Below are 115,343 nucleotides of genomic sequence, written 5' to 3' on the forward strand. Positions count from 1 at the left end.
TCACGAAAAATCCTAACAACAATCTTTTCTTCATTACCTTTTTAAGCAGAAGGGCTTCTGGCAGCGACAATCCAATGGCTCCCATCATAAAAGCAATAGCTGTTCCCATGGGTACCCCCTTGCCAATTAAGGATTCTATTACGGGTAATACACTCACCGCATCCAAATAAAGCGGAATAGCCATAATAACCGAAAAAGGAACAGCTAATAGATTATTGTCAGCCATATATTGCTCAAAAAATGTCCGGGGTACATAACCATGGATAAACGACCCGACTACCATGCCTGCAAAGACGTAGGGTATTAATTTGCCAATGGTCGTATAGGCTTCCTGGTGAATACTTGGAAGGCGTTGCAGAAATGGTTTAGAGTCTTCCTCAACGGTCATCTCTTTATAGTCAAGTTCTTGAATCCAATCCGCCACATACTTGCCGAATCCCATCTTCTCTAACAAGATTCCTCCTACTACACCGAGGACAATACCCGACAATACATAGATCAGAGTAACCTTCCAGCCATAACTGACCCAAAATACGGCAATCGCTACCTCGTTTACCAGTGGAGATGTAATTAGAAAGGAAAGTGAAATTCCAAGGGGCACCCGACCCTGCATCATACCAACAAACAGTGGGACTGACGAGCACGAGCAGAACGGGGTTATGGCCCCAAGAGCCGAAGCAAGAATATTGCCGACTCCCACTGTTTTGTTTTTTTCCAGAAAAGCCCCAATCCTGTCATACGACAAATAATCCGTAATGATGCTCATGACATATATTGCTATAACGAGCAGAACCAATATCTTTGAAAAATTAGCCACAAAGAAATGAGCGGCTTCGGCGTACCACAGCTCTTTTGAAAGGGCTAACACATCAAATATCAGATAGTCCGCTAATGTCACAAATAAATCAAATAAAGCATCCATAATTTATTGGGTTCTGTTAAGTAATTGTTTCAATCCATCCAGTCCGCCAATGTTTTCGTAGCTGCGAACCTCCTCATCAATGACAAGAGCTGGGAAATTCGTGGTCCCATATTTCATCGTCTCTTGTAGATCAGACGTTTCTTCTATTTCGACCGACAACCCTTCTTCGTCGGCGGCCTGTTTAATCTCATCTTTGATTTCCTTCGAAGATGAACAGTTACATGCAGATTGTAGAATTTTGACTGTAATACGCATAGGTAGTAAAGATTTGTAATTAGAGTTAAGTACCGGTAAATCGACTACGATTGGTCAGTGTATATTCTTTCGTCCTGGCCTAAGTCTTTAGTCATGGCTACTGCACTTGATGGGCAAATCTGGGCAAACTCATCACTTTGCAATACCACCTCGGGAATCTCTTTTCTTGACAGTTCCTTGTACCCGATGTCCTGGAAAAACCTGTCGGCCGTAGTGGTCAGCAGATACATTGCATCGATGCCCAATTTCTTGGCATAGGATTCAATGTTCCGGACAAGTACTGTTCCCAGCCCCGATCCACGGTGGTCACTGCGGACAGCTAAGGACCGGAGAAGACCATGCCCATTATATATTTCCAGTCCAATGGTCCCTATGGGCTCGGTGTCTCCCTTTACGATAAAGAAATGCTGCATATGATCGTTGGTAAGATCCCGGCTGGGCAGCCCACATCCTTCAAGTATGTTCCGCACTGTTGATAACTCTTCTAGTTTTGCTTTTTCTATTTGATAATCCATTTGTGTATTCATAATAAGTCGTCGTTCGTATTTTAAAGTCTTGTTTTGTAATCAGGTAAATGTTTGATATCCGTTTTCGCATATTCGATAAAGGTCTCCCCGCCCCCACTTTGGATTAGCAACAACAACCCGCCAATAATGGCCAGGTCACTTGCGATCGGTAGTATTTGCCGTTGGAAGAATAGGGTGGTCAATAAGGTGCCAATTATGATACATTGCGAGACAACCGCTACCTTATATCCCAAAAACAGAAATAATCCCCCACTTAGCTCTATGCCAATTATGAGGGCCATAAACACCGATGGAAATGGAATTCCCACGGCTGTTAGCCCCTCAAGGAACTCTTCATAGGAGATCACACGCGTAATACCGCGCGTGATAAAAAATCCGGCTATGGCGAATCTGGATATCGTTGTAAGTTGTTTTCTCATCGTCTTTGGAGTTTTGTTCCTATTTCTACTATAAAGACGAATGAGATTTTCAAAAGACGAGATTTGCTATCTCTCTCTGAAACTTTTTTGTGAAGGGAGGATTATTTAGCAGTAACTACGTAAGGCAGGCCCGTAGGTCAGGTAAGAACGGACCTATTATCTTATTGACTCAATGGGTCACAACCGATAATCTGGTTGTTGCTATCATATTTTAGCTGACAACAACGCCGGTTAAACTGAATCACAATTTCCTTTCGGGCTTTTTGTACCCGTGATTTAAAGGTGCTGTAGGGAATGTTGAGATGCTTGGCGGCCTCTTTTTGGGAGAGGGATTTTTTAAAAACTTTCAACAACACATCCTGCTCTTCCCTGCTGTATTCTTCAATTAGTTCCATTAAACATTTGCTGATCTCTTCAATTTCAGACTTCTGAGCATCTTTAAAACGGGTGTCAGCAGAAATAGATAAATCGTCAAGCGAATCTTCTTTTTTCTTGCGCGTATAATCGATCAGCGTATTACGAGCGATGCGGAATATCCAAGACTCATAATTACCAATACCTTCCAGCTTCTCTTCGTTGGTAAATACCTTTTGAAACGTATCCTGCATGAGATCACATGCCATATACTTCTGGTCCAATCGTTTTTGGAAATAGCGGCAGACCCGATTGGAATATGTTTGCCAAAGATGTTCCGTCATTTTATTAATCGTAATTGGGCGATTAATTATTAGGTGTTAATTAATCGTATTATTGCGATAAAGTCAAATAACTATTTTGATTACGTATAAGTTTGGGAATCCCAATCTACCAGTTAATTAATTCCACTCATTTGAACAATTTAATGCATGTAACCGATACGCCTCAAAAAGGGCCGGAATTCCAAGCGGAAATGCCCAAATTGTGGGGAGGGATTAAAACCTAAACAGAATGATTGCTGCGTATTTTGCTCCTACGGTGATACTCCATGTCCACCTGTTCAAAAGGAGAAATCCTGCTGCTAATTATTGTACTGATCTGAAGCAATAACAGTTGGAGAAGAAGTTTACATATTTAGCCCCAATGGTAAGGAATTTCATGTCACCATTTGTTACCTACAAATAGCTTAATCCTTATGTTTGAAATCTATTAAATTTTACCGAACTTTTCCTGCGCTACTCTCAAGTAGCGTCTCTCTTGATGAATAGTCAGGGCCCCGGCTTTGAACGGCCGAGGCTTTCTTAATTTTGCCTTCCTCAGGATTCTCAATCCAATGACATTAAAATTATATCAATAGCTAGTAAAACATATATTCGACTATTACACATTATAGTGTAGATAGTGAAAACCCACGTTATTCAACGTGAATCAAAGTTGTTCAATTTTTAAGCCTCTATTGAGTCATTTCGCATTTCTTCCAGTGGAGGTTACATGTGATATCATAGGACAATTCATAGTCACAATGGGGAAATTATGTTAGCTATACTCACCACTTTTTTTCATCTTCCTATATTGATCCCTTTACTGCTCTGCCATTCTTTAGTACCCTGAATTGGGAATGCATAGTACATGGTTGATTGGAATTACTAGCGACTCGGGTAGATATATTCATTATGTCAACGATTTAACTTAAACAATTACATAGATGCGCAAGATAACCGTATTAGGGGGAGGCATGGTTGGCAGCGCTATAGCTGCAGACTTAACACCCGATTTTGATGTAACACTGTTTGATATTGACAAAACCAGGTTGAGTCACGTCCAACAAAAATATGATGTCCAAACTAAGCAGGCTGATCTTTCCCAATCGCACTTATTAAAGGAAGCTATCGGAAATGCGGACTTGGTGGTTTCGGCAGTACCCGGGTTTATGGGGTTTGATACATTGCGAGAGATTATAAAAGAGAAAAAAGATGTAGTTGATATCTCATTTTTTGATAAAGACCCTTTCGAGCTAGACGAATTAGCGCAAAAGCATGATGTGACTGCTATTGTTGACTGTGGAGTAGCTCCGGGTATGAGCAATATGATTCTGGGGTATTACGACCAGCAAATACATATTGAAGAGTTCGAATACATGGTCGGCGGCTTACCGGTGAAACGCAACTGGCCATATGAATATAAGGCCCCCTTTTCCCCAATTGATGTGATTGAGGAGTACCTTCGGCCCGCGCGAATGCGAATCAATGGGGAAATGGTGACAAAAGAGGCACTGTCCGAGCCAGAATATGTAGAATTTGACTCCATTGGTACGCTCGAGTCGTTTAACACGGATGGGCTTCGAACCCTGCTCCAGACGATGGATATCCCCAATATGAAAGAAAAGACGCTCCGCTATCCCGGCCATATTGAGTACATGCGGGTATTGCGCGAAACAGGTTTTCTCAGCAAAGAAAAGGTAGAAGTAGGTGGGTGTAACATTCGCCCCCTTGATCTTACGGCTAAAATGCTTTTTCCCAAATGGGAATTGGCGGAAGATGAAGAAGAGTTTACGGTAATGCGGGTTATTATGCGTGGCCTGGAGGATAGTGAACCCTTTGAAATACGCTATGATCTGTATGACAAGTTTAACAAAGATACCGGGATTTCGTCCATGGCCCGGACAACTGGTTATACAGCCACAGCTGTGGCGCGATTAGTTATATCGGGTAATTACGGTAGAACGGGGATCATAGCACCAGAATTTCTGGGGGCAGACGCCGAAAGTTTTACAAATATTCTCGATTATCTAGAAGCCCGCGATGTTAATTATAATGTTAGCCGCCAGTAAATCTGGATAGAATTAGATATAAATAATTATACGATAGGGCTTCTTTCACATACAATTTTCTTATTTCTTCTTAAATAAGAAAATTTAGGATTCATCCCCCCCTTCGTTTACAAGACTAGTGCCTACCAATCATGATATGTCTTAACATGGTCTTCAATATTTTAGTAAATCAAGATCAATTATTTATTTACAAATATTAATTTTCTATATAAAAAATAAAGGAGTATTATGTCTTCTGTAAGATTACCAGTGATATATTTATTATATCATCTAAGAAGGCATAATACTCATTTGTATTTTAGGAATTTCAGCAATTATAAATAAAATCAACAAATAATATAACTGAATCATATACTGAGGAGTATATTCGATGGACACGGATCAACGCTTCAGAAAATATTATCAAACAGATCGGTACAAAGGGTTTTATAAGGTGAAAGAACGCTTTAACCAGTTTTCGAGAACGACATTTCTCATTTTTTCAAATGGGGAGAAAAACATTTACACCAGCGGAATATTTTCCGAAGATGCTATGGTTAAAGCGTTTAAAACTATTGACCGATACCATGCGCAAAAGAGGCAAACGGAAAGCTTGTTTGTTGGCGTCTAACAGGAGCTTGTTACATGATTCACTATCTCAACGTTTAGGTCATAAGTAGCAACATTTTGGGCCCTGTATATTTCTTTAAACGTCATATATAAATATTAAAGCTGATTATATTTTTTATTGCCACAGTTCATCTTTTGAATTTGACAATAAAATTCTCAACTTTGAAGAAATTTTAGGTTCAGTATAACATCAACGAATATAGCATTGTTAGCCCATGATATTCCGTTGGCATCTAGGGTTATTTTAAACAGTATCTTTTTGGGAGTTACGGTACAATGGGAGATTACATGAAGAAGGTAGCATTACTGCTATCCAAACGATCCGTACTATTACTGCTGGTATATATCATTGTTGCCACATCCTGGATCTTTATCACCGATCAACTTGTCCAACCGGTGGCCGATAATTCGGACACTGCCTATCTGTTAATTTCTCTGAAAGATTGGATTTTTGTTGTCGTTAGTGGATTAGTGTTGGTCTACTTTGCTAGTCAAAAGCGAGAGGCGCAACAAGATTTGGCCAGCACCGAACGTAAATATCAGAAACTGTTTCAACACAGCTCGGATGGTATTATGCTTACCAATCCCAACGGAGCTATCTTGAAAGTAAACCCCGCCGGTTGTCGCATTTTAGGTCGTAAAGAAGAAGAGATTAATGAGTTAGGACGTGAAGGAATAACCAAGAATAATGAAAAAATGCAGGAAGCTCTTAGGAGACGAGAGGAAACCGGCCATTTCTCTGGTGAGCTGACATTCATTCACAAAACGGGGAAACCTATTCCTGTTGAACTGACTTCCTCCGTTTTCCATACGGAGGGTGAAGGGCTTCAAACGAGCGTTATTTTTCGCGATATTACTGACCGAAAGGAACATGAGCGGCTCCTCCAAGAGCAGATTCGGATGCGTGCCGCCATCATGGAGGTCGGGGCCAAAGCCCTCGAGGCAGGTAAGCTAACATCATTTTACGAGATGCTCACCCAAGAAATGACCACTCTACTCGATGCCCGGAGAACCCAACTGTTTCGCTTTACGGAAGACTCTGGAGTGCAGCTGCTGGCCAACAGTCCACCACTGGAGAAATCCCCAGCCTATGGCCATGAATTCGCGGACTTACAAACCATCAACACGCCACAAATTATACAACCCGACCAGCTCCAACCGTTAACCCAACGAACATCTGATTCCTCGGTTAGCTACGGCGTCATTATTCCTGGGGATTCCGGGCCGCTTGGATTTGCAGCCGCCCAGTATGCCGACAACTATGAGCTAAATACCAATGACGAGCTATTCCTTAAAGCCGTGGCTCATATTATTAGTATTACCACGGCTCGCAAGCAAGCCGAACAACAACTCCAGCAGTCCCTTGACGAAAAGAAAACACTGCTGTCTGAAATTCACCACCGCATTAAGAATAATTTGGCCGTGATATCGGGATTGCTAGAAGTGCAAGCCCTAGAAACAGAAGATGAACAGGTTCGATTCACGCTTCATGACAGCCAACAGCGAATTCAAACCATTGCTACCATCCATGAAAAACTCTATCAAAGCAGCACGCTTGCGGAGGTGGGCACGAAGCAGTTTATCGAAGATCTAATTAGTTCCATCCACGATACTCAAAATCCCGGCACCCAACAAGATATTTCCTACGAAATGGATATCGAAGATATTAGCTTGGATATGGACCAAGCCATTCCGCTCGGCCTTATTGTTAATGAGCTAGTAAGCAATACCTACAAACATGCCTTTGAAGAACAAAAGCAAGGTCATGTAACCATACGCTTGGAGACCAAAGATAATACGATACGCCTTCAGGTCACCGATAATGGGAAGGGACTGCCAGAAAATTTTACCTTGCAGCAAAGCAATTCATTAGGCATGAATCTTATTCAAACCCTGACTCATCAGTTAGAAGGAAAGCTCGAATATCAGAACACAGAAAATGGATGTGAATTTACCGTAACAGCGCCATTACCGCACTAAGTATTATTACTAATTTCTAATAGCATTTTTCTTTATTTATTCTAACTTTGCTAAGCTTTCAATAGGCTTAAAATATTAAACAAGAGAGACAAAACAACTAACTACTATATTCTTTTTACTCACTATTTATCTCTGATATTAATGGCTGAAATATCTCCTTTACATAGCACCATTTTCAATATATACTAAAAAAGTTAAGATATAAATGGTTAGTTGGATCCTTAATAATACACATCCAATACTGCTTTGCCTAAGAGAGCATTCCTAATGACCGCTTACTATGGACATCAAAAATATTGCTTTTTTATTTGCCGACAATCCCAATCCCATGTGGGTCTATGATCCCGAGGACCTTTCGATCAAACAAGCAAATGACGCGGCCTGTGCCCTCTATGGATATTCAAAAGATGAATTCAATTCTTTAACCATTGCTGATCTCCGTCCTGAAAGCGAGATCCCGAAACTAAAAGAGGAAGTCGCCAAGCAACTAGATAGCTTTAGCGAGGCCGGTATTTGGAAGCATCAAAAAAAGAATGGAGACATCCTTTATGTACGGGTTCTTTCTCATCCAATCTCGTATCAAAACAATAAATACAAGCTCGTTACTGTCCACGATGTCACCAACAAAATTCAATACAAGCACGAATTACAGCTGCTGCTTGAACATAGTCTGGATGGGATCATGCTTACTGGTCCCGACGGAGAAATATTCAAAGCCAACCAAGCGGCTTGTGACATCTTAGGGATGTCGGAACAGCAGATTATCGAATTAGGTAGGGAGGGCATTGTCCATAAGGATGACAAACTTCAGGAGGCTCTGGAAAAACGCAGTCGTACCGATGAATTTTCTGGGGAATTAACATTTATTCACCGTTCTGGTCGGAAGATTCCTGTGCAGTTAACTTCATCGGTTTATACGAATCCGCAGGGCGAACGGCGAACAAGCTTAATCTTTCGCGATATTACCGAGCGCAAAGATACCGAGCAAAAACTGCAGGATATTGTCGACCACAGTACCAATCTGTTTTACCGGCACAGTCCTGATCACAAGCTTACCTACGTAAGCCCACAATCCGAAGAATTTTTAGGCTGTTCCCCTGAAGAGGCAAAACAAAAATGGACCAAATTTTTAACCGATCATCCTATTAATAAAAAGGCAAAGAAATATGCCGATAAAGCTATTAAAACCGGCCAGCCACAACCCCCTTATGACTTACAGCTCAAAAAGAAAACGGGCGAAAAAATATGGGTGCGTGTCAATGAGGCTCCTGTAGTAGAAGATGGAAAAACGATAGCCATTGTCGGCTCTTTAACGGATATAACTGAGCAAAGACGATACGAAGAGCAACTGCAAGAAACCCTGGAGCGCTATAAATATGTCACGAAAGCCACGAATGATGCTATTTATGAGTGGGATATAGAAGATGATAGCCTTTTCTTGGGGGAAGCGTTCAGCGATTTATTCGGTCATGATCCAGGGTCAAATAACTATACATTGGACGAGTATACCCAGTTTGTGCATCCAGAGGATCATTCTGAAGCTCAGGAATCCCTTGATCGTACCTTGGAAGATCCCTCCAAGCATTATTGGAAACATGAATACCGGTTTAAGAAATCTGATGGCGAATATGCCCATGTCGTCGAAAATGGGTATATCATCCACAATGAAGACGGTGATGCTATTCGTATGATAGGCGCCTTGCGGGACGTGACGGAACAGCGGGATCTGGAACAACTCCTTGAGCAAGCATACCGTATAGGCCGCATCGGAGCATGGGAATTAGACCTGGAAACAGAGACCTTGTATTGGTCGCCCATTACCAAAGAACTTCACGAGGTTAATCCGGATTTTGAACCTGATATAGAAACAGCCATCAACTTTTACAAGGAAGGAGAGAATCGGACAACCATCAAAGAAGCGGTTGAACAAGCCACCGCAGACGGGACGCCTTGGGACGAAGAACTACAAATCGTTACCGCCAACGGAAACGAGCGATGGGTCCGTTCGAAAGGAGAGCCGGAAATAGTCGATGGGCAATGCCAACGAGTTTATGGGGTATTCCAAGACATAAATGATAGAAAAAAAAGAGAACAGGAATTAAAAAAAGCCCGAAAAAAAGCCGAGGAAAGCGAAGCTCGGTACCGTACGTTATTTGAAAACATGAATACCGGTTTCGTGCTTTTTGAAGTGGTTCTGAACAAACATGACGACCCGGCCGACCTTACTATACTTGCTGCCAATAAAGCTTTTGCCAAAACTACCGGGTTGAATTTAGAAGAGGCTATTGGCAAGCGCCTTACAAAGGTGTTACCGGGCATAGAAAAGGATGAAGCCGATTGGATTGGCACGTATTCAAATGTTGCACTCACAGGAAAAACGACTCAGTTCGAAGAAGGCTCGGAACTGTTAGGAAATTATTATAACATTTCTGCTTTTCCGGCTGGGCCCAAACAGTGCGCTGTCACTTTTTTGGACATTACCGATCGCAAGCGGTATGAAATGAAGTTAGCTGAAAGCGAGGAGCGGTTGCGCCTGGCCACCGAACAGGCAGATATTGCCGTTTGGGAATATGACTTCAACACCAATTCCATGTCTCGCTCTAGGAATCACGATCAGTTATATGGGCTTGAGTGGCAAGACAAATGGGATATCAATACATTCCTTAATGCCACCCACCCCGAAGACCGCGAGTATTCTCATTCCTATATTCAAAATGCTGTAGCCCCGGGCGGGCCCGATGATTATAGCTTTGACTTCCGTGTAGGTTACCCCGACGGTTCAATACATTGGCTATCTGTGACCGGTCGTGTCATTGAACGCGACGAAGGTGGGCAAGGAATGAAAGTGCGCGGCACATTGACTGATATTACAGAACAAAAAGAACGTGAGAAGCAGCTCAGAGAAATCAATCGAAAAGATCAATTGATTTTGGAATCTACTGCGGAGGGTATTTATGGTCTCGATACGGAGGGAAAATGTACGTTTATCAATAACGCTGCCTCCAATATGTTGGGCTACCGAGCGGAGGAGTGTATAGGCAAGAATATGCATGAGTTAATTCATTATAAATATGCGAATGGCGAGCACTATCCTGAATCGGAATGCCCTATTTTTATTTCAAAAAACAACCATGAAAGCTGTAGGGTCACCGATGACGTATTCTGGAGAGCCGACGGCTCTTGTTTTGACGTAGAGTACACTTCCAGTCCTATGGTTGAAGATGGAGAGATAATGGGAGCCGTGATCGCTTTTTCTGACATCACAGAACGAAAACAGCATGAGCGGGCTTTGCATGAATCCCTAAAAGAGAAAGACACTCTCCTGGCCGAAATCCATCACCGGGTGAAAAATAATTTAGCCGTGGTCTCAAGCATGATGCAGCTCCAGGCCTTCGATGAAGACGACCAAGTGCTTAGACAAAAGTTAACTGACAGCGTTAGCCGTATTCAAACTATGGGAACGATCCACGAGCTGCTCTATCAATCAAATAGCCTTTCAAGCGTAGAATTCGGCAAAAACATTAGAAAATTAGTAACAAATATTGCTGAAACGTTTCAACCCAAGATTGATTTGGATATTTCATATGACTTAGAGGAGACTAAACTAAATATCAATCAAGCCGTACCGGTTTCCCTTATTATTAATGAAGTCATTACGAACGTTTTTAAGCATGCATTTGACGAAAAGGACCAGGGAACACTTCGGCTAGAGATGAAAAAAGAAAGTGACACGGTAACCCTTCAAATATCAGATAATGGGAAAGGGCTGCCACCAGATTTTCAAATTTCAAAGAATGCCAGTTCACTGGGACTACAACTCATCGATACCCTATCGCAACAATTAGAGGGAGATTATAGGTATGAATCTGATAATGGCAAAACGCATTTTAAATTAACGTTTCAAAAAAGAGATACAAAAGGATCGGGAAGTTCTCTTCTAACTTAATTTCAAGGTACTATCAAATTTTCTTAATTCTCCTCTATTTATTACCTAGCATATATCAAGCGACTAAAAGAGGTGTTTTACAACACCTGATCTAATCCCTTAATAACCATCTCTGAAAGCATATTATAACCCCAACTACACAGGCCCCAAACAAAAAACCCTCAACACCAGCCAAAACGGTCTCGGTGATAAAACCGAAATTCGGTTCCCCAAAGAAGCGCCCAAAGGCATCGAATTGGAGTTGCGAGTCGGTAAAAGAACCCGTTAGAAGATCCAAGCTTCCACTCATAAGACGTCCACCAGCCATTGATATCAGCACCCCGGCTATTCCACTAGCACTGGCTGCAGCTACCACTGGTCGTATGGAACGGGGCGAATCAAAACCCCCACCGATTGTTACCCCTATTCCTACCGCAGCACCTAATGCCGCTCCTTCCAGGCCCCCGGTAATACCTTCCGGTGACATGCCAAAGAGGAGGGTAAAAGCATCGACGCCCAGAAGTTTTGCCAGCCCGCCTATCACTAATCCACCAACGGCAGCGCCAATAACTGTCCATATCTTTTCCCCGTTTGTCGAGACGATTGCTATGGCCATACCAGAACTCACTCCTAAACCCCCCATCCCTCCGATAATTATATTAAGAGCGATAAGGACCAACAGCATCGATATGACACCCATTCCAGTATCGCCAGGAGCATAAGCCAGCCCGAATCCATACACCAAACCTCCTAACAAGCCAGCTAGAACACCTCCGGTGGTACCAGCGCCGCCAATGAGCACACCCCGATTCAGCGGATATAACTTATTTGATTTAGATATAGGCGTTTCTGATGTGCTTGATGAAGCGGGCTCATCCTGTGCACCCTTGGAAGAAGCATTGGTCTTCACTAATCCGATAAATCGGTAGCCATAGCCGGGTACCGTCTGTATGTACTGGGGATTGGAAGCATTATCCCCCAACTGCTTGCGAATCTCCTTTATGCACTGCGTGAGTGCCGAATCACTTACTACAACATCGTCCCATACCTCTGAGAAAAATTGGTCTTTCTCCACAAGCTGCCCATGTTCTTGGACAAGAAGCACCAAGGCATCAAAGTAGCGACCATTCAGTTCAACCTGCCGGCCATCCTGCCAGAGCTGCCGGTTTTCCACATCGAGATCAAAATCATCAAATCGGTAATGAGAATAGGGTTCAGAAGACATAATTATAATTGCTCACAAAAATATTATACCGCGCTCACGTAGCTCAGCCGACGCATCTCTATATTAGCTAAAGATAATATACCATTGAAGGTATGTAATACAGACTTTCAATATAACAATCAAAATCTAACATCTACTTTTTCTAACAACCTAATATGGATACCAGTAACAGGGTTAAGCTTCACAAATTATTATCAGGATTGATTATTACGGTCGGTATTCTACTAGTAATCTATATGATTGCGGTAGAGGGAGAACTCGGTGCCCTACCCCTGTTGCTCATTACATTCGGTACGGGGTGGTTGCTTATTACGTATTTCAAATCTCAGCGGTAACAACACTAATTTTAAATAAAATGACAGAAATGGCTTTACTCGATACATTGACCAACCGGACAAATGCCCGCAATGAGGCAATTCTCGCCTTTACCCTAGCACTGGCAGCGGCCGTGCTCATAAAGATCCCTGCACTCTTTGGCATTCACCTCGATCAGCACGAAAGTTTTTACCTCCGGAATATGAGCCTGTTCGTGCTTCCAATGTTGACCGGCTATTTTATCTGGAAACGCCAACTGGGGGCTCAAACGCTCATTGGCCTGGCAATTGCCTTTATTGCAGCTGGGATCATTGCGAACAGTTATCCATTTGATAAGGGAAGTGATACCGAAGTCCTCTTGGCACTTCATCTGCCCATCGCACTTTGGCTGATTGTAGGCATCGCCTACGCAGGTGGGCGGTGGCATCAGCCCGGCAGGCGCATGGAGTTCGTTCGATTCTCCGGGGAACTGTTCATTTACTTTGTGCTACTCGCCCTCGGTGGAGGCGTCTTGTCGGGCTTCATGGCGTTGATCTTTGGGACCATTGGTATCGATATCGAACCAGTTTTTGAGTCTTGGCTATTGCCCTGCGGAGCCACCGGCGGGGTAATTGTTGCCTCGTGGCTTGTGGAAACTCGAAAAAGCATGACCGAAAATATCGCGCCCGTACTGGCACGTCTCTTCTCTCCCCTTTTCGCCATCATACTGATCACATTCTTGGGCACGATGCTATGGACCGGCGGTGGCATGGATATCGAGCGGGACATCCTCATTGCTTTTGATATGCTTCTGTTGATTATAATAGGACTTCTGCTGTATAGCATCTCTTCTCGTGATCCCAACTCTTCTCCTAGTGCATTCGATATGGTACAGGTTGTGCTGCTGGTGAGTGCATTGCTGGCTGACGTGGTAGCCCTATGGGCAATCACCGAGCGAATTACTGAATTGGGGTTTACGCCGAATCGCCTGGCGGCCCTGGGGATGAATATCATTCTTCTAGTGAACTTAGCCTGGTCTACGGTGCTTTACATACGCTTCCTCAGTGGGCGTGGATCATTTCAGTCGATCGAACAATGGCAGACGGACTACCTTCCGGTTTATGCGGGATGGGCAGCAATTGTTGCAATCGCTTTACCGCCCTTATTTGGATTTATTTAAACAATTGAATACAACTTTATAGGCACATTACAAATATTGAATCAAAAAGCGATAATACTTATAAACACAGATATTTCTGTGAATTGTATCATCATCAGTCCTGACCAGTAGTGACAAGTAAAACTTCGCTTTTTATGAGACAATAAAAAATAGTAAAAGTAAATCTGATCCTAGTACCCAGGGGTACTTTTATATAACAGGGTATGCTTTTTTGAGGGGCCAATTTTTTAAATCAACATCGCTTTCGGACCCTGGTTTTGGCCCATGGGGTGCCCAATGAGGCTCATTTTGGCAAGAACTGAGTTAACCTTGATCTACCCCCCGCCCTAGTAAAACATAAAAAAACCCTTTAATTTAATTCCTATCGATTAGTTATAAATTTAGGGAGTAATTTTTTTAAACCACGGCAGCCTTCCTATGGGTACATCAATATTTTCTGTAGTAGGCCCATCATAAATATTCCCATTTTCTGCTTTCCAAGTGCCTTCTGGAATCTTAACTGTTCTCTTTCGTTGACCTTTTTGTACTACAGGAGCAACCATTATCTCGGGACCTAACATAAATTGATCTTTTATTGTTGCGTAGCCACTATTGGGATATGTATAAGCCATGGGCCGAACGATAGGCTCACCAGTTTGTGCAGACTCTTTTGCTAATTCTAGAATAGTATCCCCCATTTTAGAATGAAGCTTTGCCATCTGCTTCACTCTCCGTTGATTTTTTTGGGATAAAATCCTCCAAGGAGCAACTGAAAATTGCATCATGGGCATTAACGCATGGACTTGGGCTGAACGAACAATCAATTCCTCATCCATCGTTGATTCATCTAAAAAGGCCGTAAACTGACCTCCTCCAATCATATCAGGACAGGTAAAAGCATATCCCATCAATCCTTGAGCAACAATACCAGGGATCAATTTTTGCAGATCCTCCCAACTATGATCTTTATCTCGTAATCTTTGGGCTAATGGGTATCCAGCCATTTTCCAAGAGGCGCGATATTCATTCAACGGATAGTCCAATCCAATCTCTGCAAAATAACGGGTATGGTCATTGGGTAGTGAAGGCTTATGAGATTTTAAATTTCCCTGATAATGATGGGTATCTCCACCGTCAAACTTAAAACCATCAACCCCATATTCTTTGACCAAGTAATCGAGCTGACCTTTGAACCACGACTGGGTATCAGGGTTGCTTAAATCTAAAGCAGCACTTACGCCATTCCACCAACGAATCATCGCAGGCTCTTCATGTGAATTATTCAGCAACATATCTTTTTCAGCCAGATCACGATATACGCGAGAATCTGGACTCACCAATGGGACTACCCATAGCATTACCTTAAAACCCATCTTGTGGAGTTCATCCATCATTTTTTTTGGATTCGAAAAGCGTTCTGAAGAAAACTTCCAAACCCCATAATCTTTCTGCCAATTGTCATCAATCATAATTACCCCGGGTGGATATCCCTGGTCAATAATATTACGAGCATATTCCAAGATATCTTCCTGGTTCTGATCATACATTAACTCAATCCACGTATTATATTGGGGAGCGGTGAACATAAGAGCGTTGGGATATTCACCTTGTGGAGGGAAGAACTGTTCTTTGCTAAACTGAAACGCCTCTCGCAGATTATTGTCCTGCTTGCCAGCTTTTATCTCGCCATACTCACTGGTGACCTTAATGGACCCTTTATCAAAATGATAGGCAATAGGTTTAGACGACCAAATATACCTTCCATGACTTGAAAGTAAGAGTGGTTGGGCCTGGTTCCCATAATTATTCCCTAATAAATCACGCTTTAGAGAAGTCGAAGAGGAGTAGGGCATTAAATGGCTATCCGAACTCACTCCACCCCACCAGTACTCGTTTTTTTCCATTTTTAGCGAAAGGGTATCTTGAGCTTGTACTTCAAAACAACCAAACCCCAGAAATAAGAAGATTAATAATACACCTATTTGCTTTCTAAGCATAGTAAAAAAGTTAAATTGATTAAAATTTAGCGTTGGGATCAAATATTTGTGTATTATCAACCCACTCTCCACTAGTAAAGTCTGGAAACTCAACCGGCTCACCACCTTGAGCTATTGAATTTTCTGAAAGTGGAAAAATAACGCTCCAAGTTGCTGCATCGTAAACATCTTGGGGGGTGTGCGCTTGATTCTTGATAGACTCTACAAAAGCATTCCTTACAAAATAATCCATCCCTCCATGTCCAGAACCTTCCGCTTCACGTTCATGACGTTTCCACAGATCTGCATCAAACTCATCCTGATATTTATTAAACTTTTCCCAGCTATGAGGCTCACTGCGTCCACGAATATGGATTGAGTCATTATCTTTCTGCCAGATTCCGTTGGTACCCTGCGCCCTAAATCCAAGTGAGTATGGTCTTGGTAGTGTAGTATCAAGGGTAACAAGTATAGTTTCACCATTTGAAGTCGTTAGCGTAGTTGTAATAATATCTCCATTCTTCCAATCTACTTCAGCATTTGGATGATCTTCGCCTCCATAATATTCAATATGGCTTTCTAAGCCTTTTGCTTTTGTGGCATTTGAGCTTAGTTTTACAAATCGATTACCACGATTAATATCCAACCAGTGAGCAACAGGACCTATCCCATGGGTTGGATAAAGATCCCCATTTCTTTTTGTGTAATGCTTGGTACGCCAGCTGGATACACTTCCTGTTCCGGGACCAAATTCTAAATCATCATTAAAAAGATAAGGAGTTAAATCATGCTGATATCCGCACCGCGCGTGTATCATTTCTCCAAACAGCCCCTCCCGGACCATATTTAAAACAGCCATGACATCTCTACGATAACATACATTTTCGAGCATCATGCACGGCATGCCGGTACGCTCTGAGGTTTCTACTAAATCCCAACAATCCTCTACCGTTAGCGCAGCCGGAACTTCAACCCCAACATATTTGCCATTTTCCATGGCAGCAATAGCTTGAGGAGTGTGGAATTTCCAGGGCGATGAAATAATTACACCATCAAGATCATCTCTTTCACAAAGCTTTCTGTAATCCTCTTCCTTAGAATATCCCTCTGGCCTATCCTGTCCCGCATCTTCTACAAGGTCTAACCCCCTTTTTAGGTTTTCCTTTTTAGGATCCAGAATTGCCTTAACCTCAACATCATCACGATTTAACATTCCGCGAAGATGTCCGGAGCCTCGAGCCCCTACCCCTAAAAAACCTAGAGAAATGGTTCGATCATCATTTCCTTTAAGAATAGAAAAAGGGGCTATTGAAAGTCCAAGACCAGTTAAAGCTGTCGTTTTTAGAAAATCTTTCCGATTTATATCGTTACTCATGGCAATACATATTTACTTGTTATCATTTTGCAATCAGTACTGATAAATAGTTTTTAGATTACATTTTTCATTATGCTTGATTTGTAGCATGGGCATATATACCTATAACTTTTTGGATCTTGTGAAGCACAATATCATTGGGATCATTGCTTAAATCACCCTTTTTAATGGCTTCATATTGACTTGGCAGATATTGACTTAAAAGTGGTAAGGGAATATTCTGGTCTTCTAAGTTTTTGAATAATTTTTCCAAAGCTTTTTTAACTGACGTATTTGGCCAGTAATACCTTGACCGGTCACTGTAACTGTATTTTCTAAGATATTTCAACTTATCGTTATCTCCTTCGTAATGATCTTCCCAAGATTCTGGATTTTCAACCATGACACGCTCCAACACACTTCTAATATTAGAAAGCTCTACCGATTCATTTTGTGATAATAATTCTCTTTCAATATGTGCTAAAGCAAATATTGCTTCTCGGAAAGAAAATGTGAGCCAAGGCCCTACCTTCAAAATTCTAAAACCATCCTGTACCAGTCCTTTCAGACTACTATAAGTTTGATAATCGGTAGAATGGGCTTCGAACATCATTCCATCATGACTTTTTATAAAACTTGAAAGATCGGAAGCCTCTTTTGGATCGTATGGTACAATATCATTATTCCCAAACTCAACACCGGGTTGTACGACCTGGGCAATAACCCGATTCCAAGCATCATCAAGCCCCTTATCCAAGAAAGCCTTTTTTGTTATATCAATAGTTTTTTTTGCAGATTCAACACTGGTAACCTCGATATCATGAATCGATCCTTCTGCCCCTCCCGGTATTGGGACTTCAGTACCTATTATATAAACAGGTTTAATGGAGTCTTGGTTGGTTTCTTGAAATGTCTCTTCAGCAACTTTGCACAATTCAGCAGACCTTTTTGCTACAATTTCATCATCCATGGGGACTCCTGGCTTCACATCATCATTGGCACAGGGAATACTTGTATCTAGATGAATTTTTGTAAAACCTGCCTTAACATAAGCCCTAACTAACTCTCGTGATTTCTCCATCGCTTCTTCCGCGGGATCTGATTTCCACGGGTTAGGCCCTAAATGATCTCCGCCCAAAATTAATTTATCTATTGGGAAGTTTACCTCCCTCACCAATTTAGTTATGTAATCGACAAACTCTTGTGGCGTGCGGCCTGTGTAACCACCATATTGATTTACCTGATTGGCAGTTGGTTCTACCAATAGAAAGCTACCATCTTTTTTAGCCTTTACTATCGATGCTTTAAGCACATATTCATTAGAAGAACAAACTGAGTAAATTCCATTCGCTTTAATTCCATCTCGTTTATTAGCTAGATTAAGTAAATAGTTATTCATTAATAATCGTATTTATACTTTAATTTTTATTCTAGCAATTTTTCCAAATTGCAGAAAAATACCTATTTCATCTTATTTTCAATGCTATTGAATCTTTACCTTGTTCTTCATTTGAAGAGGTATAACTAGCTGTTAATAAGAATAAGCCAGTATCAATGTTTTTCGGAGCTTCAATAATTTTTAAAACCCCTTCAAGACCTGTATACACCCAACAATACTCACATTTACCTTGTCTGATGATGTACTCAACCATCTTTATGGCTTCTCCTTCAGAAAACTCTGGATTGGCAGGCATCGCCATATTACCCCACTGCCCTTCAGAACCTTTAAGAATACTTTGCACTTGGTCCTGCTTACTCCTTTTTCCTTTGTTAAATGCAATAGCGATTTCTGAAAAAGAAGGGCCTGTAATACTATTTTTATCTGCATGGCAGTTAAAACAACCTCCTTTTCCCATTAAGGTTAAACCCGAGTGATCTGTCAACCTTTTCTGCTCTTCTGTGTGACCAAAAAATGCCGAGTCAACAGCATTGGGGAAAAATCTGATACTCAAAAATACCTGCTGGGAATTAATTTCACCATACTTTGAATTACCGTCGATAGGATCACGAACTTCTATTTCATAACGGATTTGAGAATTCCAGGACCCACGTTTATCATCATCTGCAAGCAATAACTTGACAGTGGGTTTTATTTGATAACCTAAACTTCTCCTTTTATCTGAAACCGATTCTGCTTGGGATAATATCATAAACCCTAAAGTTGAAGCAACCATTATGATTAAAGTTTTCATATAATCACTAGGCTTGATTAATTTCCTTTGCTACCCTGTTAGCCGAATTTGTTGCAGCTTCCATTCCCCAGCTTCTATTATCCGCATAGCCCCCTGCGAAATGAATTCTCCCATATGGTTCAATAAGGTGGGGCCAAAATTTCGATAAATCGCCTATAGAAAAACCGCCCCTTTCACATCCAGGAGTAAACTGATCTACTGACCAATCTTTCACCAATAATTGTTCTATGTTGATATTCGACTTATCGCCTGGATAATACTCTTTGAATACTTCAAGTGCGCGGAGAGGATTTGTACCAGCAGAAACTTTAGCCATCAATACAGCCCTAGGAGTATCTACTTCTTCGGCTACCTGCCAAATCGTACGTAAGTGAGGATGATTAAAAGTCAGATTAATACTAATATCATCTTTCTTCCAAAATTCAGTACGCGCTTGGAATACAATCCTTGATTTCTGTTCATATGAAATCTCGTTGATAATAAATTTCTTTTTAGAAGGAAGTTCCGGTTTTATAAGAATATTTCGTAAGGCAGATACAGGCAGACAGTTGGCCAAATAGTCGGCTGACATATTTTTCTCTTGTCCTAGTTCTCTATACAGAACTGTTACTCCTGTCTCCCCATGTTCTATTTCTAATATTTTACTACCAAGTTTTACCCGAGTATCTAACCGTTTTGCAAATTCTTCTGGTAAAACATCATTACCCCCTTTAATTCGATAAAGATCATATTCCCCCCAATACCCTCTCTTTTTTTTGATGTAGGATTGCCACAATTTATAGAGTGCCGAGGTATTGTTACCTCCCAATACCTGAAGAGCGGCCTTGGAAGCTCCTTCATTCTTATAAATTTTTGAAATTGGGACTTCATCCAGATGGTCATAGCCAATCCCAAATGGTTGATATTCATTGATAAAATTATCCAGATAGGGTTCCAAATAGAGTTTTTCTAAATTTGTTGACAGGTTTTCAAAAGAATAGGAGGATAGGAAACGGGATTCTTTTTCAGTGAATCCACCTAATTTATTCAGTTGCTTTTTGCGTTTCTTTTGGAGATCTGCCTGTGTTAACCACTCATCCCCCTCACGCGTCATCCTATTTTTGCGATGCAAATATGGAAGTACCGGTATATCAAACTCTTCAATATATTTCCAGTAATTCTCGTATCCGGGTTTTGTGAAGTTTTCAGCTCCATAATCAGCATATAACCCATTTGCCAACCCATCATGAACCGTTAGCACTGTCCCCCCATATCGACCAGCAGCTTCCAGCACAACGACTTCATGTCCCAATCTCATTAGCTCATAAGCACAACACAAACCAGCAATACCCGCACCAGCTACAATAACTTTCTTTCTTGCCCGAGGATTTGAAGAAGAATCATTTTTTCTTTTCATCAAACTAAAAGGCATTGTCGATAAACCAATACCAGCTAGCGAACTCTTTTTTATGAAACTTCTTCTATCCATAGCCACAAAATATCAGCTCCAATTTATTCCTGTGGCTTTGCGACAACCAGTAAGTGATCAGAAAAGCTCGTTTCTAGGTTTGCATCTGAACCTTTAATAACACCCAGCTGTTCACCTGTTTCGTAATTGACAAGCTCATACTCTTGATTAGCATTTAAACCCCGAAGTTCTACCTGGCCTTCAAAAGAATCTGCATAGAATGCATAGAAAAGATTTCCATTTTTCTCAATGGCATGGGTTTCTGGCCGATCAAAACCTATATCATATAGCTCGCCTCTATACTCACCTTTGGGGAGCATATATTCTTTGTAGATATCCATCCACTTGCTAACAAGGGCTTCTTTCTCGTTTGTTAACAGAAATTCATTACCAGGAGCTGACGACTCTGGCCACGTAAATTTAGACCCAATGACTCCTCCAATTCCCACAGTAGAAGCAAAATCATTCTGATTATCACTTAATTCAACATGATCGCCATAATATGCAGCATTTTCTCCCATTAGTGCCTTGTATGTCTTTCCTTTATGTCGAATCTGCCATGAATTAAGTGGATCGGAAGAAACAGGCTGATTCATATGAGGCATGATAAATGAAGATCCAGAGGCCCCACAGGGACAAATCTCTACTACAGCATCGGATTTTATAGTTATCGCTGTATTATAAATCTCATTATATAGGTCAGGTAACTCTTCAACGGATTTTTCGGGATATTCTTGGCTTTTATCATTTCCATAATCGGGAGGGACTTGGTTTAGATGCTGGCCATCGATTTTCAGCCCGTCATACCCCCAATCACCCATAAATTTTTTTACAAGTTGATTATGATATTCTTTTGTCGTTTTCAGAGCTGGATTCAAATAATGACTATCCCACCAAGTTATTTTTTGATATTCTCCTTGTTTATTGATCAAGAGCATTTCGCTTTCATTCTCATGAACTCTTGAGCCCGGATCCGCCGCTAAGGGTGCCCACCATAATTTTGCTTTCAAATCATGTTCATGTACTTGATCCACAAATTGCTTCATTGTGGTTTTACTAAATTTGGCATTTGTCTGCCAATCACCTTCTGCAATTTGCCAACCGTCATCTAACACCGCCCATTCAAAACCGAGCTCTTTCACCTTCGGAAGAGTATTTAATACCTTCTCAAGGGTAAAATCTCGACCATATCCCCAAGCACACCATATTGGTTCATAGGCGGTTTCGGGTGGATCAGTAAATTCGATCCCTTTAAGATCAAGGATTTTCCTGTATTTCCTCAGTGACGAATAATAATCGCCTGTATGAGTAGAAAGAAAAGTCTCAAAAGTAGATACGCTATCTCCAGGCTGAATAGAATGAGGATATTTTAACGTCGAAACACTATCAGTATCAAAGGTAACTGATAATTCCACACCATCATTTTCTGAAGTTGAGTTTACGGGTAAAGAAATAAGCTGAGGCTCAGTTTCTATATGCCCTACCGCCAACCCACCGTCGGGTCTCCACACATCTGCCACTGGAGTTCCTCCACCATAATCAGAGGCATTCATCCCCTGATAATTTTGTTGCTCAAAATCTTGTCCAATTGGTAATATCCAGTCTTGGCGAGAAGGATAAGAAGCACTCTGGAATGACCAAAAACTGTTCTCACCCAAAGAATCATCCAAAGCACTTAAGACATAATGATTATTTTTCCATCGATCTAAATCCAGAACCTGCTCCCCATTGTTTACATATTCAACACGGGTGGTTATCAAGTTTGGTATACTTTCGTATGCTGTTGCTATAACATTTTTCTGAATATTAAATTGGGGATTGGAAGCATTTCCTGTAATAGTGATTCGACGACCATTGCCCAACTCATTGTTAATAGATTCAAAATGAAAATTCTCAAGCTTAAAGTTACTCAAGACTTCCCCATTAATGGTTACTGATTCTGAAGGCTGGAATTCATTTAAAAGCAATTCCCTTTTAGAATCTGCAAACTCTACTTTTGTATGCAACAATTCATTAAAAGTTAGTGTAACACTACCACTTGTTATCTGCGGTTCTTGGTTATTTGTACAACCAAAAGCAAATAATACCAAGATGGTTGCACCTAAAAGACGGATATTTGTTCTGATTGTTGTCATCTTATTTATTTTACTTATTTAAAATTTTTCTTGCGTTACTCTGATAAACTTTCTTTAGCACTTCGTCACTTAGGTTAAATCCATTTAAACTCCAGTGATATCCAAACTGATCTTGCCGATAAAAATGCTCATCCATCGTTTGTAACACTCTAAATGTTACATTATACATGTCACTGTCAGTGCCCATATCCGTTCCATAGACGATCTTATTCTGGTATTTAGTGATAAACCTTTTTACATGTCGGGGAATTTGAGACAACTCAGCGTAGCGAGCTGATACATCAGCATATAAGTTGGGATACTTCTCAAGCATATTCCCAATGATACTCAAATCATATGAACTGTTTCCAAGATGTGCGGCAATAAAAGTAGTCTCGGGATGCTTTTTAACAGCATTCTCTAATGTGGTTAACATTTCTCCATGCCCAAGAATCCCTTCCTGATTATCGAGTCTCCAATTAACTGCATTCATTAGTCCATCATTGGTAGAATCCATATCCATATAAAACCAGTAGGGTTCAGCTACATGAATATTTACAGGCATATTCAGTTCTCCAGCTCTTTTAAGTACTGGATCTAATCTTTCATCATCAATATGTAAACCTATAGCTTCAACAGGATGAGAATATGATAATCCTTTACCTTTATCTCCTAACTCACCAATTCCAGTTGCTCCCATCTTGTGTAACCTCTCAAGCTCCTTGATAGCTTTTTTAGCAAAGCCCGGTTCTTCATATCCTGAATAATCAATCCCACACCATACCTCAAAATAATCGCTGTATTCAGAATAAACAGTATACAGAGAATCGTACTTTTCGCCCGTTGCTTTGGTAAGCAACACTGTTTTTTCTATACCATTCTTTTTCATTGTCTTAATCCACTCCTCAATATCCTCTTCTGATTGAGGATATGCATGAGAATGCATATCAACAGCCTTAAAACTCGCTTTATCAGCCTTATAATTATGTACCTTATAAAGTGATTCTGGTCGATAATTTTTCAGTAGTAAATCCTCGGCCGGTGCACTTGAAGAATTATCCTGAGCAAATAAAGGACTGGAGATCATTAAACCCAATAGAAACAATGTTATTAACCTAATCATAAAGCAATCTCATTTCTTTTTAGTCCAAAAACATCTTTGGCAATTTTAATTATATGTTCTTTATCTGAAAAAGCTTCAGTTCCACCTGAACTCGTTGTTGAAATAGCACCTGTTAGGTTGCCAAATCTTGCACATTCCTCAATAGAATCACCGACAATAAACCTACTTATAAAACCGGCATTAAAACTGTCTCCAGCTCCAATCGCGTCTGCAACATTATTATTGTGGAAGGCTTCTACTGTTTTTAATTTTTCATTTTTAGAAAAAGCAGATCCTTTTGAACCGAGCTTTGCAACAATGATATTACCAAGCTTACTCAATTCCTTTATGGCAACTTCCCAGTCATCTTTACCGGTTAAATACTTTAATTCAGATTCGTTGGGTAAAAATACATCCACGTAGGGTAAAATTTCCTTTAAATTCATTTCCCATTCCTCATTAGGATCCCATTGTGGGTCAAAAGAAGTTGTTAATCCAATATTTTTGGCTCTCTGCATTAAGACATGTAAATCTTTTGCGATACGTGGTTGTAAAAAGAATGATGAAAAGTGAAGATGATTAGCCTTTTCTAAATGCTCATCAGCAATATCCTCAATGCCCAGATTAGTCATAGCCCCTTGATGGGTAATCATAGCCCGCTCTTCACCATAGTTCAGGGCTACAGTAACACCTGTTGCTAAATTTGAATCTGTTATTATAAGACCTGTGTCAACACCATTTTCATTCAGAGAAGAAAGAACTTTCTTACCAAAACTATCTTTTCCAATTTTACCAATAAAACTAACTGAAGGTCCTAAGCTCGATAGGTTACTTGCAAATATCGCGGATGAGCTGCCTAGTGTATTCGTAAGACTACCGGCTAATTTCTCCTTTCCAATTTCAGGAAAACCTTCTATTTCGTTAAAAATTAAATCAACATTCAATTCGCCTACTGTAATAACATCAAACTTATTCATAAACCTCTTATGATTTAAATAAAAACCTGTCCGGATTTATTGAACAAACATACCGGACAGGTCCAACCTCACTTTTAGTATCCCGGATTTTGTTCTAAGTCGGGATTTACATCTATTTCTGATTGTGGAATTGGGAAAACGAGATGATGTTCTTGAATATCTCCTCGACCATGCTCTGTCATTACGTCTATAGCTCTATCGGTCCTAACAAGATCCCACCATCTATGTCCTTCGAGTGCAAGTTCCACACGTCGTTCTTGGTAAACAGCCTGCCGGAATTCTGACTGAGTCATACCTGTAGGTAATGGATCAAGCCCAACTCGTTCCCTAACTTGATCAACATATGGTTTTGCCTCTGAGGTTTGTCCCATCTCATTGAGAGCCTCAGCATAATTCAGCAATACTTCGGAATAACGCATGACACGATAGTTTACTGGTGAATCGGCACCAGACCCTATAAAACCATCCCGTTTAACAAGATATTTTCTGGCATTATAACCTGTAGAAGACCAATTGGGATCATATTGTTTACCACCTTGAATAGTCGATCCTTGCATTAACACCGTTGCTTCTAAACGCGGGTCATTAGATTCAAAAGCGTCAACTAAATCTTGGTTAGGCATATCAAATCCCCAACCTTCTAAACCAGCAACACCAGAGTTTCTGGGTGCAGTACTAATATGCTGTATAGAACCATCACTTCCATTACCCCAAGCTCCATTTGGACCGCCCTTGGTGAATTGTACCTCGAAAACAGATTCTTCACTGTTTTCATATTCTTCCTCAAAATTATCAGCATAGTTGGGGAGTAGGTCATATACACCGGAGTCAATCACTTTTTTGGAAAATTCAGCAGCTTTTTCCCAGTTTTTCTGCCACATATAAACTTTAGCTAACATACCATTAGCAGCTCCCTTTGTGATACGACCTTTATCAGAGCTGCCATAACTCTCTGGAAGAACGTCAGCCGCATCACTCATATCGCTAATAATCTGGTTATATACTTCGCTTTTATCTGTCCTGCTTACCCTCAATTCTCCAAGCTTTTGAGGCTCAGTAATCAATGGTACATCACCAAACAATCTTACCAACCAGAAGTAATAATAACCTCTCAAAAACTTTGCTTCTCCAAGCAATCGCTGTTTTAGATTATCATCCATTTCTATATCAGGCAACTCGCGCATAACAATATTAGTGCGATAGACTCCCGTATAACTATCAGCCCAACTATCCGCTAATAGCGAATTACTTGACTTGATTTCAAATAAATCAAACTCCCACCAAGCCGGTCCATCGGATCTACCTCCATCTCCCTTATGAGCATCATCAGAAGTTATATCACCAATTGACCAATAACTATTAGAGAATAGGCCACCGTATTGAAGAGGATCATACGCAGCATTTACAGCAGCAACGGCATCTTCCTCTGTTTGATAAAAGTTTGCCGAGGTAACTTGATTTGGATCATTTTTTGTCAAAATCTCATCACTACATCCTGTGAAAACCAGGAGAAAAATTATTAATAAACCTTTTAAAGATTTCATAACTATCAATTTTTTGTATTTGAAAAATTAGGAAGAAATTTAGAATCCAACACTTAAACCAAAGTTAATTGAACGTGGTACAGGATAACTTCCCATATCTATACCATAATTAAGGTTATTGTTATCTACCTTCCCTAATTCAGGATCAAAACCGCTGTAACTTGTAAAAGTCAATAAATTTCGAGCCCTTGCATATACTCTTACTTTGCGGGCTCCTAACTTATTTAATAGACTAGCGGGAAGGTTATATCCTATTTGAATATTTTTCAATCTCAAATATGACCCATCTTCAACATATCGATCTGAAATTCGAGCATTGTCGTTGGGGTCACTCCAGATTAGTCGTGGCATATCATTACTAGTTCCTGGCCCTGTCCACCGATCCAACACGGTTGCCATTTTGTTTCCGATATGAGAACCATTTTCTAAGCGATAACCCATCGTATTCATTAATTCATTCCCATAAACTCCACTAATCAATAGACTTAAATCGAAGTTTTTATAGGAGGCGCTTGCATTAAAAGCAACTTCGAAATCAGGTATTGGACTACCTAAATAAGTACGGTCATCGTCATTAATAACCCCATCCTCATTAACATCGACAAATCGAATATCACCAGGTGCAGCACCTGACTGAGTCGCATGATTATCAACATCATCCTGAGTTTGGAATAACCCATTCGTCTTATATCCATAAAACTCTCCGATGGATCTGCCTTCTTGAGTTCTGGTTAAACGCACAGATTCCCGATAAAGGATTGGAGATCCAATAGGTAACCCTCCTCCAAGGTCCAACACTGTATTTTTAACAGTAGAAAAATTACCGCCAAAGCTGTAGGAAAATTCACCCGCAGAGTTTTGATATTTCAGAGCGAGCTCAAGGCCTTTATTTTCAACTTCTCCCGCATTTTGGTATGGAGCTTCAGGTATACCAGCACTTGTTGGAATAGGTATTGGCACGAGCATATCTGATGTTGTCTTAACATAGTAATCTGCTGTAAAATTGACCTTGTCGTCAAAAACGGCCAAATCTACACCGATATTTGTCTGAGTCGTAGTTTCCCATTTCACATCCTCATTTGGAACTCCCACTGGTGCAACGCCAGGAACCACTTCCTGTGCATCACCCAAAACATAATATTGCGAGAGATTCAATCTCGTTGCATAATTATAATTACCTATTTGTGAGTTACCGGATTTCCCCCAACTAAAACGCAATTTTAAGTTAGACAGAAAATCAACATCAGATAAGAATTCTTCTTCAGTAAGTCTCCAACCCAATGAAAAAGAAGGGAAAGTACCGTACCGATTGCCCTCACCAAATTTTGAGGATCCATCAACTCTTAAATTACCAGTGAAAAGATATTTATTCTGATATGAATAGTTTACACGACCAAAATATCCTATTAATGCCTCCTCTTCAACGAATTCAGATAGAGTTGTAATATTATCTGCTGCACTTAAGACAGTTACATTCTCATTAATAAACCCTTGGGCTGAAGCATCTATCGATTCATACCGAGACTCACTAACCGAAAAACCACCAAGTAGCTCAACATCATGATCCTGCATGAATGTTTCTTCATAATTAACAGTGGTCTGGCTAGTCCAGCTGAAACTATTACTGTTACTTCTAATCAACTCCGCTATTGAGTTTGAAGTTATACCCCATCTGTATGTTGGGTCAAATTCAAAATAATTACCGTTTGAATAGTCTACCCCAAATTCAGATTTAATCCTAAGATTTGATGTAGGATTTATTTCAAGGTATGACCGATTTACAACATTAGAAATTTCATTATCTACCTCATTTATAGTTGCCAAACCTACTGGGTTAGGACCTTGACTACTACCCTCAAAATCTCCCTGAGGACCTGCAAATTCTCCATCGCGGCGAACTGGAACTGTTGGTGACATTTCTAAAGCTCCAACTATTCGATTATCAGTAGCAAATGGATAATCTTCAGGTATAGCCGCTTGGTTCGTACGGGAAAGTGATATTCTGTTACCTATCTTAAAAAAATCAGATATTTCATAATCAGCATTTGCTCTAACTGAGGACCTTTCAAATCCACTACCGATTAAAACCCCTTCTTCATTATAATGGCCACCTGATATAAAGTATTGCAACTTTTCATTACCTCCAGAAACAGACAGATTATATTTTTGAACTGCCGCATTTCTTGATAACTCATCTTGCCAATCAGTTCCTTGTCCTAAAGAGGAAGGATTATCCCAATAGGTCTGTAACCCTGATGCAGACCGTGCTTCATTTTGCATACGAGCATATTCTTCCGCATTTAGCATGTCGACCTTATTAGATAACTGCTGAACTCCATAAGTCATATCCAAATCAACTTGCGTCTGTCCACTTGCTCCACTTTTCGTAGATATCAATACCACTCCATTACCCCCATTTGCTCCATAAATTGCTGCTGCAGAGGCATCTTTTAAAACATCTATAGATTCAATATTGCTTGGGTTTATAGAATTTATATCCCCACCAGGAATTCCATCGATTACATATAACGGACTACTATTCCCAATTGTACCAATACCTCTAACATCTACTGATATGCCAGCACCAGGCGTACCACTGTTTTGTGTAACATTAACACCTGAAATTCGACCCTGAATTGCTTGATTAATATTAGTAGTAGTCTGCTGGGCAATTTCTTCCGAAGAAATTGAAGATATTGCAGAAGTGACTTCACCTCTTCGCTGGGTTCCATAACCAACAACTACAAGCTCATTGAGACTACCTACATCTTCCACAAGTTGTACTTCAAGATAGTCTTGGGAACCTACCCTAACCTCCTTTTCTCCGTAACCCACGTAAGAAAATACAAGAATTGACTCCTCACTTGGTACGTCCAATTCAAATTTACCATCGGTTCCAGTAGTAGTTCCTCGCTGTGTCCCTTTCAAAGTAATGTTAACTCCTATAAGGGTTTGGCCAGTTTGGCTATCAGTAACAATACCCTGGACACTTTTTTCATTATCCTGCCCCATTACTGAGTTTGCCAATCCATTAATTAAAAAAAGAAACAACAATGTGCTGACTACTAGCCGTATGCCTATCAAACTTTTACTTGTTTTTTTTATCCGTTTCATTGTATTAGAACTTTTGATAAAGTGATTAATAAATAACGATTTCATTCTAATTATCCCATACAGTTCTTTCGTTTTATTTCTTTTTCTAATTAAACCATTCAATTTTTAAAATCAAAATAAAATAACAAAAGTTTATAAATCCCGCCCAAAAGGATCTAATCCCGCTTTTTAGACATATTTAAATATTAAAAGGGCAATAAAGGTATTTTTTACTTTCTTATGTTTCATTTTTTTTCTTACTTAAAGCAAATAAAAGTACCATAACGAAAGATATTAAAAGAAATACATAGCCCTTTATGATTAAATCAAAAAATTGGTTGATTTATGCGATAATAACCACCCTCTTCTGGGGAGTATGGGGTGCCTTAATTGAAATAACAGAAAAAGCTGGTTTTCCCGCGACTTTAGGATATGTTGTTTGGGCGTTAACAATGATCCCTCCCGCAATAGTAGCATTATACAATATAAACTGGCAACTGAATTATGATAAAAAAGCTATTTTTTATGGAGCGTTGGCAGGATTCACTGGAGCAGGTGGACAGCTAATACTTTTTGAGACACTTAGGCTTGGGCCGGCATATCTGGTATTTCCCATAATATCATTGTCACCAGTAATTACCATTATTCTTTCTAAGATCTTTCTTAAAGAAAAAACTGGTAAACTTGGTTGGGCCGGTATTGTTCTTGCTTTAATTGCAATCCCTCTTCTCTCATACCAAGAACCCTCAGCAAACTCTAATGGCAACCTTCTTTGGCTTGCATTAGCCTTAATAGTTTTTGGTGCATGGGGTTTTCAAGCTTTCGTACTTCGGTTTGCTAATAACAGCATGAAGGCAGAGAGTATTTTCTTTTATATGATGGCAACAGCCATTATGCTCATCCCGGTTGCACTTTATATGACTGACTTTTCTCAACCAATAAATTGGGGATTTAAAGGCCCTTATTTAGCTGCTATAATACAAACACTTAATGCCGTTGGAGCCCTGATGCTTGTATTCGCTTTTAGATACGGAAAAGCAATAATCGTGTCTCCAATGACAAATGCTTTAGCACCTGTTATAACAATTATTTTATCACTGATTATTTATTCTGTTATACCCCACCCAATTATTATTACTGGGATGATATTGGCAATACTTGCTGCATTACTCATGGGATATGAGGAAGAAGTAGATGAAGATACAAAAGAAGAGCTAACAGCAAATGCAAGTTAGCTACTATTACTCTTTTAATAATTAGAACTATTAGTATAATTCGTTTTATCTATGAAAGAATCACAAGAAGTTTTAAAAGTTTTTGAAGATGCTGATATCCATACGGGTGGCGAAATCACGGGGCAACCAAAATTATGGATTGATATTTATAAAAAATTAAAATCTGAAAAAGAAGAGATTCTAAATTTTTTTAATAGCGAAAACATTAACTCCCCCGATGAGGTTAATGTCATTTTAACTGGAGCTGGCTCATCTGCGTTTATTGGAGAAATAACTCAATATGCTTTTAAAAAAGCAGGTTTTAAAAATGCCCAAGCTATCCCTACCACAGACCTAGTAACCCATTTTACCGACTTAGTTGATACATCACATCCTTTACTGCTTATTTCATTTGGGAGATCAGGAAACAGCCCGGAAAGTAAAGCAACTGTTGCATTAGCTAATAAATACTGTGATCAAGTTAGTCATTTAATTATTAGCTGCAATAAAAATGGGGAGCTTGCTAAACGTGCGGACAAATCAAATGCTTTCGCTTTTATCCTTCCGCCTTCCGCTGAAGATCAAGGACTTGCTATGACAGGCAGCTTTTCAGGAATGGTTTTAGCTGCTTCTTTAATAAGTAATATCAGCGAAATTGAAAAGTTAGAACCAATTGTATCAAAGATATCTAATATTGGCAATTATATACTTAAGCACCATTTAGATCTTTTAAGCAAAATATCGAACAAAGATTTTAATCGAATTATCTTTTTAGGAGATGGCCCTTTATTAGGATGTGCCCGTGAATCACATCTTAAGGTTCAAGAATTATCCGACGGAATTTGCTTGGGCAAATTTGATTCATTTTTAGGATTTCGACACGGACCCAAAGCAATTGTTAATGATAAATCTTTACTAATTTATTTATTAAGCAACGACCAAAGGGTAGCTAAGTATCAATTTGATTTAATTGAACAAATATCCCTTCAAAATCTAGGTCTGCATTCCTTAGCAATTGGCAATATCGATGATGTAGATAAGCATGTAGACTCATACATACAAATAAACCAACTGAATGAATTGCCTGAAATATATTTACCAATACCCTATATATTAATTGCTCAAATAATTGGTTTCCTTAAGGCAAAATATCTTGGGTTAAATCCCGACAATCCTTCCCAGAATGGAGCTATTTCAAGAGTTGTAGAAGGAGTAAAACTATATATATAATATTTTCTTGGCACAAGCTATCAGTAACCTTTTTATAATTATATGAGATCTTTACAAGAACAATTCACAAACCTAAGCAAAAATAACAAAGCACTATTAGCAGTAAATTTTTATAATTTCGAAACTCTTTCAGCGATACTTAAGGCAGCTGCTGCACAGAACACCGGTATTATTCTACAATCTACCAAAAGTACTATAGATTACCTTGGATTAGAGGTAACAGCCAAACTTGCCCGTGCTGCTATCAATCAATACAAAGTAGATGCATGGTTACACCTTGACCATGCCAAGGATACAGATCTTATAAAAAAAGCTCTTGACGCTGGCTATGATTCAGTGATGATTGATGCCAGCGAACAACCTATTGCGAATAACCGCAAGGTGACACGCCAAGTTGTTGAAATGGCTAAACCCTATGGAGCAAACGTAGAAGCAGAATTAGGATATATTGCAAAATTAGGCCAATCAAAAGAAAAGGCGGCCTTTACTCAACCTGATGAAGCACAACAATTCGTGGAATTTACTGGAGTTGATGCCTTGGCAGTGGCTATCGGTTCAGCTCATGGTTTTTATGACAAAGAACCTAATTTAGATATTGAACTATTAAGTCAAATACAAGAATGTACTCCTGCAGCCCTTGTCTTACACGGTGGATCTGGCATTCCTGATCATCAAATACAAGCGGCTATACAAAATGGAATTCGGAAAATTAATGTAGCTACTGAAGTCAAAAATGGCTTCATGAATACGCTTAGGGATCAACTGCCAAAATCAGATGAAATCGATCTTAGAAAAGTTTTTCCAACAGCCATTAATCATGTTCAAAACCTACTTGAAGAAAAAATTTCGATGGTTAATAAGGCATAATTTTTCATGACAGCAATTGATGGTTTTAAAAAAATTGACGCCCATATTCATTTTAATTCAGATCGAGACAACCTTTTAGAACTTGCAGACAAGTACAATTTCGATCTGTTAACAATAAATACAGAGGTTCCGGATTTCCCTTCTATTACCAAGCAAAAAAAGCTTGCCGAAACATATAAGAAAAAATCCACTGTCTTCTTATTTCATGCCACTACCATTGATTCCGAAAATATCTTTGAGGATGATTGGGCCGAAAGAACTATTGAAAAAATTATAAAGGATATAAAAAACGGTGCATCCGGTGTAAAATTCTGGAAAAATATTGGCATGTCTATTCAATGTGACGATGACTCCTTCCTCATGCTGGATAACAATAAATTTGATCCCGTATTTGACTTCCTTGAAAGAGAAAAAATTCCGGTCTTAGCTCACCAGGGCGAACCCAAAAACTGTTGGCTTCCCGTTAATGACATGACCGTACAAAGTGATCGTGACTACTTTTCTGACCATCCACAGTATCACATGTACAAACACCCCGAATATCCTGATTATTGGGATCACATTAATGCCAGAGATGCAAGGCTAGAAAAACATCCTGATCTACAGTTTGTAGGCTTACATTTAGCAAGCTTAGAGTGGAGTTTGGATGAACTTTCAAAACGATTGGACAAGTTCCCCAATATGGCTGTAGACTTGGCCGAAAGAATTTCCCACCTATATTATCACACAGCTAACAACCGGGAGTTCGTTATTGACTTCTTCAAAAAGTATCAGAACCGAATCATCTATGGGACTGATATTATTGATGATCCCAGTATGCAACCGGCCAAAGTACTTAACGACTTGCAAAAACGATGGAAAAGCCATTGGGAGTTTTTGTCCACCGGTCAAAAAATGCAATCTTCTCAGATTGATCAACCATTTTATGGATTAAATCTACCTGATCCTATTCTGGAAAAGATATACAGGTTTAATGCCATCAATTGGTACGACTTAAATACTCGATAACTTATATATCCCATCCTGCCAATGCTTCTATCCACTATAGATTGGTTTATTATTGCTGCATACTTAGTCTTTTCTCTGATTATTGGAATTTGGTTTGCCAAACAGGCGGGAAAGGACTCAACTGAATTTTTTGCTGCTGGTAAAAATATGCCTTGGTGGCTTTTAGGCATCTCGATGGTAGCAACAACTTTTTCAACTGATACTCCCAACCTTGTTGCAGACATTGTTCGTACGCAAGGTGTAGCCGGAAATTGGGGCTGGTGGGCTTTTCTACTAACAGGTATGCTAACTGTATTCGTCTATGCACAGTTATGGAAACGATCAGGTGTTCTTACTGATGTGGAATTTTATGAGTTAAGATACAGTGGAAAGTCAGCAGCTTTTCTAAGAGGATTCCGAGCTATATATCTTGGCTTTTTATTTAATGTAATTGTAATGGCTACAGTTTCATTAGCAGCTATCAAAATCGGTACTGTCTTAATGGGCTTAACCCCATTCCAAACAATCCTTATTGCTGGTACTGTAACTGTTATTTATAGTTCGCTTGGGGGACTAAAAAGTATTCTTATTACTGATTTTTTCCAGTTTTTTCTGTCACTTCTTGGAGGATTAGCAGCAGCTTACTATGCCCTCCAGCTACCAGAGGTAGGCGGGCTTGAGGGACTCCTAACAAGCAAAGAAGTGATCCCAAAACTAAATATTTTTCCGAATTTTAATAATCCATCTGAAATGTTAGGATTGTTAATCATTCCACTCGCTGTCCAGTGGTGGAGTGTTTATTATCCCGGCTCTGAACCGGGAGGAGGTGGGTATATAGCCCAAAGAATGTTTGCTGCAAAAAATGAAAATCATGCTGTTGGTGCTGTTTTCTTTTTTAATGCGGCTCATTTTGCGCTACGTCCATGGCCATGGATTATCGTTGGGTTAGCCTCACTAATTGTATTTCCTGATTTGGCTTCTATGAAAGAAGCCTTTCCGACAGCTTCTGGGGTAGCTGCAAACGATATGGCTTATCCTGCAATGTTGACATTCTTACCTACTGGACTTATTGGCTTAGTCCTTGCCTCCCTTATTGCAGCATATATGTCTACAATTTCCACTCACTTAAACTGGGGGTCTTCTTACTTAGTTAATGACTTCTATAAAAGATTTCTTCGACCCAAATCCTCCGAGAAAGAACTGGTATTAGTAGGACGTATTTCTACCGTTGTTTTAATGATTTTTGCAGGAGCTTTAGCATTGGTAATGAAATCTGCTTTAGACAACTTTCAAATTTTACTTCAAATTGGAGCAGGAACAGGACTAATATTCATACTCCGCTGGTTTTGGTGGCGAATTAATGCAGCAAGTGAGATAACAGCAATGATCGTTTCATTTTTAGTTGCCATGTATTTCCAATTCTTGCATGCATCTACAAACCTGCCAGAATTTACCAGTTGGCAAGAACTAATTACGGGCGTCATTGTTACTACGATAGCGTGGGTCATAACAATGTACTTAACACGGCCTACCGATTCTAAAACATTAGAAAAATTCATAAAACTAGTTCAACCCGGAGGACCAGGATGGAAAAAAGTTAGAATCCACTCATCTGAAGACTTAAAGAACTCTGGTAATGAAACCGATGGATGGGTTGTTCCTCAAGGAATCCTTTGTATGGTACTTGGTACAATTGCTATCTATGGGGCCCTACTTGCAACAGGATACTGGATTTATGGTAATATATTTCCTGCTATTAGCCTGACCATAATTACTATAATCGATAGTTACTTATTAATGATTTCATGGAAGAAATTACTGCAATTTCGCAGATAGATATTTGATAATTAAACTTTAACAACTTCAATCTCTCTCATCTTAAACTTTTGCTCAAACTCGGAAGCTATATTTTTATCAGTTATTATAGTATTAATAGGAGTAAGGTCACATATGTATGAGAAGCTATGTCGACCAAACTTAGTCGAGTCTGTAACTGCAATTACTCTATTTGCTCGCTCAACCATTATACGATTCAATTGTGCTTCTAACGGATTGGAAGTTGTAAGTCCATGCTCAAAATCCATCCCGTCCACTCCTAAAAAAAGAGTATCAAAATAGTAATTTTGCATGGTACGTTCTGCTTCAGGGCCCACTAAAGAATACGATTTATCACGCAAAACACCTCCTGTCAACATAATTTCAAGCCCTGTTGCACCAGCCAATTCTAAACCAATATTTATTGCATTGGTCATTATCGTTAAATTGGACTTCTCCTTAATTCTTAATGCAATTTCTCGTGTTGTTGATCCTGAATCTAATATAATTGAATCACCATCATTGACAAGTGATGCAGCATATTCCCCTATTCGCTTCTTTTCCTCTACATTTATTTTCTTCTTCTCTTCAATTGATGGATCGTTGTAAACATTATTTCGCAGCAGAGCACCACCATAAGTACGATCTATTAACCCCTTCTTCTCAAAGAAGTCCAAATCATTTCTAATAGTTACCGTAGAAACCTCAAACTCTTCACTAAGTTCATCAACTCGTACAGCTCCTTCATTCTGAATTTTTTGAATTATTTTATCTCTTCTATCTACAGTTGATTTCATAAAATGATTTTTGCAATTAAATATATTTAAAATGTCAGAAAAAAAGATAAAAAAAGAAAATCACCCTTCATAGTACTTTTAGTTTAAAGAAACACAAGCCCTAATACCTGTTTTAACCAAAATAATCTCTGTAAATAGAAATAATCTTGATCCAAAACACACACACAAAGATAAGTTGCATGCACCTATTCTTAGTCAAATATTCAAACGCAATGTTAATGTTATAGAATAGCAAGAATTGAGAGGAGATGATTCCAAGTTACAAAAAGGATAATTACTCTACAGAATTACACCCTAATATTTTTCGGGAAACAGTTTCCCCTTATTCCCCTTCGGTACTACAAATAGTACTACATGAAATCCCATAATCGCTGCCCATTTCACGCACAGGAATATATCGCATAGATTACGGATCAGGAGGTTAGGGGTTCGAATCCTCTCAGGCGTACTCTCTACTAAGCCTTTGAATAGCAATAAATTACAGCTATTTAAAGGCTTTATTTTCTTGCCCAAAAAACCCATTTCGAGACAAGGATATTAGTCACATCTTAGAGAAGAGTGGCGATATCAATGAGTTATGGCTTCTTTTTTTTAACACTTCCTTTAATTTAAGACTTGTACTGGTATTATTGCTAAGGCTGCACCTTGTCTATCAGCATTAAAGAAAGCCCCATCCACATATTGAATGAGGCTTTATAAAAATGGAAAGTTATCACTTAATTTTTATCAGACGTGTTTAAACCGATCATGTACTGCTTTTTGCAGCTCTTCACGATGATCGGGATGCGCTATCCCAATAAGGGCCTTGGCGCGATCACGCATATTTTTACCATAGAGATTAGCAACACCATATTCAGTAACCACATAATGCACGTGGGCACGTGTAGTTACAACACCGGCTCCCTGTTTTAGATGAGGAACAATCTTACTTTCTCCGCGGCTGGTTGTCGACGGCAGGGCAATAATTGGTTTTCCTCCTTCACTTAAAGAAGCACCACGGATAAAGTCCATCTGTCCGCCCACCCCCGAATAATGATAAGTCCCAATGGAATCGGCACAAACCTGCCCGGTAATATCAACTTCTACCGCACTGTTTATCGCCGTTACCTTGGGATTTCGACGAATCACCGCCGTATCATTTACATACTCCACATCGAGCATGGCAATCATGGGATTGTCATCCACAAAATCGTACAATTTTCGTCCTCCCATCACAAAACTGCCTACAATTTTTTCCGGATGAGTAGCCTTCTCCTTTCCGTTAATGACCCCCTTTTCCACCAAATCGATAACCCCATCAGAAAACATCTCGGTATGAATACCTAAATTCTTATGGTTGCCAAGAGCATCCAGCACTGCATTGGGAATGGCCCCAATCCCCATCTGCAACGTCGCTCCATTATCGACAAGATCAGCACAATTTTGACCAATTTTTCGCTCAACCTCATTTGGCTCTGGAATGGAAAGCTCATGCAGAGGCTCATCTGATCTTACCAGTGCATTAAAACGACTGGCATGGAAAATACCATCACCGTGCGTGCGCGGCATATTAGGATTTACCAGCGCGATAGCGCGTTTAGCTTCTTGCAGGGCAGCGCGAGAAGCATCCACAGAAACACCCAGCGAGCAGTAGCCGTGTTTGTCGGGCGGTGAAACCTGAACAAGAGCCATATCAATAGGCATAATATTTTGGCGAAACAGGCCCGGAACTTCACTTAGAAAAATGGGTAAATAATCTGCACTCCCTTCGTTTACGGCCTTGCGAACGTTAGCTCCTACAAAAAACGCATCGGTATGGAAGGTATCGCTGTATTCCGGTTTTACATAGGGCGCTTCGCCTTCAGTATGTAAGTGAACCACTTCAATATCCTCAAGTTCCGGAGCTCGTGCTGTCATCGCATTGATAAGTGGTTGTGGTGCAGCGGCAACACTGTGGATAAACACACGGTCTCCTGAGTTGATGAGCTTTACAGCTTCTTCTGCGGTGGTGTACTTGTCTTTATAAGACATAGAATTATGATTCTTAAACGGTTAAATGGTTGTCATTTGGGATTTTTTAATCAATAATAAATAAGAGCTTTAAAACGTTTTCACCCGCAATAAAACAATTTTCCTGGATGCTATCTAAATTCATAAGTATTCATTCATCGTGAAGCTTCTAAAGCCCCAAAAGTCACCCTGAAATAATCATTTTAATATGTAATCGGTATGAAGAAAATCCAATAAAAAGACAAAAAAGTATGAAATAAATTTATTCTATTTTATATGGGTTTGAGCTATTTTATTTTTTGCAGTTATACAAAATTATAAGCACCATGCTAACATCATATTGTTAATATATTTTCAACGCTTATTTTACTGATTGATATTCTTTTATGGCTTTTTCTTTTCGTACTGTAATAACCGGCACCGGCTCATATATACCCCCCAACAAAGTTTCCAACTCTCATTTTCTGGACCGTACCTTTTTAACTGCCAACGGTTCTTCATTTGATAAGACCAATGAGGAAATCATTCAGAAATTTGAGGAGATTACCGGGATTAAAGAGCGGCGTTACGCAGCCGATAATATTCTTGCTTCTGATATGGGAGCTGAGGCAGCTCAAAAAGCACTTAAAGACGCCGATCTTGATCCCGAAGAGCTGGACTATATTATTGTAGCCCATAACTTTGGAGATGTTCGCGCCGATAATCCCGTTACCGATATGGTACCCAGCCTGGCTTCGCGCGTGAAGCAAAAATTGGAAATTACTAATCCAGGATGCGTAGCTTATGATCTCCCATTCGGATGTCCCGGTTGGCTGCAGGGCATTATCCAGTCGAACTATTATCTAAAAAGTGGTGATACTTCCAGTTGCCTGATTATTGGCACTGAAACACTTTCGCGTATCTGCGATCCTAATGACCGAGACAGCATGATTTACGCTGACGGGGCTGGTGCTACGGTTTTAGAATCCCGGGAAACAGATGAAGACATCGGGATTTTGAGTCATGCCGCACGAACAGATGCCAAAGACCAAGCCTATTACTTGCGGATGGAACCTCCTTTCGACCCTGAAAAAGCAGACGCTCCCCTTTATATGCACATGGATGGTCGCAAGCTGTATCAGTATGCACTCACCAATGTGCCAAGTCTTGTAAAGTCAAGCCTGCAGAAAGCAGACCTCGATTTCGATGATGTTCACAAAGTGCTTATCCATCAGGCCAACGCCAAGATGGACGCTGCCATTTTAAAGCGATTGGGTAAATTATGCGGCAAGAAAAATATTTCTGATGATATTATGCCCATGACAATTTCATGGCTTGGCAACACCTCTGTTGCTACCGTACCTACCATGCTCGACCTTATTCAACACAATAAAATGGATGGCCATCACATAAATTCCGGTGATAACCTCGTTTTTGCATCCGTAGGCGCAGGCATGAATATCAACTCAATGGTTTATAAGATGCCTTAAGCTGAAAACTTCAACTTATAAGTTGTTAATCACTTTTTTCAGCAAGTCACGAACCTGTTGGGCTACTTCTCCAAGCTCCTCATTGTCGACGGCCTGCATCGAAGCAACGGGGTCCACTGCAGCAACTTCAACCTTCCCGTTTTTGTGCTCCTGCACAATCACATTGCAGGGCAGCATCAATCCAATATGGTCTTCTGAATTCAGGGCTTTATGGGCCAGTGGCGGATTACATGCCCCCAAAATCTGATACTTCTTAAAATCTACATCGAGCTTCTTTTTGAGTGTTGCTTTGATATCAATTTCTGTAAGCACACCAAAGCCTTCTTCTTTAAGCGCTTCAGTGGTTTTTTCTATGGCATCCTCAAAAGTAGTATCCAGTGTTTTGCTAAAATAATACGACATAATTATGAGTGATTTAATATTGTGTAAATTGCTTTTAGAATCCCAATGATAATGGCCCCTGAGTAATCTTAAAGGCCTTTATTTGTATCTACGTTCCATCAATTAATTGTTATCAACGTATGAAGAATACATCCAAACCTCTTTTTCCTGCTCGCGGATGTAGTCGCTCATCAAAGCGTTGGTTCCTTCGTCCCCGGCTTCATCAGAAAGCTCCAGAATTTCTCGCTGCAAAGTGATAATGGTTGTAAACGCATCCAAAATTTCATGCACGGCTGTTTTACCATCCGACACCTGTTTGCTTTCCGTAATATCAGACTCCTCGATATATCCGGAATAACGATGATTTGGGGAATAGCCCAGCGTTAAAATACGTTCGGCCACCTCGTCAATTTTCACCAGCAGATCGTTATACAACTCTTCAAACTTTAGGTGAAGTTCAAAAAAGTCATCTCCCTTAATATTCCAATGGTATCCACGTGTATTTTGGTAAAACACCGAGTAATTCGCCAGAAGCTCATTCAGCTTTGTTTCCAACTCTTTTGACTTGGTTTTATCAAGACCGATCTTGTTTAAATTGCTCATAATATATTCTCTTTCGTTTTATTGAATGAATGTCTGTTCTATACTTTTAGGTAATTCTCTATATTTCCAGCTTTAATCAAGCAACCCGACCGTTACTTTAGGCTCAAAATTAATTTTTGTTTTGATCGACCGGGTAATCAGACAAGCCTCTTCAGCCTTTTCCATGATCCGCTTGGCCTTTTCAGCAAATTTCTCATCAGTAATTGTAAGTTCAGGTTTCAGGGTAATCTCTGAAACCACAAACTTTCCCTCTTGTTTAGAGAGCTTACCAGTTGCTTGCACTTCAAGATTTTCAAAATTCAACTTTGAATACTCGGCAATAGCTACAAAGGTAGTCATAAAACAACTGCTCACCGACGAAACAAAAAGATGTTCGGGTGACCATATACCCTCTACGCCACCATCGAACTGAGGAGGTGTGGCCACTTCTATAGTCGCATCTAATTCAGGAGAACTCAGCGTGCCAATACGTCCCTTTTTCCAATCTAAATCTACTTGGTACTCGTGCTTTTGGTCGCTCATTATTACCCTATTTTTTGATTAATAATCTGTTCCAACTGCTTGGCCTGTACCACATCAGACTGCTGCCAGAGAATCTGACCATCCTTAAAGAGGATAAGCGTTGGCACACCACGGACATTATACTTGATGGCAGCGTCGGCATTCTTTTCTGCATCAACTTTTATAATGTTGATGGTGTCTCCCATCTTCTTTTTTAAATCCTTAAGAATAGGGTTCATCATTTTACAGGGTCCGCACCAGTCGGCATAAAAATCTACCAGTACCGGTTTTTCTCCTTTAATAATGTCATTAAATGTTGTACTCTTTTTCTTTGTCTCAGCCATATCAGTCTTCTTTAATTTCTGTAAATTCAACGTCGTCAATTTTGCTGCTTCCCGATTCAGACATAGACTGTGGGGCGACTGCACAATTTCCACAGAGACACCCGGTATTCGTCGCTGCCTGGAACAAGAAAAATCCACCCAGCAATACCGATACCATATCTGCATGCCAACCGCCCATGCCTACAAAAAATAAACCGACACTAAGGGCAACCCAGCGCATCGGATGCCAGTTATGTAACAACGTCTGTTTCATCGTTTTATGCATGATTACATCTATTTTTATCAATTATATCCAATGATACCTGACTGCTCAACCAATGTCAGTGACAATTATCACATAAGGGTAATCTTATTTCTTCCTAATGTAACAAGCCCCTCCGCCTCCATCTTTTTCAGCAGTCGGGATATCACTTCACGCGCTGTTCCCAGTTCCTGCGCCAGCTGATCATGCGTCATTGTCAGCGTATCGGTTTCCATCACTTCACAGCGTTTCTTCAAAAACTGTAGCAACCGCTCATCCATCTTCTTAAACGCCACCGCATCTACAACGTTCAGCAATTCAACAAATCGCTTGTGATAAATCTGAAAAATATAGTTTAACCACTCGGGATGCTCTCGAATCAAATCATGAATTTTCTCCACCGGAATAAACAACACTTCTGACTCCTCTTCGGCCACTGCCTTCACCTTACTGGTATCGTGATACAAGCCGGCCAAAAACGACATAATGCACGTCTCACCGGGTTGTAAATAATACAAGACCATCTCCTTATAGGTATCGTCAGATTGCATCACTTTCACACTTCCGGCCGTTACAATAGGTATGGATCGCACAGGTGCATCTTCGGTCACTATGGTTTCACTGGGACCAAAATGCTTGGTTATTCCCAGATCCGACAGATCTACATTTTCTTCCAGTGCGGATGTCAGTGAAGATAGATCAGTGGGGCGCTTCATACTCTTTGATAAAAATTAGCGGATGACCCTTAATATAAGAAATAAAAGAGTGACCTATCCTAAATACTCATCCAGCAATGGAATCTCTCTTTTACCAACAATCAGTGCTACGATTGGATATTAAATACCGTCGTTTTAGGTCGGATAGTCTGACGTCCCTCTGCCTGTTCTTTCAATAACAACTTTTGGGCTTTTTGTGACTCAAAAACCTGCTGCAAATCTTTGACTTCGGCAGCTGGTACAAAATGATTTTCACACTTTTCTAAAAAAGGATCAGCTTCCAAAGTTCTTATTTGCTCGTCCAATTTTTCGGACAGCTCGTTTCGGTTCTCCACTCTTGCTTCATTATGCTGATACTTGGGTTGCTCGGCCAATTCTGAAATCCCCAAAATACTGCACAGATCCCCAAACTGACGGTTACTCCCAATAGCCAGTGTTATCAAGCGGTTATCCGCGGTAGTAAAAATCTCTCCATACGGGGCAATATTGGGATGCAGCGATCCGATGCGCTGTGGCACTTTTCTGTTCATCAGCCAGTTGGTCGCTTGGTTAATTAGTGATGAAATAGCACTGTCATACAAACTGACGTCCACGCGAAAAGCCTGTTCCGGATTTTCTTTCTGCTTGAGCAGCGCACACAAAATGCCCTCTTTCAACTGATGAGCCGCCAGTACATCAATCAAGGCAAGCGGTAACTTTGTGGGCAGACTATCGGGCTGACCATTCATTGACATAAAACCGGTTTCAGCCTGTAGAATTAGATCATACGCAAGGCGATCACTATCGGTGCCAAAGCCGGAAATATGTCCCTGTATTACCGTTGGATTAATGCCTTTCAGCTCTTCAAAAGTGAGACCAAATTTCTTGTCATCTCCCTTTTTAAAATTCGTGATGACAATATCTGCCTTTTCAATAAGCGTATGCGCTCGTTCCTTATCTTCGGCACCTCCGAGATCCAAAAAAACCGATTCTTTATTCCAGTTAACCGAAGAAAAGTAGGCCGATGGACCTTGCAATGACTCCCCCGGCTGACGCCACTGACGTGTAACATCACCGCCATTCTTTTTATTCTCTACCTTGATGACTTTAGCGCCAAGCTCGGAAAAGAAATTCCCCACAGCAGGCCCGGCAAGCACTCCGGCAAACTCAACAATGGTTAGATTTTCAAATATAGCTTCCATACCGGAATAACTTATTCATCCGCGCCGTAGACTAATTCAATAAAATCGGGCTTGGGTACCGCCCCGAAATACTGTTCAATATTAATCGGCTCTATCAATTTTTCAATTTCTTGCCGGTCGTATCGTACACCTTCCAAATAATTTTCGAGCTGATCCACCGGTTCCTTGCCAAAGAAATCACCGTAAATTTTAAGATTATCAATATGACCTTCGGCAACATCCAGTCGCAGATCAATTTCCCCGGCATCAAAACGACGGCTTCGCTGGATATTAAATTTCGGCGACTTACCGAAATTCCAATCCCATAAACCATATTTTTCATCCTTTAGAGCGTGCACCTCCTCCCATTCCGCTTCTGTAAGGTGATAGATCTCAAATTCATCGCGATCTTCATACAGTCCTTCCAACAGCTTTTTACGAAAAGTTTGGGTATCCATCGACCCATCCAAAAACTCACTGATATTTGCTACGCGGCTACGCACTGATTTATGTCCCTTCGATTCGATCTTGCTCATCTTCACATCAAGCGCATTGGTCACCTCATTCAGATCACTGTCAAAAAGCAGTGTTCCATGGCTAAACATCCGATCTACACTCGAAAACTGGGCATTGCCCGATATCTTTCGCCTATCAACCTGAAGATCATTACGTCCACTCAGCTCGGCATCGATACCCATCGTATTAAGTACGCGCACGATTGGCGCCGTGAACTTCTTAAAGTTATTAAGACTCTTCTTATCGTAATCCGTAATAAAGCTGAAGTTCAGATTTCCCGTATCATGATACACCGCCCCACCTCCGGAAATACGTCGCACCACGTGGATACCTTTTTCCTCAACATATTCATGATTAATTTCCTCGAGTGTATTTTGATTACGCCCGATAATAATAGAAGGCTCATTAATATAGAAGAGCAAATAATCGTGATCGTAATCGAAATTACGCAGCGCATATTCTTCAAGCGCCAGGTTTACATGCGGATCCGTTATTCCTTCGTTGTGGATAAAAATCATAAATGCTAATTGCTGAACTGTACGGGATTAATTCAAATCCAATGGTAGGCCGCTACTTTGAATGGAATATGAAGATGGGCGAAATATTACGCAGAGATTAATAACAACAATGTTATGCCCACTTAAATTCACCGTCGGCCGTAATACGCAGGTTTCCAGACTTACCCTCATCCACCAAATCTTGAAGAGAGGTATCCGACAACATTTTTCGTATTTCATCGCGCGTATCTGCCCACTTCTCATGAATGGGACAAGGCTTCTCTGTTCCACAGCCCGGCAAACCCAACGCACATTCAGTCAAAATATCCATGCCATCGATGGCCGCCACGATTTCAAGTAGGGTGACATCATTTGTGGGATTTATCAAACGCACTCCTCCTTTCGGCCCCTTCATAGACTCCATCAGATTTGCATTGGTAAGCTGCTGTAAAACTTTGGTTAAAAAGTGATGCGAAATATCGAGATCGTTGCTAATTTTTTTAATAGATACATAAGAGTCATCAGAAACCGCAGCCAAATAGACCGAAGCTCTTAACCCATATACGCAAGCATTTGATAATAACATATAAAAGATTGGATTTAGTAGTCTCTATGCCCTGCTTAAAGCACTCATGAGCTAATCATTTCTATTTAAGCCCAGATTAATCAACATTGTTTCTAAGAAAAATCTGATTTACCATAATCCCTGAAGATCCCCTATTGTAATCAGATGTTTTTTTGTTCTAATGCAAAAATAAATTATTGAGACATCAAAAAACAATAAAAACTGTTGTACCGAAGGTAATATTAATTATTAATGAAGTGAAATAACTAACAGATTCTTTGAGTTTACCATAACCATTATAAAGCAACGGGATTAACGAGACTATGGAAATTTGGACGGCGTTGGCAATTGGTTTTTTCGGCAGCTTCCATTGTATTGGTATGTGCGGTCCTATCGCATTGGCTTTGCCCGGCAAAAGCGACTCAACCGGTGTATTAATTTGGGGACGCCTGCTTTATAACATGGGTCGTGTAGTAACGTATTCTATACTCGGTATCATCTTCGGTATTCTTGGTCAATCCATCGCTTTAGCAGGACTTCAGCAATCCGTATCCATTGTGCTGGGTATAATAATCGTAATAGGGGCCCTTTCTCAGTTTTCTTTTCTTGCAAATTGGAAACAAAAGGTAGGATTCAATCAATTATTTAATCACCTTGAGAAACTTATGCTGTCCCAATTTAAAAAGGGAGGTACAATTACCTTATTTATAATTGGACTATTGAATGGATTATTGCCTTGTGGGTTTGTATATGTAGGCCTAGCGGGATCGGTCACAACCGGATCAATCATTCAGGGCAGTCTGTTTATGATATTATTTGGATTAGGTACCATTCCCGCGATGATGACAATGTCTTTAGCTCCCGGATTTATTAGTCTTGGTTGGCGGCAACGGATAAATAATTTCATTCCTTATCTTGCCGTTGCATTCGGTGTTTATCTGATATACAGGGGAGTTGTAATCGGAAAAATGTTACATTGATTATGTATAATTATGTACTTTTAAATGTAAAGTCATCACAATAACAAGCGTGATATGGATATACAGCTTCACATATCAACCGATGAACAGGCTATAAGTCCAATCTGTGACTTTACTCACAGTTGGTGCCTAAGTTGTGGGCTGTCTGAAAATGAAGCCACCAAATTTACCATTGCAGTCTGCGAGCTGATTACCGATATCATCCTCTTTGCTTATCCCAAAAAAAGTGTTGGCTTTTTCGATCTTACTTTTCGCCAAACGCTATCTGATATCGAACTGATTGCCAGTGAAGTTGGAGAACCATTCGATCCGGACAAGCATCGATACGATCCTCAAAGGGCCCTCCATGACAATGATTTTGAGGGAGCCGGATTTCGTGTTATTCGAAGGTTCACTGACGACTTTTTGTTTATCAATCGTGGAAAAGAGGGAAAAGAGTTTAGACTTCAGAAAAAAATTAATGTAAAAGATATTGATGAACTCATAGAGCTATCCCGGGCAAAAAAACCAAAAGAGCCCAAACAAAAAGCTTTACCCATCACCTATGATATTCATCAAATTACCCCGGCTGATGCCGAAGACATTGCCAAGCTTATTTACCGTACCTACGATTATTCTTATACCAAAGAAGAACTTTATTTTCCCAAAAAAATAGAGAAAACCCTTTTGGGCAAAGAAAAACTGGGCGTAATAACCCGCAGTGACAAGGGAAAAGCGTTGGGATATTTCGCCATTCTTCAAAAAGAGGATTCCAATATTGCCGAAGTAGGTGAAGCCGTCGTTTCTCCCAGTTACCGCAGGCAAGGCATTATGAGCGGCATGATGGAGCATTTGATTAAAGTGGCCCGTGAGCATCATCTTCTGGCCTTGTTTGGAAAAGCAGTGACCATTCACCCGGTGAGCCAACGCGTAAATCAGAAGTTTGGATTTAAAACCACGGGCGTAATGCTTCTGGAAACAAATAACGTAATTTTCAAAGGTTTTGATGAAGATTACCCGCAGCCGGTTTCGGTCGTTATTGATGTTCTACCGTTGCATCCAAATAATCATAAAGACCTGTATCTGCCGGAGAAACACGCTTACATCCTTTTAGAAACATATTCTTTGCTGGACATCCCTGTCACGGCTAAACATGACAAAAGTTACAAACTGGCTGATAAATCCGAGGCTGAGCTCCAGATTAATTATGCTGATTCTACAGCACTTATCGTGGTCGAAAAATACGGCCCCGACTTTTCCTCCGTACTTCAAGAAATGCTACAAAGCCTCATAGATCAGGAAAACCCAAATGTTATTTATTTGGATCTACCGCTCGAAAATGAAGCAACGCCTTCTCAATTTAACAAACTTGAAGGATTAGGATTTATTTACTGCGGACTTGCTCCATTTTTCCATAATGAATCGGACTATTTGAGACTACAAAAAATTTGTATGCCATTTGATTTAAACCTTGTCAATGTACACTCAGACTTTGGGCAACACATAAAATCTTATATTACTGATGAGTATTCCCAGCATACATAAAAACGGCTCAGTACTTACTGTAACTATCCAAAGTGGATTTAATTTGTGGGTAAAAAATATGATTGCCAACCATATAAATGATGACATCCGAACCCTCAGAATTGATCTCACCGGATGCAATTATATCGATACTGAAGGAGTGATCTATCTGTACAAATGGCAAAAAGATGGAAAATCGATAGAGCTCATTGACCCACCCGATATATTTTTCGAAATACTTGAAATTCTGGAACTTGATAATCGCTGGCACCCCAATGTTTTAAATAGGAATGAGGAATAGTTATGACTGATGAATATGATCCCGATATGGTAGAACTTGATCTTGAACAAGATGTGTGGAACCGTTGCTACAGCGTACATTCCCTATTGATAATTGGCAGCAAAGAAGAAGACGGCAACTACAATTTTGCCCCCAAACACATGGCCATGCCAATGGGCTTTAGTAATCATTTTGGATTTATGGGCACCCCTCGAAAAAACACCTATCGGAATGTACAGCGCGAAAAAGTATTTACCGTGAGTTACCCTACGCCCGACCAACTTACCGTTTCGAGCCTGGCTGCAACGCGTCGCGAAGATGACGATTCTAAGCCGGTACTCGACCAAATCCCCACAACTGAGGCACAAAATATTGAGGGATACTTCCTAAAGGGTTCGTACTTTCAACTCGAATGTGAACTCACCGAATGCATTGGAAAATTCGGTGAATGGGAACTGGTTGTGGGAGAAATTGTTGCCGCCCGAGTTGATAAGAAAATGGTCCGCAAGGTCGGTAATGGTACGGGGGAAGGGCAACTGATCTACAACAATCCGCTATTGGCTTATCTACATCCAAATCGGTTTAGCGTAATCAAAGAAAGCAATGTCTTTCCATTTCCAAAGGAGTTTAAACGATAGTTTTCATGACTAATCGGGCACAGCAGATTCGTAATTACATTGAAGAACAGAAGGCGGATTTTATTTCTCTGCTTCAGTCGTTGGTCGAATTCGAAACGCCATCTGACCAACCGGAAAAATTCACCCCAATATGGGAGCTTTTATCACAACAGTTTCAAAGCCTGGGTTATACGGTGCATCATTTTGAGGGAAATGAAACGGCGGGTCAATTACTTTGCAAGCCTACCAATTTTGAACCTTCCAAACCCAGTCAATTAATTGTTGGCCACTGCGATACGGTTTGGGATATAGGCACTCTTAACGAAATGCCTTTTAGCACTGAGGATAATATAGTCACAGGTCCCGGAGTGTATGATATGAAAGCGGGCCTCGCTATGATGATTTTTGGGATTAAGGCTATTCGTAATCTGAATCAAAAAACCAAAGTGCAGCCAATATTTCTTATCAATTCTGATGAAGAAATCGGCAGTAATGAATCTAAAGAATGTATCATTGAACAAGCGAAGCTGGCAGAACGAACATTTGTTCTGGAACCCTCGCTTGATAGCATTGGCAAAATAAAAACAAGGCGAAAAGGTGTGGGAGATTTTGAAATAACCATTAAAGGCAAGCCATCTCATGCGGGTCTTGCTCCCGAAGAAGGGGTCAGCGCTATTTTGGGACTCTCTCACATTGTACAACAGCTGTTTCGTTTAAATGATCCGGCCAACGGTGTCACCGTAAATGTTGGAACTATCGAAGGTGGCGAACGATCAAATGTGGTAGCGGCCAAAAGCAAGGCCGTTATTGACGTACGCATACCCACGAAAGAAGATGGTGAACGAATAAAGAATCAAATCTATAACCTCCAACCCGAAATCAACGGAATTGAGTTATCCGTAACCGGCGATATTAATCGGCCACCGCTTGAGCAAAATGAACCAAATAAAAAGCTTTGGGAGAAAACACAACAACTTGGCAGAGAGCTGGAAATGGAATTGCAAGAGGGAATGTCTGGAGGGGCCTCGGACGGGAATTTTACCAATCTCTATTCCCCCACCATCGACGGGCTGGGAGCGGTGGGAGAAGGGGCACATGCCTATCACGAAAAAATTTACATAGAACAAACATTGGATCGCCTGGCGCTATTTACCCTGTTACTTTTGGAACCTCCCATTTTTGATTAATCGTTTTCTCTTTCAAAAGCCCACTCAATAAGATAATCATCAAGCTTATCTTGCGATATCAAGGGAGATTCCAGCGCTAATTGCTGACTAATCTGATAATTTCTGGAAGAACATCGTTCATAAAACCACTTTAATGAATCAAGATCATCCAAAATCATCGATCCTGTGAATGATTCCAGCAAGCCACGATCTTGACATAATTCTATAACCTGATTAATAAAAAGAGTACTCTCTCCGCTCAAAAATTCCAGGAGATGATCCCATATACTATTCATTATGTTCCCCTCCCCATTAACCGCTAATTCATATTTCATTGGGGTTAACTTTTGGGTCAACACGCTGGGCAAATGAAATACAGAGGTAACTTCATGTTCCAATATATAGAGTATCCGGATAATACCACCCATCGACTTTCGAACTAATCGATGCCCCTTAAACGCCCCAAATATATAATGGGTTTCCGGTTGATGCATCTGAAGACGAAACCCAATATTTTTCTCATTTTTGTTTAATCCGTAAAAGTAATACGTCTCAGGCTGCTTTTTCGCATAATTGAATTCCGGTTGGTGTTTGCAAATGAGTTTATTTTCTAACAGGAGTGCTTTTTTTCTCAGACTCACAGATTTCAATATCTATTTTGTGAGTCATCCGTATTAAACAAATTGTTTTCCGTGAAGACGAATCCATGTTAGCGCGGCGATAGGTAAACAATCGATTTCTGAGGTTCTTGGCTTTACCCACATATAGCAACTGCTCCGACCGTCCATACATTTTATACACGCTCGGCTCTGTGTGAAGCTCTTCAAAAAAGGTTTTCCCCACCCTATTTTCGATCGGGTTATAATGCTCAAATAATCGTTGTTGTTTCGTCATTATTAAATGATTATCTCAGAATTTTACGCTGATTTATGAAATATCAAAAAAATTAAGACCCAAATTTTACATATAGTAGGGAATCCCCAAAAAATATACTATACTTAGGCTCTTAAGCGCCATTTATTGCGTTAGCAAGGCGTTATTAAACATTTAAGTAGCACAAGAAGTAAAAATTTTCGGAGATTTATCATGGCAGAACGTGAAGTAGGAACTGTTAAATGGTTCCATAATGGCAAAGGTTATGGATTCATAACCAGAGAGGAAGGTGAAGACATTTTCGTTCATTTCAGTGAAATCGAAATGGAAGGCTATAAAAAATTAGAAGAAGGCCAAGAAGTAGAATTCACTGTTGCGGAAGGTGAAAAAGGACTACAAGCACAAGAGGTGATTCCCTTGTAAGGTGATTATCAAATATCATTATTTTCAAAAAGCGTTACCTAATTGGTAGCGCTTTTTTATTACAGAAACATCCTGCTATATTGTAATTTTCAACCGCTATAAAACGCTACACTTATGGAAAATCATACCTACAAGAAAATTGAATTGACAGGAACGTCTGACCAATCATTGGAAAAAGCTGTTGAAAATGCTATAGAAAAAGCCTCAAACACGGTAGATGATATGCGGTGGTTTGAAGTTATTGAAACACGAGGCTCTATAGAGGATGGGGCTGTTGCACAGTGGCAGGTCGTGATAAAAGTAGGTTTTACGCTAAAAGGCTGATCTACGTTTTATCTAAAATATAGTACTCCAGCTTTTTATGAAGCTCAGGAGGATTAAATGGCTTTGTTAAATAGTCATTCATGCCCGATGCAAATACCTTTTCCTTAACTTCTTTCAACGCAGCTGCGGTAAGAGCTACAATCGGCACATCAGATTTATATTTGTTATCAAGCTTGCGAATTCTCCGGGTCGCTTCATAACCATCCATTTCGGGCATCTGAAGGTCCATTAATACTAAGTTGACAGCTGAAATTTCTGTCATTTTTTCTACCGCCTGCCTGCCATTCTCAGCAAGTATGACCTCAATATCCCATTTTTCCAAGAATCGTATCATTACTTTTTGATTGATGGCATTATCTTCTACCAGCATGACCTTCGTTCCTTGCAGAGACTCAGGCATCTCTTTGGTATGATTGCGTAAGCTTGCCCGTTGTTCTTCAGCTTTTCCTTTGGTTTTAAAAGGTAATTCTACATAAAACGTACTTCCTTTCCCCTTCTCACTTTCCAAGTCGATGGTTCCACCCTGTAAATCAACCAATTTTTTACTGATGGTTAGTCCCAGCCCGGTACCACCGAAAACACGTGAGGTTTCGCTACGTTCCTGGGTAAAACTTTTAAATATTTCTCCCTGCTTATCTTCCGATATCCCAATACCCGTATCGGTAATAGTAAACTGAATTTTTAGTTGGTCTTCATCACGCTCTGTAAGATCTGCAATAATCCCCACACTCCCCTCTTCCGTAAATTTTACCGCATTGCTTACGAGATTATTTAAAATTTGTGTAAGTCTATTTGGATCTCCGCCAATGGACTCGGGCAAGTCCTCATCATAATCCAAATATAGCGGCACATCCTTCTTCTCAGCCGTAAAACGAAAGCTTTCTAAAACGCCATTCAATAAGTTCTCTAAGTTAAATGCTACGTTTTCAAACTCTATTTTTCCGGCTTCAATTTTTGAGAAATCAAGCACATCATTAATAAGCGAAAGTAATGTTTTAGCTGAAAAGTCCAATATTTCAAGCTGTTCCAGCTGATCCTCGCGCGGATTATCTTTCACCAACAAATTCGTCATCCCAATAATCGCATTCATGGGCGTCCGAATTTCGTGGCTCATCGTGGACAAAAACTCGGACTTTGCCTTTGAGCCTTTTTCCACTTTTTGCTTTGCTTTTTCAAGCTGTTCGACATTACTCTCTAACTCCCGTTTTTTCTCAATCAGCTCTTTGTTAAGAGACTGGGTTTTTTTGAGGAGTTTTTGTGTTTCTTCTTCAGCCAGCTCTTTTGATTCCGAAAACTTATTAAACGTGAGCCATGTAGTTATAAAGGCAGCGCCCAGAATACCCCACTTAATAATAATACCTTCATCAGCAGTAAGATAAATACTATCAAAAATCACATAATCGAGTACAACATAGCATAGTACTGCCATCCCAATGCCTATATTACGCAACCTCTGGTGATCTTTATCAAATAATAAAATAGCTAAACCACTGGCAGGCAGGTAAAAAGCTTGTATAAACATCTCTTTGCCAAATACTGAACTCAAAATAAGTATACTGATGTTTATATAGGCCAACAGAAGAAACTTGGCCGTATTTTCAAATCCTTTTCGCGCCAATATAGGTATGAGCACAAAAGCCACACTTATGCTCATAAAAAACCAAGACATCGAAATAGAATCGTTCAAACGAAAGGCAATCAAAAAAAGAATAGCAACGGCCGCCAGCGAAAAAGACACATTGTGTAATACAATGAGCCCGGTCTTATTTATCTGCTCAATTTTATCTTGAACGAGATCTCTTGCAAAGGCAAGTTTTTTAATACTCGATAATGAATACATTCGGTGTAATAGCTACTTATAACTTTCTAAGATATAACAATAATAAAATGAAAATAGCTATCGAATGATATTAAAAGAAACTAATAATAGGTAGGATTATGCCTTGGCTTGCCCTTTTTCCATTTTCGTTTTGTAGGCCATTGCATAAATTTTCATCTGCTTAACCATTGAGGCCAAACCATTGGAGCGTGTGGGAGATAAATGCTGCTCCATGCCAATCTTTTTAATAAAAGTGGGATCGGTATTAATGATGGTTTCTGGCGTTTGCCCGGAGTAAAAACGCACCATCAATGCAACAAGACCCTTAGTAATGGCCGCATCGCTATCAGCCTCAAAAATCACTTTCCCATCTTCAAGACGGGTATGCAACCAAACCTGAGATTGACAGCCGCGCACCAAATTTTCCTCAACTTTATGCTCATCATCGAGCGGCTCTAAATTTCGACCCTGTTTAATGATGTGCTTATAACGCTCAGTCCAATCGCTCAGGGATTTAAACTCGTTTATGATCTGCAGTTGGATTTCGTGAATGTCAGCCATTATTCAATGTTTATAGTTATCTGCAACACTGCTAAAATACAAATAACTACAGAGAATATAAGGTTATACTTTTGTCTTCTCGTAAGCAGGATCAACTGAAACTGCACAACAGACCGAAACAACATTTTTGTTTTCCTGATCCCATTCAGGTTCTCCGTAGTCCAACACTTCGATAAATTCACCTTCTTTATTCTTGAGGCGATATTCGCAGGTAGAGTCTTTTCCCTTAAACACCTTCTCCAAATGGGATTTAAATTTCTGGAGATCTTCTTGGTGGATAAAGTTATAGGCATCAGCTTTTCCAATAACGGCATCAGCTGATAGCCCCGTGACTTCTGGAAATTCTTCCGATACCGTTTTAATAACAAATTTGTCATCCTGAAGCTCAACGGTATAGGAAAATTCGGAAGCACGTTGTACAACACGGCCAAATTCTTGATTACGCTTTTGTAGCGTCTCCATTATTCGCTTCTTCAGCGATATATTCTCGATCTCCGCTCTGATAAGGCGCTGATCTTTCAGGTCTAAGATTGAAGTCCTGCCCTTTACCTGAATAGGAAATCCTTTTTTGTGATTGATAATACCTTTGAATTCTTCATCGTTGAAGTATACCTCTTCATCCTCTTTATCAAAACGCCCCTTGATCGACTGCATGTATTTATCAGGAAACAGATCCCAAATTTTAATCTGTTTTAGTTCATTTTTGCCATAGCCAACAAGTTCACGAAATGACTTATTTGCCATAACAATATTACCCTGCACATCAACGTCAACAACCGTGCGCTTTGATTCTTCTCGTAATCCATCAAATTCTACTTTCTGATCCACAAGTTGCTTTTCGGCACGCTTGCGTTCAGTAATATCATGCTGGTATGATACCCAGTGCGTAATGTTGCCATCTTTATCTGTCAGCGGATGAATATCCCACTGATTTACAAATTCTGAACCATCTTTGCGATAATTAATGGCCTGTCCAAAAAACGAATGCCCTTCTTTTAATCGACGCTTTAATTTATCTAAGACCTCACGATCGGTCTTAGGACCTTGAAGAATACGTGGCGTTTTGCCAATAACCTCTTCCTTGGAATAACCGGTCATTTTACAAAACCCGTCATTCACATATACAATTCTGGGTCCCGGCTTCTCGAGGGTGAGTTCTGTAATTAATATGGAATCATAGTCATTGCGTATTGCCGACTCAAGGAGATCCAATCTTTTCTCCAACTCGTTGCCTTCTTCGACAATATTTTCTACAAATGATTTAACCTTTTTAAATGATTCTTCATCTTTGCACCATTTTTTAAGTGCGTTAATATCCGGTGATTCCATATTAAAAAGTTTACTTAGTCCTGTGTTTATAGATGATAATGGGCGATTTAGGTGCCAACCTTGCTTTTAATACTACTTATCAACAAGAATACAAATCTCAATCATTCCGATAAATTCCATTTTTCTTAAAGAATTTTAGTCGTAATTTAATTTAACATTAAAATAAATTGACTTTGTTCGTCTGTATTAAAAAACCTTAGGGAGGTACAAACCCCTAAGGCTGATAAAGAAACTTCAAAACCACTTTCCTATTTCAACAACAGCTTGGCAATTGTGTTTAACTGCATATTGGAAGTACCTTCATAGATTTTACCAATCTTGGCATCCCGGTAATATTTTTCGACCGGATATTCTTTCACATAACCATATCCACCAAACAGATCTACCGCCTGAGAGGTAACATTTTCCGCCACTTCGGATGCATGGTATTTTGCCATAGCCGCTTCTTTAAGAAACTTGTCACCATTCTCTTTCATGCGGGCCGCATTATATACCAACAGTCGTGCCGTTTCAATATCCGTTGCCATTTTTGCCAGCTGAAACTGAACACCCTGAAAATCTGAAATTGACTGCCCAAACTGTTCGCGTTCCTGGGTGTAATCCAACGTAGCATCCAGTGCTCCCTGGGCAACACCAATCATCTGTGCCCCAATACCAATGCGTCCTTCATTCAGCGTTTCAATGGCCACTTTATATCCTTTTCCGACTTCACCCAATACATTTTCTTTGGGGACCTTGCAGTCTTCCAGTAAAATTTCGCAGGTTGAACTTGCACGAATACCTAACTTATTTTCTTTTTTGGAAACTGAGAAACCCTCAAAATCGCGCTCAACAATAAATGCCGTAATGCCCTTATATCCAGCATCGGGATTCAAGGTAGCAAACACTAAAAAAATATCCGCTTCATTTGCATTGGTTATCCACATCTTGGACCCATTCAACACATAGTGGTCTCCTTCGTCTCTGGCCGAAGCCTTCAATGCAAAAGCGTCACTGCCCGAACCTGCTTCCGACAGACAGTAAGCCCCCACCTTTTCGGTGGCAAGCTGGGGCAAATACCGCTCCTTAACATCATCACTCCCAAAATTCAGAAATGCATTATTCACCAACGTATTCTGTACATCCATAAAAACACCAGTCGAGGCATCCACGCGAGAAATCTGCTCGATAGCAACAATCGACATAAAAAACGATCCGCCGCCCCCACTGTATTTTTCCGGTATTTCAATTCCCATCAAACCCATATCAAAAAACTGCTGCACCAGATCGGGATCCAGCTTAGCCTTTTCATCCATCTCATGCACTTTAGGTTTAATCACGCTCTCTGCGAAATCTCGTGACGCCTCTTGCAGCATCTTTTCATCTTCGGTTAGCTTAGTCAATGGGGGCATCTGTTGGTCTACATTATCCATGGAATAGCCTCTTTAATATTCAATTAAGTTCAAAACTTCGGTCTTAATATAGCGATTCAGAATCAAAATATCGGCCTTAAATTGAAACCGGTTACATATTTAACCAGGATTAGTAAAGTAAACGCAAGCTCATTATTTTCAAGCGTTATAATTATGACGAAATTCCTATTATGAGCAACTCCGATTCAACCAAACAGTCTCTTTTCGATGAATTTCCTCCCATTTCAACCGAAGAATGGGAAAAAGTTATTAAACAAGATTTAAAAGGAGCAGATTATAAAGAAAAGCTCCGTTGGCAGACCGGCGAAGGAGTAACCCCACTGCCTTTTTACCGAAGACAGGATCTAACGGATCGTGAGCAACACAATCCCATCCCTAAAAAGTACCAACAAGGTGACGCTAATAACTGGGAAATCCGTCAGCCAATTTTTCAAGACGATATTTCTGAAGCTAATCAAATGGCTCGTAATGCCCTTAAACGGGGCGCCGATGCCTTGCAATTACATCTAACTCTTCGCCGTACTGAGGGCGGTTTGGGAGGCGATCTTCAAGGGTTGCCTATCCAAGACCAATCTGATTTCTCTGATCTCCTCAATAACATTTCGTTAGAAAATACGCCGCTCCATTTTGATGCTGGTTTGGGTTCTCCCGCCCTGATGGCTATGCTTTGGAATGAGCTGCAACGTCAAAATCTTAATTCTCATAAAATTCAGGGAACCTTTCTTTACGACCCATTTACCTACCTACTTGAACACGGGCAATATCCAAAGGCGAAAAAGGCTATTAAAGATGACATTTTTCAAATGGCACAGTTTGCCTCAGAAAATCTTCGAGCCGTTCGTCCGCTGGGTATTGATGGACGATTTTATCACGACAGCGGAGCTACGATGGTGCAAGAGTTGGGATATGCGATGGCCTCCGCATCTGAATATTTGGCCACAATGACCGATCATGGAATGAACATTGATGATGCCGCCCGATCGCTGACATTTAGCTTTTCAGTGGGTTCCAGCTATTTTCTGGAAATTGCTAAATTCAGGGCCGCTCGTTTGCTTTGGAAAAATCTTATTGAAGCATACGGTGGAGATCCAGCAAATAATACATGCCATTTGCACGGAGAAACATCAAGATGGAATAAAACACTCTACGAGCCTTACACCAATATGCTGCGCACCTCTACGGAAGGGATGTCCGCCGCTATTGCCGGCTGCGACTCGATCACTGTTTTGCCGTTTGATGAACATTTCCGTCAGCCCGATCATTTTTCTCAGCGTATTGCACGCAACCAGCAGCTCATTCTGAATGAAGAAGCCTATTTTAACAAGGTTAAAGATCCCGGTGCCGGCTCATACTACATCGAAAAAATAACTGAGGAAATGGCTGAAAAGGCCTGGAATATTTTTCAGGAAATTGAAACCGAAGGAGGGCTATTTAAAACCATTGAAAATGGCACCCTGCAAACGGCCATACAGGAATCACAGCAGCAGCGCGACCAAATGATTGCTAAACGAGGACGTACATTTGTGGGGACCAATCAGTACACTAATGCTGATGAAAAAATGTCTGGAGAAATTAATCAGACCTACCAAACCATTTCGCTTGACGTATCGGAGACAACAATAGAAAGTGATAGTAATAACCTGATTAAATATCTGGCCGACGCTTTTTCACAAGAAGCTAATATTGCTGATATCATTGACAAGCTTTTTGATTTTAGGCGCCAGCAATATCGAACAGTAGCCCCTTATCGCGGCCCAAAGGCATTTGAAGAACTCCGTCTGGCAACCGAGCAACATGCATCCCCTCCAAAAGTACTTAACCTGCCACTGGGCCATAAGAAATGGAGAAAGGGACGAGCAACATTTTCGGCAAACTTTTTTGGCTGTGCTGGTTATGAGATCGAAGATCCTATCGGTTTTTCGGATGTGGATGAAGCTATTAATGCAGTTAAAAATAAACAGCCTGACATCGCCGTACTCTGCAGTTCGGACAAAGAGTACAAAGAGCTCGTGTCGGCTATCGCAGATGCGGTTTCTAAACTAAAGAATCCCCCAATTCTTGTTCTCGCAGGTTATCCGAAAGATAACATCGAAGAGTACAAACGAAGCGGGATTGATGAGTTTATTTATTCAAATTGTAATGTGTTGGAGACCCTGAAACGCTTTCAACAAAAACTGAATGTAATTGAGAATTAAAAGCAGATGTCATGCCGAACTTGTTTCGGCATCTGTTTTAAGCAAATTTATCGTGACTTATAGATCCTGAAATAAATACAGGATGACACAAAAGTAAAATGAATTATGAGACCTGACTTTTCTGACATAGCGTTCAACGCCTCGATTTCTGCTGATCACAAAGCAAACAATCAGGAATCGTGGAATACAGCTGAGCAAATCCCGGTAAAACGGCAATTCACAAAATCAGATATCGAGAACCTCGAACATCTTGATTATGCCGCGGGCATTCCGCCTTACCTACGGGGTCCATACTCTACCATGTATACCTTTCGTCCGTGGACCATCCGTCAGTACGCGGGATTTTCTACGGCTGAGGAATCCAATGAGTTTTATCGCAAGGCGCTGGCACAGGGACAAAAAGGCCTATCAGTAGCTTTCGACCTGGCAACTCACCGTGGTTATGACTCCGATCATCCACGCGTTTCGGGCGATGTCGGTAAGGCAGGCGTTGCCATCGATTCCATCCTCGATATGAAAGTACTGTTCGATCAAATACCGCTGGATGAAATGTCGGTCTCTATGACCATGAATGGTGCCGTCATTCCTATAATGGCGTTTTATATCGTCACAGCCGAAGAACAAGGCGTATCCAAAGAACAGATGGCGGGCACCATACAAAATGACATCCTTAAAGAATTTATGGTGCGCAACACCTATATCTATCCCCCAAAACCATCGATGCGTATTATCGGAGATATTTTTGAATATACCTCCCAGCATATGCCTAAATTTAACTCAATTTCCGTCTCAGGGTACCATATGCAGGAAGCCGGGGCGACATCCGATATCGAGCTTGCTTATACCTTGGCTGACGGTCTTGAATATCTTCGCACCGGACTTGAGGCCGGACTTGATGTGGACGATTTTGCTCCGCGAATCTCTTTTTTCTGGGCTATTGGGATGAATCACTTTATGGAGATTGCCAAGATGCGTGCCGCTCGCATGCTCTGGGCTAAGCTGGTCAAACGTTTTGATCCCCAAAACCCCAAGTCGATGTCCTTGCGTACACACAGCCAAACATCGGGGTGGAGCCTTACCAAGCAGGATCCGTATAACAACGTAGCGCGAACGACCATTGAGGCTATGGCTGCAGCGCTGGGGCACACGCAGTCGTTACACACCAACGCGCTGGATGAAGCCATTGCTCTGCCGACCGACTTTTCGGCTCGCATTGCACGCAACACACAAATCTACCTACAGGAAGAAACGGGCATCACCAAAGCTGTTGACCCTTGGGCCGGTTCCTATTACGTAGAATATTTAACAGATCGCATTGCACGTCGCGCTTGGGCGCTTATCGAGGAAGTGGAAGAGCTCGGCGGCATGGCTAAAGCCATTGAAACGGGCGTCCCCAAAATGCGGATTGAGGAAGCTGCTGCCAAAAAACAGGCCCGTATCGACTCGGGCAAAGAAACCATTGTCGGCGTCAATAAATATCAGCTTGACAAAGAAGAGCCGATTGATATTCTTGAGGTTGATAATGAGAAAGTCCGTAAAACCCAGCTCCAACGACTCGAAAAGCTTCGCAAAGAACGCAACGAAGAGGAAGTCCAAGGGGCTCTCAATAAAATTACCAAGGTTGCCGAAAACGGCAACGGCAATCTACTTGAAGCTGCTGTTGAAGCAGCCCGAAAACGAGCTACATTGGGCGAAATATCCGATGCTATGGAGAAGGAATTCGGACGATATACCGCAACCGTAAGATCAATATCAGGTGTGTATTCTTCTGAAATAGATAAAGACGAAAACTTTAAAAAAGCACAACAGTTGGCTGACGAATTCGCTGATTTGGCGGGAAGGCGTCCGCGTATCATGGTCGCCAAAATGGGTCAGGACGGTCACGATCGCGGTGCCAAGGTAATATCCACCAGCTTTGCTGATCTTGGTTTCGATGTGGATATCGGTCCACTTTTCCAAACGCCTGAGGAGGCTGCGCGTCAAGCTGTAGAAAATGACGTTCATATTCTGGGCGTATCAAGCCTGGCCGGTAGTCACAAAACACTGGTTCCTCAAGTACTTGATAAACTTGAGGAATTGGGGCGTGATGATATTATGGTCATCGTTGGCGGTGTTATTCCTGAACAAGATTATGAATTTCTATATGATAAAGGAGTAGTCGGCATTTTTGGTCCCGGCACTGTTATCTCACTGGCTGCACAGCAGATTCTGGAGATTTTAATCGACAGTCAAAAAAATTAGCCTAAATTAATTTCGATCAAACCCTGCAGGTTTCCAAAACCCGCAAGGTTTTAAGTATCTTTTTACTTTGGCCAATAACAACAAAAATAACGAATCTTCTCTTTCGGTGAATCATGGCGTTGACCAGCAGTCGTCCATTAATCCGGAGAGGCTTAATCGTTTCAAAGGACGCAAATCGCTTTCACTGGACGATTATGTAGAAGGAATCAAGAATGGCGACCGTACGATTCTGAGTCAAGCCATTACGCTGATCGAAAGCACCAAAGCCGAGCATCGTGAGTTGGCCCAAGATATCATCGAAGCCTGCCTACCCGATACGGGTAACTCTATCCGGATTGGCATTACGGGCGTACCCGGCGTGGGGAAAAGCACCTTTATCGAGTCGCTGGGCAATCATATTATTGAGCAGGGCAACAGTCTGGCCGTATTGGCAGTTGATCCAAGCAGTACCCGTACCAAAGGCAGTATCCTTGGCGACAAAACACGCATGGAAACGCTTGCCAATAATGATCATGCATTTATTCGCCCATCCCCTACGGGTGGTTCACTTGGTGGAGTAGCACGCAAAACACGTGAAACAATCTACCTCTGTGAAGCCGCCGGCTATGATACCATTTTTATTGAAACCGTGGGCGTGGGACAATCGGAAACGGCCGTACATTCGATGGTAGATTTCTTTCTGCTGCTTATGCTGGCCGGGGCCGGTGATGAACTGCAAGGAATCAAGCGGGGCATTATGGAGATGGCGGATACCATTGCCATTAACAAAATTGATGAAGCTGCCGAAAAAGCGGTTAGTCAAGCAGTGCGTGAATACAAAAATGCCCTGCATCTGTATCCGGAGACTAAGTCGGGGTGGAGTCCTAAAGTAACGACCTGTTCAGCATTGACTGACAAGGGCATAGTCGATATTTGGGAAATTATTCAGGAGTATATGCAGCTTACCCAAGAAAATGGCTACTTTAAAGAAAACAGAAATCGTCAGGCCAAGCACTGGATGTATGATACGATTACAAATCGGCTTACCGATCACTTTTATGATCATCCTGCGGTAAAGAAACAACAGCAAAAAATTGAACAACAAGTTTTAAATGGAGAACTCAGCTCGTTTCAAGCTGCTCAACAATTGCTGGAACTCTATTTTGATTCGCTTTAAGTAGTAACGAAATCAATATCTACCTGACCCTCTTCTTCCGTTCCTCCGCTTGCAAGAAATTCTATTTAAAATCCTGGAGCCCACTTTAAAAGTAACTCCATCGCTAATCAGCTCAGTTTCAGCTCACTTTGGGCTGATGAAAAGGCAACATCATCCTCGTCAATATCATGCTCGCCAAGCGCTTCCTGCATCTCACTGCGAAGTTTCTGGATAGTTAACCCACTGGTAAGCGATCCATTTTTAGCAATCGATATACGACCGCTTTCTTCGGATACGACCACTACAAATACGTTATTTGTCTCAGTAATGCCTACAGCCGCACGGTGACGTGTACCAAAAACGGACGATATATTTTGATTTTGGGAGATAGGCAGATAGCAGCTTGCCGCTACAATACGATTATTACGAATAACAATGGCACCGTCATGCAGGGGCGTATTTTTGTTGAAAATCGTCTTTAAAAGCTCGCTATTTACTTTTGCATCCAGCTTAACCCCCACGTCAACTAAGTCTTGCAGTGTTGAACTGCGTGCAAATACAATCAATGCCCCGGTTTTAGTATGCGACATATCACGGACGGCATCTACAACTTCATCGATAATGGTATCCGAATTGGAATGCACGAAAAAACGGTCGAGATTCGTATTCTGTCCCAGGCTATACAGAAGTTTTCTTATTTCGGGCTGAAAGATGATAAATACTGCTAAAATCCCCACATCCAAAATAGCACGAAGTATAAAGTTGATGGTGGTGAGCCCTAATGCGCTAACGGCAGCGTTGATAATGATGATAAAGACGAGTCCCACTGCGGCTTGAATGGCAAAGGTGCCACGAATCCACCGGTACAGGTAAAACAGTACCATAGTGATGATCAGGACTTCGATAAAGTCTCTGATGCCAAATTCAAGGAAGCCAATGGGAATCAATAGTGTACCTCGTTTTTCTGGATGTTATTTAACAGAATATAAGTATTTTTTGCCGAAGTTTTAGGTTGGGATGTGCTTTTGCCTCTTTTTCTGATGGTGAGGATCTATCAATAAATTCTATCGTTTTGGCAAACAGTATCTGACCCTCTTTTGATTTAAACAAGAATCTACTTCATTGAGTCCCCCTTACTAATTTTTAGGAGATGAAGCCACTTCCAAAGTGGACGCTATCAACACTTTGAATAACCTTATCTTACTGATGAAATTGCGTTAAATACCTGCAGGGAATCGTGGGCTTCTTTAACATCGTGCACGCGAATGATATTGGCTCCATTGATCATGGCGTGATAATGGACCGCGAGAGTGCCTGTAAGGCGGTCATCAACAGGTCGATTACCTAAAATTTGACCGACCATTGATTTTCGTGAAGCTCCTACTAAAATAGGACACCCCAGATCCTGGAATTCATCAAGATGAGCAATCAGCTTTAGGTTATGGTTCAGGGTCTTTCCAAAACCAATACCAGGATCGATAATGATATTTTCAAATCCCTTTTTTCTGGCTTGATCTATGCGGGTTTTAAGAAACTGTTTTATATCACTAATCACATCATCATAAGCAGGATCTTCCTGCATGTTTTTGGGATCACCCTGCGAATGCATCATCACATAACCGGCGTTATACTGTTTGCATAAACGCACAAACCGTGGCTCTTTCTGGAGTCCGCTTATATCATTGACAAAATGCGTCCCGAGCTTGAGAGCTTCTTCTGCTACGTGATATTTAGTAGTATCAATGGAGAAAAACGTATCGGGAAACTGTGGAATTGCTTTTTCGAGAACCGGGAGTACACGTTCAAGCTCTTCCTGCTCGCTAACGGGATCAGCACCCGGCCGGGTTGATTCTCCTCCTATATCAACAATATGCGCTCCCTCCGAAACCATCCCGCCAATGCGCCCCACCGCTGACTCCACCTCGTTATATTCCCCGCCGTCAGAAAAAGAATCAGGAGTCGTATTCAGGATTCCCATTATTTTGGGAGTAGAGAGATCGAGCTTCTTATCTCGAATGGAAAGGATTTGATTCTTCGGACTATTCTCGTTCATCAAACTTACAGATCTGATTAGTTGACCGAGTGATTAGGTCATTCACTTAATACCTTCATCACCTAATCACCCAAGATAAATCAGTCCCAGCTTTCCTTCAGATGCTCGCGCTTATCTTCAACTTCTGCCCACTCGTCGGCATCGGGCAAATCTTCTTTGGTTTGATTGATGATGTGGTCGGCCCATTCTTCAGCCAACCGCTCGTTAAGATCAATATAATGCTCCCACTCCATTGGCACTTCATCATCAGGATAGATCGCTTCGACGGGACACTCCGCTACACAAGCATCACAATCGATACATTCGATCGGATCGATTGTAAGAAAGTTGGGGCCTTCCCGAAAGGCATCAACCGGACATACGGCTGCGCAATTTGTATACTTACAGTTAATGCATGGTTCTGTTACTACGTATGCCATTGTATAAAAAAATTCTTTGGTATTTATAAAATTGGACTAAATATCTCGGCTTCTGGGGATAGATGCAACGTTTTATTGCTTAACTACTAATTTAGAAGCACTCTTAATTTCCTCTTATAACCCTGTATTTCAAATTATCATTCAGGGTACATGTTGCAGCTATTACATTGTTTAATGGCCCTTTCTAAATCTACATAGTACCTTGTACACCTTCTACATAACACTGTGTAAGGACACTACATAGTATTATGCAGGGACTCTGCATAGTACTTTACATACCCTGTGCATAGTACTATGTAACCGTATAAAGTCTCATCTCTTTTGTGAATGTCCATTTTTTGTCAGCAAAAAATGATCGAAAAAACTGTCGGGGAATCGTAAATTTGGTTCTTTTTAGAACTTTAAATTAATATCTCGCTCTAAACCGTTTATAGCCCTCACCTTAGCATTTAATTCGTTACGCAGCAGAGCTACGTAACGAGAAATATAAAATTACTTTCAAGCGTTTTCTGACCCCATCTTGTTTTTCCCCTCCCAGCAAGGGAAGAAACCCTTTGATTAAAATTTATAAGCTACTTTAGGAAATAAATAGCTTTGAACACCAAAACCTTGGTGTAGGTGTGGATAAGGCCAGAATCACAGCGATTGTGGTGAGAATTAGTTACTTCAGCAATACCTTTACGCTATCCAGGGAGCCGTCATTCGGGGCCGGCTTGGTATCCATTAGATCATTAATTAGTTCATAGATGTGTATATTTTGAAAAGCTTCCACCTTCTCTCCATCCATGAAATCCGGTCCGTGGGCAATAAAGAAAGCTTGCATCGCTTTTTCCATGTTATCATAGCCATGGGTTGCACGAGGGAGTGATTTCTTAAAATCTTGTTCGAACTGCTCATCCAGAATGGTATATCCCAAATCTGCCACCATAATGATATCTTCTACACGTCTATGATTTTTGAGGTGATAGCGCTCGGGCAGATCCTTTTTTTTATAAACACGGTAGTTTTCTTCTGCAGATTTAAGTGCTTGGTAAAGCTCTTCCTTTTTACCATCCTCAGGCTGTATGCCGGTCATGGGACCCCAGTTAATACGTTCCACGTTATCCATGTCAATAATGTTGTCTAAGCGAATCAACTTATTGGCTGACTGATTTACCATGCCATGATCCGAAAGGATGATGATATTCGTATTCGTCCAGATATTCGCTGCTTTCATTTCTTCTTTTAGGTAGCCCATAAGCCGGTCGGCTCGTTGTATCGCCTGTCTAACGGAATCTGAGTCGGTTCCATAACGATGTCCTTTGGTATCTACATCACTGTAATAAAGCGTTGCAAAGTCCACCGCTTTATCCCTTGCTGCTGCCATCCATTTCATTACCGTATCGATACGAGCCTTCCCCGGCATACTGCCATCATATATTTTCCAGTGGGTGGGACGCATACCCTGGATATCGGCCTCGGATCCTACCCAGAACATTGTGCCGGTTTTTATTCCCTGTTTTTCAAGGGTATTCCAGATGGGTTCCCCGCCATACCATTTGGCATTTTCAACGGCCTCACGATCACGAATGCGATACCACTCTTCCCACTTGGGATCGTACATAGTATTATTAACAAAACCGGTATTTTCTGGGTAGAGCCCAGTTGCTATAGAATAGTGATTGGGGAAGGTTTTACTGGGGAAAACGGGAATCAATCCTTCCGCTTGTACCCCATTTGCAACAATAGCATCAAAATTTGGGGTGTCAACCTTTTCCAGATAATTGTACTTAAAACCGTCAAACGAAATAAGCAGTGTTTTTTGGGGATGTGATTGCTGCTCGCTACGGCAACCTGCAAGACCAACAAAAACTGTCAACAGTAAAATCGTAATTGCTCTACGTTTCATAAGCAGCGCGAAGTCATTCATTATAATATTGCTTTATAATATTGCTTTCTCGAAAATTATTAAGACGCGAAGATATTACTTTATCAGTCATATCTCAGCATTCTTTTGTGTAATGATTTAAAATAAAAAAGGACAGCCCGAATGGACTGCCCTTAAGAAATTAGTCTTTCTTTAAACCTGAAAACAGGTGTTTAGAATTCATATGACAAGGATACATTCCAAGTTCGTCCAAAACCATACCATACGGAATTTCGCTTATCAATACCATTCCATGTTGGGTCGCCAGACTCGGCATGAATATTAGTATTAGATTCCGCAATGTATGTTTTATTAAACAGGTTATTGATATTAACCCGTGCTGAAGCTGACTGTCCAAAGAACTCAAAGCGATAGGTTGCACCCAAATCAACCAATCCGTAAGCTGGCAGTTTTAAAGCGCCTTCATTATCAGGATTAGTAAATGCATCGTCAGTTATGCTATAATCAGCATATAAGTTATCAACATGGCGATAACTGGCATCTACGCTCAAATCACCCAACCTGTAATCAGCCTTAATATTGCCAACAAATTGAGCCGCATCACCTACCTTTACATCTTTCGTGTAAAGAGTAGCCGTACCTATTTGATTATTGTTGTCATCAAACAGCGTTGCGTTAAAGTTATTAGTATACTTCCAATCGCCTACTGATAACATACCTTCCAATGTTAAATTCTCCATTGGTCGAACGGTGGTTTCAAACTCAACACCATTGTGGCGCTGATCAACATCGTCGAATTGAGCAGTTCCGAAAGTACCCTGATCGTTCGGGAAGCTTGATTCAATGAAACGGTTACCCCAAACTGTGGAGTAGAGGTTTAAACTCACATCAAGCCAATATGATGTATAACCGTATCCTAACTCAACAGATGTAATCTGTTCGTTTTGCAGATTTGGATTAATTGCATTAGCGAAATTAGGAAAGACAGCATCAAAAAGTGGTTGTCGAGAAATAAAACCAGCGTTGGCGAAAACATTATGCCGGTCATTGATATTATAATTTGCACCACCCTTTACGTACCCACCGAGAATGTTCTTTTTCTCAGAAAGAGAATTATTAGGTTGGTCAAAAAAGTCTTCTCGTTGATAACCTTGATTCGACAAACCACCTTGGATGACAGCTGAAAATTTATCAGTGTTATATTCAACCATCCCGTTAACGCCCTGCCAATCAACATAACCTATGTTGTAGTAGTCGATTTTGGGACCAGCAAGACCTGTGTCATTAAATGGAGATGCTTTTATAGTATTGTCGGGCTCAATAATTTGCCCCATCGAGTTCGCATTACCCGTAGAAAAATAGCCATCTAACCCCAACATGTCATTCATCGCACGGTAATGATAACCGGTGTAATCTCGTAAGTCTACGCCTAAAGAGAATGTAAATTTATCCACTTCTGCTTCCAATTTGGAGATCGCTCCATACCAGTTATGGGAGTTCATAGAAGCTCTCCGTACAAGAACTGCATTATTTACATTATTACTGTTGTAACCGTTAGATCCAATAAGCAGACCATTGTACTCACTTGGTGACCCAGTGTATCCAGATGTAGTTGAACGATTTACATTAACTACATTATCAAAATTAATGGTTCCATCTGAATTCCGGGAAGCAGCTCCGGCTCCATTCATATCTGTACCCAAATGACCAGTTAGGTCATTGTTGAAAGGATACAAGTCGATATCACTGTTAAAGTAGTTTTGACCACGTGGACCTGTACCACCACCACGACCGGCAGAACCGTATAGCGAAGTAGCAAGTGTAACATTCTCACTGATTTCCCAATCCCAGTTCAATGTTCCAAGAGGCTTATTATAGAAGTTACGGCGCATATTGTACTCGTCACCATTTAACGTACCACCATTAGTATTCCATCGTGGATCAATTCCTTCATCACCAAAATTTTCAAAATCGCGAATGGATACCCATACATTACGCTGATGGTGCCACTGACCTGCTCCGAGAACAGAAAGGTTAAAAGAGTGGCTATCGTTTGGTTCATAACCAATTGCCCCAAAATAAGTCCAGCCTGCACCACTGGTATTATCTACATAACCATTTCCTTGCCAGTAACTCAAGAGAAAAGAAGCAGACCAACCGTTCTCACCTAAACCAGTATTGTATGAGGCGGCAGTTTTAGTATAGCCATCATTACCTATCATTTGTGAAACAGAACCACCTCTTTCTTTTTCGGCAGTTTTTGTAAAAATCGAAACCGTTCCACCAACAGAAGGTACAGCAAGATTTGATGCTCCCAATCCGCGCTGAATTTGAATACCGGATGCAACATCAGTTAAACCCTGCCAGTTAGACCAGTAAACCCAGCCATTTTCCATATCGTTAACAGGCTGACCATTGATCAGAAACGCGGTATTACTTTGATCAAATCCTCGCAGAGAAATGCGGGAATCTCCGTAACCACCACTTTGCTTCGTTGCGTAAGCTCCGGGTGTATCATTCATAATTTCCGGGAACTCCTGATTACCAACTTCCTCAGAAATTTCCCTTGGCGTAATAGTAGTTACTGCAACGGGCGTTTCCCGTTCGCGGGCAATATCAATAGTGCGGCTGGATACCACAATTTCGCCCAAAGCTTTTGCATCCGGCTCAAGGAATATCTCCATACCTTCTTCTGCAGTAACTTCTTTTTCCTTATAACCCACAAATGATATAACTAAGATATCACCTTCTTCGGCATTAATTGTAAAAGTACCACCAGTCCCTGTAGATGTTCCTGTCTGAGTACCTTTTATGATAACATTAGCACCTGGTAAAGGTTCATTCGAACCTGCGTCAAATACTGTACCGCTTATTTGCGCTACTGATATCAAAGGAAACATCAATAGAGCAATAAGTAATAATCCGTATCGTTTCATAATCGATAGATATGTTCGTTTTGATTAGTGATTAGAGTATGCTTTAAAAGAGCACATTGTTTTGAGCAAATTATACATAACAGCCCGTTGAGAACAAGATGATAGTCAACTTATTTGGTAACCCTCAATCGGGGCGCCAATATAAAAAACTTGAATAACTTATTGTACTCTTATTCAGCAGGCATAAGTATACAAATCCTAAAATTAGCATAATGTTAATTCTTCTTTTTGGGTTCTGTATTTAAATAGCTTACAACCGGTTTAAAGTATCATTGAAATATATTTTAAATATTTTTAATAGTTGTGTTGTGCGTATATTAATACCGACTACGCCTCACGATATACCTTCCCAAAAATATGTAGTATGAAACTGAGCACATTTCTACTTTAAAAGAAATTTGGTCGGAACTTTCTAACTTCTTTTCCTTTTAATTACCTTAGAAAACATCTTGAATAAACTTCAAATAATTATTTCATCTATGAAAAAGCTACTATCCGTTGCTATATTAGCGGTTTTCCTAACATTCTCATTGCATACAATTGGTAATGCACAGGACGCCAACAAAGATCTTGGCATTGGCTTCATGATAGGCGAACCTACGGGACTAACTGCTAAATCATGGACCGGTGGCGGTAATGCTATTGACGTGGGGGTTGCATGGTCATTCGGACGTTATGATGCCATTACCCTGCAAGCAGATTATTTGTGGCATAACTACAGCGTATTTAGCGATGTTGAACAGGGTTCCCTGCCTTTATACTACGGTATTGGTGGGCGTCTGGTCTTGGGAGATAAAGACTCTTATATCGGTGCCCGTGTACCCATAGGGCTTAACTATCTATTTGAAGATGCTCCGGTAGGACTATTTATTGAGGCGGCACCTATCCTTAACCTGGCACCGTCAACCGAATTCGATATTGATGGTACGCTGGGTGCTCGATTCTATTTTTAATACAAATTTTACGGTATAATTTTCAAAAGGGACATATCCATTACGGATATGTCCCTTTTTTAATTTATCTGACTTTTTCACAGTTAGCCAATTAAACTATCTTTTGGCAACCTCTATCCGGATAGGGTAGAATGATATGACTGGATAAGTAGGGCACAACATGCCGTTATTTTCATTACGTATCCCAGCCGGAGTCCTGCATCCTTAAAACTTATGTGAAACAAACTGTAGACAGGAAAAAATCGCAGGCCAAACAACCGAATAAAACCATTGTTATTCACAGGATAATCTGGCTTCCCTCCTTGGCCAGCCCTATCTCCTCAAAGACAGACCCAAACTCTCCCTCAAGATGACTATCAAGCGCTCCAAGCTGTCGGTCATCCGAGTCCGGATCATGATGCGTAATAAAAAGACGTTTTACATCCAACCGAACAGCAAGTTCAACAACATCTTCCCAAGCCGAATGACCCCATCCTTTTTTCTCTTGATAAGATTCACGATTGTACTGCCCGTCATGTATCAACAAATCTACTCCACGTAAAAATGCTTCAAGCTTAGCGTCGTAATTCGTTTTTTTCGACTCATTAAGAATCAGTTCATTATCCGGGCAAAACACAATCTCTTTGCCATCAATAAATATCTTGTAAATTGCTGTTTCAATAGTATGATTAGCCAACATGAAATCCACTTCGTACCCATCATACTCCACCCGTTGTGGGGGCTGAGTAATATACTCCAGATTGGCGTCAATCATATCCAAGGTGACAGGAAAAAATGTTTTTGTAAGATGCCCATCCAAAATATCTTTACAACCACCCTCTTCGCCTTGGTCAGGCATGTGAATGGCAAAATGATTTTTTGAGCCGTAAATAGGTTTAAAAAAAGGAAATCCCTGGATATGGTCCCAATGCGGATGGGTGATAAAAATACGTCCCTTTATTTTTCCCGGTCGATCAATAATATTATTTCCAAGATTGCGTATTCCCGTCCCGCTGTCAAGGATTAGCACTTGCTCGGTTCCGGGTACATCAATCTCCAGACAAGTGGTATTACCCCCATACTCCATATTTTCTTTGTTTGCACAGGGGGTGGATCCACGAACGCCCCAAAAAGTTACAACTATCTCTTGCTTATTTTTGCTCATTAAATCTTGTCATTTTATGAACATTTTAACCGCTGCAGATTATTATTTTATTTCTCCCATCACTGATACCATATTTTTATCTGCTGTATCCCCAATACAGCGGCAGACGTACTAATTTCAATAAATAATGACAAAACGCATCAGAAAAGCAAATAGAGCATTAATCACCTGATTCTTCGCGAATCTTATCCATCTTTTCTGTGATTGATTCCATCTTTTGCTGCTTGCCTTCCAACTTTTGTTCAACTTCGTCGATTCTATTTTCGACCTCATCGAGCAAACTATTTCCACCACCCGAAGGTTTAAAATAGGTCTTTTTCTCTTTGTACTGCAGGACTTCTTTTTTTAGTTGCTTGGCTTCTTTTTTAATCTTGTTGTACTCTTTGCGCAGCTTTTGGATTTTGCTTCTGTCTTCAGGCGCCAAATCAGCCTTGGCCAATTCTTGGTCAAATTTATCTCCTGATTTGGCTGCACGCATCCGGTCATAAATCACATCACAAGCCTCACGATATTCTTTCCACATCTTGTTTTTGTGCTTGATGGGAACATAGCCTGCATTTTTAAATTCTTCCTGCAGTCCCTTGGCAATTTCCACAGCCTCAATAGGATCATCATGCTTACCAAGCTCGCGTAGCTTTTCGAGGATCTCTTTCTTCTTTTCCAGGTTTTCTTTGCGCTCTTCTTTTACCTCTTTGAAATGCTCGCGACGACGATCATAAAACTCATCCATCGCCCCCTTGAACTGCTTCCATATTTTCTCTGACTTATCACGCGACACCGGACCAATTTTCTTCCACCGATCCATAAAACTCTGCATCTGCGAATGACCTTTCTCAAAATCATCGGTATGCTTCACTTCGTTGGCCTTGTCGATAAGCTCCAGCTTCTGCTGATAATGCTCTTCTTCCTGCTCCTGTATTTTATCCTGATTATTCGCCTTTCGTTCATTAAATGCATCCGTTGCTGACTTAAATCGCGACCAAAGCTTATCTTCGGCACGTTGCGGTAAGTTGCCTACTTTTTTCCACCGACGGTGAAGCTTATTAATTTTTCGAGCAGCCGTCGCCAGATCATCCTCTTCAAGCAATGCTTCGGCTTCCTCAATAATCTTTTCCTTCTTGTGGGTAAACTTATCTACCTTGCTCTGGTGATCCGGATCATATTTATATTTCCGATCATAATACTCATCCTGCGCACTTTTGTACCGATCCCAAACTTCATCTGACTTTTCTTTGGGTACCCGGCCAATCTTCTTCCACTGTTTTGTCAGATCATCAAACTTTTCATCGATCTCCTTCCAGTTTTCCGTCTCGTGGGTCATCGACGCCGTAACATTCTCCATCTTCTCTAAAACGGCCAACTTGAGCATCAGGTTATCTTCCTCTTTCTGACGCTTTTGTACCAGTCGATCTACTTTATGATCGTTGAACGTATCCAGCAACTCTTCAAAACGCTCATCAAGTTGTTCCCCTTTCTCATTCGGCAGCGGACCGGTACTGTTCCATTGCCCCTTCATTTGACTTACTCGACGCGTAGCCGTCCAGGTCTCATTCGAAACGATTCCTTCAAATTCTTCAAGCAGCTTTTTCTTTGTCTCTAAATTCTCCTGCTTTTTTTGTTCTAACTCAGCATAGTGCTGCTCTTTACGCTCTTCAAACTCATCAACAGTATCATTGAATTTTTTATAGAGCTTTTTCACCTGCTCATCATCCGTATCGGGACCTTCGGCCCATCGGTGGCTTAAATTATCGAGCTCAACCGAAACGTAAGACCAGTCATTCTGTTTAGTCAGCTCCTGTGCTTTCTTAACAATCTCCTTATAGTAATCGAGCGGATTTTCCTCGTCTGAGACTTCATCATCCTTTTCTTCTTCGTCAACAGTTTGCTCATCACCATCTTGCCCTTCTTGCTGATCTTCAGCCTCATCAACCTGTTCTTCTTCCGCCTCTGGCTCAACTTCTTGCGTTTCAACTTCATCATCAGCTGTATCGACTTCCGCTTCCGACAGATCTGATCTTTTATCTTCAATCTGCTCTTTTAATACGTCGTAATCTCCTATACCCTCGCTGTTTTCAATCTCTTCTTCAAGTGCATTCAGATCTTCCAGCGTAACGTCATCGGCAAGCGTTTCCTCAACTTTCGTCTGAAGCTTGGAGAAGACCTCTCTAAGCTCCGAAAGCTTATCCTCAAGATCATCGGGACTGACCTCACAAAGCTTTTTGCGCTCATCTTGCCCGTCCCCTTTCAGGAAAAGCTCATTATTTTGAGTTAAAATTACGTATTCATCCTCATACTCATGTTGGGATGTTTCCTTGTTCTCTTCCATAGTAGTATCCACAGGTACCTCTATTATAACGCTTGGCGATTCAAAATTTCACTTCTAAACTCTCAGCTACTCAAGAGTTCAAGTAAGATAATATTTCTATAGAACTTATTACAATCCATCTGGGATATCAAAACACCCCTAATTAAAAAGAGCCGATCTCTTAAAGAAACCGGCTCCATAATAAAGTTTTAAAACCCGATAATTAGCTGAGGATCTTATCCATTCTCCTGAAAAAGATGTACATCGCGCTGCGGAAATGGGAAAGAAATATCCTCTTCATCAAATCGCTCTTTAATACGTTTCGTAAGAGCATAACGTAACGGCCATACATTCGCCGTTTCGGTCCATGGACGCACTCGAATACCTACAGCACTATCTCCTAAACTGCTGACAGCAATAAGGGGCTCCGGCTCATCAAGAATGCGATCATCGCTATCCAATACTTCTCTCACAATATTCATTGCTTTATCCATATCATCATCGTAGGCAATACCAAATTCCATATCAACGCGCCGCTTATCATTACGAGAATAATTTTTGATTTCGGTCCCCCACACTTTTGAGTTCGGCATGGTAATCGCAATGTTATCAAACGTATGCATTTCAGTCACAAAAAGTCCTATCTCATCCACAACCCCTGAGGTGCTGCCAATGTCAACCGCATCTCCCACATTAAAGGGGCGTAAAATTAAAAGCATAATTCCTGAGGCTATATTGCTAAGCGTCCCCTGCAACGCCAAACCAATCGCCAGGCCAATAGTACCCAGAACAGCAATTAAGCTGGCCGTCTCAACTCCAAACTTATTTAACACCGCCAGTACAGTTACCGCAATAATGAGGATCTTGCCGGCTTTGACAAAGATGGGAATTATAGTATCATCAAAACGCTCAGACTTATTCATATAACGCTCAATACGCTTGCCCACCCACTTGGCCGTTAACAAGCCGGCAATCAGTATTAATACGGCACCTATTAGCTCTAATCCGTATTCAATGATATACGGCATTAAATCGTCTTGCAAAGAGTTTAATTGATTCATGTTGATCCCTAAAGTTTAATTTTACTTTAAAAAAAAGAAGGCAGCCTGTCGGGCTGCCTTCAAAATATTTATTAAAGTACAATTATTCTTTTACAATTTCGCGGATTTCAGAAAAGCCTTTTTTAACATCTTTCCAAAGCTTTTCACTATCCGCCTTTATCTCATCAAAAACATCATCGCCTGAGTCCTTAATTTTATCCAACTTAGAACGCAGGCGTGAACGGTTCTTTCTTAATTCATCCATTCGTTTATCGAGTTTGGCTTTCAGATCTTGCGACTCCTTATTGACTCTCTTTTGGAGCTCATCAATCTGTGTATTCCATTCTCGAAGCTGTTTTTCCAACTTGTCGATGTACTCTTCTCGTGAATTCATAATAATAGTATTTTTTGAGTTATTGGTTTATCCCATCTATTCCAAGTGGCTGCGCAGCATCCACGCCGTCTTGGAATGTACGTGCAAACGCTCTGTTAAAAGATCAATAGTTGCTTCATCCTCGGCCTCATTAGCCGGTTCAAGAGCCTGGCGGGCCGTCCGTAACACTTGTTCATTACCTACAGCCAAACGCCGAACCATCTCCATAGCCTTTGGTTCATCTTGCTGTTCATCAATAGAAGTTAATTCATTAAATTCTTTGAATGTTCCGGGCGCCCGGTAACCAAGCGCTCGAATACGTTCGGCAATCTCATCAATAGCATCTGCTAACTCCGTATACTGCTCTTCAAATTGTTCGTGGAGTGAATGAAATAGTTCTCCGGTAACATTCCAGTGGTAATTATGTGTCTTTAAATACAGCATGTACGAATCGGCCAACACTCTGGAAAGGGCATCAGCAATTTCTTTACGATTGCCTTCACTTATTCCAATATTGATCTCCATCGGTTTTTCTCCCTTTGTTTTGGTACTCATGACTGAACACCTTAATACTTTGTTAATTCTAATTATTTCGGCAATTGCAGTTTAAGCCACAGTAATAACGTTTATTCCTGCTCTTGAAGTATTCCTTTAAGAGTTCGCAAAAAAATTCTTTTGTATCCTGTAAAATCATGATACTTCTTTATTTAATTATCACATAACTAATACAGGAATATGGGGGTTATCATTCCAATAAACCAATAGAAGGTACCTATAATCAATATAGGTTTTCCCCGATAGATTAGGAATGGAATTCTGAGAAATATTTATATCGCAACCTGCAGATTCAATAGAATCTGAGAGAAATCGGCACCCTGTTCTACAGGATAGATATAGTTCAACTGTACTTCAGAAAATTCAGTCGGAAAAATATTAATGCCTCCGATGAGGGACTCCGAACTGGTCCCAATAAAATCGCCGTCAAAATAGTCCCAGCGTGCAAGCAGCTGTGTCTTCGGCGTAACAAAATATCCCCCCGTTATATGATAGCCGAATGGATTATACTCCATCCCAATATTATCATTAATGGTAGAATACATAAATTCACCGGCCAGCATCATGTTATGATAGGTGACACGAGTATCGGCTCCAAGCAATAATTGGTCTCCCTCAATTCCAGATAACAATCCCGCTCCTGATGTTGTATTCTCACTATCTTCGTAAGAGGCATTTATTCCCATTATAAATTTATCATCCGAACCGTCGCCAATCCCCGTGTTTGCCGATATCCTTGCCGCATATAAAAACTTATTGTCATCATTAGCATTCGGGCCAAAGCCATTACCGTTAAACATGCCCCCAACATACTTAAATTTCCCATCTGCCATCGTTCCCTGCAGCTGAAATCCAATTTGTCTCTTGGGTACCAATTGATTGACAACAGCTGAACGATTTACAAAATCAATGGCTGCTGCACCAGTCAAATACTCATAACTAAATGGTGCTTTAAACAAACCCGTTTTAACCGAAAAGTTCGGCGCAACGTTATAATACATATTTGCATCCAGCAGGCTCGTGCTGTTCATAAAATTAGCTTGCAACTGGTACCCAAATTTTTGATCGAACTCCCCATATACCTGCAGACGAGCATTAGATATTGAAAATCCATTTTCACCGACCACACGTTCAAACTGATAATCCCCAATCGTCTGCAGCAATCCTCCAATCGAGAAATAATCATTTTTAAACTGATTCTTGAATTGCTCAAAATCAGACTCGGATTGGTTCTGAGCCTGTAGTGACATTCCGGTAAAAAAGAGTAACCCAAATAAAAGAACTATCTTGCCAAATTTCGTAGCGTCTGTAATCATCGGAAAAAATTTGTTGAAAAGTTTATTTTTAGGACTGCTAATGCAATTAAAAACGAACTTAACCTATATCATTCCCAATAATTTAAAGAGCTATTCAGACTCCGCTTCCTTTTTCCAGCGGAACCGATCGATCAGTCGCATCATATCGGCGGGAATCTTGGCTTCGAAATTCACTTCTTTTCCATAACGTGGGTGTTTAAACGCCAGACGCCAAGCATGTAACGCCTGACGGTTAATCAACGGCTCTCCCTCTTCCTCGGGCGCGTAGTGCTGGTCGCCCACAAGCTGGTGACCAATATGTTCAAACTGCACGCGAATCTGGTTTTTTAGTCCTGTATCCAGCTGTACTTCCACCAGGGTATTTTCCAGAAACCGCTCTTTCACCTTATACGACAAGCGCGCCGGCGTTGCCCCCTCTTCATCCGGCTCAACCACAATATTGCGGAATCCATCTTTAATAAGCTTTAAATGATGCTCCAGAACGCCCTCATCCTGTTTTATTACCCCGCGAACCATGGCTAAGTAGGTGCGTTTGGGTTCATGATTGCGAAACTTTGCAACAAGATCATTATACGCGCGCTCATTTTTAGCAAACACCATCAGTCCACTGGTATAGCGATCAATGCGATGCACTACGCCTACACGAACACCGTGCTTGGCAAGGTGATCGGCAACAAGATCAAACAAATTTTTGACGTTGCTATCGGGAATAGGCACGGCAAGCAGTCCTGCCGGCTTGTCGACGACAAAAATATCTTTATCCTGCTTAACAATGTAGAAAGGTCGTTTTTTCGCCATCACAAACCGTGCTCCAAGCGGCAAATAGTATTAAATTACCTCCTATTCAACATCATGTACTTCTTTAAGAATGGCTTTAGCCTCTTTATCATCCTTCTGCATCACTCGATGCTGCAGATTCGTGATAATTTCCTGTTGGGCCTTGTCAAAAGCCATCTCCCGGGCCTCTTGTTCGGTACCCGTTCGCAGGATCTCAAACACATCATCCGCGCGGATAATACTGTAGAGTTTATCCTCATTAAAGGCATGAGAACGCAGCTCCTCATACTCCTTAAACAGCTCCGGAAACTCGTCACTGCTCTCCGCCCGATCAATAACTTCTACATCCTCGGGACCTTCAGCGCTCAGTGGGGTTTTACAGAGATAAAAAAACTTGTGCTTATAATTCATAATCCGAAATCTTAGTCAATTTTAATGCTAATAACATTCAAACCGCTTTAATGTAAGAAAAAATCTTCGCACCTTCGTAATCCTTCATCCACAAAATTTTTATCACCACACGCATTTATGTTACAAACGGCCTTCCAAAAAAAATTCAGGCTTATTCCCTTTATCCTGCTACTACTTTTTCTTTTAGGAAGATGTTTCTTACCTGCCCAAGCCCAACATTCTGTATCCGACAGCACATCACCTGATCGGTCACCCATATCTGCCGATAAAACCTCGGACCTATCGGGGCTGTGGCTGCTACCGCAAATCAACAATTCCCTCCATGATAAACTACAATCGAAAGGAATAACTCTTACAAAACGAGAAATTTACAATCCTGAAGGCAGCTCACTCAATAAAGCTATCGCAAAAATAATGATCGGTGACAGCCAAGCCGGCAGCGGTTCATTTGTATCTTCAAAGGGACTACTGCTCACCAATTACCATACCGCAATACAAGGTATTGCACAAAACAGCAATCGCACCCAAAACTACATCCACAACGGCTTTTATGCCGAACCCTCGGGACAAGAAATCCCCCTCGATAACTATCGGCTGCTCATCAGCATTGAACAGAAAGAAGTAACCGATCAAATTAACCAGCAGCTGTCTGATTCACTAACTTATCGGCAGCGAAGACAGCAAAAACAGAAAATCAAAAAGAAGGTCATTGCTAAACGCCAATCCGGAAATAATAATTTGGTCGTTGAGATCAACGACACCTGGAGCGGCAACCGCCAATTTATGTCGGTCTATAAAGTAATTCGAGATGTACGTCTGGTTCATGCCACACCAAATCCTAATTTAAACAGATCCAGCACCTACGCCTTTTTGAAAGCATATGTAAGTCCAAACGGGCAAAGTAAAAGGTATAATAAAACCAACATACCCTTTAAGCCACAAAAACACCTTAGAATAGCTGAAAGGGAGGCTAACGTTCAAGATATTACACTAACACTCGGTTTTCCCGGCGAAACGCAACGCTACGAAAGCAGTTATGCTATCGAATTCTACCAAAATAACCGTAATCCAGTGCTTATCGACATGTATAAAGCCATCCTCGATGCAGCACGTTACGCCGCCAGAGAGGATTCTACCAAAGCCATTAAAAATGCACCGCTTCGCTCGTCAATTGCCCATAACCTCACATATTACCGTGCTATTCAACACAGCATTGAAGAGCATAATATTATCAAGAAAAAGCAAACTGCGCAGGAGGGGTTCAGTGAATGGATCAAACAGGATTCCGTGCGAAATATTAAATATAGGCGCGTTTTAAGCCAGCTCGACCAGTCCTATAGAATCGCATCCCAAACCGGCGACCTGCTCTTTGCCCTGGTCAATGCCATCAATAATAATCAGCTCTTACAGATCGCGAGTCTGTACAATTCATACTACGAACACATAAGTGATTCCACCAAAACCGTTAACAAGCAAGCACTGCTACAACAGCATCAAGACATCATCAACAATATAAATCACGAAGCCCAAGCCATGATGCTTGAGGATATGCTATATTCGCTGGCAACCCTACCTGATGGCAAGGTTCCCTTTTACCTTATTGAGCTTTGGGGTGGCGATCGAGACTCTGCACTAAAGCAGCGTATTCATTCCTATGTACAAAAACAGCGCAACAAATCTATCATTTTTAACCCCAATCACGCCGAGCAATTTCTTAACCTCCCTATCGACAGTATCCGAAACCACTCCAAAGATGAATTAGTAACACTTTATGGCGAATTACTAAACAGCTACCAATTCAGCCGTCAAAACTACTCCCAGCACGTACCCTATCTACAGCCGGCACAAGAACTATATGTTCAGGGGCTTTTCAACTTTCAAAGCGATTCAATCACTTATCCCGATGCGAATGGGACCTTGCGCCTGAGTATAGGCCAGATAAAAGAAATGCAAACCAACAAAAAGAGTGACCACAAATCAATGGAGGGCAGAAGTAAAATTGCCGATTTTATATCGACCAACGATATTTCAGGAGGTAGTTTTGGTAGTCCGGTTTTAAACACCAATGGTGAGCTAATAGGAATGGTGACGCACAGAAGGTCCAGAAGCATGGCTAACGACCTGCTTTTCCAACCGGAATTATCCCGCACAATCAATCTGGATATTCGACATATTATCTCCCAAATTTCGGAATTTAATAACGGGGAAAGCTTGTTAAAAGAGATGCAGATTTTGGAAACAATTACTGATTAAACACTAATTCATCGGTCGTTATCAAATACAGTAGTTCATGGGATTCGATATTATTATCACAATCCTTGTTCTAATATTAGCTTTTGCGGCACTCATCGTTGACCTCTGGAGTCCGGATGCTGTTCTTATGACTGCCGTTGGAATCGTGACTGCTGCAGGAGTGATCAGTTTGGAGCAAGCTGTTCGCCAATTTGGGAATACCACTATTTTAGCCCTTGCGACGTTATATATTATCGCAGCAGCACTCCGCAACAGTGGTGCTCTTGACTATGCCAGCGAGTTCATTCTTGGAAAGGGCAGTCAAAACATCAGAAAAATACTATTGCGAATGACTCCCAGCGTATCTATCTATTCGGGATTTCTCAACAATACGCCAATTGTTGCCATGGGCATACCTGCCATACGAAGTTGGGCTCGAAAATATGAAGTATCTTCCTCAAAGCTATTAATTCCTCTTTCGTATGCTGCTATTTTAGGGGGGATGTGTACCCTTATTGGGACCAGCACAAATCTTATTGCACATGGTTTGTTACAGAGCAATGGCATGGCAGGATTTTCATTTTTTGAATTAGCCTGGCTGGGCGTGCCTTGTGCCATTATCGGCCTCACCTATATCATTGTAATAAGTCCAATTATTACACCGGATCGCACTGATATTCGCGAGGAAGAGGAAGCACAGCGCAAATCGCTTGTTGAACTTGAAATTACAGAGGAATCGAGCCTTGTTGGAGAAGCAGTAAGCGAAGCGAATTTGCAAAAGCTCCCCGGTTTCAGGCTTGTTCGAATCAACAGAAATGGTGATGAACTTGCCCCTGTACCCGAAAAAGAGAAACTACGTTCAGGGGATCATTTGTTTTATGCACCTAAAGAGGGATTTGCTGAAATATCTCCCGATCTAACAGATTATCCAGGACTTAAATTAGCTGTAAAACCACCGCGTGAAATTAAACGGGAGAAAAAGAAAGACCGTGAACTCCACCAAGTTGTCGTAAAGGAAGGATCACGGTTAGTTGGGTCCACTGTTGAGGAAGCAAAACTATTAGACCGTTTCGGGGCCGCCGTTACCGGTGTGAGAAGGGGTGAAAAACGAATTAATGAAGATCTTGGCGACTTTGTACTTCGTCCCGGTGATGTACTTCTGTTAGATACCAAGCGCGGATTTCAGCAAGCACACGAAGATTCTGCTGATTTTTATTTAACCAGTGAAGCCGGTGGCGAAGCTCCCACTACCAACCACCAAGAGACCCGAAAACAAGAATTTGGGAAAGATCTATATGTATCCGTATTTGTTCTTATCAGTGTCATCGCTTCGGTAACGGCGGGCATTTTCCATATCGCATTGGCTGGAATTCTTGGCGTAGCTCTGTTAATGGCCTTTGATGTGATTGAGCCCGGCGAAGCAAAAGAATCTATTGACTGGACGGTATTAATTGTCATTGGAGCAGCACTTGGGCTCGGTAAAGCAATGGAAGTCAGCGGTGCTGCTGAGATGATTGGTGACGGAATGGTTGGACTTACCAGTGATTATGGCCCGCGAGTTATACTTGTTGGCCTTGTTTTGGTAACAGCTCTGCTCACCGAAACCATCACCAATAATGGTGCCATAGCACTAATGTTTCCCATAGCACTTTCGATTGCGCAGTCACAGGGTCTTAACCCACGGGCTTTTATCGTCAGCATAACACTTGTTTCGTCAATGGCCCTGTTGACTCCCATAGGGTACCAGACCAATTTAATGGTGTATGGACCAGGTAACTACAAATTTACTGACTTCTTTAAAGTCGGATTTCCACTGGCTCTTGTATTATGGATTGTCGTAATTATCTTAGCCCCTATAATATGGCCGCTATAACATCTATATTCTGAGTTCAACTTAATAAAGGTTATCATTACCGAACAAACCCATGGTTTGGAGTTTGGGGATCTATGGAACAATGGCTACGCAAAACATTTAAGATTACTGAGTGGCTGCCCGATTATAGCAGCCGTAAATTTGGTGGAGACTTAACAGCCGGTCTAACAACCGGTGTTATGTTTATTCCGCAGGGAATGGCATACGCCGTTATTGCGGGCGTTCCTCCCATCTACGGCCTCTATGCCGGCGTTATTCCCTTGCTTATCTATCCACTGTTAGGCACATCAAAAAACCTGTCAATCGGCCCCGTCGCTATCGATATGCTCATTGTTGCCGCGGGTGTTAGCCTTCTTGCTGAGCCTAATACTGATCGCTATATCACGCTCACAATATTACTTACGATGATGGCCGGGGGCTTACAGCTGCTAATGGGATCAATGCGGCTCGGCTCGGTACTCAATATTTTTTCGCGCCCGGTTATTGCCGGCTTTACGCTTGCCGCACCTCTCATTATTGCATTTAGCCAAGTTAATAATTTATTCGGCGTTGAACTTGCCCAAACCCAGTATATTTTTGTAATCTTTGAAGAGTTGCTATGGGAATTTGACTACATACATTGGCAAACATTCACCTGGGGTATCATAGCTATTGTGGTAATGGCTATTGTACGATATGTGAAACCTATCTTTCCCATTTCAGTCGTAATCCTTGGCGTTAGCATTATTTTATCCTGGGTATTGGGAGCCGGTCAGCTTGGCATCAGCCTCGTAGGAGAAATCCCAACAGGATTACCTGAGTTTTCAGTACCGGCAATAAATTTTAATAACATGCGCGAACTATTGCCTACCGCCCTCACCCTGGCGCTGGTGCAGTTTATGAGCGTAGCTTCACTGGGACAAACATTTGCCAAACGCCACAATTATATCATTGATGCTAATCATGAGTTGGTGGCGATTGGCGCCTCCAATTTTTTGGGCAGCCTTTTTAAATCTATCCCGGTATCCGGCAGCTTTTCCCGATCGGCGGCATCCGAGCAGGCCAACGTCCAAACACCGCTGGCCAACATCATAACCTCTGTCGTCATCATTGCCACACTCCTGTTTTTAACACCTATTTTCTACTTCCTGCCGATGCCTATTTTGGCGGCCATTATTATTGTTTCGGCTCTTAACCTCATCGATATCGGGGAATTTAAATTTCTCTATAAAACCAAACGCAGTGAGGGACTCATTGCTGTTTTTACAGCAGCCTGTACCCTTTTAATTGGCATACAAGAGGGTATCCTGCTTGGGGTTGTGGCCTCTATGATTCACATGCTATACAAATACAGTCGCCCTAATGTGGCTGAACTGGGGATTATCCCCGGCACGCGCCTGTTCAAAAACCTGGACCGCAATCCCGAGGCCAAATCCATTAACGGCCTAATGATTCTTCGCGTGGATGCTTCATTTTCTTTCGTTAACGCTGACTTTTTTCGGGATTATATCATCGAGAAAAGCCGGGAGCGTAATAAATCTACACGCTATGTTATTATTGATGGCAGCACTATAAATACGCTTGATACCACAGCCATTGAACAAATAAAAACGATGGTGGGCACCCTTAAAAACTGGGATATCGAACTCTATATTGCCGGACTCAAAGGTCCTATTCGTGATGTGGTGAGCAAATCGGGGTTACGTGAATTTATGGGCGAAAACCATTTTTATCGCGATCCCCACGAAGCAGTTTCCCACATTTTGGAACTTATTGATGAAGAAGACCAAAGTTCTCGTCTGTCCGACTACAAAGACGTAACTGGCTAATTAACTGTCCATTTTTTGTAACAAATCGGGAATTATCATCCACCTGAATCGTGCCGTACCAGGTTTTATCTGCTTCCATTTTACAGCCGGGTGCTCAATACAAACCAGTCCGCCCGTTGGTATGCGTGCAACATATTCTCCCTCCCCATTGCACAATAGGGAAACCGTTTCTTCAAGCAGCGGATTGTGCCCTACTAACATAATTCGATCGGTATCATCCTCCGCCTTTTGTACCACTGACAGATAATCACGCGCCCCGCCATAGTACAGATCTTCATTCCACGTCACGATATCAGCTGTTAAATCAGCAGCTTTTATGAAGTACTCGACCGTCTCTTTGGCACGCTTAGCCGTAGAACCGTGAATATAGGTGGGCTGAACACCGGTTTTCTTAATGAAAAACCCCATTCGTGATGCATCAATACCTCCCTGTTTTGCAAGCGGTCGATCAAGATCTTTTTGCTTTCCAGCTCTATGTGATGACTTCGCATGACGCATCAACATTATCGTCTTCATAATTCTCTACTATTTAAATTTAAAATCAAATGATACTACTATCAATTTAGTTCTTCGGCTTAAATAACGCTATTGGAAAGTTATGCTTTTGAAAACAATTTTATTTTAAGAATATGCTTGGGAGCAAAATAGGTAAGCGTTGCACCGCGAGCCAGCATAAAGGAAGTCATTCCCAGCCACAGGGCATGATTTCCAAAATACTGAACGCCAATTGCATAGGTAGGCAAAAATACAACCAGCGTTGCAATAATCATGGAATCGCGCATAGGACCTGTTGCTGTAGCACCAATAAAAATACCATCCCAGATGTATGAAAAACTACTCACCGTAGGTCCGGCAATGGTCCACAGAAAATAAACCATGGCGGTATCGATGACATCCTGCTGGTTTGTAAATATCTGCAGTATTTGTACATCAAAAATAGCATACACGAGCGACGCCGCCACGCCAATACCCGTCCCCCAAATAAAGCAATATTTTACCGCCAATTTTACGCGCCTTTGCTGATTAGACCCCGTATATCGACCAATCAAACTTTCGGCGGCGTAAGCAAATCCATCAATGCCGTACGAGACAATCATCCAGAGCTGTAATAATATGGAATTCGCTGCCAGCACGACATTACCGAACTCCGCAGATTTTGCCGTAAAAAAGGAGAAGGTAAAAATAAGACAGAGTGTACGAATAAATATATCGCGGTTGACAGAAAAGAATTTTTTTATGGCTTCCAGCTCAAGCAGAAGATCATGCACGTAGCCGCTCAACCAGCTTCGGTATTTATAAATCAGTAGAAATACCGCCAGCGTTACCCCCGCATAGCGAGCAATTAGCGTACCCAGCGCAACACCGTCTACGGTCATGCCCATGCCGTATACAAATAAGACGTCAAGCCCGATGTTAAGGCTGTTCAAAAAGATGGTAACAATCATAGGATAACGGGCATTCTGCATCCCCAGAAACCAACCGTTTATGGCATACAAACTGAGGGTAGCCGGTGCCGTAAAGATGCGTATCTCAAAATAGAGGCGGGTATAGCGTTCCACTTCGGGCAATGCTTCCACAAGCCAAAAACTGAGGTCGGCAATCCATGCCTGCAGCAAAACAATTAAAATCCCAAAAACAATGGCAACGGTTAACGCCCGTGCCAACGTCATGATACTGTCCGTCTGATTCTCCTCACCGAACGCCTGCGCCGTAAGTCCGGTAGTACCCATCCGCAGGAACCCAAATCCCCAGAAGATGAAATTAAAAATCATGCTCCCCACGGCAATGGCTCCCAGATAATAGGCTTCCTCAAGATGGCCTACCAGTGCCGTATCAACCGCCCCGAGCAGGGGTACAGAAAGGTTGCTTATAATATTCGGAATGGCCAGATTTAGAACTTTCCGATTCAACGGACTTGCAGAAATTTATCGTTTACATTAGCGTTTGAACTGTAGGCACAGGCGGTTTTGAAATGGCTAAATATAACTTAATCCCGATAGAATTACGATTATTCAAAATAGATAAAATGCCAACCAGCTTTACTTTGGGCTGGATTATTTTAACTCATTTGTTGTTTTTATTGTGATAACAATTTAAATCAGTTCATGAAAATTTATGGAAACAAGTTACTGGCAAAGCCGGTGGCAAAAAGGGAATACCGGATGGCACATGGATACTGTTTATCCCCCGCTACCGAATCTATGGAATCACCTTGGCATTGAGTCCACTGCACGTATTCTTGTTCCACTTTGCGGCAAAAGTCTGGATTTGCAGTGGTTTGTTGATCAGGGACACACAGTTACAGGTGTAGATGTATCCCAAAAAGCTATGTGCCATATCAAGCAACGACATCCCGAATCGTTTCGGCGGGATAACAGTCATGGCTTTACAATCTATTGTTCCAAGTCACTGGTGCTTTGGAAAGGTGACTTCACGAAATTACCGGCTACAGAAATTCCCCCGCAAGATCTCATTTATGACAAAGCGTCGATTATAGCTTTGCCGGCTAACATGCGTCAGCGGCATGCCGACAAGCTCATCGAATTATGCAGCCCGCACACCAAAATATTAATGCAAACATTTGAATATGAGCAACAGGAAATGAACGGGCCACCCTTTTCGGTAGATGAACAAGAGCTTGAAAAGCTGTTTGGCAACCAGTTTAAACTTACATGTATCCACGAACAATCCAAGCTTGAGGAACTGCAACGATTTCAACAACGAGGATTATCTTCGTATTTGACAGAAAAGGTTTTTATTCTAACACTCTCAAATAGTGGATAACAACATACACCGGACATGTAACTCTCTATTGAGATAAATTTGCCATTTTAGACTTGCAGTTGCATATCAGCAAGTCGGCATGTATTTTCAAAGTCATATTTTCAAAAACCACCTTAATTATACACGTATCTGAACATGGATATTGAAAAGCGCAATAGATTATTAAGCTTAGTACTGGGAATAATCATCCTTGGATTAGGTTACTACCTGTATCATTCAATTGTTGATCCTTACCAAGAAGTAATTGAACGCGAACAAATGACAAAGAAAGTACGTCATCAAATGGGGCTTGTCCGTGATGCCCTTGTTCAATACGAGCAAGATAAAGACAATTTTCCTCCTACTGAAGGCGGACTCGATACGCTGGTAACGTACCTAAAGACGGATTCCCTGATGGTAGCCAACGGGGATTCACTTTTTAAACCATTGAATTCAAATGAAACATATAATCCGGATTCCTTAATATATTCCCCACGTCCACCTCACAAAAAGTTTGAGTATACTCTCAACGATACTCTTCGTCCGAACATTTATCTATTAGAAGATCCTGATACTAAAGACCGTATCGGTTCGCTTGAAAACACCACTGAACTGAACGCTGCCAGTTGGGAATAATGAAACATGGAGGAACAACATCCGAGTTTAGGACTTTGTTTTTTTGGGAAACAGCTTTTCTATGCTGTAAATGATCCTGAGGAATCGCGCAAGCTCAAGCGCATAGGATGTTACGACTTTAACTTTGATATAACCGAAACGCTGCTTGGTAATTCCGAGCAGCATTTTCGGGGTATCAAGCAAACCATTGAGCAATTTAAGGAAGAGTACGATATTCGCCACCTGCGTATTCTTTCGCTTCCCACCCAGGAATGTTGGACCTCGGTTCCTAAAATCGTATACGACGATCCTGATGAGCGAGAAAAGCATATCAATATTTTAATGAGCGATATTGACCGTAAGAACATCCAACCAACTTGGTATCCGCTAAGCAATCAGGATTACAAATTTCTGCTGCTACGCAACAACGAATCTTTTGAGGGGCTTCGACAATTGGCCGGTAATACTTCAACTACCGACCTGATCAGTGATTTTGAATTGGGATTGCGCTGGGTACAACATGCCAATCCCGGCGGATCATTTATGAGCATTTGCTGCTACAATAACTGCATTACTATAGGCTCATTTATTCTTGGGAAATTGCGCGGAGCCACCTACATAACTTATGATGAGGTACAGGACCTTCCCTATCTATGGTTACAACATACCCAGCAACTAAACTGGATGGGCGGGCTGCATGAGGAAATTTACGTCTATGGGAAAAACGCTTATCAGGTCATTGAAATACTTCAACCTTTTTGGGATGACACCGGTAATATCACCAAAATGGATACCTTGGGAAAAATTCAGATCAAAGCCGATGAACAAACCTACGGCTTTAATCTCGAATCAGCCTTCCCGGCAATCATGTTAGCTCTCAATTACGATTGATGCCAAGCTGAATCCGTAATTACCGCTGTCAGCATTATTTTTTGTACCTTTGCATCTATATCAAGGTTTTCAAATACAGAATAAGTAGCACATGCGCATTATTACCGGTACGCTTAAAGGCAGACAAATTAATATCCCAAACACTTTAAATGTACGACCTACAGCGGCCCGTACCAAGGAAGGACTTTTCTCAATACTCGACGCCCGAAAATACATCCGCAATGCCAATGTTTTAGATCTTTTTGCGGGATCGGGCAACCTGGGATTTGAAGCTATTTCTCGAGGTGCTTCCAAAGTGCTGTTTGTAGACAGTGATCGCAGAAACATCAGGCATATCGAAAGTGTAGGCCGCGAATTTGACGTCAGTGATCAAATCCGAACGGTAACATCACCGGTAGAAAAGTTTCTGGAGGGTATGCCGCTTCCCTACGATATCATTTTCTCGGATCCGCCCTACGATTATCCCTATATGCACGAGATGATCGAAAGCATCACCTCTGATGGATGGTTAGCTGACAATGGATGGCTCATCCTGGAACACGATAAGCGTCACGACTTTACGGATCATCCGCATTGTGCCTATTACAAAGAATACGGCCGCACCCATGTAAGCATTTTTACCAACCAAAAAGGAATTGAATTTTAAACTTTTCTCCCTATGGAAACCTTGGCCCTTTATCCTGGTTCATTCGACCCCATTACCTACGGACATCTTGATATCCTTGAGCGTGCTACTGAACTATTCGATGAAGTCATCATTACCATTGCGGTAAATAATAAAAAAGAAACGGTTTTTTCAGGGGATGAGCGCGAAGCTTTAATTGAAGAATGCCTAAAAGGTAAACCCTGGGCCAAGCAAGTTGAGATTCAACAGTTTACCGGCTTGCTGGTAGATTTTGCTAAAGAAAAAAACGCCCAAACCCTGGTTCGCGGGGTTCGACAAGTTTCCGATTTTGAATACGAGTTCCGAATGGCCCTTACCAACCGACGGCTGGCGCCCGAAGTTGATACCGTCTTTTTGATGCCCAATGAGCAACTTACCTTTATCTCTGCTTCCCTGGTTAGAGAAATCGCCTACTGGGACGGTGACCTCTCTTCATTTGTGCCCGATCACGTAGCACGGGCCCTGCACGAAAAGTTCAAGGACAATGAACAGTAATTCGTATTCTTTATTTTAGTCTCGTGATGAATCATAAGGATATCCGTCTCATAAACACATAGAAATAGAGCCCACTTTTTTCTATTTTCAATACTTTCAAAACTGATCTCAAGCAAAAGAGTTGATAGCGTTATGATCTCAAAACGAGCGCAAGCTGTTTCCCCCTCCGAAACATTGGCCATCTCTGCCAAAGCCAAAGAATTAACGCGACAAGGCAAATCCGTTGTTTCGCTGAGTGCTGGCGAACCCGATTTTAAAACGCCCAAACATATTTGTGATGCAGCCATTAAAGCAATTAACGACGGATTCCACGGCTATACCATGAATACCGGAACTCCGGAGTTGCGGCAAAACATTTCTGATAAACTGCAGCGCGATAATCAACTCGATTATGATCCCTCTCAAATAGTCTGCACCAACGGTGCCAAACAGGCACTGGGCTTTAGCATGCTGGCCATGATTGATGAAGGTGACGAGGTTATCATTCCAACACCCTACTGGGTTTCTTATCCACAGATGGTAAATGTTGCGGGAGGAACTCCTGTTACCGTGCGTACCTCATTCGAAAACAACTACCGGATGACCCCGGGACAGCTTGAGGATGCAATCACTGAAAACACCAAAGCAGTAATGCTCTGTTCGCCCTCTAATCCTACAGGCACCTGCTATAGCGCCGAGGAACTTACGGCTTTAGCAGATGTATTAGCTGATCATCCGCAGGTGAATATCATCTCCGACGAAATTTACGAATACATCGTTTTTGAGGATAATCATGTAAGCATTCTTAATGTAGCGCCTGAACTTAAAGAACGCACTGTGCTCATTAATGGCTTTTCTAAGGGATTTGCGATGACAGGATGGCGTCTTGGTTACCTGGCCGCACCCAAGGCCTTTACCGACGCCGTTGCGAAGATTCAGAGCCAGGAAACCTCCGCTCCATCCAGTATTTCCCAGAAAGCCGGTGAAGCAGCCTATCGGGGTAACCTTGATGCCGTCCATGATATGCGCGATTCGTTTAAAAAACGCCGGAATTATATCGTAGAAGCGTTATCAAAAATTGACGGACTTAAATGCTTTAAACCATCCGGTGCCTTTTATGTATTCCCGGATGTTTCGTACTACCTCAATACTACATCCCCAGATGGAGATTCCATTAAATCCAGCACCGATTTATGCATGTACCTGATTGAAAAATATGGTCTGGCTGCGGTTCCCGGCGATGCTTTTGGGGAACCAAACGGCATGCGACTGAGTTATGCCTCTTCAATGGAGGATCTGAAAGAAGCAGTTAATCGTTTGCAGAACGGATTACAAGCATTAACCCAATAACACTGAAAATTTGTACAAATAATTAAGTTTGGCACATTTTATGCTGCTATATAATGTGCAAGTTGTACCAACAAAAATCATTTACAAATTATGCCTACTTACAAATACAAACGTGAAGACGGAACTACTTTTGAAATAAGACAAAGTATCAACGACGATGCGTTGGCTGAATGTCCGGAAACAGGACAGAAAGTTAAACGCGTTATTTCGGGCGGCGGTGGTGTTGTATATAAAGGCGACGGCTTTTATGTAACGGATTATAAAGACAGTGACCGAAAAGAAAAACGTGCCAAAGAAAAGCAGCAATCCAATGGAACGGGCGGATGCTGTGCCGCTAACGGTACTTGCTCAGTTAACTAAATATATCCAACTGCTGATCCCCAAAGTGTGGATGACAATCGCTCACAAACCCATGAACAAGCGTTAGAGCAATTTATTTTGCTTTGGGGGGAGATGGCATCTGCTTGGGGTATCAACAAGACAATGGCTCAAATACACGCCTTGTTATATGCTGAATCCGATCCGCTGGATACCGATGCCATCATGGATCAGCTTGATATAAGTCGGGGCAATGCCAATATGAACCTGCGCAACCTTTTGCAGTGGCAACTGATCCACAAGGTGCACTTCAAGGGCAATCGAAAAGATTTCTACACTGCCGAAAAGGATGTTTGGACTATCGTTTCAACGATCATCAGGGAACGGCAGCAGCGTGAAGTGACTCCCATCCGACAGAACCTAAACAAAACCCTTGATCTTTTTGAGGATAAAGAATCATTATCGGATGATGAACAGGAGTTCCGGGAACGCATTGAAAAGTTTACCGAATTTCTGGAAATGTTTGAACGCTTTACGGAAGCGTTGCTCCCTTATATCAACAAAAAGAACCTGAAGTTCCTCAAGCATCTGGTTAAACTGGCCGAAATGAAACACTCGATTACGGGATCAAAAAAGGACGCTTCATCACCACAACATCATGAGTAAAAAAACAACCCGGGAAATTGGCGATGAAGGCGAAGAGTTGGCCACCGCTTACCTCGAATCAAAAGGATATACCATTCTGGAGCGTAACTATCACTTTGAACGCGCCGAGGTGGATATCGTAGCCTATGACAACGAAACCTGCATTGTTTTTGCTGAGGTTAAAACACGATCTTCCAATACCTTTGGCGAACCCGAAGAGTTCGTTGATGATAATAAGATTCAAAATGTATACAAAGCAGCCGAGGCTTGGATTTATGAGCGAAAAATGGATGGCGCTCCGGTACGATTTGATGTGATTTCCATCCTTCAAAAAGGAAATGAAGCCCCCGATATCAAGCATTTTGAAAATGCCTTTACTCAAGGACGATAATCCATAAATTTAATCTTCTGGTTGACCAAATAATCGGGCTCTAAGGTTTTTAAACTTCTCTAACTTCTCCGCAAACTTTGGACTCTCCAGTAAGCTTTTGCGCTTTTTTTTGTAAAACAGGGTATCTAACAGCATATCTTTTGCTTTCACAAAAAACGGAACGGTGACCAAACTTGCCCCCACATAGCCTATCACCCAAGGTGTAGACACTCCTGCCAAAAACAAAATTAGCGCTATAATCAGGTAATAGAAAGGAAGCAGTAATCCCACCAAAAACTTTACAGAAGCTTCAAAGACTTCGTCTTCCAAATAACTATTTACAAGCCATCGGACCAGCTGATAAGGCAGTGCATTATTTACCAGTGAGAAAACATAAAAGGGGCTCAAGACAATATCCTTGCCGCTCATTGTTAGGGAATGGACAACTTCTTGAATATCCATGTCATGCTCACCGGCTTGCTCCAGTAAAAACTTCGACGCATCAATCTGCTCACCGTTTAATTGCTCACTAATAGATCTTGCGCGATAGTTCACCAGTTCAGGTTCCAGCAAGTCGTTCCGATTGGGCTCCAGCTCATCAAGCATCAATTGATACAATGGATAGTGCTTTTTATTCGGGATATGCAGCGTCAACTTTTTCAGGCGGGCACTGATATTCATTTTCAACTGGTGTGCTGCTTCGCGTTTATCCTTCTTATAACTCTGTCGATACTCCTTGGCCGCTACTGCTTCTCCAAAAGCAATCCGCACCGGTGTTCTTGACTTTCGGTGATCACCATAGCTAATTCCAACCGGAACAATCTGCAGGTCGAGATTCCAGTTGTATCTTTCTTCGGCCCCAAAAACAATACGCGTAAAACCTTTACTAAGGGGACGAATGCGTCTTATCATTTCATGATTTGCCTCTGCAAATACAAGCAGCGCATCATTTTGGTTAAGACGTTGATAGCACTCCTCAAAAATCTGTTCATTACGTTTAATCGCCCCAAAACCATCTCGTGCGCGATAAACCGGAAGCATGTTCAACGAATGGAAGAAACGATCTAATAACGGATTGCCAAACGCCTCGGCCCGTGTCAAAAAATGCACAAAATGTCTGGTATTATTAACCACGTGCAAAGCATCCAGAAATGCATTCTGATGATTCCCTATAAACATCACCGGTTTATCTTCAGGCACATAATGCCTGCCGGTTACAGTTATATCTGAATAAAAAAGATTTAATGCCGGACGGATGATACCATACCGGAAAAACTGATACCAGAGATAGTTCTTACGCATTGCTAAATACTTGTTGTAAAGCTGATTTTCCTATCGACCAATACCATCCAATGCCCAAACCGGTGACAATGTGCCAAATACCCCACCAAGCAGCCACAAGAGCCATACCGCCCAACCCTTCGAAAAAATTAAAGATGAGCAGCAGTCCTAATCCCGAATTTTGGATACCTGTTTCAATCGCTATTGATTTTCGGTCTTTATAAGGCAGATTACATAATGATGCTAACGCATATCCACCTGATAAAGCAAAAGCATTATGGAAAAAAACCAGTCCAATAACCAAATGCACATAGCTCAAAAAGTTCTCAAAGTTCATCCCAAAGGCTACCAGCACAAACCCCGCAAAAAAGACGATTCCAAATCCCTTAATCCAGCTTGATATTTTTTGGGCTACCTCCTCTCGATAATGACGAACAGCCATTCCCAATATAAGAGGAATCCCCAAGATTAAACCGATAATCTTAAATACTTCCCACAAATTTATATGGATATCTTTTAATATTATACTCGTTGGCTCATATAAACTGGCCCATAATGTAAAGTTAAAGGGGGTCATAATAATGGCAGAGGTTGTTACGATGGCTGTCATACTTACCGACAATGCGGCATTCCCTTTGGCCAGCAAAGAAAAGAAATTTGATACATTCCCACCCGGACAGGCCGCAACCATAAACATCCCCAACGCCATACTTGGATGAGGTTCAAAAAAGAGTACAAGCAAAAAAGTTATAGCGGGTAATAATACGAATTGCGAAAAAATTCCAACGATCGTAGACTTGGGATCTTTAACAACACGCTTGAAATCGTTGATAGATAGTTCCAGGGCCACTCCAAACATAATAACTGCCAGCGATATATTCATCACCAGCAAACCGCCCTCACCTAAATTTAAGCGCAAGGCATCAATAGATTCATTCATAACTCATCAAATTAAAATCACAACCCACCATCATTACAACAGAGATTGGCTCATCCCAACGGACGGTTAAATAAAACAAATTTTATCACATTTCTCAGTTATTTTTACTCTACAACAACATTGGGACGTAACTTATCCATGGTCTGTAGTCAATATTCCTGATTTTTTCGCACTGCTTGATATCAGGAAAACCCATTACGCGCACGATACTCTACAATTCCCTGAAAATAAGCAGAACCAATACTTCCGAATTAATCCGCCGGCTGATCTAAAATACCTTGATCCATTGTGTTGAACTGGAATCCCAACCGGCTGTTTTTGCCTGCAGATGGAAAGGTAAAAAAGCTCTGTTTCCATTCAATAGAAAAAACCGGCTCTTCATTTGGTTGTGTTTGATCTATAATTTGTAGTATTTTCGACCATAATGTTCGGTATTACTACTGCTTAAAGCAAATTTGCTAATGAATTACGAATTGTTAAATCCCTTACGGTGGCGTAAATCATTTCTGGCCCTAATTTTGGGCGGGATTGTTGTGGTGTGGTTCACCTTCATTGATACCTACAGCATTTGGGCGCGTATTGAACTCAACCAGCGTAAAGCCGAGCTCAAACAAAAGAAGGAACAACTCAAAAAAGAAACCCAAATACTCAAGCAGAAAATTAAAAATCTTGAGACCGATCCTTTTCTACTGGAACAGATTGCCCGTGAAGAGTACGGCATGAAAAAACAAGGAGAAACAGTCTATAAAATTAAAGAAGTTGATTAGTTGCGCCCCCTTCGTAAAACTTCGTTTCTTTTCACTTCTGCCTTATACTATATAAGCTTACATTCTTCTTAACATCTTAACTTAGTTTAACGCACTACCGGCATCAGTCGCATGAATACATCATTCAAATATTTTTGCGGATATTGGGGATTGATGCTGATTCTGTTTTTGGGATGTACCCAACCACTTTGGGGACAAGATACTACTGCGGTTCAAGATACTCTGCAAGAACAAACCATTCCTGAAGGCCGGCCGGGAACCCGAGAAAACCGGCAAACGGCCAGTCAACCTGAACAGGAAGGACAGATTAATTTTAAAGCCAGTGATTCGCTAACCTTTAACTTCGAAAAACAGCGCATTGCCACTCTTTTTGGCTCGGCCAATGTAACCCACAGCTCAGGCGAACTAAAAGCCGGCAAGGTTGCTATGAACCTCGATAGCAGCTTAGTAAGTGCCAATACCAAAACACCACAAGATACCCTCTCACAACCTGTATTGATCCGCGATGGTGATCGTGTACGGAGCAACAAAATTGATTTTAACTATAAAACCGAAAAGGGACGTTTTGAAGTTGCTCGGGTTGGCGTACAAGATGGCAATCTTATTGGCACCAAAGTGAAGAATGAAAGCCGTCATGTCGTGTATCTCGAAGATGCTATGTATTCCACTTGTCAGCTCGACCACCCCCACTATTACATTCAAGCCGCAAAAATGAAAGTGGTGGATGAGGAGGAAATATTCTTTGAACGGGCCCGGCTGTTTATCCTGGATATCCCCTATCCGCTCATTTTTCCGTTCGGTTATCTGCCTGGCAAAATTGATCAAAAGCAGTCTGGTCTGCTGGAACCTACCTACGCCTATCAACAGCGGCAAAGTCGTGGCATTGGCCTGCAGAATTTCGGTTGGTTCCAATACTTTAACGACTATATTACCGGACAGGCCTCCGTCGATATTTTTACATCCGGCTCTTATTATTTTAATGCCCAATCAAACTACCGCATCCGTGATAAATTAAACGGCGGCATCGAAATTGGGTATTCCAGAGAAAATAGCGGACTGGAACCCACTGATCCCGGTTTTACGACGAACATTCAAAAATCACTGCGCATTAACCACAGTCAGGATTTTTCTCCCTATGCCAACCTTAATGCCAATATCAATTTGAGGACACAGGATTATAACCAGCGTAACTCTTATGATCCGGATGAGCGAGCCGAAACCAGTACCCGATCTAATCTTACTTATCGATATCGACATCCCGAAGGGAAATACAACTTCAATGCATCCATTCGACATAACCAGAATTTTGCCACTAATGTAACCACCCTTTCCGGGCCTGAAATCACTTTCAATCCCAAGCGATTTACTCCCTTTGCCGGAGATCAACAAAGGTCGGGACGTGACTCAAAGTGGTACGAAAGTCTTACTGTAAACTATCAGAATAATTTCAGCTCTGATTTTGAATTCCGACCCACGGCCGGTGATTCTGCCACCGTTAATTGGTTTGAGGCACTCCGTGATCCCTCCAAGTACCGCGAAGCCACGGGTAACACTGATCACTACAAGTATGGATTTCGCCAACAAGTTGATCTGCGGATGAATCAACTTATCCCCAGTCAATATTTAAATGTAAGTGTCGGTGGTGATTTTACTGAATATTGGTATCCTACTTCGACCCGAAAAACGTTTAACCCCGATTCTGTTCGTGTAGAAGAGGAACAAGTTCGTGGCTTTAAATCAGCACGAGAATTTAGCACCAGTCTAAACTTTAGCACCAAGCTTTATGGATTAATGAACCTGAACATCGGCAAGCTCCAAAGTGTCCGACATGTTCTTACCCCATCCATTTCTCTAAATTACAGTCCCAACTTTCAAAGTGACTTCTGGGGATACTATCGTACCGTACAAACCGATACGGCCCGATCAGATGGGACCATTCCTACGCAACAATACTCTATTTTTGAAAACGAAGTATTCCGGGGACCAACCGGCAGAGAACAACGCTCAATTAATTTTAGCCTGAATAATGTATTCGAAGCTAAAAAAGTAGCTCGTGATTCCACCGGTGAAAAAAAAGAAAACATTATTAACCTTATTGATCAGTTAAGCCTTAGTTCGGGCTACAATTTTGCTGCCGACAGTCTTAAACTCAGCAACTTAAATACGAGCCTCAGGGCAAAAATTTTACCGGGATTAAATATCCGCGCCAATGCAAATTTCAACTTTTATGACCGTAACGAGCAAGGGGCACGCATCGATGATTTTTTAATTAAAACAGCCAAGAAACCCTTTGAACTAACTTCCTTTTCTACCAGTACGAGCTATTCGGTAAAGTGGGGCGAAGGCGGCTTTCAGGCAAATGACAAGCCATATTATCCACAGCAGTATAATCCCCTGAACCAAAGCATTTTCCATCCCGTTGATCCCCATTTCAATAGGCAGCCGGTTCGCGGCTTCAATTCCCCGCTCTCTTTTTCCATCGACTTTAGCTATCGGTGGAACCTAAACCCTACCGGTGTTAACAATAAATCAGCAACAATTAATGCCCGTAATATTAACTTAAAACTTACGCCCAAGTGGGATTTCCGTACACAAATCGGCTATGATCTCGTAGCAAAAGAACTTACTCCTTCCCAGTTTTCACTGAGCCGAAATCTACACTGCTGGGATCTTTCATTCACCATGAACCCGTTTGGTGACAATCAATACTATTTCTTTTCACTTCGCGTAAATGCGGGACAGCTGCAAAGCATCTTCCAGAAGTTACCAGGACTCAACAATCTCGAGCGTTCTTCCAGCGACAGCGGCCGCCGCCCTCGCGGGTTTTAAGATACCCTGCCTCTGCTCATCATGGCAGTAGATTAAAAACTGCAAAATCCTTTTATAACAAACTAACTATTCTCCTCTCCCCGATTTTTCATGTACTTCACTACATACTTACCCAACACGTCAAACTCCAGATTCACCGTATCTCCCACTTCCTTTGAATATAGATTGGTATGCTCATAAGTATAGGGGATAATAGCAACCATAAAGGTATTGTCCTCTTCATGGGCAACCGTGAGACTAATACCATCAATGGCAATACTACCCCGCCCAACAATTAAATTACTGTGCTCTTCGGGATACTCAATCGTAAAAAGCCAATCGGTATCCTCTTGCTCTATTTTTTTGATAGATCCCGTGGCATCTACATGGCCCTGCACAATATGACCGTCGAGTAATTGGTCAGGGCGCAATGAACGTTCAAGGTTTACCGGATCGTCCTCATTCAAATCGCCGATATTTGTTTTGCGGAGGGTCTCTTCCACACTTTGTACGGTAAAGGTTTTATCATCACAAGCCGTAACGGTATGGCATACTCCGTTAATGCTGATGCTCTGATCTATGCTCACTTCATTAGCAAAATCACTGGCAATAGTAATTTCTTTGCCCCCATCAAACGAAGTAATATTAGTAACCTTTCCGACTGATTTTATAATTCCTGTAAACATAGAAAATGTGTGTAAACTAAAAATGCTGTTATTATAAATACCCGGTAAAAAGCAGATCCTTACCCACCTGCCTCCACTGCACATCCCGAAACTCTATGATCTCCGACATCCTGGTGATACCCACTCCCATCACTGATTTTGTACCACCACCCAGTATTTTGGGGGCAATAAAGCATTCCACTTTGTCAACCAGCCGTTGACGCAACAGAGCCGAAGCTAAATTCTGTCCAGCTTCGACTAAAATCGAGGTAACTGGCACATGGGCCAACTCACGCATCGCTTCATCCAAATCTGTATGCCCGTCTTTTTCATCTACCAGTAACGTCTGGCCACGAAAATAATCCGACTGCAACATGCTTAACATCGGGTCCGCCTCGTTCTGAAATTTCTCTTTGTTATGAGTCAGTACAATAGTCTTTTCCTCATACTGATCCGTAAACAAATTTAAATCACGGGGTAGATCCAATGGCCCGTCAATTACAATACGCTTGGGTTGACGTCCTTCGACATGGCGTACCGTCAACCGTGGATTATCAAGCAGGGCGGTATTACGTCCCACCATAACGGCATCACATTGACTTCGCCATTTATGCACAAATGCTCGAGACTCCGGCCCACTTATCCATTCCGAATCGCCATCGGGAGCAGCGATATAACCATCAAGCGTCTGTGCAATTTTGAGCGTCACAAACGGACGATTATGGGTTTGATAGTGGAGAAAAAATTCATTTAACTGCTTGGCTTCATTCTCCATCAGGCCTACATCCACCCTAATATCATGGTCGCGCAAATGCTGAATACCCTTGCCAGCCACTTTGGGCGTAGGATCTTCCATTGCTACCACAACCCGCCTGATCGGCAGTTCAGCAAGCATCTCACAGCAGGGTGCCGTATTACCATGATGTGCACACGGTTCCAGCGTTACATATACAGTAGCCCCTTCTAAAAGGTTAGGATTGTTAACCGAATCCACAGCATTTTTTTCGGCATGTGCCTGGCCGTACCGCTCGTGATATCCCTGGCCTATCTTCTTTCCGTCCGCGGATACAATTACACAACCCACCAGAGGATTTGGTGACACATAACCTGCACCGCGTTTCGCAATTTCAAGTGCCAGCTGCATCCATTTTTCATCCGTTTTGTTCATAGCCAATCTGCCGATCTATTACCGGTAATCATGAAATATACTCAAACAAAAAAGGGCAAGAAGCGTTCCTCCTTGCCCTGAAAGTGTAATAATATTTATCTAACACTTAGCCACGTAATAACTGGGCTCGGTTATCTTCAATATCGGCTTCTTCCTTAAGCTGCTCAATCCAAATATTCATAAAGGCTTGATTTTTTTGCTGACGCAATTGCTGACGAATACGCTGCCTGACATCAGAAGTCAGATTGTTCAAATCAGCCTTATACAGCTGATCTAACTGAATCACAAAAGCAGCTGAGTTGCCTTCGATGACAGAAGACTGCTCGCCTTCGTTTAAACCAAAAATAGCTCCTACCACTTTTGGCTCACGGCCAGCTCCTTCGATTGTTGCAGCACTTTTAGCCAGAGATTCAACACTCATCACCTCTTTGCCAGCAGCCTCTGCCATGCTCTGCAGATCGTTATGCTCACCGATAAGCGCTTGAACATTGGCAACAACTTGTTGCTTGCGCTTATTATTCGTCACTAACGTTCGTATTTGCTCTTTCACCTTCTCAAAAGGTTCCGTACCGGCTTCTGTAATTTGGTTTACCTTGATTACTACAAACTGCTCGTTAAGTTCCAGAGGCTTAGATACTTGCCCTTCGTAGGCAGTTTCCAAGAACTGCATAATCTGCTGGCTTTGTCCGATTCCTGATACGAAGTTATTACCTTTTGTGGCAAATCCTTCTTTGATCTCAAGGTCACGTCGCTTGGCCTCTGTTTCGAAGCCATCTTCCTGGGCGTAAAAACTAAAGTCATCAGCGGTCTCGGCACGAGCATCAATAGTAGCAATAGGATCTGCGGTAATATCGCGGCTAAAGACCGTAAACGTCACTTCATCCGTACTTTCACCCAGTTTTTTAAGCAAGAATAATCGTCCGTCATCTTGGATAACATCCGTAACTTCGCCCTCTGCTACCTCCAAGACCGGCTGGAAGAGACCACGTATTTCATCTTTTGCCACTTCCTTAACTTCATATGAGGTTGAAGACTGATAACGATTAAAAAAGAGCGAATCGTTATCAGCTTCTTTAAAATCAGACCGTAATTGATTCATTTCTTCGAATGTACGCGCCGTATCTTTCTTGGTAGGCCTTTTATCAAAACTTACATACCCGATACGGTATGATTCTTTACGCTGGTACTTATCCTGATTGTTATTATAATACTCGCGCAACTCACTTTCGGATACCGAAATCTCACTATTAGCTACTTCGGCATATGGAAACCGTACCAAAGAAACATCAGCATACGTATTATTACGAATATATTGTTGCTCAACTTCATAGTCACTTACATCCATCGACGACTGCAGGTAGTTGTTCATTTTCTGCTGCTGTCGCTTTTGACGCATCTGCTGTTCAATAGAAATAAGCAACTGCTTATTCTCCGGAGCTTCTGCCCAAGACTGGAGGGCAACGCGATCGATAGTCCCATCCTCTTTAGAAAAATTCTGCCTGATCAGTGGATCGGGATTTGGACCTGTAATCATATCCACCACTTCCTGATCAGTCACATGGATGCCTAAATCCTGCATTTTATCCTGCAATAACCGGCTATTCACCAAATCATTCCACGCTTGCTGTTCGTACTGTGCCCGAACTTCAGGTGTCATGGAATTACCCGTTCGCTGGGAATACTGCTGTGTATAATACTGCAGACGGTTGTTATATTCTTCCAGTGAAATCGATTCGCCATTTACCGATCCAAGTGTTCGGGGCCCCTGCTGAATAACATCAAACATATTCGTATCAGCAAGCATCCATAACACTCCGAATGAGAAAATAAGTATCCAGAGAATAGCTCCGGTACTTTTTCTCATTTTGTCCATTACACCCATAAAATCCTCTTATCTACGTCTTAATTGGTTTAAAATGACATTCTTTATGCTGTTTACAAGCTTCCAAATATACAAGAAGGCAATGCTAAGAGCAATCTCACAACTCCAGAAATTATTAACGGATAGATTAGCAATAGATTATTTTTTAAGCCAATCCGAAAATTTTAAAATACCTCGATAAGCCGCATATGCTTAAGATATTTCCGGGGATTCTCGTTGATATTTTTAATCAACGAATCCATCTCTCTGGTCATACTTTCCAAATTGTTATACAGGGCCGGGTCATTAACCATTTTGCCAAGACTGCCTTCGCCGGCATTAATTTTAGCAAGAATATCATGCAACTCACTATTCGTTTTGTTCAAATCTTTACTCAGCGTTTCGAGCTCATTTAAAGATTTATCCAGACCGGTAAGAACAGAATCAATTTTTGCTTTATTATCGGTACTGATAGTATCAATATTAGACAGAAAGCGCTCGGCATGCCTGATACTTGACTCTATCTCGGTACGTTTGTTATCAAGGATGGTGGCAATATTTTGGGAAGTATTATTAAGATTTTGAACAACACTGTCAATTTTTCCTTTAGCATCTTCATCAAGAACATCATTAAGCTGAGCAAGAAAGCTGTTTAACTTTTCAAAAGATTCCGAAACATCTTCGCTCAGCTCCTGGCCTTCATCTTTCAGACTTTCCATCATACCGGGCCGATATTCTCCTCTCATCGTATCACCGTACTCAAGCATCTCAGGCGAATCACCCCGTTCTACAACAATGGCTTTCTCATCTAACAAACCTGATGACTGAAGGTAGGCCACCGAATTTTTAGGAATATTCAATCCCAGCTCAAAACTAAATGTTACAGCCACACTATCTTCTTTGGTAAGCTCCATCTTTTTAACCGATCCCACCCTTACACCATTTATGTAAATGTAATTTCCGGGCGATAATCCGTCGGTGCGATCAAAAGTGGAATGAATAATCTGGGACTGCCGAAACAAAGGCAAATCACTCATTACGCGATACCCGATAAAACCCAGTACAATGGCCGCTAAAATTGTTAATGCTACTTTTAATTCGTTACTAATTTTCAAAATAACTCCTATTAATTTCTTATTTGATACTCGCTTGCGGTGATAAAATCCATGAGTTGCTCATTATCACTGCGCCTCATCTCATCGACAGTACCGTACCAAGACAGTTTTTGGTTTTCGAGAAAAGCTACCTTTTCGGCAATTTCGAGCACGCTGTGAATATCGTGAGTAACAACAATAGATGTAATATTTAAGTTTTGGGCCAGTGAAATAATCAATTTATTAATCTCATCCGATGTTCGTGGATCAAGACCGGATGTGGGCTCATCATATATTAAAAAGTCAGGTTCTAAAATCGTAGCCCTGGCCAACGCTACTCGTCGACGCATCCCTCCCGACAATTCGGCCGGCGATTTTTCGCCAGTTCCCTCGAGGTTTACCATGCTAAGTGCATCTTCAACATTATCTATAATCTGCTGTTCAGAATAATCCGTAAAATAACGTAGTGGAAATGCAATATTCTCAAAGGTATTGAGCGAATCAAATAGCGCTGATCCCTGAAACAAGACGCCAAATCGCTGTCGCATTTTCCGCAGAGACATGTATTCCAGGTCGAACACATTTTTGCCGTCAATGATCACATCTCCGCTATCAGGATACATCAACGCATTTAAATGTTTAACCAAAACCGATTTACCACAGCCCGAACGCCCAATAATGGCAACTGTTTCTCCGTCCTCTATATCAAACGAAACATCTTCCCATACAAGGTTGGAGCCAAAACTTTTTTTGAGATTGCGTATCTCTATCATCTTTCTACTTCAAATCTTATAAAAATACCGCGGCCAATACGAAGTCAGCTAATAATACGTAAATACAGCTTAAAACCGTAGCCTGTGTAGTACTATTCCCGACCCCTTCGGCCCCTCCTGTGGCATAATATCCTTTATAGCATGACACCGAGGTAATCACGTATCCAAACACAAATGCTTTCAATATACCAAAGGTCACATCCCAGGGATAAAAGAATTCTCGTGCGCCCTGCATAAACTCAGCAGGGGGAATAGCTCCTGAAATAGCACCCGCTACAATACCACCCACGATTCCAGATATACTGGCAAAAATGTACAAAAGAGGAAACATAATTAACCCCGCAAGTACTCGTGGCAATACCAAAAATGAAACAGAGTTAAATCCCATTGATTCCAAGGCATCAATCTGTTCGCTTACGCGCATGGTACCCAGTTCTGTGGCAATACGAGCCCCTACCTTTCCGGCCAAAACCAAACTCGTTATCACCGCTGCAAGCTCTATAAGCAGTGATTCCGAAGTAATAGCACCAATTACCGAAATTGGGATAAAAGCAATTTCGAGCTGGTAGGCCGTTTGAATCGTCATCACCGCACCGGTAAAGACACCCGTTAATAAAACAATGGGGACCGACTCATATCCGATTTTAAGCAGCTCGTTGACCAAGTTTTTCTTATACGTATCTACCTCATACAACGAGCGCAGCGACCTATATAATAGTAGGCTGTACCTTCCTAATTTTTCTAATGCTTCCATAAATTATGTTGTGCTAAAAGAACGCTGGAAACTATTAAATTTCTGCGTAGTTGTCATTTCATACGCTTTAATTTTTCAACTATATTAAGCACCTGCAATCAATCATAACAATAACCATTTTATGGCCCGTTTTTACGACGATATTATTGATAATATTATAGTGGGTAGAATCACTATAGCCTTTAGTATTTTGGTTGTTGTATTTATCGTAGGTTCTATTGGTTACCATCTTATTGAAGGTATGCATTTTTTCGATGGTTTTTATATGACCTTTATCACCATAACCACCATCGGATTTGCAGAGTTGACAAACCTCTCCCAGGCCGGCCGTATTTTAACAATGGTTATTTTTGTAATGGGTATTGGCGTCATCTCATATATCGCCTCTCAAACAACACAGATCATATTTGAAAGTGAAATTTTTAGGTTACGTGCTATGAAAAAACAACTGGAAAAAATGGACCAGCATTACATTTTAGCCGGCTATGGCCGGATAGGACATCGCATAGCAGAGGTGCTTCAAAATGCCAACATTCCTATTGTTGTAATTGAAAATAGAGAAAGTAGTATTGAACGAATCAAAAATGATAACCTTTTATACGTTAATGGAGATGCACAGGATGAAGAAGTACTAAAACAGGCCGGTATTGAAAGAGCCAAAGGCTTGATCTGTACTCTCTCCCTTGATCAGGATAATGTGTTTGTAACACTTGTAGCTCGAGAATTAAATCCTAAACTCTTTATTCTTGTGCGAACAAATCACCATCACAATACTAAAAAAGTTAAGCGGGCCGGCGCGAATAAAGTGATTTCGCCCTACGAAATTGGGGCCGATCGCATGGCGAATGTTATACTGCGCCCGAATGTTGACCAGTTTATGGAGAAAATCCTGGGTGGCACGACGCAAGATCATGTATTTGACGAAGTAAAGATTTTCGAAGGCTCTGAATTCGCTGATAAAACACTGGCAGAAGCCCAGATCCGTCAAAAATACTTTGTGGTTATTATCGCCATTATCCCGGAGGACAAGCAAGATATTCGTTTTAATCCCGGTAGTGACGATAAAATTTCTGTTGGCGATTCTCTTATTGTATTGGGGGATATTGAACGTATAAAACACCTTCGCGAAGAAGGATGTGAAGATTTTCGCACACTTGAAGAAAGAGTCTCAAACTATGATTTCATACATAATATGAATCCATCTAAAAATAATATTCAATCTGCATGATACGATATCTAACGGCCGGTGAATCACACGGACCACAACTAACAGGCATTGTCGAAGGTGTTCCGGCAGGACTCCCTATTACGGAAGATGAAATTGCTCTTCACTTGGCTCGGCGCCAAAAAGGATATGGACGCGGTGGACGTATGGCGTTTGAAAAAGATCGCGCAGAAATTTTATCCGGCGTTCGCTTCGGTAAAACCACCGGTGCTCCCATCGCTATGCAGATGCCTAATCGTGCCCATGAAAAAGACGATTCTAACTGGCCTAAAGTGTTAGCGAAAGAAGGCGATGGCGAAAGTGTAGAAAAAATTACCGTCCCCCGACCTGGCCATGCTGACTTAACGGGCGTGCAAAAATATCGGTATGATGATATTCGTCCCGCTATTGAACGCTCCAGTGCCCGTGAAACAGCAATGCGTGTGGCCTGTAGCTCGATCGCCCGAAAATTCCTAAAACATTTTGGTATCGAGATTGGCGGACACGTTACCCGAATCGGCAGCGTAGGTTATGAAAATTCTTGGGAAGATGTTCGGGAGATCGTTGATCCACTGGCCGAACATGGTGCAGAAACCATTTTCGAAAAGTCGGATGAATCACCTGTTCGATGCCTTGATAAAGAGCTTACCCAGGAGATGCGCGATTTGATTATCAAGCGCCGAAAAGAAGGCAGCTCACTCGGCGGACATTGGGAAGTAGTAGTCACTGGCTTACCGGAAGGCCTCGGCAGCTTTGTCCACTGGGATCGCAAGATCGAAGGGCAACTGGCACAGGCTGTTATGGGTACGCAAGCCATGAAAGGGGTAGAAATTGGACAAGGCTTTGAGTCCGGCCGCCGACATGGCCAAGTGGTGCATGATGAAATTAAGTATGAGAATAACACCTTCAAACGGAAAACCAACCGCATGGGTGGGCTCGAAGGCGGCGTAACCACGGGCATGCCCCTAATTATTCGCGGCGTAATGAAACCTATTCCCACCATGCTTACTCCCATCGACACCGTGGATATTGAGACCAAAGAAAAGAAAGATACCCGCTATGAACGTTCTGATGTATGCGCCTTACCTCGGGCAATTGTGGTGATGGAAAGCGTAATCGCACCCGTATTGGCCAATGCATTTCTGGAGAAGTTTGGAGGGGATTCGATCGAGGAAATAGAAGAGCGGTATCAAAAATAACAATAGTATTAAATGCTAAATGATCCATGAAAACAATTTCTGTATCTTATTGTTGGAACATAAAATACCTCGTGCACCTTTAACGTTATCGTAACAGGTTATGACTTCAGATCAACAGTCAAAAATAAAACAGTTGGCCCGCCAGATTAAGAATAATCCCGGCGATTCGTTTTCGAAGTTTGCCTTAGCATTGGAATTTCGTAAACAGGGTGACTTCAAAAAAGCACGTATTTTATTTGAGGATATTCTGTCAAGCGATCCCGACTACGTTGGGGTTTATTACCACTTGGGAAAATTGTATGAAGCACTAGACCGGCTGAACGATGCTCAAACCTTATATCAAAAAGGAATTACCATCGCCAACAATCAAGATAAGCAACGTACAGAGAAGGAATTAAAGGAAGCGCTGCAACAACTTGAAATAGAAATGGAAGAACGATCGAGCTGATGAGGAAGATGAATAAACTGACTAAAGTATTACTACTTCTTTTCGTTGTGTCTCTTGGACTAACATCCCTTGGTTTGGCTCAAAGTCAAACACACACCGTAAAGCAAGGTGAAACACTGTTCAGTATTGCCCAACAGTATGATATCGAAGTGGAGCAAGTAAGAGCATGGAATAATCTGCGTGGTAACGAACTCTCAGTCGGGCAGACATTACTTGTTCGTGCTCCCTCATCCAATTCGGCTATTACGCATACCGTACAACGACAAGAGACTCTTTTTTCGATATCGAAGCAGTATAATGTGAGTATTGCTGAGATTAAAAGCTGGAACAATTTAACCGGAAATAATCTTCAGGTTGGGCAGGAATTAACAATCTATCCATCTGAGTCCAACAAAAACGAACAGCAGTCGCTGGTCGTAGAAAAACAAGCACAACGCAATACTTACTACGTGGTTAAAAGCGGAGATTCACTGTACAAGATTGCTCAAGAGCACGACATGACAGTTGATGAGCTGAAGTCACTTAACAATTTAACATCCAATATCATCAGAGTAGGCCAACAACTGACCGTTCGCAGCAATCCTGCTCCGCCTCCATCGGTAGCTGATAATGAAATTGAATCTTCTCCACAGGGTAAATTCATGGTTCATACTATATCCGGAGGGGCAAAATCACTACAAGATCTGCTTAATAAATTCCGCATGGATGAACAGGAGTTTCGGGCATTAAATCCCTCGGCCAATCGAGACCGATTCGAAAGTGGAAGTAAAGTTACCGTATTAGCACCATCCTCTAAAACCTACAAAAATCCTTATTTAATGAGTTCCAGCCTACAGGATTTGGGTTCAACAGCAGTATCCCAATACAGCAAAGCTGAGCGTGGAAATCCTACTACAAACGGGGAACTCTATAATCCAAATGAGTTAACTGCCGCCCATTCAAATATTTCGCTTGGATCGATTATCTTTATTAAAAATAATGACAACAGTCGGGGCGTATATGTGCGTATTAATGATCGCCACTCCGGTAATGGACTTAAACTATCATCAGCGGCCTGGAAAACCCTGAACTTCACCGGCAATCTTCCCACTGTGACTATTTATCAAAATCAATGAGTACTATCAGGCAATCTATAAAACATTATTTTTCATCAACCCATACCCTTCTATACAGCTATTTAATTAGCCTTCCGCTATTGCTGCTATACGAAGTACTCATTTTTTGGGCTCAACCTGATTCAGAACAGGTAGTCCGTATCTCTGTTGATGTGTGGATCAAAACATTGTTCTCATATATCGGCAAGGATGTGCTCTCAATCACACTCATTTTAGTGGCGCTTGTCGGGGTGTTTGTCCTCTATCGCGAACGTAAAAAGTTATCTTCGCTAAAGTTGAGCTACTTTTTTACAATGGTCATCGAAGCTTCATTCTATGCCTTTTTTCTAGCGCTTTTAATTAACATAACAGTCAGCGGGCTACTGCAGATAGTCCAAACCTCACCCATAGAAACTTTAACGACTTTACAACAATTGGCCCTTTCGCTGGGAGCCGGCCTATATGAAGAACTCTTCTTTCGCGTTATTTTAGTATCCGCGTTGCTATTTATCTTCAAAAAAGTTTTTAACAAACAATCAATGGCCTTTGCCAGTGCTATTCTTTTGGCCGCAGTCATTTTTAGTTTGGTTCACTTCGTGGGTGCTTTTGGGGATCCCTTTACAATAGGTTCATTTTTATTTCGTTTCTTATTTGGTATTGCTCTCAACGTCATCTATTTATGGCGTGGCTTTGGAATGGCTGCGTGGACACATGCTATTTATGATCTAATGGTTATTGTGTACTAAAAACACCTCATAGTAACAGTCAGTGAAGACACATTGTTATTTTGTGCAAATCCATCTTAGAACATTTATGCTAACTATGAGGTATATCAGTTAAAACAATTAACGTTTTAAACCCATAATTGATATTATAAAATTTGTTATATTTCAATTTAAGGGAAAAGTGCTATTGATTTGAGTGTATTACTCTTAAGTATTATTGATTTGACACATCATTTGAACATTATTGATTTAACAACCAAGAGTTAAGCTATTGGGATGGCTGAATTAACAAAAGAAGAGATCCAAAAACAGGAAGATTTCGAAGAAGAAATTGTTCCTCATTTGGATGCCATGTATAACTTTGCCCTTCGCCTTACTTCTGACCCAAGTGATGCCGAAGATCTTGTACAAGATACTATTGTGAAAGCATTTCGCTTTTTCAGCAGCTATGAAAAAGGTACCAATGCCAAGGCTTGGCTATTCCGTATCCTCAAAAACTCTTATATCAACAATTACCGTAAACAGTCTAAGCAACCCAACCAGGTTGATTACGATGAGGTTTCCGAGTTTTACGAAACAATTCGAGCCGACCGGACGGATACTTCTGACCTCGAAGACAAAATGTTTCGTGAGCTTGTTGATGATGATATTTCTCAGGCGCTGGAGGAGTTGCCCGAAGATTTTCGTACGGTTGTATTGCTTTGTGATGTGGAAGGCTTCACCTACGAAGAAATTGCAAATATGCTGGATGTTCCCATAGGTACCATCCGATCTCGATTGCACCGGGGACGAAATCTTTTAAAAGCCCAGCTCAAGGAGTATGCTGAAAAACGAGGTTATAAAGAGGATTAGAAGTATAATAGCTTGCTAAGCCTTTGCCGTCGCCTCTTCTTCTACCTGCTCAGGCTTTTCATCCACCTTCAGGATCACCCGCATCGTCGTTCCCTCACCCAACTCCGATTTATGAACAACCAATTTACCATTGTGATATTCTTCGATAATTCGTTTCGTCAGGCTTAACCCCAATCCCCAACCTCGCTTTTTGGTACTGTAACCGGGTTTAAAAACCTCACTTTGATATTTCTTTTCGATACCTACCCCTGAATCGGTGATATCAATAAACACTTCATTCTCTACACGCTCCAATTTAACTGAAACGTACGATTTTGTGGTATTGGATCTAATAGCATCCATTGCATTTTTAATCAGGTTCTCCAGCGCCCACTGAAAAAGATCCGGATTAACTTTGGCACGCACATTGGAATCAATATGGCGCAGCACATCCACATTTTTGCCAAGCTGGGGCAAACGCTGCTCCATATAATCGATAACCTCTTCCAAAATAGGCTTTAGCTTTTGTGGATTTAACTCTGGCTCCGATCCAATTTTATTAAACCGTTCGGCCACCCCCCGCAACCGGCTGATGTCATTTTCGAGCTCGTCACATATTCGCTGCGTAAAATCATCCTGTTTTTCCTCCCGAAGCAGTTCTACCCATCCATACAAACTCGATAAAGGCGTCCCCAATTGATGGGCGGCCTCTTTGGTCATACCCACCCACAAGTTAGATTGCTCCGACTTGGCAATCGTTCGGTAACTCACATAACCAATGCCCAGCAACACCGCCAGCAAACTCAGTTGGATATAGGGGAAATACCTGAGATACCGTACCGTCGGACTTTCCCCATAATACACATACTGAGTTTGAGAATAGTCTTCATTCCCCAGCTTGATCTCAATAGGATCGTTGATGGCAGCAAACCGATCTATTAAATCCTGGTTTAACGGCTCTTCCACATGATTAGAAAAAATAATTTCACCGCGTTCATCAACAATGATTCGAGGCACCTGAAAACGAGCCTCGCTCAACACAATTTCCTGCGTAACGAATGTTTGAGAGGTCCGGTCGGCTTCAGCTTCTTCGATCATTTCTATCACACTATCGGGAACCGCAGCATTGGCATTGGTTCTAAGATAATTGGAAGCGGCCAACAGATTTTGACTGATCTCTTCTTGGGTTGGGTTACCGGTATATTCTATGGCCTTAGCCCACAGCTCAATTCCCGACCGCTCCTGGGTAAGAATTCTATTAATTAAATACTGATTATAGGCAAATGATCCGATACCAAGCAGAATAAGCAGCGCCACCAAAACGATATTTATTCTGTTGGATGTAAGTTGAATTTTCATACCAATGCGGATAGAATATATGGCCTCTTAAAATACATGCTGATATATTTTACAAAATAAAAAAGGCATCACCGAATTGATGATGCCTTCAAAATAAATTTTTGATTTCACCTTCTAAGCAGAAGCTTTACGCTTTTCGTAAACAGGTGGTGCTTCATCGAGTATTGTTTCTCGTGTAACCACGCACCGCTCAATATTGTCCATAGACGGCAGACTGTACATAATATCCAGCATGGATGATTCCATAATAGATCGCAATCCACGTGCCCCCGTACCTCGATCAAGGGCCTTTTCAACAATAACTTCAAGTGCTTCTTCTTCGAATACAAGCTCGACACCCTCCATCTGAAAAAGCTTCTTATACTGCTTTACAAGAGCATTTTTGGGTTGCACCAGAATTTTGATCATCGCATCTTCATCCAGTTGGTGCAGGCCTGAAATGACAGGTAAACGACCAATCAATTCTGGAATCAAGCCATATCGCTGCAGATCTTGTGCTTCAACGTGGGTAAAAATATCGGGATCATCCCTGTCGTATGTTACCTGCTCGTCGGAATGAAACCCAAGAGAGCTTACCGAAAGACGCTTGGAAATAATTTCTTCCAATCCGCTGAAAGCACCACCACAAATAAACAAAATATTGGAGGTATCAACCTGTATAAAACTCTGTTCGGGATGCTTGCGTCCCCCTTTGGGTGGTATATTGGCTACTGTTCCCTCTAAAATCTTAAGCAGTGCCTGCTGCACTCCTTCTCCGGATACATCACGAGTAATCGATGGGTTATCACTTTTGCGGGCTACTTTATCGACCTCATCAATATAAACAATACCGCGCTTGGCTTCTTCCACATCGTAATCGGACGCTTGCAACAGGCTTGAAAGTATACTTTCCACATCTTCGCCCACATAGCCTGCTTCGGTAAGTACCGTTGCATCGGCAATGGTAAAGGGAACGTCAATAATATCAGCCATTGTGCGTGCCAAAAGCGTTTTACCACAACCGGTAGGTCCAAGCAGAATGATGTTGCTTTTTTCTACTTCGGTATCATCAAATTCATCCCCCAATTCAGTACTTATACGCTTATAATGGTTATAAACGGCTACCGACAATGTTTTTTTGGCGCCCTCCTGTCCTATTACATACTCGTCAAGACGGGATTTTATTTCTGCCGGCTTCAAAAGGGGTTTATAATTCTTTTCCCGTTTTTCTGACATCGAAGCCAGATCGCTTTTTACAATTCCTGAGGCGTCAGCCACACATCGATCGCAGATATACACATCGTTAGGACCGGCGACCATGCTGTTTACTTCATGGCTTGATCGTCCACAAAACGAACAGTGAATTGTCTTATCGTTGTTATTTTCTTGGTCGCTCATTGTCCTCTAACTGAAGTCTTAAAAATTACTCTTCTTTCTTGCGTTTCATAATATTATCTACCAGCCCATATTCTTGAGCTTCTTCGGCGGCCATCCATTTGTTACGGTCGGTATCCTCCATAACCTGATCTACCGATTTGCCGCTATGCTCGGCAAGTACTTCGCTAATCAATTTTTTGATGCGTAAAATCTCCTGAGCTTCAATTTCAATATCACTTGCCTGGCCTCGCACCCCGCCCAATGGCTGGTGAATCATAACACGAGAGTTTGGAAGCAAGTTACGCTTGCCAGCAGCTCCACCGGCCAACAATACTGCTCCCATAGATGCTGCCATCCCTACACAGGTCGTCGCTACATCGCACTTAACGTACTGCATAGTATCATAGATGGCAAAACCTGCCGATACCACACCACCCGGGCTATTGATGTATAGGTTAATATCTTTTTCAGGATCTTCTGACTCAAGGAACAACATCTGTGCTACTATAGAACTTGCTACAGCATCATTAACAGGAGTCCCCAAAAAGATAATGCGATCCTTTAAAAGGCGCGAATAGATATCAAAAGCTCGTTCGCCCCGCTCAGTCTTTTCGACGACCATGGGTACCAAGTTGTTATTCTGGACTCGGTCGGTATTGCCTGCGTCGTTTGGCATTTCGTACAATGGTTGCTTTTCCATAAGTGAATCAGAAATAATAGATTTATTCAATAACTAATGTGACGGGCATTACGCCTCAATATCTTCGTCGTGTTTTTCCTGATAGGCTTCCTTATCAATCTCGTTGATTTTAACTTCATCTTTTAACCTATCAAACACCTTATCTTCTCGAATGCTGTTTCGCAAACTCTCAAGCTGCTGCGGATTCTGTGCAAACATGTTCCGCATTTGATCAACACCGATACCATAACGGGATGCTTCGGCCTCTAAGTGCTGATCTATATCTTCGGGTTTTATCTCGATATCATCAAATTTTTCTTGCAGCTTCTCATTAAGGAAAAACCACTTGGCATCGCGAATCGCGCGATCCTCCATGTTTTCCTTGTATTCCTCTTCATCAAAATCAGGTGGCAACTGTCCCTGTGACTGCTGCTTTACCCGTTCAACATATTGATTCTGCACCTGATTCTTAAACACTTCAGGAACTTCAAACTCATGTTTATCAACAAGCGCATCAATAATATCGTTCTTGAACAAGTCATCGGCCGACTGATCGTAATAATTCTGAATTTTACTTTTGATCAGGCTTTTAAACTCATCTACGTTCTTGGCCTCTCCATCTGAGGCTTGCTTGGCAAATTCATCAGTAAGATCGGCCTTGTGCAGCTTTTCGACCTTTTTGACAACTAATTTAAAACTGTGCGTATGGTCGTCATGACCGATTTCAACGTCCACCTCATCGCCAAGTTCATGACCAAGAAGGTCATCACGAAATTGATCTGATTCTTCTTTCGTGAGGTCAATGGTTTCTTCGGTTTTATTTTCTTCTTCAGGCTCCCCATCGTCATTCAACGGAATAGCATCAACAGTAACGCGATTATTTTCGGTAATCTCCTCTTCAACTTCTTCCCAGTTACCCTGCTGCTGTAGCTGACGATCAAGCTCTTCGCTAACCTCTTCGTCCGTAACATCGTGGACCAACCGGTCCACTTCAATCTCATCAAGATCAGTCAACTCAAATTCCGGACGAGCTCCAATTTTAAACTTGGCCTCGAGCTCATCATTTTCCCAACTGAGATCCAGCATCTGACTTTCGCCGACCGGTTCATATTCAGGAACTACCTCGTTCTCAAAAACCTCCTGAACATACTTGCCAACTTCTTCCTGCTCGATTTCATCCCCAAAACGTTTACGAACAATTTTAAGGGGCACCTTGCCAGGACGGAAACCGGGCATATTAATTTGTCCGCGATATTTTTTGTAAGCCTCTTTAAACTTCGGCTCCAAATCTTCACGATCGGCCGAAATGATTAATTCTTTGTCTACAGAGGTGATGTCATTGACTGTTATTTCCACAGGACTACTCCAGATAGTATTTTATTAGAACGGTAAAAGTGATAAAATATGTATGTACGAGAGGGGGGACTCGAACCCCCACGCCTTAAAGGCACTAGATCCTAAATCTAGCGCGTCTACCAATTCCGCCACTCTCGCAAGTGCTCAATTAATCAGTAATTATCCAGATTTTGAGAGTCTCGAAAAATATGGCTTTTTTCTTCTGATTTCAACACTAAT

103 protein-coding genes, 1 tRNA gene and 1 pseudogene (1 of these 105 cut by a window edge) are annotated in these 115,343 nt (G+C 41.4%); 44 read left to right on the plus strand and 61 right to left on the minus strand.

Annotated elements, in window-relative coordinates; genetic code table 11:
• From ACQ76V_RS07670 to ACQ76V_RS07690, 5 genes are all read right to left on the minus strand, one after another.
• On the minus strand, nt 1-922 hold the 5' portion of the coding sequence (locus ACQ76V_RS07670) for a permease (protein WP_440999901.1). Its footprint begins 56 nt before the window's first position; only the first 922 of its 978 coding nucleotides appear in the window; its start codon is at nt 920-922; its stop codon lies beyond the left edge, outside the window.
• A 3-nt stretch (nt 923-925) separates the two neighbouring features.
• Nucleotides 926-1,177, minus strand: a complete 252-nt coding sequence (locus tag ACQ76V_RS07675; RefSeq protein ID WP_440999902.1) for a thioredoxin family protein — start codon at nt 1,175-1,177, stop codon at nt 926-928.
• 44 nt (nt 1,178-1,221) lie between these two features.
• Complete coding sequence (gene arsN2, locus ACQ76V_RS07680; RefSeq protein ID WP_440999903.1) at nt 1,222-1,704, minus strand: arsenic resistance N-acetyltransferase ArsN2; 483 nt, start codon at nt 1,702-1,704, stop codon at nt 1,222-1,224.
• Between the two features lie 20 nt (nt 1,705-1,724).
• Nucleotides 1,725-2,123 (minus strand): DoxX family protein, encoded by a 399-nt coding sequence (locus tag ACQ76V_RS07685; protein ID WP_440999904.1) that lies wholly within the window; start codon nt 2,121-2,123, stop codon nt 1,725-1,727.
• Between the two features lie 161 nt (nt 2,124-2,284).
• On the minus strand, nt 2,285-2,821 hold the full coding sequence (locus ACQ76V_RS07690; RefSeq protein WP_440999905.1) for an RNA polymerase sigma factor: 537 nt from the start codon (nt 2,819-2,821) through the stop codon (nt 2,285-2,287).
• Between the two features lie 192 nt (nt 2,822-3,013).
• Here ACQ76V_RS07690 and ACQ76V_RS07695 point away from each other — a divergent pair.
• The 5 genes and pseudogenes from ACQ76V_RS07695 to ACQ76V_RS07715 all read left to right on the plus strand — a co-directional run.
• Nucleotides 3,014-3,124 (plus strand): annotated as a pseudogene (locus tag ACQ76V_RS07695) (GDCCVxC domain-containing (seleno)protein); the annotation flags it as partial.
• 620 nt (nt 3,125-3,744) lie between these two features.
• Nucleotides 3,745-4,869 carry a saccharopine dehydrogenase family protein gene (locus ACQ76V_RS07700; protein WP_440999906.1) on the plus strand — a complete coding sequence of 375 codons (1,125 nt, stop codon included), beginning with the start codon at nt 3,745-3,747 and terminating at the stop codon, nt 4,867-4,869.
• A 370-nt stretch (nt 4,870-5,239) separates the two neighbouring features.
• Nucleotides 5,240-5,479, plus strand: coding sequence for a hypothetical protein (locus ACQ76V_RS07705; RefSeq protein WP_440999907.1), 240 nt, complete (start codon nt 5,240-5,242; stop codon nt 5,477-5,479).
• Between the two features lie 287 nt (nt 5,480-5,766).
• Nucleotides 5,767-7,458: a PAS domain-containing sensor histidine kinase gene (locus ACQ76V_RS07710; RefSeq protein ID WP_440999908.1), complete on the plus strand. Its 1,692-nt coding sequence runs from the start codon at nt 5,767-5,769 to the stop codon at nt 7,456-7,458.
• Nucleotides 7,459-7,738: 280 nt separating this feature from the next.
• On the plus strand, nt 7,739-11,404 hold the full coding sequence (locus tag ACQ76V_RS07715) for a PAS domain S-box protein (protein WP_440999909.1): 3,666 nt from the start codon (nt 7,739-7,741) through the stop codon (nt 11,402-11,404).
• A gap of 91 nt (nt 11,405-11,495) precedes the next feature.
• Here the strand turns inward: ACQ76V_RS07715 and ACQ76V_RS07720 are convergent, their stop codons facing one another.
• On the minus strand, nt 11,496-12,608 hold the full coding sequence (locus tag ACQ76V_RS07720) for a winged helix-turn-helix domain-containing protein (protein WP_440999910.1): 1,113 nt from the start codon (nt 12,606-12,608) through the stop codon (nt 11,496-11,498).
• 155 nt (nt 12,609-12,763) lie between these two features.
• Between ACQ76V_RS07720 and ACQ76V_RS07725 the strand changes: the two genes are divergently transcribed.
• Together ACQ76V_RS07725 and ACQ76V_RS07730 are read left to right on the plus strand one after the other, a co-directional pair.
• On the plus strand, nt 12,764-12,943 hold the full coding sequence (locus ACQ76V_RS07725; RefSeq protein WP_440999911.1) for a hypothetical protein: 180 nt from the start codon (nt 12,764-12,766) through the stop codon (nt 12,941-12,943).
• A 29-nt stretch (nt 12,944-12,972) separates the two neighbouring features.
• Nucleotides 12,973-14,082, plus strand: a complete 1,110-nt coding sequence (locus tag ACQ76V_RS07730; protein ID WP_440999912.1) for a hypothetical protein — start codon at nt 12,973-12,975, stop codon at nt 14,080-14,082.
• Nucleotides 14,083-14,462: 380 nt separating this feature from the next.
• On the opposite strand, the gene ACQ76V_RS07735 is transcribed toward ACQ76V_RS07730, so the two are convergent.
• The 10 genes from ACQ76V_RS07735 to ACQ76V_RS07780 form a co-directional block, all read right to left on the minus strand.
• The gene (locus ACQ76V_RS07735; protein ID WP_440999913.1) at nt 14,463-16,058 is read right to left on the minus strand and encodes a glycoside hydrolase family 31 protein; all 1,596 of its coding nucleotides are present in this window, start codon (nt 16,056-16,058) and stop codon (nt 14,463-14,465) included.
• Nucleotides 16,059-16,077: 19 nt separating this feature from the next.
• Nucleotides 16,078-17,412, minus strand: a complete 1,335-nt coding sequence (locus tag ACQ76V_RS07740) for a Gfo/Idh/MocA family protein (protein ID WP_440999914.1) — start codon at nt 17,410-17,412, stop codon at nt 16,078-16,080.
• Nucleotides 17,413-17,482: 70 nt separating this feature from the next.
• Entirely contained in the window at nt 17,483-18,790 is a 1,308-nt protein-coding gene (locus tag ACQ76V_RS07745) for a D-tagatose-bisphosphate aldolase, class II, non-catalytic subunit (RefSeq protein ID WP_440999915.1), read from the minus strand.
• Between the two features lie 67 nt (nt 18,791-18,857).
• Complete coding sequence (locus ACQ76V_RS07750) at nt 18,858-19,583, minus strand: c-type cytochrome (RefSeq protein ID WP_440999916.1); 726 nt, start codon at nt 19,581-19,583, stop codon at nt 18,858-18,860.
• Between the two features lie 7 nt (nt 19,584-19,590).
• Nucleotides 19,591-21,051, minus strand: coding sequence for a flavin monoamine oxidase family protein (locus tag ACQ76V_RS07755; protein WP_441000001.1), 1,461 nt, complete (start codon nt 21,049-21,051; stop codon nt 19,591-19,593).
• Nucleotides 21,052-21,074: 23 nt separating this feature from the next.
• A complete protein-coding gene (locus tag ACQ76V_RS07760; RefSeq protein WP_440999917.1) occupies nt 21,075-23,165 on the minus strand; it encodes a glycoside hydrolase family 36 protein in 2,091 nt (696 codons plus the stop codon).
• A 10-nt stretch (nt 23,166-23,175) separates the two neighbouring features.
• Nucleotides 23,176-24,267, minus strand: coding sequence for an amidohydrolase family protein (locus ACQ76V_RS07765; protein ID WP_440999918.1), 1,092 nt, complete (start codon nt 24,265-24,267; stop codon nt 23,176-23,178).
• A complete protein-coding gene (locus ACQ76V_RS07770; RefSeq protein ID WP_440999919.1) occupies nt 24,264-25,223 on the minus strand; it encodes a carbohydrate kinase family protein in 960 nt (319 codons plus the stop codon). The genes ACQ76V_RS07765 and ACQ76V_RS07770 overlap by 4 nt, the downstream gene beginning before the upstream one ends.
• Before the next feature lie 74 nt (nt 25,224-25,297).
• Nucleotides 25,298-26,767, minus strand: coding sequence for a RagB/SusD family nutrient uptake outer membrane protein (locus ACQ76V_RS07775; protein ID WP_440999920.1), 1,470 nt, complete (start codon nt 26,765-26,767; stop codon nt 25,298-25,300).
• 39 nt (nt 26,768-26,806) lie between these two features.
• A complete protein-coding gene (locus ACQ76V_RS07780; protein WP_440999921.1) occupies nt 26,807-29,926 on the minus strand; it encodes a SusC/RagA family TonB-linked outer membrane protein in 3,120 nt (1,039 codons plus the stop codon).
• A 251-nt stretch (nt 29,927-30,177) separates the two neighbouring features.
• On the opposite strand from ACQ76V_RS07780, the gene ACQ76V_RS07785 reads away from it, so the two are divergent.
• From ACQ76V_RS07785 to ACQ76V_RS07805, 5 genes are read left to right on the plus strand one after another with little or no spacing between them, the layout of a single operon-like run.
• The gene (locus ACQ76V_RS07785; RefSeq protein ID WP_440999922.1) at nt 30,178-31,095 is read left to right on the plus strand and encodes an EamA family transporter; all 918 of its coding nucleotides are present in this window, start codon (nt 30,178-30,180) and stop codon (nt 31,093-31,095) included.
• Nucleotides 31,096-31,146: 51 nt separating this feature from the next.
• Nucleotides 31,147-32,304, plus strand: a complete 1,158-nt coding sequence (locus tag ACQ76V_RS07790; RefSeq protein ID WP_440999923.1) for an SIS domain-containing protein — start codon at nt 31,147-31,149, stop codon at nt 32,302-32,304.
• Between the two features lie 42 nt (nt 32,305-32,346).
• The gene (locus tag ACQ76V_RS07795) at nt 32,347-33,171 is read left to right on the plus strand and encodes a class II fructose-bisphosphate aldolase (protein WP_440999924.1); all 825 of its coding nucleotides are present in this window, start codon (nt 32,347-32,349) and stop codon (nt 33,169-33,171) included.
• A 6-nt stretch (nt 33,172-33,177) separates the two neighbouring features.
• A complete protein-coding gene (locus ACQ76V_RS07800; protein ID WP_440999925.1) occupies nt 33,178-34,179 on the plus strand; it encodes an amidohydrolase family protein in 1,002 nt (333 codons plus the stop codon).
• Between the two features lie 21 nt (nt 34,180-34,200).
• Nucleotides 34,201-35,994, plus strand: a complete 1,794-nt coding sequence (locus tag ACQ76V_RS07805; RefSeq protein WP_440999926.1) for a sodium:solute symporter family protein — start codon at nt 34,201-34,203, stop codon at nt 35,992-35,994.
• 11 nt (nt 35,995-36,005) lie between these two features.
• Here the strand turns inward: ACQ76V_RS07805 and agaR are convergent, their stop codons facing one another.
• Both agaR and ACQ76V_RS07815 read right to left on the minus strand, forming a co-directional pair.
• On the minus strand, nt 36,006-36,770 hold the full coding sequence (agaR, locus tag ACQ76V_RS07810) for a transcriptional repressor AgaR (protein ID WP_440999927.1): 765 nt from the start codon (nt 36,768-36,770) through the stop codon (nt 36,006-36,008).
• 726 nt (nt 36,771-37,496) lie between these two features.
• A complete protein-coding gene (locus tag ACQ76V_RS07815) occupies nt 37,497-38,780 on the minus strand; it encodes an acetyl-CoA hydrolase/transferase family protein (RefSeq protein ID WP_440999928.1) in 1,284 nt (427 codons plus the stop codon).
• Nucleotides 38,781-39,145: 365 nt separating this feature from the next.
• Between ACQ76V_RS07815 and ACQ76V_RS07820 the strand changes: the two genes are divergently transcribed.
• Complete coding sequence (locus ACQ76V_RS07820) at nt 39,146-40,228, plus strand: 3-oxoacyl-ACP synthase III family protein (protein ID WP_440999929.1); 1,083 nt, start codon at nt 39,146-39,148, stop codon at nt 40,226-40,228.
• A gap of 15 nt (nt 40,229-40,243) precedes the next feature.
• Here the strand turns inward: ACQ76V_RS07820 and ACQ76V_RS07825 are convergent, their stop codons facing one another.
• From ACQ76V_RS07825 to ACQ76V_RS07865, 9 genes are all read right to left on the minus strand, one after another.
• Nucleotides 40,244-40,630 (minus strand): DUF302 domain-containing protein, encoded by a 387-nt coding sequence (locus tag ACQ76V_RS07825; RefSeq protein WP_440999930.1) that lies wholly within the window; start codon nt 40,628-40,630, stop codon nt 40,244-40,246.
• Between the two features lie 102 nt (nt 40,631-40,732).
• A complete protein-coding gene (locus ACQ76V_RS07830; protein WP_440999931.1) occupies nt 40,733-41,212 on the minus strand; it encodes a Dps family protein in 480 nt (159 codons plus the stop codon).
• 72 nt (nt 41,213-41,284) lie between these two features.
• Complete coding sequence (locus ACQ76V_RS07835; protein ID WP_440999932.1) at nt 41,285-41,734, minus strand: OsmC family protein; 450 nt, start codon at nt 41,732-41,734, stop codon at nt 41,285-41,287.
• Between the two features lie 2 nt (nt 41,735-41,736).
• The gene (gene trxA, locus ACQ76V_RS07840) at nt 41,737-42,057 is read right to left on the minus strand and encodes a thioredoxin (RefSeq protein WP_440999933.1); all 321 of its coding nucleotides are present in this window, start codon (nt 42,055-42,057) and stop codon (nt 41,737-41,739) included.
• Between the two features lies 1 nt (nt 42,058).
• Nucleotides 42,059-42,322 carry a hypothetical protein gene (locus tag ACQ76V_RS07845; protein WP_440999934.1) on the minus strand — a complete coding sequence of 88 codons (264 nt, stop codon included), beginning with the start codon at nt 42,320-42,322 and terminating at the stop codon, nt 42,059-42,061.
• 68 nt (nt 42,323-42,390) lie between these two features.
• Nucleotides 42,391-43,014, minus strand: coding sequence for a Crp/Fnr family transcriptional regulator (locus ACQ76V_RS07850; RefSeq protein ID WP_440999935.1), 624 nt, complete (start codon nt 43,012-43,014; stop codon nt 42,391-42,393).
• 107 nt (nt 43,015-43,121) lie between these two features.
• Complete coding sequence (locus ACQ76V_RS07855; RefSeq protein WP_440999936.1) at nt 43,122-44,195, minus strand: CaiB/BaiF CoA transferase family protein; 1,074 nt, start codon at nt 44,193-44,195, stop codon at nt 43,122-43,124.
• 11 nt (nt 44,196-44,206) lie between these two features.
• Nucleotides 44,207-45,208, minus strand: a complete 1,002-nt coding sequence (locus ACQ76V_RS07860; protein WP_440999937.1) for a lipoate--protein ligase — start codon at nt 45,206-45,208, stop codon at nt 44,207-44,209.
• Between the two features lie 112 nt (nt 45,209-45,320).
• The gene (locus tag ACQ76V_RS07865; RefSeq protein WP_440999938.1) at nt 45,321-45,773 is read right to left on the minus strand and encodes an RrF2 family transcriptional regulator; all 453 of its coding nucleotides are present in this window, start codon (nt 45,771-45,773) and stop codon (nt 45,321-45,323) included.
• 302 nt (nt 45,774-46,075) lie between these two features.
• Here ACQ76V_RS07865 and ACQ76V_RS07870 point away from each other — a divergent pair, with 302 nt between their 5' ends.
• Genes ACQ76V_RS07870 through ACQ76V_RS07890 form a run of 5 tightly spaced genes read left to right on the plus strand, consistent with a single transcriptional unit; the run spans nt 46,076 to nt 50,319 of the window.
• Complete coding sequence (locus ACQ76V_RS07870) at nt 46,076-46,732, plus strand: sulfite exporter TauE/SafE family protein (protein WP_440999939.1); 657 nt, start codon at nt 46,076-46,078, stop codon at nt 46,730-46,732.
• A gap of 54 nt (nt 46,733-46,786) precedes the next feature.
• The gene (locus ACQ76V_RS07875; RefSeq protein WP_440999940.1) at nt 46,787-48,256 is read left to right on the plus strand and encodes a GNAT family N-acetyltransferase; all 1,470 of its coding nucleotides are present in this window, start codon (nt 46,787-46,789) and stop codon (nt 48,254-48,256) included.
• Nucleotides 48,234-48,536 (plus strand): STAS domain-containing protein, encoded by a 303-nt coding sequence (locus tag ACQ76V_RS07880; RefSeq protein WP_440999941.1) that lies wholly within the window; start codon nt 48,234-48,236, stop codon nt 48,534-48,536. Before ACQ76V_RS07875 ends, ACQ76V_RS07880 begins: the two co-directional genes overlap by 23 nt.
• A 2-nt stretch (nt 48,537-48,538) precedes the next feature.
• Nucleotides 48,539-49,153, plus strand: coding sequence for a flavin reductase family protein (locus tag ACQ76V_RS07885; RefSeq protein ID WP_440999942.1), 615 nt, complete (start codon nt 48,539-48,541; stop codon nt 49,151-49,153).
• Nucleotides 49,154-49,158: 5 nt separating this feature from the next.
• Entirely contained in the window at nt 49,159-50,319 is a 1,161-nt protein-coding gene (locus ACQ76V_RS07890) for a M20 family metallopeptidase (protein ID WP_440999943.1), read from the plus strand.
• Here the strand turns inward: ACQ76V_RS07890 and ACQ76V_RS07895 are convergent.
• Both ACQ76V_RS07895 and ACQ76V_RS07900 read right to left on the minus strand, forming a co-directional pair.
• A complete protein-coding gene (locus ACQ76V_RS07895; RefSeq protein WP_440999944.1) occupies nt 50,316-50,939 on the minus strand; it encodes a hypothetical protein in 624 nt (207 codons plus the stop codon). The two genes, ACQ76V_RS07890 and ACQ76V_RS07895, sit on opposite strands and share 4 nt — an antisense overlap.
• Nucleotides 50,902-51,192, minus strand: coding sequence for a hypothetical protein (locus ACQ76V_RS07900; RefSeq protein ID WP_440999945.1), 291 nt, complete (start codon nt 51,190-51,192; stop codon nt 50,902-50,904). The genes ACQ76V_RS07895 and ACQ76V_RS07900 overlap by 38 nt, the downstream gene beginning before the upstream one ends.
• 192 nt (nt 51,193-51,384) lie before the next feature.
• Between ACQ76V_RS07900 and ACQ76V_RS07905 the strand changes: the two genes are divergently transcribed.
• Together ACQ76V_RS07905 and ACQ76V_RS07910 are read left to right on the plus strand one after the other, a co-directional pair.
• Nucleotides 51,385-51,594 (plus strand): cold-shock protein, encoded by a 210-nt coding sequence (locus tag ACQ76V_RS07905; protein ID WP_095605246.1) that lies wholly within the window; start codon nt 51,385-51,387, stop codon nt 51,592-51,594.
• 114 nt (nt 51,595-51,708) lie between these two features.
• Entirely contained in the window at nt 51,709-51,918 is a 210-nt protein-coding gene (locus tag ACQ76V_RS07910) for a dodecin (RefSeq protein WP_440999946.1), read from the plus strand.
• A gap of 1 nt (nt 51,919) precedes the next feature.
• On the opposite strand, the gene ACQ76V_RS07915 is transcribed toward ACQ76V_RS07910, so the two are convergent.
• The 4 genes from ACQ76V_RS07915 to ACQ76V_RS07930 form a co-directional block, all read right to left on the minus strand.
• A complete protein-coding gene (locus ACQ76V_RS07915; RefSeq protein ID WP_440999947.1) occupies nt 51,920-53,758 on the minus strand; it encodes an ATP-binding protein in 1,839 nt (612 codons plus the stop codon).
• Between the two features lie 96 nt (nt 53,759-53,854).
• A complete protein-coding gene (locus tag ACQ76V_RS07920; RefSeq protein ID WP_440999948.1) occupies nt 53,855-54,298 on the minus strand; it encodes a SufE family protein in 444 nt (147 codons plus the stop codon).
• Between the two features lie 63 nt (nt 54,299-54,361).
• Nucleotides 54,362-55,627: a PAS domain-containing protein gene (locus tag ACQ76V_RS07925; protein WP_440999949.1), complete on the minus strand. Its 1,266-nt coding sequence runs from the start codon at nt 55,625-55,627 to the stop codon at nt 54,362-54,364.
• Between the two features lie 248 nt (nt 55,628-55,875).
• Complete coding sequence (locus ACQ76V_RS07930) at nt 55,876-57,039, minus strand: acyl-CoA dehydrogenase (protein ID WP_440999950.1); 1,164 nt, start codon at nt 57,037-57,039, stop codon at nt 55,876-55,878.
• A 170-nt stretch (nt 57,040-57,209) separates the two neighbouring features.
• On the opposite strand from ACQ76V_RS07930, the gene ACQ76V_RS07935 reads away from it, so the two are divergent.
• From ACQ76V_RS07935 to meaB, 3 genes are all read left to right on the plus strand, one after another.
• Nucleotides 57,210-59,234 (plus strand): methylmalonyl-CoA mutase family protein, encoded by a 2,025-nt coding sequence (locus ACQ76V_RS07935; RefSeq protein ID WP_440999951.1) that lies wholly within the window; start codon nt 57,210-57,212, stop codon nt 59,232-59,234.
• A 105-nt stretch (nt 59,235-59,339) separates the two neighbouring features.
• Complete coding sequence (gene scpA, locus ACQ76V_RS07940; protein ID WP_440999952.1) at nt 59,340-61,475, plus strand: methylmalonyl-CoA mutase; 2,136 nt, start codon at nt 59,340-59,342, stop codon at nt 61,473-61,475.
• Between the two features lie 67 nt (nt 61,476-61,542).
• Nucleotides 61,543-62,631, plus strand: a complete 1,089-nt coding sequence (gene meaB / locus ACQ76V_RS07945) for a methylmalonyl Co-A mutase-associated GTPase MeaB (RefSeq protein WP_440999953.1) — start codon at nt 61,543-61,545, stop codon at nt 62,629-62,631.
• Nucleotides 62,632-62,738: 107 nt separating this feature from the next.
• On the opposite strand, the gene cdaA is transcribed toward meaB, so the two are convergent.
• From cdaA to ACQ76V_RS07970, 5 genes are all read right to left on the minus strand, one after another.
• Nucleotides 62,739-63,557: a diadenylate cyclase CdaA gene (cdaA, locus tag ACQ76V_RS07950; protein WP_440999954.1), complete on the minus strand. Its 819-nt coding sequence runs from the start codon at nt 63,555-63,557 to the stop codon at nt 62,739-62,741.
• 248 nt (nt 63,558-63,805) lie between these two features.
• Nucleotides 63,806-64,663 (minus strand): dihydropteroate synthase, encoded by an 858-nt coding sequence (gene folP / locus ACQ76V_RS07955; protein ID WP_440999955.1) that lies wholly within the window; start codon nt 64,661-64,663, stop codon nt 63,806-63,808.
• A gap of 80 nt (nt 64,664-64,743) precedes the next feature.
• Nucleotides 64,744-65,082 (minus strand): DUF3470 domain-containing protein, encoded by a 339-nt coding sequence (locus tag ACQ76V_RS07960; protein ID WP_440999956.1) that lies wholly within the window; start codon nt 65,080-65,082, stop codon nt 64,744-64,746.
• Between the two features lie 661 nt (nt 65,083-65,743).
• Nucleotides 65,744-66,970 carry an alkaline phosphatase family protein gene (locus tag ACQ76V_RS07965; RefSeq protein ID WP_440999957.1) on the minus strand — a complete coding sequence of 409 codons (1,227 nt, stop codon included), beginning with the start codon at nt 66,968-66,970 and terminating at the stop codon, nt 65,744-65,746.
• A 191-nt stretch (nt 66,971-67,161) separates the two neighbouring features.
• Nucleotides 67,162-69,885 (minus strand): TonB-dependent receptor, encoded by a 2,724-nt coding sequence (locus ACQ76V_RS07970; protein WP_440999958.1) that lies wholly within the window; start codon nt 69,883-69,885, stop codon nt 67,162-67,164.
• Between the two features lie 479 nt (nt 69,886-70,364).
• On the opposite strand from ACQ76V_RS07970, the gene ACQ76V_RS07975 reads away from it, so the two are divergent.
• Nucleotides 70,365-70,838, plus strand: coding sequence for a hypothetical protein (locus tag ACQ76V_RS07975; protein ID WP_440999959.1), 474 nt, complete (start codon nt 70,365-70,367; stop codon nt 70,836-70,838).
• Between the two features lie 277 nt (nt 70,839-71,115).
• Here the strand turns inward: ACQ76V_RS07975 and ACQ76V_RS07980 are convergent, their stop codons facing one another.
• The 8 genes from ACQ76V_RS07980 to ACQ76V_RS08015 form a co-directional block, all read right to left on the minus strand.
• Nucleotides 71,116-71,982, minus strand: coding sequence for an MBL fold metallo-hydrolase (locus ACQ76V_RS07980; protein WP_440999960.1), 867 nt, complete (start codon nt 71,980-71,982; stop codon nt 71,116-71,118).
• Between the two features lie 160 nt (nt 71,983-72,142).
• A complete protein-coding gene (locus ACQ76V_RS07985) occupies nt 72,143-74,320 on the minus strand; it encodes a DUF349 domain-containing protein (protein WP_440999961.1) in 2,178 nt (725 codons plus the stop codon).
• Nucleotides 74,321-74,523: 203 nt separating this feature from the next.
• Nucleotides 74,524-75,348: a mechanosensitive ion channel family protein gene (locus ACQ76V_RS07990; protein WP_440999962.1), complete on the minus strand. Its 825-nt coding sequence runs from the start codon at nt 75,346-75,348 to the stop codon at nt 74,524-74,526.
• 82 nt (nt 75,349-75,430) lie between these two features.
• Complete coding sequence (locus ACQ76V_RS07995) at nt 75,431-75,721, minus strand: coiled coil domain-containing protein (protein ID WP_440999963.1); 291 nt, start codon at nt 75,719-75,721, stop codon at nt 75,431-75,433.
• Nucleotides 75,722-75,757: 36 nt separating this feature from the next.
• Entirely contained in the window at nt 75,758-76,255 is a 498-nt protein-coding gene (locus ACQ76V_RS08000) for a Dps family protein (protein ID WP_440999964.1), read from the minus strand.
• A 272-nt stretch (nt 76,256-76,527) separates the two neighbouring features.
• On the minus strand, nt 76,528-77,571 hold the full coding sequence (locus ACQ76V_RS08005) for a porin (RefSeq protein ID WP_440999965.1): 1,044 nt from the start codon (nt 77,569-77,571) through the stop codon (nt 76,528-76,530).
• Between the two features lie 90 nt (nt 77,572-77,661).
• Complete coding sequence (locus tag ACQ76V_RS08010; protein WP_440999966.1) at nt 77,662-78,369, minus strand: RluA family pseudouridine synthase; 708 nt, start codon at nt 78,367-78,369, stop codon at nt 77,662-77,664.
• A gap of 42 nt (nt 78,370-78,411) precedes the next feature.
• Nucleotides 78,412-78,759, minus strand: a complete 348-nt coding sequence (locus ACQ76V_RS08015) for a hypothetical protein (RefSeq protein WP_440999967.1) — start codon at nt 78,757-78,759, stop codon at nt 78,412-78,414.
• A 117-nt stretch (nt 78,760-78,876) separates the two neighbouring features.
• Here ACQ76V_RS08015 and ACQ76V_RS08020 point away from each other — a divergent pair, with 117 nt between their 5' ends.
• The 3 genes from ACQ76V_RS08020 (at nt 78,877) to ACQ76V_RS08030 (ending at nt 84,672) form a co-directional block, all read left to right on the plus strand.
• Nucleotides 78,877-81,012 (plus strand): S46 family peptidase, encoded by a 2,136-nt coding sequence (locus ACQ76V_RS08020; protein WP_440999968.1) that lies wholly within the window; start codon nt 78,877-78,879, stop codon nt 81,010-81,012.
• 37 nt (nt 81,013-81,049) lie between these two features.
• The gene (locus tag ACQ76V_RS08025) at nt 81,050-82,864 is read left to right on the plus strand and encodes an SLC13 family permease (RefSeq protein WP_440999969.1); all 1,815 of its coding nucleotides are present in this window, start codon (nt 81,050-81,052) and stop codon (nt 82,862-82,864) included.
• A gap of 74 nt (nt 82,865-82,938) precedes the next feature.
• Nucleotides 82,939-84,672, plus strand: a complete 1,734-nt coding sequence (locus ACQ76V_RS08030; protein WP_440999970.1) for a SulP family inorganic anion transporter — start codon at nt 82,939-82,941, stop codon at nt 84,670-84,672.
• Here the strand turns inward: ACQ76V_RS08030 and ACQ76V_RS08035 are convergent, their stop codons facing one another.
• Nucleotides 84,673-85,188 carry a SixA phosphatase family protein gene (locus ACQ76V_RS08035; RefSeq protein ID WP_440999971.1) on the minus strand — a complete coding sequence of 172 codons (516 nt, stop codon included), beginning with the start codon at nt 85,186-85,188 and terminating at the stop codon, nt 84,673-84,675.
• An 80-nt stretch (nt 85,189-85,268) separates the two neighbouring features.
• Nucleotides 85,269-86,582: an MATE family efflux transporter gene (locus ACQ76V_RS08040; protein WP_440999972.1), complete on the minus strand. Its 1,314-nt coding sequence runs from the start codon at nt 86,580-86,582 to the stop codon at nt 85,269-85,271.
• 205 nt (nt 86,583-86,787) lie between these two features.
• Here ACQ76V_RS08040 and ACQ76V_RS08045 point away from each other — a divergent pair, with 205 nt between their 5' ends.
• The 9 genes from ACQ76V_RS08045 to ACQ76V_RS08085 all read left to right on the plus strand — a co-directional run bounded on the left by ACQ76V_RS08045 (nt 86,788) and on the right by ACQ76V_RS08085 (nt 92,783).
• Entirely contained in the window at nt 86,788-87,456 is a 669-nt protein-coding gene (locus ACQ76V_RS08045; protein ID WP_440999973.1) for a hypothetical protein, read from the plus strand.
• Between the two features lie 135 nt (nt 87,457-87,591).
• Nucleotides 87,592-88,071 carry a hypothetical protein gene (locus tag ACQ76V_RS08050; RefSeq protein ID WP_440999974.1) on the plus strand — a complete coding sequence of 160 codons (480 nt, stop codon included), beginning with the start codon at nt 87,592-87,594 and terminating at the stop codon, nt 88,069-88,071.
• A 6-nt stretch (nt 88,072-88,077) separates the two neighbouring features.
• On the plus strand, nt 88,078-88,941 hold the full coding sequence (locus tag ACQ76V_RS08055; protein WP_440999975.1) for a hypothetical protein: 864 nt from the start codon (nt 88,078-88,080) through the stop codon (nt 88,939-88,941).
• A 91-nt stretch (nt 88,942-89,032) separates the two neighbouring features.
• Nucleotides 89,033-89,587, plus strand: coding sequence for a 16S rRNA (guanine(966)-N(2))-methyltransferase RsmD (gene rsmD, locus ACQ76V_RS08060; protein ID WP_440999976.1), 555 nt, complete (start codon nt 89,033-89,035; stop codon nt 89,585-89,587).
• A 12-nt stretch (nt 89,588-89,599) separates the two neighbouring features.
• Nucleotides 89,600-90,100, plus strand: a complete 501-nt coding sequence (gene coaD, locus ACQ76V_RS08065; RefSeq protein ID WP_440999977.1) for a pantetheine-phosphate adenylyltransferase — start codon at nt 89,600-89,602, stop codon at nt 90,098-90,100.
• A gap of 132 nt (nt 90,101-90,232) precedes the next feature.
• Nucleotides 90,233-91,429: a pyridoxal phosphate-dependent aminotransferase gene (locus tag ACQ76V_RS08070; RefSeq protein WP_440999978.1), complete on the plus strand. Its 1,197-nt coding sequence runs from the start codon at nt 90,233-90,235 to the stop codon at nt 91,427-91,429.
• Nucleotides 91,430-91,519: 90 nt separating this feature from the next.
• Nucleotides 91,520-91,789, plus strand: a complete 270-nt coding sequence (locus tag ACQ76V_RS08075; protein WP_440999979.1) for an FmdB family zinc ribbon protein — start codon at nt 91,520-91,522, stop codon at nt 91,787-91,789.
• A 27-nt stretch (nt 91,790-91,816) separates the two neighbouring features.
• Entirely contained in the window at nt 91,817-92,413 is a 597-nt protein-coding gene (locus ACQ76V_RS08080) for a GbsR/MarR family transcriptional regulator (RefSeq protein WP_440999980.1), read from the plus strand.
• On the plus strand, nt 92,406-92,783 hold the full coding sequence (locus tag ACQ76V_RS08085) for a YraN family protein (RefSeq protein WP_440999981.1): 378 nt from the start codon (nt 92,406-92,408) through the stop codon (nt 92,781-92,783). The genes ACQ76V_RS08080 and ACQ76V_RS08085 overlap by 8 nt, the downstream gene beginning before the upstream one ends.
• A 9-nt stretch (nt 92,784-92,792) precedes the next feature.
• On the opposite strand, the gene ACQ76V_RS08090 is transcribed toward ACQ76V_RS08085, so the two are convergent.
• Together ACQ76V_RS08090 and ACQ76V_RS08095 are read right to left on the minus strand one after the other, a co-directional pair.
• On the minus strand, nt 92,793-94,064 hold the full coding sequence (locus tag ACQ76V_RS08090) for a 1-acyl-sn-glycerol-3-phosphate acyltransferase (protein ID WP_440999982.1): 1,272 nt from the start codon (nt 94,062-94,064) through the stop codon (nt 92,793-92,795).
• A complete protein-coding gene (locus ACQ76V_RS08095) occupies nt 94,057-94,983 on the minus strand; it encodes a bile acid:sodium symporter family protein (protein WP_440999983.1) in 927 nt (308 codons plus the stop codon). Before ACQ76V_RS08095 ends, ACQ76V_RS08090 begins: the two co-directional genes overlap by 8 nt.
• Nucleotides 94,984-95,444: 461 nt before the next feature.
• Between ACQ76V_RS08095 and ACQ76V_RS08100 the strand changes: the two genes are divergently transcribed.
• Together ACQ76V_RS08100 and ACQ76V_RS08105 are read left to right on the plus strand one after the other, a co-directional pair.
• Nucleotides 95,445-95,750: an FtsB family cell division protein gene (locus ACQ76V_RS08100; protein ID WP_440999984.1), complete on the plus strand. Its 306-nt coding sequence runs from the start codon at nt 95,445-95,447 to the stop codon at nt 95,748-95,750.
• A gap of 111 nt (nt 95,751-95,861) precedes the next feature.
• Nucleotides 95,862-98,579 (plus strand): putative LPS assembly protein LptD, encoded by a 2,718-nt coding sequence (locus ACQ76V_RS08105; RefSeq protein WP_440999985.1) that lies wholly within the window; start codon nt 95,862-95,864, stop codon nt 98,577-98,579.
• A gap of 62 nt (nt 98,580-98,641) precedes the next feature.
• On the opposite strand, the gene ACQ76V_RS08110 is transcribed toward ACQ76V_RS08105, so the two are convergent.
• The 6 genes from ACQ76V_RS08110 to ACQ76V_RS08135 form a co-directional block, all read right to left on the minus strand.
• On the minus strand, nt 98,642-99,244 hold the full coding sequence (locus ACQ76V_RS08110; RefSeq protein ID WP_440999986.1) for a riboflavin synthase: 603 nt from the start codon (nt 99,242-99,244) through the stop codon (nt 98,642-98,644).
• Between the two features lie 31 nt (nt 99,245-99,275).
• Nucleotides 99,276-100,391 carry a bifunctional diaminohydroxyphosphoribosylaminopyrimidine deaminase/5-amino-6-(5-phosphoribosylamino)uracil reductase RibD gene (ribD, locus tag ACQ76V_RS08115; protein ID WP_440999987.1) on the minus strand — a complete coding sequence of 372 codons (1,116 nt, stop codon included), beginning with the start codon at nt 100,389-100,391 and terminating at the stop codon, nt 99,276-99,278.
• A 106-nt stretch (nt 100,392-100,497) separates the two neighbouring features.
• The gene (locus tag ACQ76V_RS08120; RefSeq protein WP_440999988.1) at nt 100,498-102,264 is read right to left on the minus strand and encodes a peptidylprolyl isomerase; all 1,767 of its coding nucleotides are present in this window, start codon (nt 102,262-102,264) and stop codon (nt 100,498-100,500) included.
• 173 nt (nt 102,265-102,437) lie between these two features.
• Nucleotides 102,438-103,367: an MlaD family protein gene (locus ACQ76V_RS08125; protein ID WP_440999989.1), complete on the minus strand. Its 930-nt coding sequence runs from the start codon at nt 103,365-103,367 to the stop codon at nt 102,438-102,440.
• 11 nt (nt 103,368-103,378) lie between these two features.
• Nucleotides 103,379-104,119, minus strand: a complete 741-nt coding sequence (locus tag ACQ76V_RS08130) for an ABC transporter ATP-binding protein (protein WP_440999990.1) — start codon at nt 104,117-104,119, stop codon at nt 103,379-103,381.
• 16 nt (nt 104,120-104,135) lie between these two features.
• Nucleotides 104,136-104,873 carry an MlaE family ABC transporter permease gene (locus tag ACQ76V_RS08135; protein WP_440999991.1) on the minus strand — a complete coding sequence of 246 codons (738 nt, stop codon included), beginning with the start codon at nt 104,871-104,873 and terminating at the stop codon, nt 104,136-104,138.
• Between the two features lie 121 nt (nt 104,874-104,994).
• Here ACQ76V_RS08135 and ACQ76V_RS08140 point away from each other — a divergent pair, with 121 nt between their 5' ends.
• From ACQ76V_RS08140 to ACQ76V_RS08165, 6 genes are all read left to right on the plus strand, one after another.
• A complete protein-coding gene (locus ACQ76V_RS08140; RefSeq protein WP_440999992.1) occupies nt 104,995-106,101 on the plus strand; it encodes a potassium channel family protein in 1,107 nt (368 codons plus the stop codon).
• Nucleotides 106,098-107,276, plus strand: a complete 1,179-nt coding sequence (gene aroC / locus ACQ76V_RS08145) for a chorismate synthase (RefSeq protein WP_440999993.1) — start codon at nt 106,098-106,100, stop codon at nt 107,274-107,276. Before ACQ76V_RS08140 ends, aroC begins: the two co-directional genes overlap by 4 nt.
• A gap of 100 nt (nt 107,277-107,376) precedes the next feature.
• Nucleotides 107,377-107,724 carry a tetratricopeptide repeat protein gene (locus ACQ76V_RS08150; protein WP_440999994.1) on the plus strand — a complete coding sequence of 116 codons (348 nt, stop codon included), beginning with the start codon at nt 107,377-107,379 and terminating at the stop codon, nt 107,722-107,724.
• Between the two features lie 8 nt (nt 107,725-107,732).
• The gene (locus ACQ76V_RS08155) at nt 107,733-108,839 is read left to right on the plus strand and encodes a LysM peptidoglycan-binding domain-containing protein (RefSeq protein WP_440999995.1); all 1,107 of its coding nucleotides are present in this window, start codon (nt 107,733-107,735) and stop codon (nt 108,837-108,839) included.
• Nucleotides 108,836-109,564 (plus strand): CPBP family intramembrane glutamic endopeptidase, encoded by a 729-nt coding sequence (locus tag ACQ76V_RS08160; protein ID WP_440999996.1) that lies wholly within the window; start codon nt 108,836-108,838, stop codon nt 109,562-109,564. Before ACQ76V_RS08155 ends, ACQ76V_RS08160 begins: the two co-directional genes overlap by 4 nt.
• A gap of 255 nt (nt 109,565-109,819) precedes the next feature.
• Nucleotides 109,820-110,395, plus strand: coding sequence for a sigma-70 family RNA polymerase sigma factor (locus ACQ76V_RS08165; protein ID WP_095605293.1), 576 nt, complete (start codon nt 109,820-109,822; stop codon nt 110,393-110,395).
• 15 nt (nt 110,396-110,410) lie between these two features.
• Here ACQ76V_RS08165 and ACQ76V_RS08170 read toward each other — a convergent pair whose 3' ends face one another.
• From ACQ76V_RS08170 to ACQ76V_RS08190, 5 genes are all read right to left on the minus strand, one after another.
• Nucleotides 110,411-111,733, minus strand: coding sequence for a sensor histidine kinase (locus ACQ76V_RS08170; RefSeq protein ID WP_440999997.1), 1,323 nt, complete (start codon nt 111,731-111,733; stop codon nt 110,411-110,413).
• Nucleotides 111,734-111,847: 114 nt separating this feature from the next.
• Nucleotides 111,848-113,110: an ATP-dependent Clp protease ATP-binding subunit ClpX gene (gene clpX / locus ACQ76V_RS08175; protein WP_440999998.1), complete on the minus strand. Its 1,263-nt coding sequence runs from the start codon at nt 113,108-113,110 to the stop codon at nt 111,848-111,850.
• 25 nt (nt 113,111-113,135) lie between these two features.
• Nucleotides 113,136-113,765 (minus strand): ATP-dependent Clp endopeptidase proteolytic subunit ClpP, encoded by a 630-nt coding sequence (clpP, locus tag ACQ76V_RS08180; protein ID WP_440999999.1) that lies wholly within the window; start codon nt 113,763-113,765, stop codon nt 113,136-113,138.
• A 72-nt stretch (nt 113,766-113,837) separates the two neighbouring features.
• A complete protein-coding gene (gene tig, locus ACQ76V_RS08185) occupies nt 113,838-115,124 on the minus strand; it encodes a trigger factor (RefSeq protein ID WP_441000000.1) in 1,287 nt (428 codons plus the stop codon).
• Between the two features lie 55 nt (nt 115,125-115,179).
• Nucleotides 115,180-115,262, minus strand: a tRNA-Leu gene (locus tag ACQ76V_RS08190).
• Between the last annotated feature and the right edge of the window lie 81 nt (nt 115,263-115,343).

The organism is Fodinibius sp. SL11, assembly GCF_052060035.1.
In the GTDB taxonomy this organism is placed as follows: Bacteria; Bacteroidota; Rhodothermia; order Balneolales; family Balneolaceae; genus Fodinibius.

Excerpts from the sequence above, each read along its gene's own strand:
- ACQ76V_RS07675 (WP_440999902.1), bottom strand. The coding sequence starts at position 1,177 with ATGCGTATTACAGTCAAAATTCTACAATCTGCATGTAACTGTTCATCT.
- arsN2 (WP_440999903.1), bottom strand. The coding sequence starts at position 1,704 with ATGAATACACAAATGGATTATCAAATAGAAAAAGCAAAACTAGAAGAG.
- ACQ76V_RS07685 (WP_440999904.1), bottom strand. The coding sequence starts at position 2,123 with ATGAGAAAACAACTTACAACGATATCCAGATTCGCCATAGCCGGATTT.
- ACQ76V_RS07690 (WP_440999905.1), bottom strand. The coding sequence starts at position 2,821 with ATGACGGAACATCTTTGGCAAACATATTCCAATCGGGTCTGCCGCTAT.
- ACQ76V_RS07700 (WP_440999906.1), top strand. The coding sequence starts at position 3,745 with ATGCGCAAGATAACCGTATTAGGGGGAGGCATGGTTGGCAGCGCTATA.
- ACQ76V_RS07705 (WP_440999907.1), top strand. The coding sequence starts at position 5,240 with ATGGACACGGATCAACGCTTCAGAAAATATTATCAAACAGATCGGTAC.
- ACQ76V_RS07710 (WP_440999908.1), top strand. The coding sequence starts at position 5,767 with ATGAAGAAGGTAGCATTACTGCTATCCAAACGATCCGTACTATTACTG.
- ACQ76V_RS07715 (WP_440999909.1), top strand. The coding sequence starts at position 7,739 with ATGGACATCAAAAATATTGCTTTTTTATTTGCCGACAATCCCAATCCC.
- ACQ76V_RS07720 (WP_440999910.1), bottom strand. The coding sequence starts at position 12,608 with ATGTCTTCTGAACCCTATTCTCATTACCGATTTGATGATTTTGATCTC.
- ACQ76V_RS07725 (WP_440999911.1), top strand. The coding sequence starts at position 12,764 with ATGGATACCAGTAACAGGGTTAAGCTTCACAAATTATTATCAGGATTG.
- ACQ76V_RS07730 (WP_440999912.1), top strand. The coding sequence starts at position 12,973 with ATGGCTTTACTCGATACATTGACCAACCGGACAAATGCCCGCAATGAG.
- ACQ76V_RS07735 (WP_440999913.1), bottom strand. The coding sequence starts at position 16,058 with ATGCTTAGAAAGCAAATAGGTGTATTATTAATCTTCTTATTTCTGGGG.
- ACQ76V_RS07740 (WP_440999914.1), bottom strand. The coding sequence starts at position 17,412 with ATGAGTAACGATATAAATCGGAAAGATTTTCTAAAAACGACAGCTTTA.
- ACQ76V_RS07745 (WP_440999915.1), bottom strand. The coding sequence starts at position 18,790 with ATGAATAACTATTTACTTAATCTAGCTAATAAACGAGATGGAATTAAA.
- ACQ76V_RS07750 (WP_440999916.1), bottom strand. The coding sequence starts at position 19,583 with ATGAAAACTTTAATCATAATGGTTGCTTCAACTTTAGGGTTTATGATA.
- ACQ76V_RS07755 (WP_441000001.1), bottom strand. The coding sequence starts at position 21,051 with ATGGATAGAAGAAGTTTCATAAAAAAGAGTTCGCTAGCTGGTATTGGT.
- ACQ76V_RS07760 (WP_440999917.1), bottom strand. The coding sequence starts at position 23,165 with ATGACAACAATCAGAACAAATATCCGTCTTTTAGGTGCAACCATCTTG.
- ACQ76V_RS07765 (WP_440999918.1), bottom strand. The coding sequence starts at position 24,267 with ATGATTAGGTTAATAACATTGTTTCTATTGGGTTTAATGATCTCCAGT.
- ACQ76V_RS07770 (WP_440999919.1), bottom strand. The coding sequence starts at position 25,223 with ATGAATAAGTTTGATGTTATTACAGTAGGCGAATTGAATGTTGATTTA.
- ACQ76V_RS07775 (WP_440999920.1), bottom strand. The coding sequence starts at position 26,767 with ATGAAATCTTTAAAAGGTTTATTAATAATTTTTCTCCTGGTTTTCACA.
- ACQ76V_RS07780 (WP_440999921.1), bottom strand. The coding sequence starts at position 29,926 with ATGAAATCGTTATTTATTAATCACTTTATCAAAAGTTCTAATACAATG.
- ACQ76V_RS07785 (WP_440999922.1), top strand. The coding sequence starts at position 30,178 with ATGATTAAATCAAAAAATTGGTTGATTTATGCGATAATAACCACCCTC.
- ACQ76V_RS07790 (WP_440999923.1), top strand. The coding sequence starts at position 31,147 with ATGAAAGAATCACAAGAAGTTTTAAAAGTTTTTGAAGATGCTGATATC.
- ACQ76V_RS07795 (WP_440999924.1), top strand. The coding sequence starts at position 32,347 with ATGAGATCTTTACAAGAACAATTCACAAACCTAAGCAAAAATAACAAA.
- ACQ76V_RS07800 (WP_440999925.1), top strand. The coding sequence starts at position 33,178 with ATGACAGCAATTGATGGTTTTAAAAAAATTGACGCCCATATTCATTTT.
- ACQ76V_RS07805 (WP_440999926.1), top strand. The coding sequence starts at position 34,201 with ATGCTTCTATCCACTATAGATTGGTTTATTATTGCTGCATACTTAGTC.
- agaR (WP_440999927.1), bottom strand. The coding sequence starts at position 36,770 with ATGAAATCAACTGTAGATAGAAGAGATAAAATAATTCAAAAAATTCAG.
- ACQ76V_RS07815 (WP_440999928.1), bottom strand. The coding sequence starts at position 38,780 with ATGTCTTATAAAGACAAGTACACCACCGCAGAAGAAGCTGTAAAGCTC.
- ACQ76V_RS07820 (WP_440999929.1), top strand. The coding sequence starts at position 39,146 with ATGGCTTTTTCTTTTCGTACTGTAATAACCGGCACCGGCTCATATATA.
- ACQ76V_RS07825 (WP_440999930.1), bottom strand. The coding sequence starts at position 40,630 with ATGTCGTATTATTTTAGCAAAACACTGGATACTACTTTTGAGGATGCC.
- ACQ76V_RS07830 (WP_440999931.1), bottom strand. The coding sequence starts at position 41,212 with ATGAGCAATTTAAACAAGATCGGTCTTGATAAAACCAAGTCAAAAGAG.
- ACQ76V_RS07835 (WP_440999932.1), bottom strand. The coding sequence starts at position 41,734 with ATGAGCGACCAAAAGCACGAGTACCAAGTAGATTTAGATTGGAAAAAG.
- trxA (WP_440999933.1), bottom strand. The coding sequence starts at position 42,057 with ATGGCTGAGACAAAGAAAAAGAGTACAACATTTAATGACATTATTAAA.
- ACQ76V_RS07845 (WP_440999934.1), bottom strand. The coding sequence starts at position 42,322 with ATGCATAAAACGATGAAACAGACGTTGTTACATAACTGGCATCCGATG.
- ACQ76V_RS07850 (WP_440999935.1), bottom strand. The coding sequence starts at position 43,014 with ATGAAGCGCCCCACTGATCTATCTTCACTGACATCCGCACTGGAAGAA.
- ACQ76V_RS07855 (WP_440999936.1), bottom strand. The coding sequence starts at position 44,195 with ATGGAAGCTATATTTGAAAATCTAACCATTGTTGAGTTTGCCGGAGTG.
- ACQ76V_RS07860 (WP_440999937.1), bottom strand. The coding sequence starts at position 45,208 with ATGATTTTTATCCACAACGAAGGAATAACGGATCCGCATGTAAACCTG.
- ACQ76V_RS07865 (WP_440999938.1), bottom strand. The coding sequence starts at position 45,773 with ATGTTATTATCAAATGCTTGCGTATATGGGTTAAGAGCTTCGGTCTAT.
- ACQ76V_RS07870 (WP_440999939.1), top strand. The coding sequence starts at position 46,076 with ATGGAAATTTGGACGGCGTTGGCAATTGGTTTTTTCGGCAGCTTCCAT.
- ACQ76V_RS07875 (WP_440999940.1), top strand. The coding sequence starts at position 46,787 with ATGGATATACAGCTTCACATATCAACCGATGAACAGGCTATAAGTCCA.
- ACQ76V_RS07880 (WP_440999941.1), top strand. The coding sequence starts at position 48,234 with ATGAGTATTCCCAGCATACATAAAAACGGCTCAGTACTTACTGTAACT.
- ACQ76V_RS07885 (WP_440999942.1), top strand. The coding sequence starts at position 48,539 with ATGACTGATGAATATGATCCCGATATGGTAGAACTTGATCTTGAACAA.
- ACQ76V_RS07890 (WP_440999943.1), top strand. The coding sequence starts at position 49,159 with ATGACTAATCGGGCACAGCAGATTCGTAATTACATTGAAGAACAGAAG.
- ACQ76V_RS07900 (WP_440999945.1), bottom strand. The coding sequence starts at position 51,192 with ATGACGAAACAACAACGATTATTTGAGCATTATAACCCGATCGAAAAT.
- ACQ76V_RS07905 (WP_095605246.1), top strand. The coding sequence starts at position 51,385 with ATGGCAGAACGTGAAGTAGGAACTGTTAAATGGTTCCATAATGGCAAA.
- ACQ76V_RS07910 (WP_440999946.1), top strand. The coding sequence starts at position 51,709 with ATGGAAAATCATACCTACAAGAAAATTGAATTGACAGGAACGTCTGAC.
- ACQ76V_RS07915 (WP_440999947.1), bottom strand. The coding sequence starts at position 53,758 with ATGTATTCATTATCGAGTATTAAAAAACTTGCCTTTGCAAGAGATCTC.
- ACQ76V_RS07920 (WP_440999948.1), bottom strand. The coding sequence starts at position 54,298 with ATGGCTGACATTCACGAAATCCAACTGCAGATCATAAACGAGTTTAAA.
- ACQ76V_RS07925 (WP_440999949.1), bottom strand. The coding sequence starts at position 55,627 with ATGGAATCACCGGATATTAACGCACTTAAAAAATGGTGCAAAGATGAA.
- ACQ76V_RS07930 (WP_440999950.1), bottom strand. The coding sequence starts at position 57,039 with ATGGATAATGTAGACCAACAGATGCCCCCATTGACTAAGCTAACCGAA.
- ACQ76V_RS07935 (WP_440999951.1), top strand. The coding sequence starts at position 57,210 with ATGAGCAACTCCGATTCAACCAAACAGTCTCTTTTCGATGAATTTCCT.
- scpA (WP_440999952.1), top strand. The coding sequence starts at position 59,340 with ATGAGACCTGACTTTTCTGACATAGCGTTCAACGCCTCGATTTCTGCT.
- folP (WP_440999955.1), bottom strand. The coding sequence starts at position 64,663 with ATGAACGAGAATAGTCCGAAGAATCAAATCCTTTCCATTCGAGATAAG.
- ACQ76V_RS07960 (WP_440999956.1), bottom strand. The coding sequence starts at position 65,082 with ATGGCATACGTAGTAACAGAACCATGCATTAACTGTAAGTATACAAAT.
- ACQ76V_RS07965 (WP_440999957.1), bottom strand. The coding sequence starts at position 66,970 with ATGAAACGTAGAGCAATTACGATTTTACTGTTGACAGTTTTTGTTGGT.
- ACQ76V_RS07970 (WP_440999958.1), bottom strand. The coding sequence starts at position 69,885 with ATGAAACGATACGGATTATTACTTATTGCTCTATTGATGTTTCCTTTG.
- ACQ76V_RS07975 (WP_440999959.1), top strand. The coding sequence starts at position 70,365 with ATGAAAAAGCTACTATCCGTTGCTATATTAGCGGTTTTCCTAACATTC.
- ACQ76V_RS07980 (WP_440999960.1), bottom strand. The coding sequence starts at position 71,982 with ATGAGCAAAAATAAGCAAGAGATAGTTGTAACTTTTTGGGGCGTTCGT.
- ACQ76V_RS07990 (WP_440999962.1), bottom strand. The coding sequence starts at position 75,348 with ATGAATCAATTAAACTCTTTGCAAGACGATTTAATGCCGTATATCATT.
- ACQ76V_RS07995 (WP_440999963.1), bottom strand. The coding sequence starts at position 75,721 with ATGAATTCACGAGAAGAGTACATCGACAAGTTGGAAAAACAGCTTCGA.
- ACQ76V_RS08000 (WP_440999964.1), bottom strand. The coding sequence starts at position 76,255 with ATGAGTACCAAAACAAAGGGAGAAAAACCGATGGAGATCAATATTGGA.
- ACQ76V_RS08005 (WP_440999965.1), bottom strand. The coding sequence starts at position 77,571 with ATGATTACAGACGCTACGAAATTTGGCAAGATAGTTCTTTTATTTGGG.
- ACQ76V_RS08010 (WP_440999966.1), bottom strand. The coding sequence starts at position 78,369 with ATGGCGAAAAAACGACCTTTCTACATTGTTAAGCAGGATAAAGATATT.
- ACQ76V_RS08015 (WP_440999967.1), bottom strand. The coding sequence starts at position 78,759 with ATGAATTATAAGCACAAGTTTTTTTATCTCTGTAAAACCCCACTGAGC.
- ACQ76V_RS08020 (WP_440999968.1), top strand. The coding sequence starts at position 78,877 with ATGTTACAAACGGCCTTCCAAAAAAAATTCAGGCTTATTCCCTTTATC.
- ACQ76V_RS08025 (WP_440999969.1), top strand. The coding sequence starts at position 81,050 with ATGGGATTCGATATTATTATCACAATCCTTGTTCTAATATTAGCTTTT.
- ACQ76V_RS08030 (WP_440999970.1), top strand. The coding sequence starts at position 82,939 with ATGGAACAATGGCTACGCAAAACATTTAAGATTACTGAGTGGCTGCCC.
- ACQ76V_RS08035 (WP_440999971.1), bottom strand. The coding sequence starts at position 85,188 with ATGAAGACGATAATGTTGATGCGTCATGCGAAGTCATCACATAGAGCT.
- ACQ76V_RS08045 (WP_440999973.1), top strand. The coding sequence starts at position 86,788 with ATGGAAACAAGTTACTGGCAAAGCCGGTGGCAAAAAGGGAATACCGGA.
- ACQ76V_RS08050 (WP_440999974.1), top strand. The coding sequence starts at position 87,592 with ATGGATATTGAAAAGCGCAATAGATTATTAAGCTTAGTACTGGGAATA.
- ACQ76V_RS08055 (WP_440999975.1), top strand. The coding sequence starts at position 88,078 with ATGGAGGAACAACATCCGAGTTTAGGACTTTGTTTTTTTGGGAAACAG.
- rsmD (WP_440999976.1), top strand. The coding sequence starts at position 89,033 with ATGCGCATTATTACCGGTACGCTTAAAGGCAGACAAATTAATATCCCA.
- coaD (WP_440999977.1), top strand. The coding sequence starts at position 89,600 with ATGGAAACCTTGGCCCTTTATCCTGGTTCATTCGACCCCATTACCTAC.
- ACQ76V_RS08070 (WP_440999978.1), top strand. The coding sequence starts at position 90,233 with ATGATCTCAAAACGAGCGCAAGCTGTTTCCCCCTCCGAAACATTGGCC.
- ACQ76V_RS08075 (WP_440999979.1), top strand. The coding sequence starts at position 91,520 with ATGCCTACTTACAAATACAAACGTGAAGACGGAACTACTTTTGAAATA.
- ACQ76V_RS08085 (WP_440999981.1), top strand. The coding sequence starts at position 92,406 with ATGAGTAAAAAAACAACCCGGGAAATTGGCGATGAAGGCGAAGAGTTG.
- ACQ76V_RS08090 (WP_440999982.1), bottom strand. The coding sequence starts at position 94,064 with ATGCGTAAGAACTATCTCTGGTATCAGTTTTTCCGGTATGGTATCATC.
- ACQ76V_RS08095 (WP_440999983.1), bottom strand. The coding sequence starts at position 94,983 with ATGAATGAATCTATTGATGCCTTGCGCTTAAATTTAGGTGAGGGCGGT.
- ACQ76V_RS08100 (WP_440999984.1), top strand. The coding sequence starts at position 95,445 with ATGAATTACGAATTGTTAAATCCCTTACGGTGGCGTAAATCATTTCTG.
- ACQ76V_RS08105 (WP_440999985.1), top strand. The coding sequence starts at position 95,862 with ATGAATACATCATTCAAATATTTTTGCGGATATTGGGGATTGATGCTG.
- ACQ76V_RS08110 (WP_440999986.1), bottom strand. The coding sequence starts at position 99,244 with ATGTTTACAGGAATTATAAAATCAGTCGGAAAGGTTACTAATATTACT.
- ribD (WP_440999987.1), bottom strand. The coding sequence starts at position 100,391 with ATGAACAAAACGGATGAAAAATGGATGCAGCTGGCACTTGAAATTGCG.
- ACQ76V_RS08120 (WP_440999988.1), bottom strand. The coding sequence starts at position 102,264 with ATGGACAAAATGAGAAAAAGTACCGGAGCTATTCTCTGGATACTTATT.
- ACQ76V_RS08130 (WP_440999990.1), bottom strand. The coding sequence starts at position 104,119 with ATGATAGAGATACGCAATCTCAAAAAAAGTTTTGGCTCCAACCTTGTA.
- ACQ76V_RS08135 (WP_440999991.1), bottom strand. The coding sequence starts at position 104,873 with ATGGAAGCATTAGAAAAATTAGGAAGGTACAGCCTACTATTATATAGG.
- ACQ76V_RS08140 (WP_440999992.1), top strand. The coding sequence starts at position 104,995 with ATGGCCCGTTTTTACGACGATATTATTGATAATATTATAGTGGGTAGA.
- aroC (WP_440999993.1), top strand. The coding sequence starts at position 106,098 with ATGATACGATATCTAACGGCCGGTGAATCACACGGACCACAACTAACA.
- ACQ76V_RS08150 (WP_440999994.1), top strand. The coding sequence starts at position 107,377 with ATGACTTCAGATCAACAGTCAAAAATAAAACAGTTGGCCCGCCAGATT.
- ACQ76V_RS08155 (WP_440999995.1), top strand. The coding sequence starts at position 107,733 with ATGAATAAACTGACTAAAGTATTACTACTTCTTTTCGTTGTGTCTCTT.
- ACQ76V_RS08160 (WP_440999996.1), top strand. The coding sequence starts at position 108,836 with ATGAGTACTATCAGGCAATCTATAAAACATTATTTTTCATCAACCCAT.
- ACQ76V_RS08165 (WP_095605293.1), top strand. The coding sequence starts at position 109,820 with ATGGCTGAATTAACAAAAGAAGAGATCCAAAAACAGGAAGATTTCGAA.
- ACQ76V_RS08170 (WP_440999997.1), bottom strand. The coding sequence starts at position 111,733 with ATGAAAATTCAACTTACATCCAACAGAATAAATATCGTTTTGGTGGCG.
- clpX (WP_440999998.1), bottom strand. The coding sequence starts at position 113,110 with ATGAGCGACCAAGAAAATAACAACGATAAGACAATTCACTGTTCGTTT.
- clpP (WP_440999999.1), bottom strand. The coding sequence starts at position 113,765 with ATGCCAAACGACGCAGGCAATACCGACCGAGTCCAGAATAACAACTTG.